The following is a 115,343-nucleotide window of genomic DNA, read 5'->3' as shown; positions in this document are numbered from 1 at the left end:
ACGGCACCACGGCACCACGGCATCACGACGCAGCGACGCAGCCAGGTGGCAGGCCGCCGCGCAGGTGTTCCCCCGCGCCACGAGTTGCCGCATCCACGGGCCCCGGAAAGGATGGGGGAAGTGAGCGACGACGTGGCATACCTCCGCTTCCCGCACCTCCATGACGATCTGCTGTGCTTCGCATCCGAAGACGATCTGTGGGTCGCCCCCCTCGTACCGGAGGGCGAGCGGCCCGGGCGCGCCTGGCGGATCACCGTGGACCGGACCCGGATCGGGCACCCCCGCTTCTCCCCCGACGGCCGCCACATCGCCTACACCAGTTGGCGCAGCCTCGACCCGGAGATCCACCTCGCCCCGGTCAGCGGCGGCCCCGCACGCCGGCTGAGCCACTGGGGCAGCGCCGACACCCGGGTCTGCGGCTGGGCGCCACCGGATCCGGAGGGCCACAGCCAGATCCTCGCCGTCTCCTCGCACGGGCAGCCGTTCTCGTACTTCTCCTGGGCCTACTGCGTCCCGACCGACGGGGCCCCGGGGGCGAAGCTGCCATGGGGGCCCGTGTCGGACATCGCCGTGACCGGCACCAACGGCGACCGGCGCACCCTGCTGCTGACGGGCAAGCCACCACACGAGCCCGCCTCCTGGAAGCGCTACCGCGGTGGCGCCACGGGCCGGCTGTGGCTGCACGGCGAGCGGCTGCTGCCCGCACTCGAAGGCCATCTGGACTGCCCGATGTTCGTCTCGGGTCGGATCGCCTTCCTCTCCGATCACGAGGGGATCGGCAATCTGTACTCCTGTCTGCCCGACGGCAGCGATCTGCGGCGGCACACCGACCACGACACCTTCTACGCCCGCCATGCATCCAGCGACGGCCACCGTGTCGTCTACCAGTGCGCGGGCGAGTTGTGGATCGCCGACGACCTGCTGTCGCCGGACGCCGTACCGCGCCGGCTGACGGTCGAGTTGGGCGGTACCCGCGCCGGTAGACGCCCGTACCAGGTACCGGCCGCGAACCACGTGGACGCGGTATCGGTGGACACCACGGGGCGGGCCAGCGCCCTTTCCGTGCGCGGCAGCCTGTACTGGCTGACCCATCGCGACGGCCCGGCCCGCACGATCGCCGACACCCCGGGCGTACGGGTGCGGTTGCCGGTGATGCTCGGGACCGGCGGACAGGTCGCGTACGTCACCGACGCCACGGGCGAGGACGCGATCGAGGTGGCCTATCTACCGCGGGCCAGTGGGGACCGGCCACCGCGGCGGCTGGCACCCGGGGTGCTCGGGCGGGTGCTGGAGCTGGTCTCGGACCCGGAGGGGGAGCGACTGGCGATCGCCTCGCACGACGGTCGACTGCTGCTCATCGACGCCGCTGAATCCACCGACTCCGCCCATGTCACTGACTCCACTGACGGCACTGACTCAACGGGCTCGTCCGGCTCGACGGGCTCAACGGGCTCAACGGGCTCAACGGGCTCGACTGACGCCGCGCTCTCCCGCGATGCCGCGCGCCCGGAAGCGACGGTGGGCCCGGTCATCGAGTTGATCCGATCCGTCAACGGCCCCGTGCGCGATCTCGCGTTCTCCCCCGACGGTTCCTGGCTCACCTGGGCCCAACCGGGCATCGGCCGCTCCCTGCGGCAGATCAAACTGGCCCGGATCAAGGACCGTACGATCGTCGACGTCACCAACGGCCGCTTCGAGGACGAGAATCCCGTCTTCACCAGCGACGGCCGCTATCTGGCCTTCCTCTCCTGGCGCGGCTTCGACCCCGTGTACGACGTCCACACCGGGGACCTCTCCTTTCCACTCGGCTGTCGCCCCTACCTCGTACCGCTGTCGTCAGCGACGCCTTCGCCCTTCGCGCTGTCCCCGGACGGACGGCCCGCCGCCGGGGGTCTCGACCCGCTGGACGACATCGGCTCCGCATCCGATGAGTCGGCGGGCGCGGTGACCGTGGAGATCGAGGGGTTGGAGAGCCGGGTGACCCCGTTCCCCGTGTCGGCGTCCAAGTACTCGGAACTCCACCCCGTCAGCGGTGGGGGTCTCGTCTGGCTGCGCTGGCCCATCTCGGGCGCCCTCGGGGAGACGTTCGCCAACCCCGCGGACACCTCGGGCCGACCGACACTGGAACACTTCGACATCTCCAAGGCGCGTCGGATCGAACTGGTCGACCATCTGGACTGGTTCGCCGTGAGCGGGGACGGCAGCCGGCTGGTCGTCGTGGACGAGGACGAACTGCGTGCGGTCCCCGCCACCGAGCCGGGCGACGGCGATTCGACCGTCTATCTGGACCTTCGCCGCATCCTGCACCACGTGGACCCGGCCTCGGAGTGGCGGCAGGCGTACGAGGAGGCGGGCAGGCTGATCCGGGCCTACTTCTGGGAGCCCGGCATGGGCGGTGTCGACTGGGATGCGGTCCTCGCGCAGTACCGGCCGCTGGTGGAGCGGGTCGCTTCACCGGACGAGTTCGCGGATCTGCTGCGGGAGGTCCTCGGCGAACTGGGCACGTCCCACGCCTATGTGGCTCCCGCCCGCCGCAACGAAGGGCCTCCCCACTACCAGCGGCCGATGGGGCTCCTGGGTGCGAATCTGGTCTGTCGGGACGGCCAGTGGGTGGTGCAGCGCATCCTGCCGGGTGAATCGTCCGACTCCAAGGCCCGCTCACCGTTGGCGGGGACCGGCATCCGCGAGGGAGCGGTCATCACCCATGTGGACGGACGCCCGGTGGACCCGCTCACCGGCCCCTTCCCCATGCTCGCCGCCGCGGGGGGAACGACGGTCGAGCTGACCTTCCGGCCCGCGGAGGGCGGCTCTCGGCGGGTGGCCGTGGTGCCGCTCGTCGATGAACGGCCGCTGCGCTACCAGGACTGGGTGGCCAAGCGGCGGGAGGTGGTGCGGGAGCTGAGCGGTGGCAAGTGCGGCTATCTACACATCCCCGACATGGGCGGCTCGGGTTGGGCCCAGTTCAACCGGGACCTGCGGCTGGAAGTGGCCCGCCCCGCACTGATCGTCGACGTACGGGGGAACGCGGGCGGCCACATCAGTGAGCTAGTGGTGGAGAAGCTGACGCGCAAGATCCTCGGTTGGGACCTCACCCGGGACGCGCAGCCGGTCTCGTACGCCTCTCATGCGCCGCGCGGTCCGGTCGTGGCGCTGGCCGACGAGGCGACCTCATCGGACGGCGACATGATCACCGCGGCCTTCAAACTGCTGGGGTTGGGGCCTGTGGTGGGGTGTCGGACATGGGGCGGGGTGGTGGGGATCACGGGACGCCACCAGTTGGGCGATGGCTCGGTGATCACGGTCCCGATGAACGCGGCCTGGTTCCAGCAGTACGGCTGGGGGATCGAGAACCACGGTGTGGAACCGGACCTGGAGGCGTTGCGCACCCCTCTGGACTGGGCCGAGGGGCGGCATGCGGGACTCGATGACGCGGTGCGGCTGGCCCTGGAACTACTTGCGGACCGACCCGCGGCGATCCCCCCGGGATACGACCACGTACCGGACCGGAGCCGCCCGAAGCTCCCGCCGAGATCGGCCCGTTCGAGCGATTGAGAAGGGCCGTACGGCTGTGGCTCCGCCCGCGCGGGAGTCCCTGCGAAGCGCCGTGCGAGTCCCGCGCTAAGCCTGTGCGTAGTCCCACGCAAGTCCCACGCAAGTCCCGCGCAAAGCCTGTGCGTAACCCCGTACAAGTCCCGTACGAGTCCTGTGTGAAGTCATCAGCCACCACCCGGCCGCAGGCCCATCCCCTGCCGTCGTGACCCCACCGCACCATCGGCGAACTCCCCCGGTGACCCCGGCCGGCCACGGCATCGCGAAGGCGCACCCGCCCGTGTGGGGGCGGGTGCGCCTCGAAGCGCTATCGGTCAGGCAGCCGGGTTGGGACGCCGGTTGGGCGGCTCCTGCCGGGCCGGGTTCTGCCGGGCCGGGTCCTGGTCGCGGCGCTCGCGGCCGTCACGGCCACGCTCCGGAGACTCGTCCCTCGCCTTGCCCGCAGCCTGCTTCGCCTGCTGCGCGAGCTCCTGCGCCTTGTCCTGGAACTGGTCCTTGATGCCCATGTGAGTCACTCCTGAGAGGGGTGCGGAAAGAGTGGGACATTGATGTCCCCGGGGCCGGGAGTGGCCCCGGCTCAGACTCTTCCACGACCGGACATAGCTCGCATTTCGATCAACTACGCTCCGTGCGCGCCGCCTCGTCGGCAGCCCCACCCGCACCCACGAGCCCCTTGCCCACACCGGCCAACCGCGGCTCGAACCGTCGGACCTCCCGCTGCCCCACCAGCCCGATCAGCGACGGCAGACCGCCGCGCACCGACTGCATTCCGCGCAGCCACCACTGCCCGTACACATGCGCGGAACGCCGCTCGATCCCGGCCACGATCCGGTCCACGGCCGGGCCCGGCGGATAGGTGCGGTTGGCGGGCCAGGGCAGCCGTCCGCGCAGTTCCCGCATCACCTCGTCCTGGTCAGCGCCGCGAACCATGTCGGTGTCGGTCCAGGACAGATAGGCGACCCCCACCCGCACACCGCGGTGGGCGACTTCGGAGCGCAGGCTGTGCGCGAACGCCTCGACGCCGGACTTCGATGCGCAGTAGGCGGTCATCAGCGGTGCCGGTGTGATGGCGGCGAGGGACGCGATCTGGAGGAAGTAGCCGCGACTGGCCGTCAGGGTGGGAAGGAACGCCCGCCCGGTCACGGCGCTGCCGATGAGATTGACCTCGATCACCCGCCGCCAGGCGTTGGGGTCGCTGTCCGCGAACGGCCCGCCGGCGGCCACCCCCGCATTGGCCACGACGACATCGACCTTGCCGAACCGCTGTTTGACCTCACCGGCGATCCGATCCATCTCCTGATGATCCGTCACATCGACTTCCCACCAGTCGCTTTCACCGTGGAGCCGGCCCGAGACCTCCTTCAACCCCTCCGGTTCCAGACCCAGGAGCGCCACCTTCGCCCCGCGCGCCGACAGTTTGCGGGCGAGGAGTGCCCCCACCCCGCGGGCGGCACCGGTGATGACGGCGACCTGCCCTTCAAGATCCATTCGGTGGATCATGCGTTCTCCTCCCGCACCGATGCGGACTTCACGGGCCCGGGCTGCACCGGTGTGGACTGTGCCGGCGCGGGTTTCACGGGTGCGGGTTTCACGAATGCGGACTGCACCGGCGCAGGATCCGCCGACACAAGGCCCTCGGGCGCAGCGTCCGCCGCAACAGCGGTCGTCGGTGCGACGGCCCGCTTGCGGACGACCTCGTACTCCCCCAGATCCACTTCGCGGGTCTCCCGACGGAACTCCCCGGTCGTCCCCGGCCACAGGGTGGTGTTGCGTCCACTGGGGTCGAGGTACCAACTGTCACAGCCGCCCGTGCTCCAGACGGTTCGCTTCATCCGCTCCTGGACCCGTCCGTTCCATGCGCAGACGGCGGCGGGCTTGGGAGACAGCGCGGTCCGTCCGCCGAGAACGGTGAGCTGCCGCAGGTAGTCCGCCAGATAGTTCAACTGGGACTCGATCATGAGGATCATCGAGGAGTTGCCGAGACCGGTGTTGGGGCCGATGAGCGTCATCCAGTTGGGAAACCCTGCTGCGGTCGCCCCGCGCAGTGACTGCATCCCCGCCTTCCAGGACTCGGCGAGGGTGATCCCGTCGGCGCCGACCACGCGATCGGCGATCGGCATGTCGGTGACCCGGAAACCGGTGCCGAAGACGATCACGTCGGCCTCGGTCTCGCTGCCGTCGGCGGCGATCAGTGTCGAACCGCGCACCTCGACCAGCCCGGACGCCACCACGTGCGCATTCGGTTGGGCCAGCGCCGGGTAGTACTCGCTCGACAGCACCACCCGCTTGCAGCCGATGCGGTACGAGGGGGTGAGCTTCGCCCGCAGTACCGGGTCCTTCACCGCCCGGGCGAGGTGTTTCCTGGCCACGGATTCGACCAGCGCCAACTGCTGGGTGCGCTTGGTGAAGGCGGAGACCTGCAACTCCCGTACGCCCCAGAGCAGCCCCCGGCGCACGGTGGCGGTCAGCGGGACCTGGCGGTGCAACCAGCGCTCCAGCGTGCTGATGTCCCGGTCGACCTTCGGCAGGACCCAGGGCGGGGTGCGCTGGAAGAGGGTGAGCGACGCGACCTGCGGCTGGATGGCGGGCACGATCTGCGCCGCGGAGGCGCCTGTTCCCACCATCGCCACCCGCTTGCCGCGCAGATCGACGTCGTGGTCCCAGCGGGCGGAGTGGAAGGCGGCGCCGGGAAAGTCGGCGAGTCCAGGGATGTCGGGCATCTTCGGGTCGGAGAGCGGCCCGGTCGCGGAGACGACGACATCGGCGGTGTACTCGCCCTGGTCGGTGTCGATGAGCCAGCGGAGTTCGTCGCGGTCCCACACCATCGTGCGCACCTCATGGCCCAGGCGCAGATGGGGCCGGAGTCCGAAGGTGTCGGTCACCCGCTCCAGATAGGCCCTGATGTGCCGCTGGCCGGAGAAGGTGCGGGGCCAGTCCGGATTGGGGGCGAAGGAGAACGAGTAGAGGTGCGAGGGCACATCGCAGCAGCACCCCGGGTAGTCGTTGTCGCGCCAGGTGCCGCCGACCGAGTCGGCTCGCTCCAGCACGACGAAGTCGGTGATTCCTTCACGACGCAGCCGGACGGCGGCACCGAGACCGGCGAAGCCGGATCCGATGATCGCGACCCTCACGTGCTGTTGCTGTTGCTGCTCCTGCTTCCGTCGGCCCATGCCGCCTCCCACTGAACGCCACAACTGAACACCGCTGACTCTGCCAGTAATCACTGGCACGATTGGAGCGTAGGGCAGCCTGCCTACCGAGCGGTAGGGGTAGGGCAGGAGGAGTTGCCGGCCGCGAACAGCCTAGGCTTCCCCCGTGGCAGAAGGACGCGAGTACCGCATGGAAGAACTGGCCGAAAGGGCCGGTATCACGGTGCGCACCCTGCGCTTCTACCGAGAGCGCGGACTGCTGCCACCGCCCCGCCGTGCAGGACGAATCGCCTGGTACGGGGAGCAGCACCTAGCCCGACTGCGCACCATCACCGCACTTTTGGAGCGCGGACACACCCTGAACGGGATCGCCGATCTGGCCAAGGCGTTCGAAAGCGGCCGGGACGTCGGGGCCGCGCTGGGCCTGACCGAGCCGACGGAGGAAACACCCGTACGGCTCACACCGGAGGAACTGGCCGACCACTTCGAGGGGGAAGTCACCCCGGAGAACCTGGCGAGCGCGCTGGCCCTGGGCTACCTCGCCGTGGACGGTGGCGAACTCGTCCACATCAGCCGCCGGCTCCTGGACGTCTCGGCCGCGCTGGTGCGTCAGGGCGTACCGCTGGCAGCCGTCCTGGATGCCGGACAACGCGTACGGGCCCACGCCGACGCCCTCGCGGACCTCTTCCTGGAAGTGGTGCGGGAGCATCCGGTGGCGGGCGGCGCACAGGCCCTGCGTCCACTGGCGAAGAGCGTGGTGGACGCCGAACTGTCGATGGCGCTGGACCGCAGGCTACGACCGGGCGGCGAGATGCCCGAGGGCGACCCCGCCACGGAGGGCCCGCCTGCGAGCGATCACAGCAGGTCGTAGACGACGGTCACCGGAGCATGGTCCGACCAGCGCTCCTCATGGGTCTCCGCCCGCTCCACGAACGCCTTCACCGCCAGCGCGGCCAACCGCTCGGTGGCCACCTGGAGGTCGATGCGCCAGCCGGAGTCGTTGTCGAAGGCGCGCCCCCGGTAGGACCACCAGGTGTAAGGGCCTTCCTGATCCGGATGGAGGGCTCGGACGACATCCACGTACGCGCCCTGCGCATAGACCTCGGAGAGCCACTGGCGCTCCTCGGGGAGGAAGCCGGAGTTCTTCCTGTTTCCGCGCCAGTTCTTGAGGTCGGTCTCACGGTGGGCGATGTTCCAGTCACCGCAGACGACGACCTCGCGCCCGTCGTGCGCTGCCCGGGCCCTGAGCTCATGGAGATACGGCAGGAACTCGCCCAGGAACCGCATCTTCTCGTCCTGCCGCTCCGTGCCCACCTCACCGGAGGGCAGATAGAGGCTCGCGACGGTCACGCCCGGCAGGTCCGCCTCGATGTAGCGCCCGCTGCCGTCGAACTCCTGCGAGCCGAATCCGATGCGCACCTCGTCCGGCTCGCGCCGGGTGTACAGCGAGACGCCCGCACGGCCCTTGGCGCCGGCGGGTGCATGGGCCGTGTGCCAGCCGTCCGGTTGCCGTACGCCCTCCGGGAGCTGCTCGGGCTCGGCCCGCACCTCCTGGAGGCAGATCACATCGGCCTCGGTCGCCGCCAGCCAGGGCACGAAACCCTTCTTCGCGGCGGCCCGGAGGCCATTTACGTTCACGGACGTCACGGTGAGCACACCGGGCTCCTCGGGTTCACGGGCGGCGGGGGCTGCTACCGCGCTGCGGAACGCCCACGGTGCACACCCAGGCACCCTACCCATCCACGCCACTGAGCCCGTACTCCCCCAAGACGTACGATCACCTGCATGGATGTACGTTCGGTCCGGTATGACCACCCCGATGCCGTCAAGCTCAACGACCAGGTCCAGCTGGAATACATCCAGCGCTACGGAGACGGCGATGGCGACGAGACCCCGCTCGACGCCTCGATGTTCGAGCCGCCGTGTGGCCTGTATCTCATCGCGTACGACAGCGAAGGCCACCCGGTGGCGACCGGCGGCTGGCGCGCCCGGAGCCAGGGCGACGGAGAGGACGAGGGGTACGAGGACGGCGACGCCGAGCTCAAGCGGATGTACGTCGTGGCCGAGGCACGCGGCCGGGGACTCGCCCGGATCATGCTCGCCGCACTGGAGGCGGACGCCCGGGCGGCGGGCCGCACCCGCATGGTGCTGGAGACCGGCGACAAGCAGCCGGAGGCGATAGCCCTCTACGCGTCCAGCGGGTACGGCGATGCGGAGAAGAAGTTCGGCCACTACCGCGAGTACGAGGGCAGTCGCTGCTTCGTCAAGCAGCTGACCTAGCCCGGTTCGCCATCAGGCCGCCTGTCGCACGGGCCGGTGGACGCACCCGCCCGGGACTGCGCCTGCCGGCGCGGCGCAGTCCGGGCGGTCGGGGAGATCGATCAGATGTCGATCACCCGGTAGGCGATGGTGTAGACACCGCCGGAGCCCTCCAGCGAGCGGTACTGGATCTCGTTGTTGAACTCGTTGCCACGCACCAGGGTGGAGCCGAGCTTGTCGTTGCCGCTGGTCGAGTCGTAGTCCCAGAGGGTGAGCGTGCGGGACTCGTTCTTGCCGAAGACCAGGGCGGCATTGCCATTGCCGTCCTCAAGGGAACGCCAGTAGTTCTTGCCCATGGTCTGGTAGCTGACGCCTCCGGGCCACACCTTCACATGGTTGCTGTTGCTGTCCGTGATGTTGAGGTACGCCTCGTCGTGGCCGCCCTCGCTGTTGGTGTGACAGGTCAGACCGACCAATTCGATCCGCACCTGGTCGATGGGGTTGGCCTGGGCCGTACCGGCCATGCTGCCGAACGTGCCGAGGGTCAGCAGGGCGGCGGCGGTCATCCGGGCGGTCCTGGTCATACGCATGGGTGGTTCCCCCTTGGTGGTGTCACATCACTGATGTGCGCTGACGGTGTGTCAGCCCTGCCGCAACCGGCCGGGCGAAGTGCCGTTCCCCCGGCACACCCCCAACTCTGCCGGCCCGCGCGACCGCGTTCTACGCGCGTTCCACTCAATGGGACGGTGCTCAGTGCAGCAGTACGGGAGGCAGTTCCACCGACGCCCCCACCCCCAGGGCCAGACCACGGGTGATCGCCGCACCGGCCTCGGCAACCGCCTGGGTCACCACCTCAAGCCGCCGTCCCACCGGCACCATCGCGGCCAGCGCCGCCACCGTGCGGCCCTCGGGCGAACGCACCGGCAACGCCGCACAACACACCCCGGGCACCACGTCCTCCCGATCCAGCGCCGCCTGGGCCCGTACGGGACCGCGCAGCGCCCGACCGGCCGCCGTGTCCAAGGGAAAGCTCATCCCGTCCCGCACCGGCACCAGCGGCTCCACCTCGCCCGGTACGGAACTGACCGTCAGCGCGAGGTCATCGCGCAGGACGGTCAACACGGCACTCGCCCCGGTCGTCGCCCGCAACCGGTGCAGCGGCAGCCGGGCTGCCAACCGAAGTCCGGGGTGCGGCTGCCAGGCATGGCCGATGCGGTAGAGCTGGCTGCCAACGCGATAGCGGTCCCCGTGCCGTTCGACCGCTCCCACGGCGATCAGTTGGTCCAGCAGCCGGTGGGCGGTGCTCTTGGGCACCTGGCACTCCAGCGCGAGTTCGGTGACCCCCGCACCGAGGGCGTGCCGGCGCAACGCCTCCAACAGTGCGAACGCCCCCTCGACCACGCCTCGCCCGCGCGTGGGGCGTAACGCATCATCTGTGGAAGCCACTTGGGACGCACCCTGCTGATCGACCGACCGATCCTCGCGCTGATCGCCTGGCTGATCGACCGTTCCCGGTTCGTACGACGCCTCGCCAGCCGTCCCATGCCCAGCGCGATCGCTCGAATCGGGTCTCTCAGGATGTGAGTGCGGACGCTTGGGTGTGTGCATCGGTCCCCCCGGACTGCTCACTCCCGGCCGTTGCCCCCCATGGCACGGCTTCGGGCACAAGGAGGAACGATGCCGTACGGACACACGTGCGGCGAAGCCTTTACGGTCCCGTGGCGTGCCGCACGGTCGACCCTGCCGGTTCGCTCAACGACCACTGCCGGGCCTGCCGACGCACCCTGTCGAACACCTTGCTCCCGCCGAACATGAGCGAGTACGCACCGGACGGCCGGATGCCCTGTTCATCCCGGCAGGACAGTGCGCGAGGACCAGCCACCCGCAGCACGAACGGGACACCGTTCTGGAGGGCGGGGGCCACGGCCTCGGTCAGAGCTCGGGGGCGAGGAGCGTCAGACGCAGGATCGCGGCGACAGCGAGCACGGCCGGTAGCGCGAACCACCAGCTGCGCAGCCAGGCGGCCTTCACGAACAGCCAGGTGAGCAGCGCCGTCACCACGGTGAGGGCCAGCGCGATGCCCGCGGCGATACCGGAGTTGGTGATCGCCTGCTTGTCCCAGGGGCCGTTCGGCTCCACCATGTACGCGGTGAGCGCGACGAAGCCCGTCACCAGATGCCCGACGATGACGACGACAGCACAGACGGCGGTCCCCACCCGACCGGCGGCCCCCGGCTGCCGCCGCTCCCCCACACCGGCCACCGGGCCCGTACTCGCACTCATTGCAGCGCCTCCTTCGCCTGGTCCAGCTTCCGGTCGAAGCCCCGACCGTACGCCTGGGCGTCGTCACTTTCGTAATAGGGCCCGCCGTTGTAGCGCGCGGCGAGTTCCTGCATCTGAGCGCGGGTCATCTGCTCGGGCGGCACATCGGCGAAACTACTCTCGGCCTTGAGTTGGGCCAGGTACTCCGACGCGATGAAGGTGTTCTTCGCGGAGTCCTTCACCGCGTCCAACACCGCATCGCGCTGGAGGTCGGTGAGATTGTGCGGGTCGTACCCGAGCACCTCGGCGGCCCGGCGGACCTGGATGGCCATGGGACCCAGTGAGGTCCTGTCCGGGTCCTCGCTGCCCGGAAGGATCTTACGTCCCTCGTAGGCGGCGTCGTCGAGCCAACCGGGGTCACCCGCCACCTCCTGCCACGCGATGCCCGCGACCATCTCGGGCGGCAGGCCCGAGTCAGCGGCGGCGGCCCTGATCAGCTCCTTGTTGGCGGTGATATAGCCACGGCGGTCCTCATCGGAGGTGGACCAGAGCCAGTAGTTGTTTCCCTGGCCAGCCGGTAGGCCGTCCACCCGGTTCGCGATGCGCATCAGCGTCTCGGAGATCACCACCTTGTCACCGACCGTCGGGATCGCGTCGACCTTGGGGCCCGCCCCCGGCAGTCGGACGTGCGGGTTGTCACGTGCCTCCCGCGCCTCCGCGCTCAGGGGTCCAAGACCCCTCAGGAACTTCTCCGGGTCCGCGATGGTGCCCTGGTAGTCGGGGATCGACTTGTACGCGGCCTTGAGGTCCGCGACGCACTTCTCCCTCGCCTCGGACTCGACGCGCAGGGCGTCGCTGTAGTGGTCCTTTGTCTGGTTGTAGTACCGCTCGGCCTCCTCCTTGATCGCATCGAGGTCGACGGTCAACTCCGCGAAGAAGTCACCCACTCCGGTCGTGCCCCGCAGGTCCTCCCACTGACGCAGCGGCTCCGCGGCCCGCGCGGTCGAGGTGATCGCCGTGGCCTCACGGGACATCACCTCGGAGAGCCTTCCCTCAGAGGTCTTGCCACTCGTGTAGTGACCCTTGGCGGTGGTCACCGCGTCTGCGTACAGGCCGAGGGCTGACGACGCCTTGCGGAACGCCTCCGACAGGGCATCCGCGAGGCCCTTGCTCTCCTTCAGCCGCTTGATGTACAGATCACGGGCTTCGCTCTCCCACTCCACCCCGGTCGCCTTCCGAAAGGCGTTGTCGGTCGACTCGATCAAGGTGTGGAGTCGCCTGAACTCGGCGGCATTGCGGTCGATGAGGGTCGGATTGGCGTCTTCGAGGAATTCGACGTCCGCACGGTAGGCCACCCTCGCTCACCGGTCCTTCGGAGCGACGTAACGCCCGCAGTCGAGCATCGCGTTCATCTGCCCCTGGATGCCCTGGTCAACGGCCGTGTAGTCCTCGCTCGACGACTTGAGCTTGGTGGACAGCGAGGCGAGGAGTACAACCATGTCGCTGTACTGGTCCTTGGCGAACCTGGCGAAGGTGTCGACGTTCGACGCAACATCGGCGTGTGCACGCGGGGCACGACACATCGTCGCGTTCTCACCGTCCATCCGACCTTCGTAGAGCAGACCCGCAATCTCCATCAGCAGATGCGAACTACCGTCGATGGACTCGGCATTGGCCATATATCCATCACCGGAGGCGCCCCTGCTGGAACGGCCCTCCACCGGCGCCCGGTTCAACCTCATTCGAACCAGGCTCTCTTGACGAGCAGCGGCGGCAACCGCCTTTGATTCTGCCCATTCCTCTTCGAATGACAACGTTTCCTCCCCCGTACGACGCACCCCAGATGAAGCCGGTGCACCTGACGACTTCCAGCCTGCCATGACTCATTCCTCAGGGGGGACGGAGTTTTGCCAGGAGGGCCGAGGCCACGGATGACGAGTACGACGGCTCGCGGCAGCCGCGCCAGCAGGCGTGTACGGGGCTGCCACGGTGTTGTCCGGTCCCGGGCAAGCCCACCCCATGCGGACACCTGCCCCGAACAGCCCCCGAAACGGCGAGATCCCGTCCGATCGAGACGATCGGACGGAACTCATGAACCACCGTCTACGAGCTGACCCGCGAACGGTCCTGCGGTTGGCTCGCGCCTTGAAGGACCGTCAGGCCGTATCGGGCAACTGACGGCGCCGCTTCAACGCCGAACGTCGCCCATCGCACAACACCACATCGCCCACCCACGGGCCAGCCCACACACAACGTCCCACCAGGGTCCCCAGGCACGGGTGTTGACGAGTCGTTCGGCATGGGCGGCGCAAAAAACAGTGGAGCCGTGCCCCCGGGTGCCGCTACCGTGCTCCCGCCCGCAGTCGCCCTGTCAAGGACGTGCCGTTGTACACCAAGTGAGACCCCCCGAGCGCTGAACCGTCGCGCGTCGCACCTGTGCGCCGTGCTCCTTTTCGCTGCGGTCTTCTCACTGGAACCGGTGTGTTTCTGTGTCCAAAACCTGGGTGGTTGTACCCACCTGCCTGCCCATCGTTCTCCGCCGTTGCCACCGGTGCGCCTCAGGGCGCTTCCGAGCGAACGGCAAATTCCGTGTCAATGCGAACCACAAGCTCCTTGACGCCTGGCTCCTCGCGCTGTGCACCAAGTGCGGGGACACCACCAAGCTCACGGTCCTGGAGCGGATGAACGTGCGTTCCGTACGACCAGAGCTCCTGAACCTGCTCCACGGCAACGACCTCGGCCTCGCGGCTGAACTGCTCCAGGACCCGCTCGTACGGCGCCGCAATCGCATCGCCCTCGACTGGGACAACACCTGGCACCTCGACAGCGGCGGGCCGAATCAACCGCATCAGTCAGAGGGTGAGGCGATCGAGGTCTCGGTCCGTTTCGCGGCCCGGATTCCTGTCCGGCCGGTGCGACTGATCGCGGAGGGCTTCGGCTTGTCGCGAGCCGAAGCCGAGAGACTGATCGCCGAGGGGAACCTCGTGTCGACAGTCCGCCTGAGCGGCAAGCTCTCGGGCGACTTCACCTTCACGCTCAAGCGCTGAGTCCCTCCGAGCCCAGGGCCTGTCCGGCAGAATCCGATCCACCGGACAGGCCCTGGTCCTGGGCTTCCGTCATGGTGAGGTGCCGGGCCTGACGTGGAGCTCTACATCCATAACAACGCCAAAGAGCCCCTGCCGGATCTCTCCGACAGAGGCTCTGAGCTGCGGTGGACCTGTGGGGATTTGAACCCCAGACCCCCTCGATGCGAACGAGGTGCGCTACCAGACTGCGCCACAGGCCCTTGCAACGAGTGAAACTCTAGCATCCCCGTCCGCGTGCCTGGAAATCCGTTCCCGGGCTGGTCACCAGGGTCCCGTTCGCGTCATTCGCTGGCTGTGCGTGGCGTCATTCGTTGGCCGCGCGGGGGCGATCGTCGTCCGCGTACTGGTCGAAGAGCGGGGTGCGGCCACGGTCGCGGGTGGTGCGGCGGGGTGGTGGGGCGTGGCGGTTGGCCGGGTCGTCCGGGAGGGGGGTCGGGTCGGCCGTGGAGGAGCGGGCCGAGCTCCAGGTCTCGGGGTCGTTCATATCGACTCCGGAGGTCGCCCGGGGAGCAACCGGGGCCGTGACGTACGTCGGCAGGGGGACGGGGACCGGGTCCCAGCTGTCGCCGCCCGCCGGGCCTCGATCGCGCTGCTGGTCGACCCATTCCGCATGGTCCGTCTGCTCCACGAGCGCGCGGCGGCCGGCCTCCTGGGGAGAGACCGGGGCCGGCTCGGGGCTCGGTGCGGAGTCATCGCCATGAGGGTTGTGGGAATGGTGAGGGCCACGGGCGTCGGGGGCCTCATGGCGCGCCGGGGGCGACACGGGCTGCTGGCGTCGGGGCCGGTTGTCGCGCAGTCGGGCCGCGGCGGCTTCGGCTTGGCGGCGGTCCATCACGACCACGAACCGCCGACGCTCCTGGGCGCGCAGATACATGATGTACACGCTCAGCAGAACCGCCGGGACGGCCGGCACCCAGAGCAGACCGAGGCCACCGACCGCGGCGGCGATGGCACCGAAGGTGAAGGCCAGGAAGAGCATCACGGTGGTGCGCCGGCGACGGGCGAGGACCTTGCTGCGTCGCGCGCGCTCGGTTGCGGCACGGCTGGGGCGCGGGCGCTGCCGAGCCGGCGCGGGCGGCTCGGCGACGGCCGGGGCGGGCACCCTCACCTCCGTGCGGGGCGCGGCGAAGGCCCGGACGTCCACGGAACTCAATCGATCCGTGACGACATCCGGGTCGACGTCGGAAGGGGGCTGCGTCTCCGTGCGCTCCCGTAGCTCCTTGGCGTACCGGCGCTCCATCGCACCCCGTCCGGACAGCAGCCGGATGGCGGTGGAGAAGCGTTCCGTCGGACGAGCTTCGTTCAACTCGTCCTGCCTGCGGAGCCACATCGGCACCAGATAGGCGGCCCAGGCCCCGACGATGACTGCATAGATGAGGCCGCTGCTGCTCACGGTCACACCGTAGAGGGATTCTTGCAAGGGCATCCGCCAATTGGCCCGGTGTGTCGTCCGATCCCGCTGATATCACGGACTTTTTTGCGAATGTTCAGATCACAAGATGGTCACCCTCGCGTGTATTCGAACATTTATTTCATTTAGCGCGGTGTGCCCGGTCTGGCCCGGTGCCAGCGGTGCAGCAGCCCGTCGGGGACCTCCTCGGACGTCAACGCGAAGACCAGATGGTCCCGCCACGCACCGTCGATATGGAGATAGCGGGGGCGCAAACCCTCTTCGCGGAATCCGAGTTTCTCCACGACTCGACGGCTCGGGTTGTTCTCCGGACGGATGCAGACCTCCATCCGGTGCAGACCGATCGAGAGGAAGCAGTGGTCGACGGCGAGGGCGACGGCCGTCGGCATCACCCCCCGGCCCGCGACCTCCCGATCCACCCAGTAGCCCACATGGCCTGAACACATCGAGCCCCAGGTGATCCCCGCAACGGTCAATTGTCCTACCAGGCGGCCCCGGTACTCGATGACGAAGGGCAGCATCCGGCCCGAGTTCGCCTCGGCGCGCAGATGGCGGACCATTTGGCGGTAGGTCGGGCGCTGGGCGAGCGGGGCACCCGGAACGGGCGGTGGGATGGTCGCCTCCCAAGGGCGCAACCAGTCGCGGTTGCGCCGGTTGACCTCGCGCCAGGCACGCTGGTCGCGCAGCTTTATCGGGCGGAGGACCACATCGCCGTCCGCCAGCACCACCGGCCAGGACGTGTTCAGCTCGGGCTCCCGGCAGGTCTGGGGTGGTCGCCGCCGTGGAGTTGGTCCACCGCGTGTGACAGGAGTCGTTCCAGGACGGTGAGGCCGTCACGCACTCCGCCGGTCGAGCCGGGCAGATTGACGATCAGGGTTCGCTCCGCCACACCGGCGAGTCCCCGGGAGAGCGCCGCGGTCGGCGTCTTGGCCAGGCCGTGTGCCCGGATGGCCTCGGGGATGCCGGGGATCTCGTAGTCGAGTACGGACCGGGTCGCCTCGGGGGTGCGGTCGGTCGGTGAGATTCCGGTGCCGCCCGTGGTGAGGACGACGTCGTACCGCTCGGCGACCGCGGAGCGCAGGGCCTCGTGGACGGGGTCGCCGTCGGGCACCACCCGAGGTCCGTCGACGCTGAAGCCGAGCCCTGCGAGGCCCTCGACCAACAGGGGGCCGGTGGTGTCGTCGTACACACCGCGGGCGGCCCGGTTGGAGGCGGTGATCACCAGCGCTCGACGGGTGGGGGAAGGCTGGACGGGGGCTTCGGCTGCCGGCCCATGGCTGTGGCTGTGCACCTCGCCGGCGCGGGGTACCCGGCTCACGATCGGCTCCAGGTACCGGACTTGCCGCCCGTCTTCTCCTCCACGCGCACATCGGTGATCACGGCCGACTTGTCGACGGCCTTCACCATGTCCACGACGGTGAGGGCGGCCACGGACACGGCGGTCAGTGCTTCCATCTCGACGCCGGTCCGGTCGGTGGTCTTCACGGTGGCCGTGATCTCCACGGCGTCGTCGGCGACGGAGAGGTCGAGGGTGACACCGGAGACCGCGAGGGGATGGCAGAGCGGGATCAGTTCGGGAGTCCGCTTGGCCCCCATGATCCCGGCAATACGGGCGGTGGCCAGCGCATCCCCTTTGGGGACGCCCTCGCCGCGCAACAGTTCCACCACGCGGGACGACACCCGCACCCGGCCGCTGGCGCGTGCGGTGCGCGCGGTGATCTCCTTCTCGGAGACGTCGACCATACGGGCCGCACCCGCCTCGTCGATGTGTGTGAGCCTGGCTTGGCTACTCATGCTGGTGCCGTTCCCGGTCGGGGGCCTTCGGGCGAGTGGGGCCGCAGGGGCCCATGTGCGCAGACACGCTACTCCCCCGGCCGGACATCAGCCGAGGAGGACCACCTCCACCTGTGCACCGGAGGCGACCGTCGTCACCGTCTCCGCCAGCACGATCAGGCAGTCGGCGTGGGCGAGCGCCGCGACCAGATGGGACCCCGAACCGCCCACAGGGGTGACGACCCCCTTGACCGGGTCGTAGGTGCCGCGGAGGAACTGGCGGCGGCCGGTCGGTGAACTCAGCGTCCTGTCGGTGTGAAGGGTGGCGTGCACACGGGGCCGATGGAGGTCTTCCAGACCCATCAGGGCCCGGATCGCCGGTCGCACGAACAGTTCGAAGCTGACGTACGACGAGACGGGGTTGCCCGGCAGCGCCAGCAGCGGGGTGTGCTCGGGTCCGATCGTGCCGAAGCCCTGGGGCTTGCCGGGCTGCATGGCGAGCGTACGGAAGTCGATGCCGCTGCCGGGCTCTTCCGCATCCCCCACGGAGGCGAGGGCTTCCTTGACCACGTCGTAGGCGCCGACGCTCACACCGCCCGTGGTGACCAGGAGGTCGGCGCGGATCAGTTGGTCCTCGATGGTGGAGCGCAGTTCGTCGGCGTCGTCGGTGACGGCCCCGACGCGGTACGAGAGGGCTCCGGCGTCTCGGGCGGCTGCGGCCAGGGAGAAGCTGTTGGAGTCGTAGATCTGGCCTTCGCCGAGCGTCTCACCGGGTTGGACCAACTCGCTCCCGGTGGACAGCACCACGACGCGTGGCCGGGGCCGCACCCGCACGGTGCCGCGGCCGATCGCGGCGAGCAGGCCAATCTGCGGCGGTCCGAGGACCGTGCCCCGGGCGAGCGCCAGATCGCCGGCGCGCACATCGCTGCCCCGGGTGCGGATATGGGCTCCCGCGGTGACCGGCCGGTGGATGCGGACCTCCCCGCCCGCCCCCTCGGGTGAGGTCTCGGCCGGCAGCATCGTCGTGACGGCGCCCCCACCGGCGCCACCGTCGGTCCACTCGACCGGAATCACTGCTTCGGCGCCCGGCGGGAGGGGTGCGCCGGTCATGATGCGGGCCGCTTGGCCCGGTCCCACCTCGGGCGGCGTCCCGCCGCCGGCCGCCACATCGCCGATGACGGTGAGGACGGCGGGAAACTCCTCGGTGGCCTGCTCGACATCCGCCGTACGCACCGCGTACCCGTCCATCGAGCTGTTGTCGAAGGGCGGCAGGGCCACGGGAACCGTGATGTCCTCGACGAGGACGCAGCCCTGCGCCTCCAGCAGGTGCAGCTCGATCGGTTCGAGCGGGCGGATCGCCCCGAGGATGTCCTCCAGGTGGTCGTCCACCGACCAGATCGTGCTGCTCACCGTCGTTACATCTCCTCGGTCACATAGCTGCGCAACCAGCTTCGGAACTCGGGTCCCAGGTCTTCACGTTCGCATGCGAGTCTGACAATGGCCCGCAGATAGTCGCCGCGGTCTCCGGTGTCGTACCGCCGACCCTTGAAGACGACTCCGTGCACCGGGCCGCCCACCGTCTCGTCCTCGGCCAGCTTCTCGATGGCGTCGGTCAGCTGGATCTCGTTGCCCCGGCCGGGTCTGGTCTCGCGCAGTATGGCGAAGATCGCGGGGTCGAGCACATAGCGGCCGATGATCGCGAGGTTGCTGGGAGCGTCGGCAGGATCGGGCTTCTCGACCAGTTCGGTCACCCTGACGACGTCTCCCTCGGCGGTGGCCTCGACACCGGCGCAGCCGTAGAGGTGGATCTGTTCGGGCTCGACCTCCATGAGGGCGATCACACTGCCGCCCATCCGTTCCTGGACCTCGACCATCCGGGAGAGCAGGGGGTCGCGGGGGTCGATCAGGTCGTCACCGAGGAGGACGGCGAACGGCTGGTCCCCGACGTGCGGGGCGGCGCACAGGACGGCATGGCCGAGACCGCGCGGGTTGCCCTGACGCACGTAGTGCATGGTGGCCAGGTCGCTGGACTCCTGGACCTTCTTCAGTCGGTTCTCGTCGCCCTTGCGGCTGAGCGCCTCTTCGAGTTCGTAGTTGCGGTCGAAGTGGTCCTCCAGGGGGCGCTTGTTCCGGCCGGTGATCATCAGTACGTCGGAGAGGCCGGCGGCCACCGCTTCTTCGACGACGTACTGGATCGCGGGCTTGTCGACGACAGGCAGCATCTCCTTGGGAGTGGCCTTGGTCGCGGGGAGGAAACGCGTTCCGAGACCGGCGGCAGGGATGACCGCCTTGCTGATCCTGGGCTTCGACTGATTCATTTTCGGCACACCATCCGGTGAGTATGGGCAGAAGATAAGCCTTCGGTTAACTTCCTTACGATAAAGGGACATACGAGAGATTTACGCGAATCTGACAGGAAGTCATATGCCTGAAGTTCATGGGGAGCCGTCGGCGACGAAGAAGGCCCTGCGGCAGAAGCTCCTCGCCGCCCGTGCCGCCCTCTCCCCCGACCAGACGCGGGCAGCGGCGCAACTCCTCGCGGAGCAGGCACTGCGGCTGCCGGAGCTGACCGGGGCGGCCACGGTCGCCGCGTACGTCTCCATCGGACGCGAGCCCGGCACCAGGGCGCTGCTCGACGCGCTGCGGGAGCGGGGGGTGCGGGTCCTGCTGCCGGTCCTGCTGGCCGACAACGACCTCGACTGGGGCGAGTACCAGGGCCCCGACGAGCTGGTGTCCGCCGGACGCGGGCTGCTGGAGCCCACCGGACCGGGACTCGGCACGGATGCCGTGGTGGAGGCGGATGCCGTGCTCCTTCCCGGATTGGCCGTGGACGCACGCGGAATGCGACTGGGCCGCGGCGGCGGCTCCTACGACCGGGTACTGGCCCGACTTGCGTCGGCGGACGTGTGGCCCGCGCTGGTGGTGCTGCTCTACACGCACGAGGTGGTCGAGCAGGTTCCCGTGGAACCGCACGACCACCCCGTGGACGCCGCCGTCACACCGAACGGGGTGCGACGCTTCGCCACTGCCGTCAGGGACCGGCCTTCGGAGTGAGGGTGAGGGTGTCGACCGTGTTGGTCTCCACCGCATTCGGGCTGAAGGACCAGTCGAGCAGTTCCCCATTGGCCCACTTGTCCGTCTGATCGGTGTAGTGGGCGCTGTAGGCGTGCCCGGAGGCACCGGAGAGGTTGATCCAGCGGGACTTGTCCCAGTCGCCGACGTTTACGACCATCCGCATCGACGGCACCCAGACGACCTCGTAGCCCGCGGCGGCGTTCCAGCCGGTGGCGTTGACCGTCGCCTCACCGCCACCGAGGTTCCACGGACCGCGGTTCAGGAGGTACTGGAGGAAGCCGGGGCCATCGGTGCCGAGCGTCTGGTTCTTCAGCGTCAACTGGTGCAGTCGACCCCAGCTCCAGCTGGAGATGTCCTTGCCCAGCTCCGCCGTGAGCTCCCAACGGGCGTCTTCCATGGCCCGGGCGAACAGCTCGTCCCGGGTGTCGGTCGCCTTGTCGTTGCGGCTCGCGGGCGAGCGCCACCAGCTGTTCTTCTCGTCGTTCACGATCTTGCGCACCACCTCGAACCAGCGGTCGCCGCCGTCCGGCTGGGCCGAGTCAGCATCGCGCTGACCGCACTCGATGACCCGCTCCAGCTCGTCCAGGGGTGCCGTGCTGTCCGCCGGGCGAACGCTCAGGCAGTCGCCCTCGACCCGCATCTCCTTGGGCAGCTTGTTGCCGAACGCAAGCTTGAGGACATGGCGCCAGACACCGTTGAAGTACGCGGCGGCGGCCGAGTCCGGCTCCTGGCTGTAGTCCCAGGTCTCCAGCAGCTTCTGCGCCTCGCGGACATATGGATCCGAGATGTCGATCTTCAGCAGCAAGGGGGTGAGGATCTTCGCGATCTCACTGGTGTTGTCCATCTGCATGGTGCGCATGTCTTCGGTGGAGATCTTGCCGCCGTCTTTGATCTTCGACTCGATCAGGTTGTTGATCCGCTGGCTGCGCGCACCGTACCCGTAGTCCTTGGTCAGCAGGTACTTGTACTTGTCGGGGTCGATGACGGCCTGGTTGGCGGTGACGATGTAGCCGCGCTCGGGGTCCTCCTCGTACGGCATCTCGTCGAAGGGGACGGGGTCCCGCTCCCAGTCGTAGTCCGGGTCCCAACCGAGGGCGGGGACGGAACCGTCGCCCTTCTTGCGTACCGGGATCTTGCCGGGGGCCTGGTAGCCGATCTTGCCTTCGGCGTCGGCGTAGATGAGGTTCTGCGACGGCACTTCGAAGTCCTTGGCCGCGGCGCGGAACGTCTTGAAGTCCTTCGCCCGGTTGAGGTCGAACACCGCGTCCATCGACTTGCCCGCGTCCAGCGCCGTCCAGCGCAGCGCTATGCCGTAGCCGGTCGCGCGGTCGGGGGCGGGGACGTCGTCGGGTACCGGGGCCTTCTGACCGACCTTCTCCAACTCGCTGCTGCGGTCCGAGATCAGCGGACCATGACCGGTCTGGCGCACGGTGATCGTCTTGCTCTCACCGCCGGCCACCTTGATCACTTCCTTGCGGGTGATCAGTTCCTTCTGCTCGTCGCCCACCTGGTACGAGTTGCCGCTCAACTTCTCCAGATAGAGGTCGGTGACGTCGGCGCCGAGATTGGTGAAGCCCCAGGCGATGTCCTGGTTGTGGCCGATGACCACCCCGGGCATCCCGGAGAAGGTGTAGCCCGCGGTCTGGAAGGTGCAGGCGTCGGAGACCTTCCGGCAGTGCAGACCCATCTGGTACCAGAGCGAGGGCAGCTGGGGCGCCAGGTGCGGGTCGTTGGCCAGCAGGGGCTTGTTCGTCGTCGTGTACTTGCCCGACACGACCCACGAGTTGGAGCCGAGCCCGTTGCCGTTGGGGCCGAGCAGGGCGGGGATGCTGTCGAGGGATTCGGAGACGGCGGCGAGCTGGGAGTTCAGTCCCTCGGTCGCGTCCGTGGCATCCGCGGGCGCGCCGTCGGTGCCTTCGGCCGGGGTGCCTCCGGCGTCATGGCCGAGCGTGCCCTCGGTGCTGCCGTCGCCCGAGTCCTCGGACTGTGCGCCGTTGCCGACATCGCCACCGTTGCCGTCAGTGCCGTCGTTGCCGTCGTTGCCGTTGCCGTTGCCGTTGCCGTTCTCGTCGCCGTTCTCGTCTTCCCGGATGTCGCCCCTCGGCTCCGCCTCCGGGTCGAACTTCTTCGTGGCGGGATCGACGGCGCCGTTCTCCATGATCGGCTTGTTCTCGACGCGATACGGCGGATAGAGGTCCTTGATCTGCTTCTCGTCGAGCCGACTGGTCAGCAGCGAACGGTCGATCTCCTCCTGCATGTTGCCGCGCAGGTCCCAGGCCATCGCCTTGAGCCAGGCCACCGAGTCCACCGGGGTCCACGGTTCCGGCTTGTAGTCGTTGGTGAAGGCCAGCGCCGCGTACTCGAAGGAGAGGTCCTTGCCGCCCTTGCCCTGGAGGTAGGCGTTCACACCGTCCGCGTACGACTTGAGGAACTTCTTGGTGTCGGGCTCAAGCTTCTCGTCGTACTCCTGTTGCGCGACCTGCCGAAAGCCGAGCGTGCGCAGGAAGGAGTCGGTCTCGACCAGGTCGGAACCGAACATCTCGGAGAGTCGACCCGACGTCATATGACGGCGTACGTCCATCTCCCAGAAGCGGTCTTGGGCGTGCACGAACCCCTGGGCGCGGAAGAGGTCGTTATCGCTGTCGGCGTAGATCTGCGGAATTCCGTAGTCGTCGCGTTTGACTTCGACCTGGCCGCTCAGGCCGGGAATCTCGATGGTTCCGGTGGTTTGGGGGAAGGAGGCACGTACGGCGCTCACACCCCAGTAACCGCCGTAGCCGATCCCGCCGAGCAACGCCAGCACCAAGAGGATCACGAGCAGGCGGGCGCGTCGCCCCTTCTTCTTCTTGGGGGAAGAGGCGGTTGTGTTGGCGGGCATCGCTGTCCTTCGAGGCGCAGGCTGGTCCAGGAGTGCTGGGAGCAACCATAGGCGCAGCGTCGCGGCGCCCCTGACGCGGTATCCGAAATGCGCACCCCTCGGCTGGGCGTTTCCCATGGCTGCGGCCCTGTTGGCCATGATGATCTACGCGTCAAGGAAACGTTAAAGATTAGGTAAGGTAACGAAGTGTCGCCGCCCGGAGTAACGATCCGGCATGTAGAGGCGCGAGGGGAAGGATCGGCCACTGACTGTCCACGATCTCAACGAACTCCTGCTCGTCTGCTCGCTCGTGCTGCTCATCGCCGTTGCGGCAGTGCGGATCTCGTCGCGCAGCGGACTCCCCAGCCTGTTGCTGTATCTCGGCATCGGCATCGCCATAGGGCAGGACGGCTTCTTCGACGTCAAGTTCGACAATGCCGAACTGACGCAGGTCATCGGCTATGCCGCCCTGGTGGTGATCCTCGCCGAAGGTGGGCTCGGGACCAAGTGGCAAGAGGTCAAACCGGCCCTGCCCGTGGCGGTCGCGCTGTCGACCGTCGGTGTCGCGGTCAGCGTGGGCATCACGGCCACGGCGGCCCACTACCTGGTCGGTCTGGAGTGGCGGCAGGCGCTGATCATCGGCGCGGTGGTGTCGTCGACGGATGCCGCAGCAGTCTTCTCCGTACTGCGCAAAGTGCCCCTGCCATCCCGGATCACCGGTGTGCTGGAAGCCGAATCGGGCTTCAATGACGCGCCCGTGGTCATCCTGGTCGTCGCCTTCTCCGCGGCCGGACCGGTGGATCACTGGTACGTACTGGTCGGCACGATCGCCCTGGAGCTGGCGATCGGTGCGGCGATCGGACTGGCGGCCGGATTCCTGGGCGCCTTCGCACTGCGACATGTGGCACTGCCCGCGTCGGGGCTCTATCCGATCGCCGTGATGGCGATCGCCGTGGTCGCGTACGCCGCCGGCGCGATGGCCCACGGCAGTGGGTTCCTCGCCGTCTATCTGGCGTCGATGGTCCTCGGCAACTCCAAACTGCCGCACGCCCCGGCCAACCGCGGATTCGCGGAGGGACTCGGCTGGCTGGCACAGATCGGGATGTTCGTCCTGCTCGGGCTGTTGGTGACCCCGCACGAACTGGTCGACGACTTCTGGCCCGCGGTGACGGTGGGGCTGGTGCTGACGGTGGTGGCCCGTCCGCTGTCGGTGTTCATCAGCCTGCTGCCGTTCCGTCTGCCACGGCGCGAACAGATCCTGCTGTCCTGGGCGGGACTGCGCGGAGCCGTTCCCATCATCCTGGCCACCATCCCGATGGTGAGCGGTGTGGCGGGCAGTACCCGGATCTTCAACATCGTGTTCGTCCTGGTCGTCGTCTACACGCTGGTGCAGGGGCCGACGCTGCCCTGGTTGGCCAGGGCGCTGCGGATCGGGCCGGGCGCACCGTCCGATCTGGGGGTGGAGTCCGCACCGCTGGAGCGGCTGCGCGGGCATCTGCTCTCGGTGTCGATTCCGGACGAGTCGCGGATGCACGGTGTGGAGGTCGGCGAACTGCGTCTGCCGCCGGGAGCTGCGGTCACGCTCGTCGTCCGGGACGAGAAGAGCTTCGTGCCCTCGCCGACGACGGTGCTGCGGCGGGGTGACGAACTGTTGGTGGTGGCCACGGACCCGGTACGGGACGCGGCCGAGCAGCGACTGCGGGCCGTCGGTCAGGGCGGGAAGCTGGCGGGATGGCTGGGGACCGGTTAGGCGGGTCGGGCACACGGAGTGGACACACGGGACGGGTGCGTGTGCGGGACCGTGGGGGCTGGTGCCGGGTGCCGTCTCCCGTCCGGGCGCTGCGCGGGGGACGGTGCCGTTACGGGGCGTCCAGGCAGGGGCTGGGGGAGGCGGTACCGCACGGTCCACACCCGTCGGCAGGATCGTTTCTGCACTGATGCCCAGCCCCGTCAATTGTCGACTATCGACGCCTTTGAAGATCCCTGTACGATGAGTGCACATCTGATCGACCACCTCTGCCTGACGCAGAGCTGGCGCGACCGTATGGCGGCCGAGAAGCCCTCCGCAGTTCGCAGTGGGGACCCGGTATCTACCGCAGTCCCGCGCGCATAGAGGACAGCTCTCGGTCGCTCCCGCCACGCCATGGGAGTGCCCACCAGGCGGCAGAAAGGCACGGACCGTGGCATCCACGGTCACCACCGGCAAGCGGCCGGGCTACGGACAGTTGCTGCGAACCCCGGGAGCCTGGGGCTTCCTGCTCCCCGGTTTCGCAGCGCGACAGCCCTTCGCCATGCTGACCATCGGCATCGTCCTGCTGGTCCAGCACACGACCGGTTCCTACGGCAGCGCGGGAGCCGTCGCCGCCGTCACGGGTGTCTCCATGGCACTCTTCGCCCCCCAGAGCGGCAAACTCGCGGACCGTTACGGCCAACGCGCCGTACTGCTCCCCGGGGTCCTGGTGCACACCGCATCCGTATCCGCCCTCACCGCGCTCGCGCTGGCCGACGCCTCCCTGTGGGTGCTGTTCGCCGCGGCCGTACCCGCGGGCGCGTCCGTTCCCCAGGTCGGCCCCATGGTGCGCGCCCGCTGGGCGGCCAAGCTCGACGGATCGCCGCTGATGCAGACGGCAGCCGCCTTCGAATCGGTGACGGACGAGTTCACCTTCGTCGTCGGCCCGGTCCTCGCAACGGCGCTGTGCACCGGGGTCCACCCCGCCGCCGGCCTGATCGCGGAAGCCTCGCTGACCCTGGTCGGCGGCCTTCTCTTCGCAGCTCAGAAGCGCACCCAGCCGCCCGTACGCCGCTTCGACGGCGCCGTGGGCACCCAGGCCCGGGTCTCCGCGTTCTCCATTCCCGGCGTACGGGTCCTGGTGGTCGCCTTCCTCGGCATCGGCACGGTCTTCGGCGGCATGCAGGTCTCGCTGACGGCCTTCACGGAAGAGATCGGCAACCCCGGTGCGAACGGTCTGCTGTACGGGATCTTCGCCGCGGGCAACATGCTGGCGGGCGTCGTCTTCGGCGCCATCGCCTGGAAGACCGGTCCACGACGGCGGATGGTGATCGGATACATCGGACTGACGCTCGCGGCGTCGGTGCTGTGGACCATCGACTCACCCGCCCTGCTCGCGGTGGTCGGACTGCTGGTGGGACTCTGCATCGCACCGGCCCTGATCGGTGGCTACACGCTCGTCGAACCGCTGGTGCCGGCGTCGGCGCGGACCGAGGCGTTCACCTGGCTGACGGGTGCGGTGGCCCTCGGCCAGGCCGCGGCGGTCACCACGGCCGGGCAGTTGGCCGATGCCCACGGCTCAGCAGCCGGGTTCGTGGTGCCCCTGGTGGGGACCGCGCTCGCCCTGGTCACCCTTCTCGCCCTAGGGTCACGACTGACACCGGCCACCGCCGGAACCACGGACACCGGGCTCGTGGCAGCTCGTGGGACGAGTGGGATGGATCACCGCACGCGAGTGACGGTGGACTGATTCAACGGAATACGTCACTATGGACCGTCGTTTAGCACTCATTGAGTGAGAGTGCCAGGAGGAAGACCAGTGCCGACCTACCAGTACCAGTGCACCGAATGCGGCGAGGGCCTTGAGGCGGTGCAGAAGTTCACCGATGACGCCCTGACCGTGTGCCCGAGCTGTGACGGACGCCTCAAGAAGGTGTTCTCGGCGGTCGGCATCGTCTTCAAGGGCTCCGGCTTCTACCGCAATGACAGCCGCGGCTCTTCGTCGAGCAGCTCCACGGGCAGCGGTTCCTCGGCGACGCCGGGGAAGTCGTCCGATGCGAAGTCGTCCGACTCGAAGACCTCGGAGACGAAGGCGAGCACGTCATCAGCCTCGTCGTCCTCGTCTTCGGGCTCGTCATCCGCTTCTTCGTCGTCATCGTCGTCATCGTCGTCGTCATCGTCGTCGGCGGCCTGATCGATTCTCTGGCGGCGGCCTGACTGGGCCGCCGTCCGGTACGGCTGCGAGCTCGACCGCCGTATCCACCCGCATTTCTGCTACGCCCCGGGTCCTGCCGTACTCATACGGCGGGACCCTTCGCGTACCCGCTCACGGATGCCTCAGAGCTGCCTCAGAGCTGCCTGACGGGTGCCTCAGAGCTGCCTCACGGGCACTCCACGGATGTCGCGAAGAACGCTGCCGCGACGTACCGGTCGCATTGCGCGCGTCGATAGTGTGGCCGGCATGGCGAACACGAACGCAGAGATCGGCGTGATCGGTGGATCCGGGCTCTACTCCTTCCTGGAGGACGTGACGGAGATCCAGGTGGATACCCCCTACGGCAGCCCCAGCGACTCCCTCTTCCTGGGCGAAGTGGCAGGTCGGAAGGTCGCCTTCCTGCCCAGGCACGGCCGTGGACACCACCTTCCGCCCCATCGCATCAACTACCGGGCCAATCTGTGGGCCTTGCGCTCGGTGGGCGTACGCCAGGTGCTGGCGCCGTGCGCGGTAGGAGGGCTCCGACCGGAGTACGGACCGGGGACGCTGCTCGTTCCCGATCAGTTGGTGGACCGTACGAAATCTCGTGCGGAGACCTATTTCGATGGCGCCCCACGTGCGGACGGCGTCGTTCCGAACGTGGTGCACACCACCTTTGCCGACCCCTACTGCACGGCAGGGCGGACCGTGGCGCTCAAGGCCGCCCGCGGGCGGCAGTGGGAGCCGGTCGACGGCGGAACGCTCGTGGTCATAGAAGGGCCGCGATTCTCCACCCGGGCCGAGTCCCGCTGGTTCTCGTCCGAGGGCTGGTCGGTGGTGGGGATGACCGGGCACCCCGAGGCGGTGCTCGCCCGGGAGCTGGCCCTTTGCTACACCGCGTTGGCTCTGGTCACGGACCTGGACGCCGGTACTGAGACGGGCGATGGCGTATCCCACACAGAGGTGATGCGGGTGTTCGGCGAGAAGGTGGGACAGCTGCGGGAAGTGCTTTTCGACGCGGTGGGTTCGCTGCCGGGCCAGGATGAGCGGGACTGCTTGTGCGTGGACGCGCACGCCGGCTGGGACCTGGGGTTCGACCTGCCCTGAGGGGGACAGGGCCAAGGACGTCACTGCGGTGGACAGCTGGCCGGTACGTCGACCTCTGGTGCGCTTGAACGCCACGATCCGGTGAGGGAGTTGTCCACAACGGGCCCGCTGTCCACAGGCAACAGCGGGTTGGTGGCGCAACAGGGATGGTGAGGGGCGAAAGGGCCCCGGGCGACCGGGGCTGCTCCTCACGACGGGCGGTTCCTGATCATGGACACGAATCCTTCTGCTTCCACCGGTGCGCGGTCGAGGGCAGCGGCACCGCGGCGGGCTGTCTTCCGGCCGACTTCTGCTGCGGTGTTCTCTTCCTCAGTTGCCCCATCCACGACGGTCCACCATGAGCCGCCGCCCACCGCGGCTTCTTGTGTGCCCGGGGCCGGAGCCGGGGCCGAAGCCGGAACCGGGGCCGGGGCCGGGGCCGAAGCCGGAACCGGGGCCGGAACCGGAACCGGGGCCGGGGCCGTACCCGGAGCCGCGATGGCTCGCTCTGCGCCACCGCCCGCGATGACGGGGCCCGTGGGGCGCCCCCGTCCGTGCAGCTGTCAATCGACAGGTCAAGCGCATGCCTTGGCTCCATCGGACGTGTCGGAAAGGGCGGTCAGGGGCGGTCCCGCGCTTCCTGCCACGGCCGTTCCTGAGCCGCATCGGATTCCTGAGTTCGCTCCCCTGCGGGTCCAAGGCGGGGCACATCGGCTGAGGCGGGCCCTTCGCCGTCGGCGGCGGCAAGGGCTCGCCGCGGGCCTTGCGCTGGTCGCGACCGCCCTGGCGGTCGCGAGTGCGCGCGGGGAGGACGGCGATGCCGGCAACGCCTCCGCGGTCCCACCCCGGCCGAGGCCACCCGCGAGCTCCGTCGAGATGGTCTCGGCGCCCGTGCGCATCGCGGATGGGGAGACGGTCCGGCTGCTCAGGCCAGGAGATCGGCTCGATGTGATCGCGGTGCCGGATGCGCCAGCCGGCGGGCGGGGCGAGCAGCCTCCGGCCCGGGTGGTGGCGGCTGGAGTCCGAGTGACAGAGGTGCCCACGGCAGCCGACGACGGCACGGAAGATGGTGGTGCTCTGGTCGTGCTGTCGGTTCCTCGAAGCACCGCCGTCGAACTGGCGGGGGCGAGCGCGGCCACCAGGTTGGCGGTGACCCTGCGGTGAGCGTCGCATTCGGCCCGGTTCTCCTGCCAGGGCGACCGAGCAACCCCCCTGGCCACGCCAGCGCTGAGCGCACCCGCGCACCTGCCCGCGCCCGTCCACGCGGGTCCACTCGTACTGGCGTGCCGTCTGGTCACCTCCCGATCCCGCTGAAGTGGACATCACAGCCATGCGTTGGCTTAGGTTGCGGGGGGTTTGACCCCGTCCCCTGTACATGCGAAGAAAGGCTCAGTGTTGAGCGAGCAGAAGGTCAGCGTCCTGGAGGGCTTCAAAACCTTCCTGTTGCGCGGCAATGTGATCGATCTGGCTGTCGCCGTCGTCATCGGCGCGGCATTCACCCAGATCGTCAACGCCGTGGTCAAGGGCGTTATCAACCCCTTGGTGGGCGCATTCGGCACCAAGAACCTGGACTCCTACAGCTCCTGCATCAAGGGGACCTGCGAGGTGGTGAACGGCGAGGTCGACGGCATCAAGATCCTTTGGGGTTCCGTCCTCGGCGCGACCCTCAGTTTCCTGATCACCGCGGGCGTCGTCTACTTCCTGATGGTGCTGCCCATGTCGAAGTACCTGGCGAAGAAGGCCGCCCGCGACGCCGCGAAGGAAGGCGCGAAGGAGGTCGTGGAGCTGTCGGAGCTGGAAGTGTTGAAGGAGATCCGCGACACGCTGATCGCTCAGTCCGGGCGGGGTACCGCCACCGGCTCCACCGGTTCAGGTCCGGCACCGGGAAGCGGCCCTGGCACCGGCCCGGGCCGCAGCTAGCGACAGATCGGGCCGCAGGGCTTCACACGTGGTGGGGTGGCTTCTCATCGAGGAAGCGAGAAAGGTCATCGTCGCCGCTCGTTGGAGGCCGCTCACCCCACCCTCGGTCCGTATCGTCCGAGGACTGCCGGTCCAGCGGATCGTCGAAGTCGATCCTCGGCTTCGGCGGCTCCTGCCGGGGGTGCTTCGCATCTCGCGATCCGGGGGCGGGGGCGGTGCTCATGCCTCCAGGGTACGGCGGTGTTGCGCGCCCCGGCCAGCAGCGCCGCACGCCCGCCGGATCCGAGCAGGCGGCGCCCGAACAGCCGGTGCGGACCGAGGGCCTGGACCGGGGCGGGGCTGTGGACGCACTGCCGGTACCGCCGACCCCGGGGCTTGTGGATCGACCACCGTGCGCTCTGCGTGCCGGTCCCGGTCGACCACCCTGCACGCTGCTTGCGAGTCGACGACCGAGGACCCCGCGCACCGTCCGGGACCTTCTCCACCGGGCAGCAAGGCGCCTGTGGAAGCCGGTCCGATCGTTCAGCGCCCCGGGCGCCCCTCCGACGGCCGCGGTCGGGTGGCGACGCATGGGCACGGGCACGGACGTGGGCACGGGCGTGGGCGGCGTTGGCGCCGCCCTGACCGCGAGGCCGGTTGGGGCGGGAGTCCTCAGCGCTGCGCCCAGGGTGCTCGGAAGCCGGGCACACGGGAAGCAGACGCTTGAGAACCGGGTGGCGCGGTCATCGAGCCCTCGCAGCCAGGGCCTCCCGAGCTCATCGTGTGCCTTGGGCGTCCCCACACCGAGGGGTGATCGTTTAGCCCACTCGGCCGGGCTGAGAAAGCCGAACAGCCGCCGGAGGTGCGCGTCTCGGTGCTGGGCGGGGTGCCTCTGCTGTTCTGGACCCATGATGTCTCCTGGCAGCTCGGACACCCCGGGCCACCCCCGTGATCCGAACGCCTCGGACACATAGGGAGTACCCGAACCGCCGCTCGACCCCATCGAGCGGCCACCGCAGGCGGCAGGTGTCGACGAGCCCACCGGCTCCGGTCCCCCCGGGAGTACGGGTTCCACACATGGCACCGGGCCCGCAGGGTCTACGGGAGCTGAGGCGGCTGCTCCCCCCACCGTGGGCAAGGCGGATGGCCCCGACTCCACCGATGGAGCCGAGGCGACGGACGAGGGCTATGGGCCGCTGCGTCCGATGGTCCCGCGGCGAAGGGACGAGCCCCACCGCTCCGCCACCCCGTTGGAACTGTTCTTCGACCTCTGCTTCGTCGTCGCGGTCGCTCAGGCGGGCCTCCAGTTGGTCCACTCCCTCGCCGACGGCCATCCCGGCAGCGGTGTCATCGGCTACGCCTTCGTCTTCTTCGGCGTCTGGTGGGCCTGGATGAACTTCACGTGGTTCGCCTCGGCGTATGACTGCGACGACGTGCCCTATCGGCTCGCCACCCTGGTACAGATCGCCGGTGTCCTGGTCTACGCGGCCGGGATCCCACGGGCCTTCAGCGACAACGACTGGGCGATCGCCGTCTCCGGCTACCTGATCATGAGGCTGGCGTTGGCCACCCAGTGGCTGCGCGCCGCCGCGGCCGAACGGGGGCAGGCCCGGTCGACCGCTCTGACGTACGTGGTGGGCATCGCCCTGTGCCAGGCCGCCTGGGTGGTGCTGCTGTTCGCGCCGCAGGAGTCCCGGCACTGGCTCTTCCCCGTGGTGCTCGTGGCCGAACTCCTGGTGCCGCTCATCGCCGAGCGGCACCACGAAACGCCCTGGCACGCACACCACATCGTGGAGCGCTACGGGCTGTTCACCCTGATCGTGCTGGGCGAAACGATGGCGGCGAGCACGGTGGCCGTGCAGTCGGCGCTGGACGAGCACCAGGCGGTCGCCGAACTACTCCCGATCGCCGGCGGTGGGCTACTGATCATCTTCTCCGCCTGGTGGATCTACTTCGCCGTACCGGCGCACGAGCGGCTGATCTCCAATCGGCAGGCGACCCCCTGGGGTTACGGCCATGTCCTGATCTTCGGCTCCGCGGCGGCGATCGGAGCGGGGCTGGAAGTGGCGATCGAACACGCAGTGGGCGTGGCGCACATTTCGGAGGTGGCCGCTGCCGCCGCGGTCACCATCCCCGCAGCCGTCTTTCTGCTGATCGTCTGGTTGTTGCACGCGCGGCACTTCGAGCGTGGCCCCTTGGAGCAACTGCTGCTCCCGCTGGCAGCGCTCGCGGTGTTGGCCGTCACCTTCGCCGGTGGCTGGGCGGTCCTTGCGGCAGGTCTGGTGCTCGCTGCGACGGTCGCCGTCGGCGTGACGACCAGCTCCCGCTCCCATGCCCTGACCACGTGATACGCAAGGGGAATGAGTGATACGACCAGGATCGACGCCCTGACCGATGTGACGGGGCTGCGCGTCGGCCATGCACAGGTGCCCGGCGCTCTCGCGCTCAGCGGCACCACCGTCGTACTCGCCCCCGAGGGAGGTGCGATCGCCGCCGTCGACGTACGCGGAGGAGGACCCGGCACCCGGGAGACCGATGCGCTCGATCCACGCAATCTGGTCCAACGCATCGAAGCCGTCGTTCTGACCGGAGGCAGCGCCTTCGGTCTGGATGCGGCGTCTGGGGTGATGGCGTGGCTGGAGGAGCAGGGCAGAGGCGTCCCCGTGGGCGCTCCGGGGCAGGTGGTGCCCGTGGTACCGGCAGCCTGTGTCTTTGACCTCGGCCGTGGCGGTGACTGGCACGCCCGGCCGGATGCTTCCACCGGGCGGGCGGCCGTGGTGGACGCGGCTGGTTCAGCGCTGGGCGCACCCGTGGCCATGGGCACGGTCGGAGCCGGCACAGGGGCCGTTGCAGGGGGCCTCAAGGGGGGAGTCGGGACCGCGAGCGTTGTGGTGGAGGGGATGGCGGCGGACGGCGCCGGGATCACCGTGGCCGCCCTGGTGGTGGTGAACGCCGTGGGCTCGGTGGTCGATCCACTGACGGGCTTGTTGTACGGGCAGCATTTCACCGGCGTCAACGGCGGTGCCGAGCGGGCCCATCCGCCTTCCCCGGCTGTCCATGCCAGGGCGGTGCACCGGCTTGCGGAGGCAAGGGCAGCCAGTGGCCCCGCGCCACTGAACACGACACTCGCGGTGGTCGCTACCGACGCTGCGCTGACGCGTGCGCAGGCGCAGAAGCTTGCAGGCACGGCGCACGACGGCATTGCGCGCGCCGTCCGTCCGGTGCATCTTCTGAGTGATGGAGACACGGTCTTCGCGCTCGCCACCGAGGAGGTGCCGCTTCCGTACGAGGACCCACTCGCTTTCAACAATGTGCTGGCTGCGGGCGCGGACGTGGTCACAGAAGCGATCGTCAAGGCGGTTCTGGCAGCAGAAGGGACCAGCACCCCAGGTGGCTCATTCCCCTCGTACGGGGAGCTTTACGACATCAACTGATCCAGGCAGTATGCCGCTTGTTAAGGCTGCGGGAACTTCACAAAGAGTTCCTTCGTTTTCCCGAAGCCGGGACGCACCGTCAGAGCCAGGGGCTACTTTTAGCAATCAACAAGTTACGTGTGGCGACGGCCAGGAGACCCCATTGAACGATCCGCATGAGACAACCGAGTCGCACATCGCGCGGCTTCTGGGTCGGGCGCTCAACTCCTTCGAACTGCCCGATGCCACGATCGAGAGACTCGATTCGGCTCTGGCGCACGCGAGTTCGCTCCATTCATCGCATCACAGCGGCACGCTCGACCGGGCGACCTACCGTCACGCCTACCTCCTCAGTGACGGCAGCGACCTCGTGCTGTGGGAGTTGGTGCACAGCTCCGGACCCGCGGGCCCCGAGCAGCACGAGTTGTACGAGGAGGAGGCGGAGGTCCGGCTTGCCGCGTCCCGCCTACCCGCAGGATTCCCGGGCTTCGCCGATGACGAGGCCGCCGGCCCATACGACACCGCAGAGACCGACCCGCACCACACGGACCCACGGTCAGCGGCACCCTCCGGCAGTGCGACCTTCCCGGAGACGGCCGGTCTCCTGGAAGCCATCGCCGACCTCGAAGCCGCTCAACTCATCGGCCCGATCGGCGGACCGGGCGGGGACGAGCAGTCGCTCGGCCAGTCCGGCATCGACGCCGACTTCGCCCTGCTCGCCCGGCTGCTCGCCGCGCCTCCCGCCCCGCTTCCCAGGATGTACGTACCGGACAACTCGGCGGACCATGCGCGGCGCGTGTTGCGCCGCGCGGAGAACGTCGACCGTCCGGGCGAGGAGACGGCTCAGGTACTGCGGTCGGCCTTCGCGCACCACATCACCCAGGTCTTCGGACAGCAATGCCTGATGGCGGGCAAGGACGCCGGATTCACCCTGTACGAACACGCCTTCCTGCTGTTCGACGGAACCGAGTTGAGTCTGTGGGAGGTGGAGCACACCCTCACCCCCAACGGACGCCATATGTGTGAGGTCTATGGATCCGAGCACCGTGCACGAGAGGCCATGGAGCACCGGTCCCGAGTCCGCTGACCGTACATCCGGGTGTGTTGACCACCGCACGGCCTTCATGTCCCGGGATCGGTAGGCAACTCGGTAACCCCCCACGCTCAGCCTTCAACCACGTCAGACAGCCCTCATTCGACCCTCTTCAGCCAGCCCATGGTCCCAGCCCATGGTCCGAGGCCCGAGAAGTCGTCTCTCCGCCCTCGCCCAGAACCTTCATCCAGCTGCCTCCGTGTTGGAGCCGGCAGACGGTCTTCGACTGCGCGCGCCAAGGGAGCAAGGAGAAGGGCCCGACACGGGACACGTCCCCCGTCGAGCCGCTCGTCCATCTTCGGCAACCGCCGTGCCCCGCCCTCGAAGGACACCCCTCAGCCGCGCCTCAGTGCGTCATCGCGGGCTTCTTCCCCAGGCCGGTCCCGCCGGCAGCACCCGGGCCCCCCGAACCGTCGCCCTCGTCGCTCTCGGCGCCCTCATTGGTGCCCTCGCCGTCCTGCATCCCTTCCAGATGCTGCTTGGGCCTCGCGGGCAGCGCGAACATCACCACGAAGATCAGGGCCAGGATGCCCACGACCCACCACAGCGAGTTCTGGAACGCCTCGCCGAACGCACGCCCCACCATCTGTGGAGCCATCTCCCGTTCGTCGATCGAGCCGAAGAAGACCACCGACACCAGGGCGAGTCCGAGCGCGTTGCCCATCTGCTGTGTCGTGCTGATCAGGCCGGAGGCCGAACCTGCATGGCCTCGGGGCACATCGGAGAGCACGGCGTCCGTCAGCGGCGCCACGATCAGGCCCATCCCCACGCCCATCACCACCAGGGGCGCCATCATCTGCCAGGAGTTGATCTCCGCCCCGTAGTGGTCGGCCTCCCAGATGTAGAGCAGCATTCCGGCAGCCATGGTCAATGCACCCGCCTGGAGCACCTTGCGGCCGAAGCGCGGCACCAGCTTCTGCACCGACAGGCCGGCCGCCACCGACACGGCGATGGAGAAGGGAACCCCGGTCAGACCCGCCCTCAGGGCGCTCCAGCCGAGCCCGATCTGCATGTACAGCGTCCAAACCAGGAAGAAGATCCCGCAGACGATGCCGAAGACCAGTTGCACGGCGATACCGGCGGCAAAGCTCTTGACCGTGAACAACGAAAGCTCGATCAGCGGTGAACCGTCCTTGCGTGCTTTGTACCGCTCGTACGCCACCAGGGCGGCGAAGACGACGAGGCTGCCCGCCATGCACAGATGTCCCCACAGCGGCCAGTCCAGTTCACGGCCACGGGTGAGCGGGTAGACGAGCATCAACATCGCACTGGTGACCAGGACGACACCGATGATGTCGAGACGCAGCGCCTTGGGGGCACGCGACTCGGTGATGTACTTCCGGCCCAGGATCAGCCCCGCAATGCCCACCGGCAGGTTGATCAGGAAGATGGGGCGCCACTCCAGCCCAAAGAGGTTCCACTCAGTCAACAGCGCGCCCAGCAGGGGACCGGAGACAGCTCCGAGCCCGACGATCGCACCGAACAGGCCGAAGACCTTGCCGCGTTCGTGCGCGGGGAAGGTGGCGTGCACGATGGCGAGGACCTGCGGAACCATCAGAGCGGCTGTGGCTCCCTGGAGCAGTCGGGAGGCAACCAGCATCTCCGAGCTCGCCGCGAGCCCGCAGAGCGCGGAGGCAAGGGTGAATCCGGTGATGCCGATGAGGAAGAGCCGCTTGCGCCCGTAGATGTCGCCGAGTCGACCGCCCGTGATGAGGCCGGCGGCGAACGCCAGCGCATAGCCGGCGGTGATCCACTGGATCGCGCCGAAGGAGGCGTCGAGGTCCCTTTCGATGCTCGGGATGGCGATGTTGACGATGGTGACATCGACGAGGTCCATGAAGGCCGCGGTCATGACGATGGCGAGGGCGATCCACCGTCGCCTGTCTGAGGCCGCATCAGTTGCGGGGGGCTGTGAACTCATGAGGAGGAAACTAGGCCCTCAATAGGTCAGATGATGTCCTAGTCAGCGGTCATCCTTGGCCCATGACCGACACTCCCGCACGTCTGCTGAATCTGCTCTCCCTGCTCCAGACCCCGCGCGAATGGCCGGGCAGCGAGCTCGCCCAGCGCCTGGAGGTGAGTCCACGGACGATCCGACGCGATATCGACCGACTGCGGGACCTCGGCTATCCCGTCGAAGCGACCAAGGGGGCGATCGGCGGGTACCGGCTGGTGGCCGGGAGCGCCATGCCCCCGCTCCTCCTCGACGACGAGGAGGCCGTTGCCATAGCGGTGGGGCTGAGAGCGGGGGCGGGCCATGCGATCGAAGGGATCGAGGAAGCCTCCGTACGGGCGCTGGCCAAGCTGGAACAGGTGCTACCGGGGCGGTTGCGGCACCGGGTCACCTCGCTCCAGTCGGCCACCGTGCCGCTGACCAGAGGGGACGGCGCGACCATCGACCCCCGAACGCTGACGGTGATCGCGGGAGCAGCGAGCGGGCAGGAGCGGCTGCGCTTCGGCTATCGGGCGGGGGACGGTACGGAGACGAACCGGCTGGTGGAGCCGTATCGGCTGGTGTCGACCGGGCGCCGCTGGTACCTGGTGGCATACGACCTGGCGCGAGAGGACTGGCGCACCTTTCGCGTCGACCGGATATCCGAGCCCTTCGCCACAGGTGCACGCTTCCCCGCGCGGGAGCTTCCCGGCGACGGGGCGCAGGAGTTGCTGGGACACTCCCTCGCACGTCAACAGCCACACGAGGTGGATGTGGAGTTCTTCGCCCCGCCGTCGGAGGTGGCGGCCAAGCTTCCGGAGTCGCTCGGGGTGCCGGTGGGGACGGCGGACGGTTGCCGGGTGCAGGGACGGTCGATGGACTCGGTGGAGTGGCTCGCGGTGCGGCTGGCATTGGTGGGGTGTGAGTTCCGGGTGCACTCCCCGGCGAGGCTGGTGTCCTACCTGGCGGAGCTGGGCGATCGCGTGACCCGCGCCGCCTCGGGGAGCTGACGAGGAGAGCCCCCCGAAAGGTCCCAGCGGGACTCGCCCCGGTCGGGGCCGGGATCCGACCAGCCGGACTCTTCCCGGTCGCCCCGGGGCAGGGGCCAGGGCTGCCCATTCGGACGGCGGCGGTCCAGCTGGACCCGACCGGGCGACCTCGGGAATCCGACCCGGGCGACCTCGGGAAAGGGAGGACCCCGAGACCAGGGGGGGGGTGGGTCTCGGGGTCCGTCTAGGGGGCGCGGTGGGTCACGCGGCTGCGTCGAAGCCCGTGTCCCGCGCCATTTTCTTCAGCTCCAGCAGTGCGTGCTTCTCGATCTGCCGAATGCGTTCGCGCGTCAGTCCGTGTTCCTTGCCGACCTCGGTCAGCGTCCGCTCGCGGCCGTCCATGATCCCGTACCGCATGCGGATGATCGAAGCCGTCCGCTGGTCCAGCTTGCCGATCAGATCGTCGAGCCCCTCGCTGCGCAGCAGCGTCAGGACGGACTGCTCCGGGGACACCGCCGAGGTGTCCTCCAGCAGATCGCCGAACTGGGTCTCCCCGGCGTCGTCCACCGCCATGTTGAGGCTGACCGGGTCTCGCGCCCAGTCGAGCACGTCAATCACTCGCTCCGGCGTCGAACCGAGCTCCGCAGCGACCTCGGCGGGCTCAGGATCGCGGCCCTTCTCGCGGTTGAACTCGCGCTGGACCCGGCGGATGCGCCCGAGCTCCTCCACCAGGTGGACGGGGAGCCGAATGGTCCGGGACTGGTCCGCTATGGAGCGGGTGATCGCCTGGCGAATCCACCAGGTGGCGTACGTGGAGAACTTGAAGCCCTTGGCGTAGTCGAACTTCTCGACCGCGCGCACCAGTCCTGCGTTCCCCTCCTGGATCAGGTCGAGCAGGGGCAGACCGCTGCGCGGGTAGCGACGGGCGACCGCCACCACGAGTCGTAGGTTCGAGCGGATGAAGACGTCCTTGGCGCGCTCGCCTTCGGCCACCAAAGCCTCAAGCTCCTCGCGCGTGGCACCGCCTGCTTCGCTCTCGACCTCTTTCTCAAGGATCTGCCGGGCGTACACCCCGGCCTCAATGGTCTGGGACAGCTCGACCTCCTTGGCGGCGTCGAGCAACGGTGTACGCGCGATTTCATCGAGGTACATGCCGACCAGGTCGCGGTCGGCGATCTCCCCGCCTACTGCGCGAACGCTGCGTACCCGGTCGGTGGTCCCTTTGTTCTCGGACTGGCGACGGGCGACGGCACGGGTTGCCATGCGAGCTCCCTTTGCTGAGTTAGTCGCGACACCCTTTCGGGTGCCCTGCATCCGATGGAATCAACGACTGGAATCAAGACAGAATTCCCGTGGATCACTTCAATTTTTAAGATCTTGCAGTACCCTGTCGCCCCACCAAAGGAGGCTCTATGTTGCGGGAACGGACAGATGTGCAGGTCAGAGCCGATGGTGAGGCCGATCTGAAGGCGCTGACGGAGCTCTACAACCACTACGTCCGCGAGACGGCGATCACATTCGACATCGCCACCTTCACCCCCGAGCAGCGTTTGCCGTGGCTGCGTTCCCACCCTAAAGACGGCCCGCACCGTCTTCTGGTTGCTCGTGCCCTCACAAATGATGATGAACACTCTGAAAACCAGTCCCAAAACGAGGGTGTACTGCTCGGGTGCGCAACCAGCAGCGCCCTGCGGCCCAAGGCCGCATATGAGACCTCCGTCGAGGTGAGCGTCTATTGCGCTCCCGAGGCCGGCGGTCTTGGTATAGGAACGCTTCTGTATGAGCACTTGTTCCGGGCCCTCGCCGATGAGGACGTCCATCGCGCCTATGCGGGGATCACACAACCCAACGAGGCGTCGACCAAGCTCCACGCGCGATTCGGCTTCCGCCAGATCGGCACGTATACCGAGGTCGGGCGAAAGTTCGGACGGTCCTTGCGCCACACACATCGACTGGTACGAGAAGCGACTGAGCGGGACTCAACTACGCCCCGAGGGGCCCCCGGGTCCAGGGGCCTAGGACCACAGCGGTCCACAGGTCTAGGCCCACAGCCCGTTACGGTCCGGCACTGCCACGCCCTAGCGTCCCCCCATGGACACCACCGGCACTCTCGACGAAGCACTGGACCGCATCCATCTCAGTGGCCCCGAGCGCCACGGCTGGCTGAGCAACCACGCACCGATGGCGGTCGAAGCGTTGGTGCGCCACGGTCAGGCGCGGTCCGTTCACCGATGGGTCGACCACTACCGCGACAAGCTGGAGGAGATGCCGCCGCCGACCGCCCTGATCACCTCCGCCGACTGGCCGAGTGCGCTGGGCGACCCGCGCCGCATCGCCGACTGGGCGCTGTACTTCGAGCACGAGGTCATCGAACGCCCTTGGCGCGAGGTGCTCGCCGAGTGGTGGCCCCGACTGCTGCCGGGCATCGCAGGCGGCGCCACCCATCCGGTGATCAGGGTCGGCCATGCCGTTCGCACTCTGCTGTCTGGTCCCCAGACGGACCCGCGCACCGTCGAGTTGGCCCATGCGCTGGGATATTGGGCGGCCCGCCATGCGCCGCTGCCCCCTTTGGGGCGTCTGGGGCCTGCCTCCAGCGCCGCCGTGGCGCTGGACCTCGTCCCCGCTGTACCGGACCAGTCGGGCGGCATCGAGGCAAGACTTGAACGTCTGACCGCATTTCCCCAATGGCCCGCCCCTGACGCCCTCGTTGACAGTGCATCAGGACCGATGGTCCCGGCCTCCGCCGCCGAAGCGGCACACACTCGGCTCATCGAACTGGTGACTGCGGCCACCCATCGCTACGCCACGCACGGGCATGGCGAGCCGGTGATGCTGGTGCACGCCGCCACTGCGCCCAATGCGGTACTGCGGACACTGCCCGCGCTCCCCCGGGGGCTCTGGGCGCCCAGCCTGTCCGCTGCCTGGGCGGCGAGTGCCGCGGTGACCGCCGCGTACACCCCGGCCACCCGTGCGGCGCTTCCGGCGATGACGGACGCGTCCCCGGAAGAGATCTTCGAGCGGGCGGCGGCGCACGGTGATGACCACACGATCAAGTTCACGGACACGGCCCTCGATGTCGGCGACGGGCTCGCGCTGACGGCCGCCGTACGGTCGATCGAGCTGAACGTCCCTTTCCTGTAGCCCGACAAGCCGGGTGCGCCCGACAACTCAGGTGCGCCCGGTCAGCCGGGAGCGCCCGATTTCCGACCGGCCGGCCAGCCGAGCCAGGCGCCTCTGGCCGGACAGGTCAAGTACGTCGCACAGGTCACGCAGGCCAGGGCGCAGAGGTCTGGAAGGTCAGGAAGGTCAGCCGAACTGCACCGAGCGCTTGGCCAGTCCCATCCAGAACCCGTCGATCACACTGCGCCCGGTCTGCAACTCACCCTCCGACGCCCCGAGAGTGACGAAGAGCGGGGCGAAGTGCTCCGTACGCGGATGGGCGAGCCGACCGGCCGGGGACTTGTTCTCGAAGTCCAGGAGCGCGTCGACGTCGGATGCGGCAAGTGCCCGTTGCCCCCAGTCATCGAACTCCACCGACCAGCCCGGCACCCCCGAGTGCCGCAGTGCGGCCAGGTTGTGGGTGAAGAACCCACTGCCGACGATCAGCACCCCCTCGTCCCGCAGCGGTGCCAGCTTGCGTCCGATCTCCATCAGCTTCTGCGGGTCGAGGGTGGGCATGGAGATCTGTAGCACCGGAATGTCAGCGTTCGGATACATCTCCACCAGCGGAACGTAGGCGCCGTGATCCAAACCGCGGTCCGGAATGTCCTGCACCGGGTGACCTGCACCCCGAAGCATCTTCCTCACGGAATCGGCCAGCGCGGGAGCGCCGGGCGCCTGGTAACGCACCTCGTAGTAGTGGGCCGGGAAACCCCAGAAGTCATAGACGAGGGGCACGGTCTCGACCGCCCCGAGCGCCAGCGGCGCCTCCTCCCAGTGCGCGGAGACCATCAGGATCGCCTTGGGTCGCGGCAGGTCAGCGGACCAGTCGGCCAGCTGCCCGCGCCACAGGGGGTCATCGGCGAGCGGGGGCGCGCCATGGGAGAGATAGACGGCCGGCATGCGCTCCGACGCGGGGACGAAGGGGGTGGCGGGGGTGGCTGACATATCCGGATCCGATCTACTTGAAAGTTCAAGCTCAGCATCAGAGTAAGCGAATGTAGTTCAACTTTCAAGAACTCGTCGTAGAGTGGAGTTATGAACACGGCATCCCCCGGCGGCGACGAAGGCCCCACGCGCTGGCTCACCGCTGATGAACAGCACGTCTGGCGTGCTTACATCCACGCCACCATGCTCCTGGACGACCACCTCGACCGCCAGCTACAGCGGGACGCGGGGATGCCCCACATCTACTACGCCCTCCTCGTCCAGCTGGCAGGCGCCCCGCACCGACGCCGCCGGATGACGGAGCTGGCCATCGCCCTGAAGATCACCCGTTCCCGGCTCTCCCACGCCGTGGCGCGGCTGGAGAAGAACGGCTGGGTACGCCGGGAGGACTGCCCCTCCGACAGGCGCGGGCAGAACGCGATCCTCACCGAGGACGGCATGCAGGTGCTGGAACGGGCCGCGCCCGGCCATGTGCACGCCGTCCGCCAGGCGATGTTCGACCGGTTGACGCCACAGCAGGTGGAGCAGCTGGGCGAGATCATGCGGGTCCTGGCGGAGGGCCTCCAACCGCAGGACTCGGGCGCCGATCTGCCCTGGCTGCGCTGAGGCGCCCGCCAGCCGCCTGGAACCCGCGGAGAAGCGACACCCGGCACTTCACCCCATGCCTTCCGTAGCCCCGTAGGTCTCATACGTCTCCAGCCATCTCGCATATCTCGCGTATCTCAACGAGCTCGTCCATGCCGAAGGGCCCTGTCCGGAGCAGCTCCGGACAGGGCCCTTGATCTCGTACCTCGTGCGCTCACTCCATCAGCGCGGCGTGACCGATCAGTGCATCGCGACGGGCACGCGCACCTCGTCACCCGGCGCTCCATCGCCATCACCGGAGGATGCCGGCCCCATGTCGGGACGGCCGGTGTTGATCAGAGCGAACGAGATGATCGCCGAGGTGACCAGGATGCCGACCGCCCACCAGATGGCGGACGAGAAGCCGTGCACCATGCCCTGGAGCTGGAGCAGCTGCTGATCGCCCGCACCGGCCGCCCGCGCGGCGATGTACGAGGTGGTGGCCGATGCGGCGATCGTGTTCAGCAGCGCCGTACCGATCGCGCCACCCACCTGCTGGGAGGTGTTGACCATCGCGGAGGCGACTCCGGCGTCCCGCGGGTCGACCCCGTGCGTGGCGAGCGACATGGCCGGCATGAACGCCGTACCCATGCCCAGGCCCAGCAGCAGCTGTGCCGGCATGATCAGACCCGCGAAGGAGCTGTCGATCTCCAACTGGGTCAGCAGCAGCATGCCGAGCGCTGCGACCAGGAATCCCGGGGTCATCAGCATGCGCGGCGGGACCCGGGTCATCAGTCGGGTGCCGATCTGCGTCGATCCGATGATCATTCCCACGATCATCGGCATAAAGGCGAAGCCCGTCTTGACCGGTGAGTACTCCTTCACGATCTGTAGGTAGAAGGTGAGGAAGAGGAAGAGCCCGAACATGGAGATGACCGCGAGGCCCAGCGAGAGGTAGACCCCTCCCCGGTTGCGCTCGGTCAGAACGCGCAGCGGCAGCAGGGGCGCCTTGACCTTCGCCTCCGTGATGACGAAGGCGGCCAGCAGCACGGCGGAAGCCACGAACATGCCCACGGTCAGGCCGTCGGACCAGCCGGAGTGCTCGGCGCGGGTGAAGCCGTAGACCAGCGCCACCAGACCCAGCGTGGACAGGACGACGCCGGGGATGTCGAGCGAGGCGCGGTTGCGGGCACCGGCGGGCTCCCGGATGACCAGGTACGCACCGACCGCTGCGACGATCGCGAAGGGGATGTTGACGTAGAAGGTCCAGCGCCAGTTCAGGTACTCGGTGAGGAATCCGCCGAGGATCAGACCGACCGCGCCGCCACCACCGGCGATGGCGCCGTAGATGCCGAACGCCTTCGCGCGCTCCTTGGCGTCGGTGAACATGACCGCGAGGAGCGACAGCGCCGCGGGGGCGAGCAGAGCGCCGAAGACACCCTGGAGGGCCCGGGCACCGAGCATCATCGCCTCGCCGTTGGCGGCGCCACCCAGCGCGGAGGCAACGGCGAAGCCGATCAGTCCCACGATGAAGGTGCGCCTACGGCCCCACAGGTCGGAGATCCGGCCGCCGAACAGCAGCAGTCCACCGAAGGCGAGTGCGTAGGCGGTGATGACCCACTGCCGGTTGCCGTCGGAGATCCCGAGGTCCTGTTGGGCGGTGGGCAGGGCGATGTTCACGATCGTCGCGTCGAGCACCACCATGAGCTGGGCCAGGGCGATGAAGACCAGGGCTTTCCAGCGCTGGGGATCAGAGCGAGGTATTTCAGCTGTTTCAGCTGTTTCAGCTGTTTTCGGCATGGGTGTAGCCACCTAGCGTGCGGAGTGGTCAAAACGATCAAGTTCAAGATTGGGTTCGGCGGGGCGGACCCCACCGGTGATGCATGAGCGTCGGACAGCCCGAGCCCCACGGGCTCGTCGGACGCACGGCTGGTCAGGCGCCTGACTCACGACTGTGTGGGTCTCGGGGCGCCATCAGCGCTCGGTCGGCCGTCCCGAAGATGCATCACCCCGGCCGCATCGGGCAGTTCCCCAGGGTGTCGGGCAGCGACTTGGTTCCCGTGGCGGGCCGCTGCGTCAAGCGGTGCGCCGGGACGGGTAGGAGTCCGGTCAGAGTCCGGTCATCAGCATGCCCCCGGTCCCCGTAGATCCTCCAAGGTTATTGCCCGACCGGAGAGCTGCGAACGAGCGGGCGCCTCCAGACCGTCCAGGTAGACCTGGAGGTGGCGGTGTACGAAGTGGTCCAACTTCGTGCATCCGGTACCGGGGAGCGGTCGTGTCAGTTGCCCCAGGACCACCATCAGATCCCCGAGCGCGACGTCCTTGCGCATCCGCCCCGCGGCCTGGGCCCGTTCGATCAGTTCTCGTACGGCGCCATCGAGCCGATCACGCCCGGCCAGCAGGTCGGGGTGCTCCCTGTCGAAGGCTCCGGTGATCATCAAGCAGAGCGCCCCGATGCGTTCGTCGGCGGCGGCGTGCACGAATCGACGGACGGCGGCGAAGGGATCGCCCTCTTCCGCGGCCTGCCTCACCTGCTCGTGGATGCGGTCCAGGACCGACACCACGACAGCATGGACGAGTGCGGCACGGTCGGGGAAGTGGCGGTAGACCGTGGCATTGCCGACACCTGCCGTACGGGCGACCTCGTCGAGCGGCACGTGCGGCCCCAACTCGGCGAACATCTCCCGCGCTGCTTGGACGATCCGTTCCCGGTTGCGCAGGGCGTCGGCGCGCGGCCGGGCGACCTGTCGCACGTTCGTCTCTGCAGCGGTGCTCACGCGCCCACTCCCTCTCCTCACCCATCCCCGACAACCGGGGAGCCGGTCCCCGCTTCCGGGAGACGTTAGTCGAAACGGGGAACCGATCCCCACTTATTTCCCACCCTCATGTGATGTGGGTCACCCCCACCGCGAGGTGCGTCCCTGGGGATCCGCCCTCCTCCCGATGTCCCACGAACGGCCCACCGGGCGAGCGAGCCGACACCACCCGTCACAGGCTGATGCACAGAGCGCAGCGAGGTCCGGCCTGCTGCCGCGGACCCGAAGGCGGATGCATGCACCCCACACGCCACCGGATACGCCCCGCGCACAGGACCCGCCGCTTCATCGTTCCCGCCGCCGTCGCCGCTCTCGCACTCGCCTCCCTCACCACCGCGAGCGCGACCCTCCCCTCCCCCGCCCGGGTCTCCGCAGGCCCCGTGGCAGCCCCCGACGAGACCGGAGTCGGACCGTGCAGGCTCCCGCCCGCGCTGGGAATCCAGATGTCGGAGGGAGTCCCCACCCCGGCCGGCTACTCGCCCTCCATAGGCAAGGTCCGAGCCCTCAACCTCATGATCGACTTCCCGGACGCGGAAGGAGAGGGAGAGGCGCTGGACCGCCTCGCCGAGTTCTTCCCCCAGACGTCCGACTGGTTCCGCACCAGTTCGTACGGGCGGCTGGACTACCAACCCCACGCACCGGTCACCGACTGGCTGCGGATGCCGCTGCCGTTCGAGGAGTACGGGATAGAGCGCGGATCACCTTACGAGCCCGGGTACCGCAAGCTGGTCGAGGACATCGTCCTGGTCGCCGACGAAGAGGTCGACTTCAGCGCGTACGACCTGCTCAATGTCATCGTCACCCCGAACGCGGGCCCGTCAGCCCTGGACACCGTGCTCTCCGTGACCTTCTCGGGCAACGCGGAAGCCCCGGTGGCCGACGGAGTACCGCTGGCGAACACGTCCTTCGTATACAGCCGCCAAGACGACGGCTCGGGGTCCTACGCCGAGACCGGCTACCGCGTCCTGCCCCATGAGAACGGCCATGTCTTCGGCCTGCCCGACCTCTACACCTCCGAGGGCGGCGGAGCCGTGGGGCACTGGGACATCATGTCCGAGGACTGGGGGGCCAACAACGACCTGCTCGGCTGGCACAAGTGGAAGCTGGGCTGGCTGGACACGCACCAGATCAGCTGCGCCTCCGTGCCCGGAACCACCGAGCACACCCTGACTCCCCTGGCCACCGCCGGCGGCAGCAAGATGACCATCGTGCCGCTGACCGAGGACGAGGGGTATGCCATCGAGGTCCGCACCAGGGCGGGCAACGACGAAGCGGTGTGCCGACCCGGGGTGCTGATCTATCGCGTACACGCCGGAGTGGACACCGGCCAGGGCCCGGTGACCGTCGCCGACAGCGAACGCGACAGCGGGGGCTGCACCCGAAGGCCCAACGTCCACGCGGAGCTCTCGGACGCGCCCTACCGCCCGGGCCAGACCTTCACCGACGAGAAGAACGGTGTGGAGATCTCGGTCGTGAAGGAGGAGGCGGACCAGTACCGGGTGCGCATCACCCGCTCATGAGCCCGAGCGAGTCCCGACGCCCGTCGCACCTCATCCTTTCTCACGCTGCACTGCCCGATCGCGCAGAACCCCACGAAGGATCTTCCCGGTCGCGTTCCGGGGCACCTCGCCAAAGCTGACCAGGGTCGGCACCTGGTAGGCGGCGATCCGGCCGTCCAGCTGACCGGTCAGCTCCGCCACCGTGACGGCGGCCCCCTCGTGCAGCCGGATCACCGCCGCGACCTCCTCGCCGAGCCGGCTGTGCGGCACCCCGAACACGGCGGCATCAGCGACGTCCGGCAACTCATGGAGGGCCGCCTCCACCCGGGCGCAGTACACGTTCTCGCCACCGCGGACCACCACGTCCTTGATCCGACCTGCAAGGGTGACGCGCCCCTCCCGCACGGTCGCCAGATCACCCGTCCTGAGCCAACCGTCCGCGAAGACGGCCCTGGTGGCGGCCTCGTCACGCCAGTAGCCGCGCATCACCGACTGCCCGCGGAGTTGCAGTTCACCGGGTTCCCCCTCGGGCAGCGGTTGCCCGTCCGTCCCGACGACCCGCACCTCGATCGCGGGAGCGGCCGTGCCCGCGCCCTCGGGCTCGTCCCGGTAGGCCCCACCGCTGAGGGCGAGCACTCCGCCGCTGGTCTCGGTGAGCCCGTACCCGGTACGGGGCTCGATCCGGCTTCCGTACCGTGCCACGAGCCGCGCCACCAGGGCCGGAGGCGCGGCAGCCCCACCGGTGGACAGATGGGTGAGGGTCGCCAGCCCGTCGCCCAGCCGATCAGCGGCGTCCAGCAGGTCGAGCGCGGCCGTGGGCACCCCGGAGAAGTGGGTCACGCCGTGTTCGGCGATCAGCCCGAGCGCGGCATCGGCGTCCCACTTCCGCATCAGTACGAGGGTCCCGCCGACGCTCATGGTCGAGTACAGGGCGGTGAAGGCGGCGACATGGAAGAAGGGGTACGTCATCAACGCAACGGGCGCGGGCCCCTGCCCCGGGAACCGCCCACTGCCCAGAGCGGCCAACGCCGCGTGATAGCGCGGATGCTGGGCCGCCCCCGCCTGCGCGAGATGGGTGGCCACCGCGCCCCGGGGCGATCCGGTGGTCCCCGATGTGTAGAAGATGGTGGCATCGTCCTCGGCCCGTACCTCGACCTCGGGCGGGGCGCTTCGGGGATCTGCCTCGGGAAAGTCCTCGTACCGCTCGACGCCATCGGACACCACACCGTGCCGAAAACTGACGGCACACGCCCCGACGCGCTTGCGCCAATCGTCGACGAGCGCCAATCCCTCCCCATCGACGAGCAACACCCGCGGCGCACAGTCATCGAGCGCCGCTTCCACCTCGCCCGCCGTCCACCAGGTGTTGAGCGGTACGGCGACCAGCCCGGCCAACTGCGCCGCCCAGAAGGCGATCTGCCACTCCGGACGATTGCGCATCACGATGGCGGCCCGGTCCCCGGGCCGCAGTCCGTACTCCCCGACGAACCGCCGCGCCAGGGCACAGGCGGCGGCGAGGAACTCGCGGTAGGTGTAGGAAGCGCCATCCCCGACGAGGAACACCCGGTCACCGAATCCCCAGGTGACCTCGACGAACTCCACCAGCGTCCGCGGCCCGTCCGCGTAGAGCAGCCCACCGTCCTCCCCCCGCACCACGGCAAAGGGAGCCCCGGGCCCGGTGAGCATCCGCACGGCCCTGCCCTCGGCGTCCTCGGCATACGACACGGCTGCCCTCACTCCTGACGCGGCCACTATCTCGGGATTCCGGACGTCGACACCCTCCGGATACATCGCGGCCACCTTGCCGCGTGGCCGGTCCCATGGTCAACGGCGCTGGCGGACGGGTGGGCGTACGCGTATGCGGGCCTCAGCGGGACCGGCACAGGGGGAGACTCCCGATCGAACACCCTCAACCCGTCGCGCTTCCCCCCCTCTCGCGCACCCGGTCTCCGCCGCGCACCCCACCCCCTTGCCGGGACCCGAATGCACCCCACCCGGAACCCTCCGGTACCGACCGCGACCACCCGCTAGACTGTCCGCGGTGACCAGCCCGCAAGGGCCAACCCACCACACACCTGTCGGCAGGCTGCACCGAAAGCCCGTCCCGCCACCCGGGTCGACTTAGGAGCTCAGCTTCCCGACGGAACCCCGCCTTCGTAGCTCAGGGGATAGAGCACCGCTCTCCTAAAGCGGGTGTCGCAGGTTCGAATCCTGCCGGGGGCACAACGCTTTACCGCTCTGACCTGGGGTTTCTTCCTCAGGTGGGAGTTCTATTCGGCCTCGGACTCATCGTCCGGGGCCGTTTGCGTGGGCGGTGCGTGCGCGGACGGAGAGTTGATCTCCTGAATTTCTCCCAAACGATCAACACCATTCGGCACGATCTCCGGGTCGGGCTCCACCGCCTCGTCGGGCTCGGGCTGGGGCTCGGCGGTGGGCCGTGCGCGCGGTACGAGCCGGGCCGCAGCCTCGGCGATGGCGAGGTCCGCTTCGGGAACAGGCTCGTGTATGTGTCGGCCGTGATGGTTATGGAGGAGTGGCAGCATCTCCTGGATGTCCTTCAGGTCGGCTCCGGCCGCGCGGGCCAGGGTCGCGGCACCGTGGCGCAGGTCGTGGAAGCGGATCGGCGGGAGGCTGATCTCCTCATACAGCTCGATAGACCGGCGGGTGACGTTGGCGGGGTGGCGGAGTTCACTGTTCTCCTGGGTGAAGACGCGGCCGGTCTCCACCCAGGCGCTCCCCCACCTCTCGCGGTCCTCGTCCTGCTGAACGCGGTGGCGGTTCAGCGCGTCGACCGTGTCGGAGTCCAGGGCGATGGTGCGCGCGCAGGAGTCGGTCTTGGGGTCGTCCTCGTACACCTCCCAGCCATCGACGACGAGTTGCTTGGCGACGGTGATGGACCCGGTCGCCAGATGCGTGTCCATCCACTTCTGTCCGCACGCCTCGCCGCGTCGCAGTCCGCGAAACACGGTCAGGTGGAACAGCGCGTACAGGCGGTCCTCGGCGACATGGTCGAGGAAGAGGCCGGTGTGCTCAGGCGTCCAGACCATCACCGGGGAGGGCTTCTCACCGGTGCGCTTCCAGTACAGGATCCGCCTGTCCGTCCAGACGAGGGCCTTGGGGCGCTTGCCCGCTTCCAGCTCGACGTGGGTGGCCGGGTTGAAGGTGATCAGCTGCTGGGCGATGGCAGCGTTCAGCGCGGCTCTGAGAGTGGAGCGGGCCCGCTGGCGTGTGGCCGCGCCGACGATCCGGCGGTAGGACTCCATCCCGTCTATGGCGGCCTTCATCACCTTGCGATGAGCGCGGTGCTCGCGGCCCTTCCAGGGGATCTGTGCGAGGTCCTCGAACGCCTTGCGCCTGGCCGCGTTGCCTTCGGCTATCTCGACGTTGGCCTCAGCGATGGCCTCGAACAGCTCCGACAGGTGGACCACCCGAAGACGGTCGAGCCGGAGGTGCCCGATGCGCGGCTTGAGGTGGACACGAATGTTGCTCTCATCGCGACTGATCGCGCTCCGGCGCCTTTTCTTGCCGGCCAGTCACATGTCCAGCCAGTCCCCGACGGTGAGGCGGCTGGTCAGGTCGAGGCCGTGGGCGAGGCGCCGCCGAGTGGCCTCGATGTCCGGCAGCGGTGACTTCTCGTCGGCGACCAGCTCCAGAAGGGGCGGCGATCCGTGCGAGCCCCTCAGGGTCATCGCTCACGGGCAGCCACTCGAAACCCCACGAGCTACAAGAAGTTCCTGAGCCATCGCACGCAGGACAGGGCGTCCAACAGAAATTGGTCCGCCTCCGGTGTTCCGGCCATCGGGGGCGGTCGGTGCTCGCGGCCGACGGAAAAAGCGTTTGTGATCCCAATGGCGTTGGGCACCCCGGACTCAACTACCAGCCGCAGGATACTCCGGGCTGCAGTCACGCGAATTCCCTCGCACAGGAACTTGTAGCGGAGCGCGTCAAGGCAGAAGCGCGAGGCGAGCCAGGCGTCCCGGAGGGGATCTGTCCGCGTCCGGTCGGCCGAGGTCAGCCTCGTCCAGAGGATGTTCTCCGCGGTCTGCGCCCAGAACATCCCCTCAGCCACCAGAGCTTCCGCAGTCGGCCATGCCACTCCTGCCTGCTCCAGAGAGCCCAAAACAGCGTGACGTTCAGACAGAAGCCGACAGGCGACGAGCGGTGTTCGGGCCACCGCGGCGGCCTGGGTGACGTTCACTCTCAGGGTGGCTACATGCCGGTTCATGGCCGTCGCACGGGAGCGCCAGTACGCGCCATACGGGTCACCGTCGACGACGATGGTCATGTCGATGTCGCTGAAGCGGCTGACAGAAGCGGGGTCGAGTGCTGATCCTGTGAGGGCGACCGCTAGGACATCTCGCTCTCCAGCGAGCAGCTTTCGAGCCCAAGCCGCGATTTCCCCAGGCGCCGGAAGCGCGGGCACCCCGGGCTGTTCTACATCAGTCACTCCTGCCCTGCGTGGTGCTTCTGCCTGCGGCCCATCGCCAGTCAGAACACTTGGCACCTGCAGAGTGCGGACCGTCAGTTCGACCCCGAGCAGGCTTCTGAGCGCGGCAGCGACCACCGTACGCTGTACGTTCGAGGCTGGCCGCTCGTCTCGGTGCTCTAGTACCACCTCGTCACCCTCGCGGACGACGCGAGTCACACCCAGGTCAAGTTGTCTGCAGAGCTTGGCAAGATCGATCATCCGCAGGCCCCGGCCACTCGGGCCGGTAACCAACACATGCTCGGACCGGGCCATCAGCAACCGCAGCCGAGGGCCGGAACGTGGACAGTCGCAGGGACCGTCGACCCAGACTCCCGTGTCTCCGGTCAGGTAGCGGATGAGCGGCATCGCGTGGTTCGCGAGAGGGGTCACGGCAATGTCGCCGGGCACGCCGCTCGATAGCGGGAGCCCCCCGTCTCCGATCACTTCCAGGAAGGCGCCGGTCTCATCTACGTGATAGTTGCCGGTCTCCCCGCATTCGTGTCCGACGATACCGGCCTCGGCGAGTGTGTAAAGCGCGGTGACAGGACAGCCAAAGGTCTGTGCCACCCGTGCGCGAACGCCCGGTGTGACGTGTTCGCCGGAGAGGACAACTAGTCGCGGTGGTGCGAGTCGGCCTGACCATCGGCCTAAACGGTCGCACAATGCGGCCATCACACTGGGCATGGCGGTGATCACCTGCCCTGCCAACTCTTCAACGGCATAGCTGAACTCCTCGTCGGGCAGCTGCCACGCACGACTGAGATTCCACTTCGACAATCTCGTGTTGGGCGGTTCAGGCGCCACTGAGGTCCGGGACACTGACGCCAAATGGAGCGTCAGGTGAAGGATCGCGAAACCGGTGCGGGATCCGACATGTCTTTCCACATGCCGCATCAAGGAGGCGAGTTCCGCTCGCTGTGCCGCTTCGTCAACGACGATCTCCAGTGGTGACCCAGTTGTCCCCGTGGTGTGGACGGTGCGCCAGCGCAGCGGGTCTCCCTCCGTTGACCACAGACGGGGCCGCTCCCGTCTCACCTTGTCCCGCTGCAGCAGGGGGAGCCGACGGAGGACGGCGACCGCGTTGTCATGCGTGACGGGAGTCTGGGGAATCAGGCCTTGGTAGTACGGGACATAGCGGCGAGCGTGGTCGAGTAGTTCAACGAGAGCCGTGGTCGTGCTGTTGGTCATTGCGGGAGCCAATCGATGGCTTCGTGGTCGACGTCCGACAGAAAAACGGACATTTCCTCTATGTCATGACCGCTGGAGACCCAGAAGTGTGAGAAGGCGGCCGCGTTGCCGTCCTCTTCCCTATTTTTCGCAGGTGACGGACGCAGGGCTCCACTTCGGTATTCCATCATCCTGATCAGCTTGTGAAGCTCCGCAGACGATCCTCCCTCAGCAGACCACCGGCGCAGCAAATCCGCCTGGAATCGCTCGGTGTCCAGGATCACCTCCGACCCCCCTGCCCCATGGGCCGGCAGCAGCAGATACGTGACGAGGAGGGCACCCGTGGCCTTGCTCAAGCGGGTGGGAGCGGCCTCCAAAAACGCCTTCCGGAGGTATCGAGGCACTCGCGCTCTGCGCAAGACCGACTTCATCACCCGTGCTGGTGAATTACGGCCTGCACCTCTTGCCCACCTCACTAATCCGCCCGACCTGTCCGGGGACGGGATCCTGCCCTCAGATTCTCCAGACGCCACACCAGACGGTCTACTGCCGCCCGTACCACGGGGTCGTTCGCCTGCGCCAACGCCGCCTGCCTGGCTACTTCTAGGGCCCGTGCGGTAAATCCCTGACTTTCGTACACCAGCGCGAGTGCATGCAACGCGCGCGGCAGATCGCTGTGCACCGAGAGTGCACGCATCTCCCGCACCACCCGTTCCAGGCGAAGCGTGGACGCCTCACTGCTCCCCTGCTTGAACTCGCATATCGCCAGGCTCGTCTCCGCGTCCATTCGGTGCCGAGGGTCGGCTTCGTCTCCGCCCGCGGTTAAGGCTGCACGATAGGCAGCCACAGCCTTCTTGTACTTTCCCCGGCGCAGATGGACGTTTCCTTCCAGTTTATGTGCAATCAACAGACCGCCCGCGTCATCGTCGCGCATCCGCAGCTCTACGCAACTTTTCAGTTCCCGCAACGTGGACTTGTCATCTCCCTGCAGATAGGCGAGAAATGCCCGCAAACCCGCCAAGTCACCCTGCATGGAACGCGAGTCCAGTGTGCTCGTGACGGTTTCGGCTTCACGTACGAGATCCCAGGCAGTGCGGTTGTCGCCGAGCTGCCCTACTTTGCGCGACATGCGGACACGCAGGTTCACTCGTGCCGCGTCGTCCCGCAGGTGGTCGGCGGCGCTAATGAGGGCCCTGGCGAGTAGTACGTACTCCTTCCAGAAACCGCCGACGTTAAGCCGGTCGAGAAAGCCTAGAGGAACGGTTTCCCGCAGTTCACGCCACAGTCCGGCGGAGACCAGCATGAGCACGGTGGGCGGCAATGCACGGGCTATGGACGCGAGGGTCGTGTCATCCGCCTCTCTGACAGCCTCGCCGAGTTGGACCGTGACATCGAACAGCGCCGCTCGCCGAGCGGACGGGTCAACGATGTCGAGCGCCTCCGTGACAAGCCGCGGTACCTCGATAGCGTCGGCGATATGACTGACAAGGCAGCGACTGGCCAGGTCCTGCAGGGCGGGGGTGAAGCCGGGCGGCAGCACCACCCCGGCCTTCAGGAGATCTGCAAGCGGCACCTGATCGAGCACCACAGCATGGGCTAGGGCTCCCCGGTGTGCGACAGGCAGTTGGGAGACGACCGTGGCCACCAGGGTCCGCACGGAGAGGACATCGGCCGGCAGCTCGGGATCGACAAGCAGGGGCGTCGGTACGAACCTGGTGTGTGCTAGGAAGGTTCGCAGTGCGAGCGGATGAGAGAGCACGTCGCCCGGAAGTCGGTTGGCAATGTCTTCAGGATCAACCGACAGGCGCATGCTCTTCACGACATGGGTGATGAACTCGATGCTCTCCTGTCGTGACATTGAGGGTACGACCACATGACCGACCTCATGACTGGCGCCAAGATGACCTCGCGCGGTGGCCAGAACCAGGGCTTCCGGTAGCGACGCGAAGGCCCGCAGCACCGTGTCTGCGAACGGGCCGGAGTCAAGGTCGTCCAACAGCACCAAGAGCCGTTCGTCGGCCACTTGGCTCAACAGTAAAGCGAGCGCTTCCGGCCATTCCTGCCGGTACAGGTCCTCCACGGCAAGCCCCTTGCCGAAGGTGGTGGCCAGCCAGGTGTTGACCTCGTCCACGAGGTAGCGCGGCTCTATAGCCGCCGTCCCGCCCACTGGTAGTGCGAGAACGGTCCGGCCCGAGCGATTCTCGTCGGCTACGTCGCACAGAGCGCTGGTCTTGCCAACGCCCGGCAATCCGTACAGCACGAGGGGTGAGCTGCCTGCTGCGATTGCTCTACGAGCCGCTTCCACGACGGAAACGCGCCGCCAGTTGCCCGCGATGACGTTGAAGCGTGATCGGAAGTATGTCTGGGCTGACTCTTTCGACGCGACTGCCGGGGGTGGAGGGCCCGGGGCCTCCCCGCGTATGCCCGCGATGATGCCTTCAAATTCGAGGATGCGGTCCTGTTCAAGACTCTGACGGTAGTCGCAGGCGGCGAACCGCCCCAGGAAGGGGACAGATCTCCAGGCCGAATCGGCGGAGCCGGGCAGCAGGATGGGAACGATGCGCATGGTCTCGCCCCTGACCCGCTTTTCGATCGCGGCGTGCACTTCCTCACTCTGCCAAGGACCGAAACCGTTCGGGCCACACATGACAAGACAGCACGGGGTGCTGTCCAACGCCTCGCTCAGGGCTTCCTGCCATGGCTCGCCTCGCACGAGACACCAGTGGTCGAGGAACACATGAAAGCCCCGCTCACGGAGTTCCTCGGCAAGCGTCTGTACAACGTCCAGGTCGGCGGAGTTGTAGCTGATGAACGCGTCATATGTCAGCGTGGGCCGTAAGTCTTCGTTCCGCACCGATGCAGGGTCCCCTCGATGGACATGACCGACGATCCATACGAACTGCTGAACAGCGGGCCGAGCCGATCCTCACACCCATGACAGCTACGGATCGAGGCATCGGCGCCCTTCAGGATATCTGGTGGCCAAGAATCCCATGCTCGGACGCCAAGGCTTGGTCGGCCATGAACGGGCTCATGGATTCGGCTTGGCATTGCCCGCCGCCACGGTCGGCGAGGCGACCAGCCGACACCCGCAGACCGGGCTCCGTTGGCAGATAGGGTTTCCGCGAGACGAGTGCATCGACCAGCGCGGAGCCAGAGGACGTCATTGGGAGAGATGCGGCTGTTGCAGGAGCCGCCCCAAGACAAGACCGAGCTGGACGAACTGACTCAGCGGATCAGATCCAGAAGACAATGAGTACAAGATCGACCACCACCAAAGCCCCGCAGAACAGGACGAGCGTCTGAGACAGGACCGCGCCGCGAAGCGGGGTGTCAGCGAACCACCGGTAGCAAGCCGCACCCGACCATGCGTGAGCGGACTGCCAGGCATGGGGCGTCATGAGCAAGACCGGGCGGGCAGCCGTACGGCGCTGATCAGGGGAAACAGCACCGCTTGGCAGCGCCAAGCACGACCCCGACGCCTTCAAGGAGATCTGGCTGCTGTTCGACAACGAACACGGCCGCTTCCCGCTCTACCCCGGCGAATCCGTCTGGATCGGGTACGCCTACACCGTGGGCGACGACAAATGAGGTGACTGGTTCCAGCGGGCCGCCCGCCTGCCCACAGAACAGCTCGAAGTCCAGCTCTCCTTCCCCACCGCCCTCGTCCCCGTGGTCTGGGGCACCCAGACCTCCATGCCCGCCGAAGCCCCCCTCCGCACCCCACCCATCCGCCGTGACGACGGCCAACAGCGGGCATGCACGTGGATCACGACCAGACCCGCACTGCACGCTCGGTACCGTCTGGAGAGGCGATTCCCCGGGCTCACCCGAAGATAAAAGGAAGCAGGGAGAGTTCAGTTGACGAACGTTCGGCCCAGCCAGCAGATGCGCGACCTCGGCGTCGTCCAGGAGGGCGCCATCCTCACCACCCCGACCCGCCCCTTCGACCTGCCCACCGAGCAGGGCGAGGCCGAGCACATCGTGCAAGAACTGTTCGCTGCCCTCAACTGCATCAGCCAGGTACACCCCTTCGCCAAGGGCGTGGGCATCGCGGCCCCCCAGATCGGCATCGGCCGCGCCGCTGCCGTCGTCCAGCCACCCGGCGACGTTCCCGCGATCATCCTGCTCAACCCACGCATCACAGCCCGCGCGGAGGCAAGCGACGACCAGTACGAGGGCTGCCTCAGCTTCTTCGACGTCCGCGGCCTCGTTCCACGGCCGCTGGAGATCACCGTCGAGAGCGCCTCCCTAACGGGCGAGCGCGTGGCCACCCTGTACGAACACGGCCTCGCCCGACTCATCCACCACGAGATCGACCACCTCGACGGCCTCCTGTACACCGCCCGCATGCTGCCCGGAACCGAACCGATCCCTGTGAACGAGTACCGGCAGACCGGCCGGACGTGGGTATACGACCATGACCAGCAACCTCGGCGGCTAGGTACCAATCTGGCCGTTCACGACGATTGCTGAACCAGATCGAGGATCTCCGCTGCCGCGCAGGAAGCACGGTGATGCAGTCGACGTGCCTGAAAAGACGTGAATGCACTCACGCAGAAACCTCGCTGGGAGCCTCCCTGTCAGAGGGTAGTCGTAGCCTCAGGTCCATGATCGTCAAGACGGAAGAACACCATGGAGTTCTCAACAGGCACGGCAGCGTCAGTCATTGCTGGTGGCTACCCGACTACAACCTTGGGCCTCACCCGTGGTCCGGCATTGTCTCCTACAGAAACAACCTGTCGGTGAAGGCCACACTCTGGTGGGTTCACCTGGACGATTGGAATGACACAGCCCTGGCGACCATCAGCCCGGGGAGTCATTCAAGTGACACTCACGGCGGTCACTTCGCCTTCGACTATTCCAAGGCGATCTGTACCGGAGACGCCAAACCCTGGAACCACATCGCCCTCTAGACCCAGGCGACCGGGCCCGCGACAACGCCGGAAGCATCCCCCGCCGGCCCCGTCACAGCGGGGCGTGCCAAATGCAGAATTCGCCCCCTGACCGACCCCGAAAGGGGCCGGGGAGGGGGCAGTTCGGCGGAAAGAGGAGTTCTGGCCGATCACCGCTCCGTCGGCACCGGCCACTGCGGACGTTCCAGGGTGTCCAGGCGCGGCTCAGGGGCATCGAGTCTGCCGGATAGAGAACCGGCCCCTGAGCACGTACACCACCACCTGAGCGGAGAATTGGCCATCGACTGGCTGCGGGTACGAGGGGCCGCCCGCACCCGTCTGTAGCGGGCCTGGCCCACGGGCTTCGCCTCATCGCAGACGATTGGAGTCGGTCCCGGTGAAAGAGCACGAGGCGAAGATGGCCAACCCCCGCATGGCAGCCGGCGCTCTTTTCTTCGATGAAGCTGATCGCGTCCTGCTCGTCGAGCCGTCCTACAAGGACTATCGGGATATCCCGGGTGGATACGTCGAACGAGGCGAGTCACCTCTGCAAGCCTGCGCGCGAGAGATCCACGAAGAGCTGGGCATCACGCCCCGCATCGGCCGCCTGCTCGTCGTGGACTGGGCACCGAATCCAGGAGAGGGAGACAAGGTTCTCTACCTCTTCGACGGCGGCCACCTCAATGAAGATCACCGGCAGCGGATCGCACTGCGGGCTGACGAGCTGCGCGGCTACGACTTCCACCGCGCCGAACGGCTACCCGAGCTCACCATCCCCCGCCTCGTACGCCGAATCACCGCCGGCATCCGGGCCCGCGCGGACGGCGTGACCGCCTATCTGGAACATGGCGAGCCGCCACAGGCTGGCTCCTGACCAGAAATACGCTGAAGGGCGGAATCCACCTGAGGAATTGTGCGCTGTCTGACGAGCGTGAGCCCCTTTCGGGCGTGGATCAACCACCTTTTCCCCAAGGTGGTTTCGGATTGAGTGAGTAGGCATTCGACACATGAGCCCGCGCTCACACCAGTGGAGCATTCGTTGCAGTGGGTCATACGGCTTGCCAAGTTCGAGGATTTCTCGCCTCGGCATAGATGGAGGCGATCTCATCCGGTTTGAGGAGTACGCCGTTCTTACGGAAGGACGAGAGCTCGCGGTGCTTGATCGCCCGAACGCCTTGTAGCGATGGGGCCACCTGGAGTTTGGCTGGAGATACGAAGACCAGCAGTGGGCGTACCGCGACCGGGAATCCGCAGGCTCGTGTCAGAGCCATCGATGCTCTGTTGCTCTCAAGCCGGCTCTTCCGTACGTATGGGCGCCCTGGGCCGCCATTCACCTTGACCACGTCGTCGCCCACCCAGACCCGGGCATGGGGAAAGTTCTTGGTGTTCAGACAGAAGACCCCACCGGGCCCGATCAGCAGATGGTCGATGTCCCCGCCATTCGGTAGCGGTATCGAGTGCAGAACAGACCAGCCCCGCCGTTTGAGTCTGGCGAGTTCTGTGCCAACAATCCGTTCCCCCGCAATACCTTTTCGCCATCGGTCCTTCTCGTCCTCCTTGCCCCACAGGCGCATGACGAGCCGGACGAACCAGGGCCGTGATCCCTCCAGATGCCGAAACAGCAGTTCGCCCGGTCGATTCAGGGCGAGGTCATCCTTTGAGTCCGGAGCGGAAGGAGTGTCGATCGCTCCGGCCGGTGACGGAACGGACCGAGGAGCGTCATGACGGAGTAGGTAGGGAGCCAGCACATCCAGTACCTGATCTCGATACGACTCATCGAGCATGGTGAGACGACCGGACTTGCGGTCGAACCAGGCGACGTTCTCACCGCCGACGACACGTACGTAGAGACGATCATGCCCGTACCGTTTCCACGAGTTGACCTCTAAGTTGTCCATGCGCACCCCCTGCGACGACGCATTGCCCCCGTGATGGGATCAGCTTCCGCTCGAAGCAGCAAGAAGGCGTCAGGGCGTATGACCGGGTAGACCAGGGCCTGTTACGAGGGTCTCCACCTCCCGTCAGGCCACACCACCGCGCTCCGTGAACGGCGAGAGCCCCGGCCGACCTCACTTGGATTCAAGGGGTCGGCGGTCGGGGCTCTTGTGCGGGCCGGGTGTCAGGCCGCGAGGGCGACACCGGTGCCCGGGGCGGCGTCCGGGTAGGCGTCGATGACCAGGTTGAGTTGCCGCTGCATGTACAAGGTGTTCAGACCGAGGGCGAAGAACAGGAACGTGCAGGCGGCGGGGCTGCACGTCACCGGGAGGCCGGCCGCGCGCTGGGCGTTCGCGATGGCCTTGCCCGTGTTGTGGTACGAGATCAGCGGAGCGATCAGGGTCCAGCCCAGGAAGATCATGACCAGCAGGCTTCCGGTCGGGTTGAGGCCCAGGCGACGGTCGAACGACTGCAGCTCGCAGTGGATCTTGTAGTACCAGACGATCTGGTAGATGCCCAGCGTGATCAGCGGCAGGCCGATCCACACGGCGACGGGCCCGCGGCGCTTCATGTTCAGGCCGGTCAGCGGGATCGCGGGTGGCATGTGGCCCGCGTGGGGCGCGATGGCGCCATCGGCCGGGTTCGCGACGTTCTGGTTCGGCTCGGTACTGGGCTGGACGTCAACCATGAAGCGGGCTCCGTGTGCTGGTGCTGATGCTGGTCTGAGCCGGAGCAGCCTGTCAGGCAAGTCCATTGAACGCGAAAGCAGTTGCCGGTTTGTAACCGCCTGTCATGTCATCGTGATGTCTGTCCGGCTCTCGATATGTCCGGCCACGGCGGTGGCATCTGCGCCGAAAGTCGGCTGACCTCGACGATTCTCCCGACCGTCAGCGACAGGGACGGGGCGAGGGCCTCCGGAGGCGTACACGCGATGTGCCGCTATCACCGGGTGATGGAGCGGAGGGCCGGGTGCGAGGCCCCGCTCCCACACCTGCGCCCCTACAGGCATGAGGGCCCGCCGGCACCGGGAGCCCGGCCTGCCGGACGGACACGGCGACCGCAGAGGACATCGCCGCCCGGTTCGCCCGGATGTGACTCCACGCTTCTACGAGGCAGGTCAGGCATCTATAAACCGCATGTATACACACCATGTATAGTCGAGCCATGTCCATCGGTCACACTCTGCTCGGACTCCTGGAGTCCGGCCCGCGCCACGGTTACGACCTCAAGCGCGCCTTCGACGAGAAGTTCGGCCATGACCGCCCGGTCCACTACGGACAGATCTACTCGACCATGTCCCGGCTGCTGAAGAACGGCCTGGTCGAGGTCGACGGAGTGGAGTCCGCGAGCGGGCCCGAGCGCAAGCGGTACGCGATCACGAAGGCGGGCATCACCGATGTCGCCCAGTGGCTCGCCCAGCCGGAGAAGCCGGAGCCCTACCTACAGTCGACCCTCTACACCAAGGTCGTCCTCGCCCTGCTCACCGGGCGCAGCGCCGCCGGGCTGCTCGACACCCAGCGGGCCGAACACCTCCGCATGATGCGCATCCTCACCGACCGCAAGCGTCACGGCGACATCGCCGACCAGCTCATCTGCGACCATGCCCTTTTCCATCTCGAAGCCGATCTGCGCTGGCTGGAACTGACAGCCGCCCGACTGGACCGACTCGCGCAGGAGGTCAGCGCATGAGTACCGACCCCGGGACCCTCACCGGTCCGCTTCTCACCGCCGAGGAACTACACAAGACGTTCGGCCCGACCCCTGCCCTCGACGGCGCCTCGTTCGCGATCCGCGCCGGGGAGGTCGTCGCCATCATGGGCCCGTCCGGCTCCGGGAAGTCGACCCTGCTGCACTGCCTCGCGGGCATCGTCCCACCGGACTCCGGCACGATCACCTACGCAGGACGGAATCTCACCGCCCTGTCGGACGCGCACCGCAGCGCGCTGCGCCGCAGTGAGTTTGGCTTCGTCTTCCAGTTCGGCCAGCTCGTGCCCGAGCTCAGTTGCCTGGAGAACGTGGCGCTCCCGCTACGCCTCGCCGGTACGCGCCGCAAGGAGGCGCTCCGTTTGTCACAGGAGTGGCTGGAGCGGCTGGAGGTCTCCGATGTCGGACACAAGCGCCCCGGTGAGGTGTCCGGTGGTCAGGGGCAGCGCGTCGCCGTGGCCCGGGCTCTGGTGAGCACCCCCAAGGTCGTCTTCGCCGATGAACCCACCGGTGCCCTGGACTCGTACAACGGTGAGCGGGTGATGCAGCTGCTGACCGACGCGGCACGGGAGACCCATGCGGCGGTGGTCCTGGTGACGCATGAGGCCAGAGTGGCGGCGTACTCGGACCGGGAGGTCGTGGTCCGCGACGGTCAGGTGCGCGATATGGCGGGCGTCGGATGAACGACCCCACGAGCGGCGCCGGGCTGCGCGGTTGGGTACGGGATCTGACGCTGGGCGTCCGGTTCGCCGTGACCGGAGGCCGGCGCGGCTGGACTCGTACGCTGCTGACCGCCTTCGGTGTCGGTCTCGGAGTCGCCCTCCTGTTGGTCGCATCTGCGATCCCACACGCGCTCCAGAGCCGTGATGACCGTCAGGGCAACCGCACACCCGCCATTCAGGGCAGCGAGCAGCTCTCCGATACCGCGTTCCACTACGCCCAGACCGAGACCGTCTTCCGTGACGACATGATCACCGGAACCCTCTTCCGCGCTGCGGGCAAGGGCACCCCCAGCGCCCCTCCCGGTCTGGCGGCCCTGCCCAAGCCCGGTGAGATGGCCGTCTCGCCTGCCCTCGCCGAACTCCTCGCGTCCCCGGGCGGCCACCTCCTGAAGGAACGTTTGCCCTATCGGGTCACCGCCACCATCGGTGACCGCGGGCTGATCGGCCCCGACGAACTGCGCTACTACGCGGGCAGCGACCAGCTCACCGCGGAGAACGCCAAGGGCACGAGCAACGGCTTCGGGCGGTACGAGGCCGGCGAGCCCTTCGTCGGTGTCATCCTCCTCATCGCCGTGATCGCCTTCGTGGCACTGCTGCTCCCGGTGGGGGTCTTCATCGCCACCGCGGTGCGGTTCGGCGGCGAACAGCGCGACCGAAGGCTCGCGGCCCTGCGCCTCGTGGGCTCGGACCGGGCCATGACCCATCGGATCGCCGCTGGTGAAGCACTGTGCGGAGCACTGATGGGGCTGTTCGTGGGTGCGGGCCTCTTCCTCCTCACCCGGCAGTTCGCCAGTGCCGTGACGGTCTGGGACATCACCGCGTTCCCCTTCGACATCGTCCCCAACCCGGCGCTCGCCGCCCTGATCCTGATCGCCGTGCCGGTGGCCGCGGTGGGTGTCAGCCTCTTCGCCATGCGCGGAGTGTCCGTCGAACCCCTCGGAGTGGTGCGGAACAGCGTCCCGCGCCGGCGCAGGCTCTGGTGGCGGATCCTGCTCCCGGTCCTGGGCATCCTGCTCCTCCTGTCGTCGGCGAGCGCGCTCACCCTGGCGGGCGACGAGTCCTTCCAGATCGCGCTGGGCGCCGCCCTGACGCTGACCGGCATCACCGCGCTACTGCCCTGGCTGGTCGAGGCGGTCGTCTCCCGACTGGACGGCGGCCCGGTGGCCTGGCAGCTGGCGATCCGACGGCTTCAGCTCAGCAGTGGCGCCGCGGCACGGGCCATCAGCGGAATCGTCGTGGCGGCGGCGGGCGCGATCGCGCTCCAGATGCTGTTCAGCTCCGTGCAGGGAGACTTCACCAAGTCCACCGGCGTGGACACCTCCCGTGTACAACTCCAGGTGGAGAACGGCACCAAGGACGGTCGGGAGGCGCGCGAGGCGCTCACGACCCTGCGGGAGACCACCGGAGTCGCCGGGGTGATCGGGCTGACCGAGGGACTCATCGAACGGCAGGCCCCCAAGGGCCCCGGTGAGGACTTCGTGCCCTTCACCCAGCTGACCGTCGCCGACTGCCCCGCGCTGCGCACGCTGGTGAAGCTGTCCTCCTGCAAGGACGGGGACGTCTTCACCGTCCGTCAGCCCAAGGGAATGGAGACGTACTCGTACCGGCCGGAGGCGGGCGCGAAGGTGAATCTGGTCAGGAACGACGGTGGCGAGGGAGCCGGGCCGAAGCCGCGCCCGTGGCAGTTGCCCGCGACGACCCAGGAGGTGAAGTCCCTCGTCAGCCCGGTGGGCACCCACACGGCCGGGGTGCTTGCCACCCCTGCGGCACTCGATGCCGATCTGATGCCCATGCCCCGGATCAACGCGATGATCAAGCTGGCGCCCGATGTGACGAACGCGGCCGAGCTCGTGCGCAACGCGGCGGCGAAGCTCGATCCGCGGGCGAGCGTCGCCACGCTGGAGTCCACGGAGACCGTTCGTCGGTTCGCCGGCCTGCGGACCGGAATCTTCGTGGGAGCCACCGCGACGATGGTGCTGATCGCGGCATCGCTGCTGGTCTCCACACTGGAGCAGCTACGCGAACGCAGGCGGTTGCTGTCGATCCTGGTCGCCTTCGGAACCCGGCGCTCCACCCTGAGCTGGTCGGTGCTCTGGCAGACGGCCGTACCCATCGCACTGGGGTTGGCGCTCGCCGTGGTGGGCGGGACGGTGCTCGGACTGACGCTGCTGTTCATGGTGGGCAGCCCGGTCGCCGACTGGTGGGTGTCCGTGCCGATCGTCGGAGTGGGCGCGGCGTTGATCGCGCTGGTCACGCTACTGAGCATGCCGCCGCTGTGGCGGTTGATGCGCCCGGACGGGTTGCGCACCGAGTAGCGGCTCCCCCAACGGAATTCGGGAAGACGCAACGGACAGAGCGCGACGTACCAAGCGCTGCGTGGAGAGCCCGTGCGTAGTGAGCACAGCGTCAAGAGACGAGCGGTCCGCCCCATAGGCACGGGGCGGACCGCTCGACGCGTTCGGCAGGGCGACGCGTTCGGCAGGGCAATGCGTTCGGCAGGGCTCGGATCAGGCCCGTCGCCCGAAGGAGGTCACTCCTGCATCTCCTTGGGGCAGGGAGTGCCCCGGGGGAGGTCATAGGGGGCGGCCAGCCGGTACACCCCGGGCCGGGGTGCCAGCAGTTCCGTCCACTCGTCGCCCTCGGCGTCCTCTTCGACCTTGATCAGACAGCCGTTCGGATTGGTGAACGACTTCGGCTCACCCTCGGCGCGCTCCTTGGACTCCTCGGACTCCTGCGGGCCCTCGACCTTCTCCCGCTGGTCATCGACGATGCTCAGCCAGGGGGAGTACGGCACCCGGATCAGCACCCGTCCCGCCTTGGTCACCCGAAGTCTTATCTCCTCCTCGCCCGCGTGCTGGACGACGGCGGGCGCGTCGGCGAGGGGCGTGGGCTCCTTGACGGCGAACAGCTGCCAGTTCGCATCGCTCCAGACCGGCTTCAGATAGGGCTGGCCCTCCCTTACCAACTCGGTCTCCTGCTCGGCCCCGGTGTCGGGGGTGCCGGTGGGCAGGACGACGTAGTGCACGGCCCAGCGGTCCAGCCAGGCGCGGTAGTCGGCGGAGGTGAGGGTGCGCTCCTTGTCGTAGAAGATCGGGTTGCGCTTCATGTCGGCCTGCCGGTTCCAGCCGCGGGCCAGATTGACGTAGGGCGCGAGCGCCGATGCCTCCCGGTGGCTCTTGGCGGGAACGACCTCGACCCTGCCGCGTTCGGCCTTGACGTCCTGGAGCTTGTTGACGAGCGGTGCCAGCTCTCGCGTCCAGGCCGCGGTCGGTGCGGTGCGGACCATGTCGTCCACGCCCTTGAAGCCGACCCAGAAGTTCATCCCGACGAAGGCGAGGAGCAGCGCGTACCACTTCCGGGAACGCGGGAGCGTGTACGGAAGGACCGCCAGCAGTGCCACCCCGGCGAAGAGCATCGGCAGCCGGGAGACGTTCGAACCGATCTGGGAGTCGATCGCCCAGGTCAGCAGGGTTCCGAGCGCATAGACGGCGGCGGCGGTACGAACCGTGCGCCACTGCTTCGGGACGAAGAAGAAGACCAGCACGCCGTAGAGGAACGGCAGCGAGGTCGAGGCCAGGGACATCGGCTGGGTACCGGAGAACGGGAACAGCCAGGAGGAGAGCGCCACGACCGCCGCGGGCGGCAGGCCGATGGCGTACGCGCCCGGCCGCCGTCCGTTGAGGAACAGTGCGGCTGCGATGACGCCGAGGAAGAGACCGGCGACCGGGCTCGCGGTCGTCGCGAGTGCGGCCAGCGGGGCGGCGACGGCTGCCTTCGCCCAGCGCTTGGTGCGCCAGCGGTGCGGCCAGCAGAACACGGCCGCGACCGAGCCCAGCGCCACCATCATGCCGAGTCCGAAGGTCACCCGACCGGAGAGCGCGTTGCAGAAGAAGGCGAAGACCCCGGCCATCGAGCAGGCCAGCGGATTGCGCACCGCGGGCACCCGGACCAGGATCAGCGCGGTCAGCGCCGCCGAGACGGTACCGGCGACCATCATGGTCGACCGCACGCCGATCAGGGACATCAGATACGGGGAGACCACGCTGTAGGAGACGGGGTGCATCCCGCCGTACCAGGCGAGGTTGTACGCGGAGTCCGGATGTCGACCGACGAACTCGGCCCATGCGTCCTGAGCGGCCAGATCACCGCCGCTGTTGGCGAAGAGGAAGAACCAGAGCAGATGCACGACCGCCGCGACGGCCGTGGTCACGAGTACGGGACGGCGAGTCAGCTGATCACGGAGGTCGGCGAGTGCGCTTCGGTCCCCCGGCGCGCCGGGTCCGGTCGCCGGACCGGTGTCGATGGTGGTGGGCGAGGGCTGGCGTATTCGCGGCCCCGTACGGATGCTGCGGCCGTCCGTCTGGACCGGCTCAGCAGTAGTCACTGCGGCTCTCCCCGTCTCCCCGTCCGTGTGTGGTCGTGGCTCGCCCACGAAGACGCTGTCCCGGCGCCTTTGAGTTGACCGGACGCTAACACGAGGGCGTCCCGGTTTCCCGGGACGCCCTGCTGGCCCGGGAGGCTCAGCCCAGCCTGGTCAGCTTGGCTCCGAAGCCGGGCTCTGCGAGGTCCTGCTGGAGCTCGATCGGCGCGGTGACCTTCCCCGGCCCTGTGCCAACCGAGATCTGGCCAACGACCTGGCCGGACTTCGCCGTACCAGGGAGCTTCTTGCCGCCGTCGTTGATCTCGATGGAGACACGGTGGCCCGCCCAGCCGATCGCCTTCAGGTCCTTGGCGGCGACGACCGCCGTCCGACCGCCGAGACCGTCGTCGACATAGCCGACGACCTGTCCCTTCTTGACCGCGACAGCAGAGGTGACGGCCTGCTGGGTGGCGGCGATGACATTGATGCTGTGGTCGATGGCGAGGTCGACCTTGTCCCTCAGGAGCTTGGCGTCCTGCACCCCGAGTGTGACACCGACGATCTGGTGCAGTTCGCCGTCCACCTCGGCGTTGGCGGCCCAGAGCAGATTGCCGCCGGCCGGGGTGGACGAGCCGGTCTTGATCCCGCCGACACCGTCCTTCAGCAGGGCGCGGTCATTGCCGTTCTGCAGTCGGATCCCGAGGCCGGGGATCTCCTTACTCGGGGTGTTGACGATCTCGCGGAAGATGTCGTTCTTCATCACGGCCTGGGCCAGCTTCAACTGGTCCTGGGGCGTGGAGATGGTGGTCGCCACCAGACCGCTGGGGTCGGTGTAGAGGGTGTCGGCCATGCCGAGTTCCTTGGCCGCGTCGTTCATCTTCTTGACGAACGCCTGCTCCGTGCCCGCGTCCCAGCGGGCGAGGCGCCGGGCGATGTTGTTCGCGGAGTGGATCATCACCATCTCCAGCATCTCGCGCTGGTTGAACTTCTGCCCCTTGGACACCGGGACCCTGGACTCGTCCGTGTTCTTGCTCTCGTCCTCGGTCTGCTGGTCCACGGCGATCTCGGGGCCCACCTGATCGCCGGTGATGGGGTGGTCCTTGAGGATCACGTACGCGGTCATCGTCTTGGCGACGCTCGCGATCGGCGCCGGCCGCTGTGCTCCGTAGGTGCCCACCATGCCCACGCCGTCGACCGCCACGGCCCCCTGGCCCTCACCGGGGAACGGCAGGCTCAATGGACCGCCCTGGAAGGTGTAGGTGGGGTCGGTGGAGAGCTTGAGCGACGGCTCGGGAAGCGGGCGCAGAACCTGCACGATCGCAAAGACGATCAAGAGGACCGCCAGCAGCGGGGTCCAGATCTTGACCCTGCGGAACAGTGTGCGCACCGCAGTGTTGGGCGGTGGCGGGGTGTTCGTCAGCTCGGCGAGCAAATCCAGCGGAGGCAAAGGCGGTACGGGCTGCTGCGTGGTCCGCTCGGGCTCGCTCAGCGCGGCGGGCGCGCCGGCCGAAGCGGCGGCCGGGCTCTGCTTCCCATCTGCTGGAGCGGTGGTGCCGCTCTTGTTGGCGACGGGGGTGCGCGGCCCGTCGTCGCTCCGCAGCGGGACGAACGTACTGGGCCGTGGTGCGGGGGAATCCTTGGTGGCGGGATTGGACTCGGAGCGAGGTGCCGGCGGGGCCTTGAGCACGGCGGTGCTGTCACCGGACGGGGTGGGCTTGCGCAGTGCCTTGAAGACGGCGGTGGGCTGATCGACGACGGGACCTGCGCCCGTGGAAGGGCCGGAGGTCGAAGGCGCGGGCTTGGGCGAGGCTTCGGTGGGGCCCTTCGCCGCTCGCTCTCCCGAACCGCGCTCAGGGCTGTCCGGGGTTTCGCCGGTGGCTGGGGTTTCGTCCGGTGCCTTGTCCTGCGGCTTGTCCGGTGCCTTCGGCGCCTTCCCAGGGGTCTTGGCCTGCGCATCGGGGGTCTTGGCCTGTGCATCGGGGGCCTTCGCGGGGGCATCGCCAGGGGCGGCCTTCGCGGGCTCCGACGCTGTGGGCTTGCCCGGGGAAGGCTCGCCCGTGGCCGGGGAGGACGCCGACGTGGCGCGGGAAGCCCAGGAGGGAGTGCCAGGGGTTCGACCGGCAGCCGCGGGCGGGCTGGTCTTGGACTCGGTGTCGGTGTCGGTGTCGGACTCCGCCCGGGCATCAGGCTTGGACTCAGGCCGGGTTCGGGGCTGCGGCTCGGGGCGCGCGGTCCCGGTGGACCGGACCGCACCTGTCGAACTGTCCGCCGTCGAACTGTCCGCCCCCGAACCGCCCGTCCTCGAACCGTCCGCTGTCGCGTCGCGAGACTGTGTGTCGCGGGACTGCGCGTCCCGGGGCTTCGGCGCACCGGCGGCAGCCCCGGCGCTCTCGGCAGCGGTCACCCCGCCGCCCTGGGTGCGGTCCGAGGCAGCGCCGCTGCCCGCCTCCCCGTCGCCGGCTGCTCCCGCGCCTTCCCGATCGCCCTCCGTGGAACTCCCGGCCGAACTCCCTGCCGATCCACCGGCCGGCTTCCCGGTCGACGGACGGCCCCGGGGCGCGGTGGGGGCGAGCCGGTCGACGGCCTCGCCCTCTGCCGTGGTCGCCGAACGGTCCGTCGAAGCGTCCGCCGACGGCGCGGACGGCTTCCCCGTGCTCCCTGAAGCGCCCCGGGGCGCCGTCACCGGCCCGTCCGGCCGGGAAGTGCCGTTCACGGGCTGCTGGGCGCCAGATGACGCCTCCGTGCGCTCCGCCGGGCCCTTGCCCGCCTCTGCGGACTTACCGCGCCGTGAGTCTGCGTCGTCCGCGGCACCGATTTCGTCCGCGGCGCTGCTCGCCGTCTTCCCCGCCGTGGTACCTATCTCGGCGCTGTCACGGTGCACCTCGGGCAGTACGGAGGTCCGCTCGACGGTGGACTCCTCGCGCGACTGCGGCAGCATCGCGGTCTTCTCTGCGCCCCCGCCCTGCACCGCGCTGTCGGTGTCGGTGTCGGTGTCGGTGTCGCCGTCGCTGTCGCTGTCTACCGCGGAGGAGACATCCTCGGATTCGGCGGCCGGCTCCTCGTCCGCCGACGCCACCCAGGCCGCCACCGCCGACCGCAGTTCGGTGTCGTTCTGCACGGAGCCGGTCTCGGTGCCCGGCTGACGCACCCCGGAATCCTTCCGGGGATTCCTCTCGGCGGTGCCGGACGGCTTCGGCTCGTCGGGGAGCCTGAAGACCGCGGTCGGTTGATCCACTTCCGACGTTGAGGCCCGGCCGAGCATGGCGAGACGCGGATCGCGTTCCCCCTCGGTCGTCTCCCCCGACGACTTCCGCTGCTCCGACCTGTCGGGGGACTCGCCCGCCACCGTGCCTCCTCCATGAGTCGTGCGCCGCTGCCATACGTACGCACTACGGGTTGCCGCATCCGGCAAGCCCGTGTTGTCCGAACCATCTATCAGTGTCCTGTGTGAGAGCACGGCCCCTGGGCATAGACGAGAACGACATACCTAACGGTTCCCATACAAAGCACCCAGGCGCTCTCGACAGACCAATGTGAGAGGGGTCACCCTGTCATTCATCCACGCGGGGAGGCATGGATGGGCAGGAGCCGCAGAACAATTCCGGAGGAGCTTTTGCTGCTCGCTTTGGACCCGACGACGGGAACCACAGCGCAGCCGCAGTCGCTCGACCTTGGTCTGGCCGGAGCACAGCTAGTGGAGCTGGCTCTGGCAGGACGGATAGCCCCAGACGGGGATCGTATCGCCGTGGTGATGCCACGGCCGACCGGAGATCCAACACTGGACTCCGCGCTGGAACTGCTGCGCCGACGTGGCAGTCCGGTTCGCGCGGTCCACTGGATCGGCGGGCCCCGACTGGGGTTGCGCCAGATCTACCTGGCACACCTGGAGCGGTGCGGCATGGTTCATGCCGTCGCGGGCCAGATGTGCGGGGTGCTGCCGACGACTCGCTACCAAGCGACGGACACGGCGATCAGCAGGGACATCCGAGCCCGGCTGGACAGTGCGATCCGCACCGGTGTTCCACCGGACCCGCGGACCGCGGCGCTCGCCGCGCTGGCCCATGCGGTCGGACTCGGCAAGCACCTCTACCCAGGAAATGAGGGGCGTTCCTCGCGATCCCGACTGCGGGATCTCATCAGGCATGACCCCATGGGCGGACTCGTGGCGCACGCCGTGATGGACGTCCAGAACGGTGCGGCTGCGCAGCCGCGTCGCAATCCTTCTGCACCGGGCAGCAGCCGTCAGGCGGCCGTTTCGATGCAGCCGCGCCGCGGGGGCATGGCCCGCGTCGCCGCGCACTGAGCACCACACGCACCAGGCGCCGCACCGGGCACAGAGATAGGCACGGAGCGGCGCAGGGTGCACTGAGTCACCGCGATCGACCGAACCACCGCACCAGGCAACGCTGTCACGCTCTGGAGCACCGCACCGCGCGAACGGAGGCCATCACCGCCGCCGTAGCGATGTGTTCCTGATCCGGTTCGGGAGTCGCACCCCGACGCGCGGGGCAGCCAGCACTGCTCCGCGCGTCCATCGCGCCGCCAGCCGGACGACCGGGCCCCACCGGCGTCCGGGGTCCGGTGCGACAGAGCCGCGAGTGCATCCGGAACACGCCACTCCTAGGGCGCCTCGTGTGGCAATTCCCCAGCGCGGGCCCTTCACATGGTGGCAGTCTGCTGAGCAGTAGATACGCTCAGCTACAGCCGGAGGTGCAGTTTCTGTGGCGTCCAGTGTCAATCCCACCGTCAGGCGACGTCGTTTGGGTCTGGAGCTGCGCAGGCTCCGGGAACTGCGCGGCATGACCGCCGAAGAGGTGGCCGAACGCCTGTTGGTCTCCCAATCGAAGATCAGCAGGTTGGAGAACGGCCGCCGTTCCATCAGCCAGCGCGACGTGCGCGACCTGTGCAATGTGTACGAGGTCGACGACCATCGCATCGTCGACTCCCTGATGCAGATGGCCAAGGACTCCCGCCAGCAGGGCTGGTGGCACGCCTTCGGTGACATCCCGTACAGCGTCTACATCGGTCTGGAGACCGACGCCGCGAGCCTTCGGGTGTACGAACCGCAGGTCGTGCCTGGGCTGCTCCAGACCAAGCCGTACGCGGAAGCGCTGATCGCGGGTGCCCTGCCGGAAAGCGCGGTGTCGGACATCGACAAGCGGGTGAGCGTACGGGTGCGCCGCCAGGAGCGGATCAAGGACTCGGAGTTGCCGCTGCGGATGTGGGCGGTGATCGACGAAGCAGCGCTGCGCAGGGCCGTGGGCGGACGGGCCCTGATGCGGGAACAGTTGGAGTACCTGATGGAGATGTCCCAACTGCCGCACGTCACCATCCAGGTGCTCCCGTTCGACATGGGCGCGCATCCCGGCATCAACGGCCAGTACGCGATTCTGGAATTCCCCGACGCCACCGATTCGAGCGTCGTCTATATCGAGGGCGTCACGAGCGATCTCTATCTGGAGAAAGCGAACGACGTGCACAAGTACAGCGTGATGTACGAACATCTGCGGGCCCAGGCGCTGAATGTGGAGCAGACGACCGCGTTCATCGAGAGCATCGCCAAGGAGTACGCCCGCTAAAGGCTGTCCCGTAGCGCCTGGTGGATCAGCGCGCGGCGTCAGATGGTGGGGGCGCCGCCCAGGCCGCCAGGCCCAGGGGAGGGCCGTAGCTGTCGTCGTGCACCCGCCGAGTATTGCGGGACAGCCCTTGAGCCGAGGCGGGCTGGGGCACCGCGAGGAAGATCAATTCACCTGCGCCAAAGAAAAGGGTGGAACGATACACCCCCGGCTGGCAATTGCGTAAGGGTCGAGTAGCACATGCCATCCGACCGAGTGAATGCCTGCCTCGCAGGTCCGTCGCGACGAGTAGCGTCGATCACACCAGCGCCACGCTGGCACATCGCACCACTTGCCGAAGCGGAGTAAACATGGCAATCATTCAGGGAGCCACGGAGTCATGGACGAAGTCCACGTACTCCGGGGGGAACGGGGCTTGCGTGGAGGTCAAGTCCCCGATCATGCAGGCTATTTCCGTACGAGACTCCAAGGTCCCCGCGGGCCCCACGATCACCTTCGTGCCCGGATCGTGGAACGCCTTCGTCAGCGAAGTCGGCCAGGGAGCGTTCCATCTCGGCTGATTCCCTGCCGAGCAGTGAAGGACGTTCTTCGCACACGCAGCATTCCCCAGGCGCGTGTGTGGATGTACCACCTGACAGAGCCCTCTCGACTGGTCCGCCGTCCCGGCCGAGGGGGCTCGGCCGTGTCCTGAGTCGGCGTACGCCTCATCTCAGCGCGCCCCTTAGATCGCGCCACCGGATGGGACGTGGACAACGCTGAGGCCCGAGCCGGTCGTGGGAACGCCACGGGCGTGATCGGGCACGGTCAGTTTGCGCAGCCGGGGAAACGCCTCCAACCATCCATCGCCCAGCACCGCCGAGTAGCCGTCCTTGAGCCAGAGATGGGTAAGGAGGTCTGGATCCAGATGGGCGAGGAGATCGGCGGAGCGGAAGATCCCCACCAGTTGGACGCGGGAGCGCCCGCCGAGGTCTCGTAGGGCCCGCAGATGGTCCACGTGGTGAGCGGTGAAGTAGAGGCCCGTCTCATCGAGGTGGGCGATGACCGACTCCGCGTACCTCTGGGTGTCGAACCGCGACCAGGACCAGGCCAACTGACGTCGTACGGGCAGGGCCGGGTGGCGGCTGAAGCGGGCCAGTAGGGGCAGGGCTGCATCGGTGCCGATCCGGATCGCCGTGATGATCACGCGCTCGGCCTGTTCGGCCGTCAGCTCCTCGGGCCCCGGCAGCAGTCCTAGCACGATGGGACCGCCGAACTCCCCGAGATTGCGCGCCCGTCTATGGCTGTTTGGAGGCACGAACCGGCCGACGAGGTCGACCACGCGTTGCCGGACGCCCGGAGCCACCTCGGTGGCGTGATCCAGGCAGGTCGCGGCCAGCAGCACCCGGCGCAACTCCTCCCCCGCGAGACTGCCCGCATGGGGGGTGTCGTAGAGGTCCCTGCCCAGGGAGGTCCCCTTGATGTCGGCGATGAGGCCGTTGAGCACGCGTTCCCGTTCGGCGGGGCGGCCCAGGGCCACCGACATCCGTACGACGTCCTCCCACTGGTCCTTGTGCGCGTTGTCCAGCAGCAGCGGGAAATCACCCTCCTCGACGACGGACTTGGCGCCCAGATAGTCCTGGAAGGTGCGGTGGACGAAGTCGATGCGGCCCGCGACCGGTTCCCGCAGCAGACCGGAGCGCTCCAGCAGATGCCGTAGGACCTCCTCCGGACGTGCCTGGACATGGGCCATGTTGACCAGTGAGCGCTCCACCTGGCGCAGCGCGTCGTCCTGCTCCATCTCCACCCGGTCATTGCGGATCAGCCAGTGGGCGAGCTTCTGGAGAAGAAGGATCTGGGTCTCGGACGACAGTCGCAGACCACCGTCCGACCGCACCCCGCGCTCGATGTCGCGCCGCTCCAGCAGCATCCTCAGCGCCGCGTCGTACAGGTCCTTGCGGCCGTGCGGCAGGAAGCCACGGCGTTCGCGGTGCAGGGCGCAGAGCAGTCCGCACATCAGCGGGTTCACCGACAGGCGCCCGAGGTCTCCACCGGCCCGGACGGCGTCGAGCAGCGCCTCGCCGAGTTCGGGTTCCGTTCCCGCCGCCGCGTGCCAGCGGCGGATGAAGTGGACGACGTCCGGGCGGGACATCGAGGACAGGGACAGTGGGGTGAAGCCCTCGCGTCCCAGCCAGTCGTCGTCGACCGCGGAGGGACGGGCGGTCACCAGCCAGAGGTTGCCCGGGAAGTCCGCCATCAGCTCGCGCAGCCAGCGGCGCGTCTGCTCGCGCTCTCGCCGGGGGATCTCATCGATGCCGTCGAGGAGGAGGAACGCCCGGCCGGCGCGCAGCACTCGATCCGCCCAACCCGTCGGCTGGGAGCCTGCGACGGAGCTGCGCACCGAGGACAGGAACTCATCCGGTGTGGGTGGGCTGCCGTCGCTGATGACCCGGCGCAGCGGGAGGACGAACGGGATGCGGCCGATGAGTTGGCCGAGGTGCTCGGTGAAATCGGGCCCGTTCGGACCGTCGGCTCTCCACCGGGCGGTGGTGACGGCCAGCCACTGCACGAGCGTGGTCTTGCCCGATCCGGCGCCACCGAGCAGCAGGACCTTGCTCCGGCCGGAGAAGACCTGTTCGGCGGGGATCGATGCGTCCGAGTCCTCGGCGAGCTCCAGGGAGACGTAGGAGGCGTCGAGTTGCCATTCGCGCTCGTGGTGGAGGTCGAGTCCATGGATGGTCAGCTCGCCGTGCTTGTGGACGAGGTGCCTCAGATAGCGCTCTTCGAAACGGGCGTCCTCGGCCGGTCGACCGGGGAGCCGGTCGATGAGGAGGTCGGTGGCCGCGATCAATGACTCGATGGAACGGGACTGTTCGACGAGGGTGCGGGCGACGAAGGTGGAGCGCTGGGTGAAGAAGTTCAGGATGTGCAGACAGGCCGTGTGGAGGAGTGCGTCATAGTAGCCCTCGGCGGCGCTGGAGAGTTGGGTGGGGCGGGCGAGCCGAGCGGCGAATCCATCGGCGCCCAGACGTACGGCCTGGACGTCGTCCATGTCGAGATCGCCGAGGCTGTGCAGGGCGAGGGTGAGCGCGTCGGCCAGTTCCCGGCGCACCTCGGATGTCGGAGCCTCGTTCGGACCGAGGGTGCCGGCCGATCGCTCCACCAACTCGGCACAGAGCTTGGCCAACTCGGCATCGCCCAGGGTGCGCTTCTCCCCCTTGAACGAGACCAACCCCGCTATCCGTACCGGGCGGTCCACCAGACCGGCACCTGGAGTGCCCTGGACGAAGAGCTTCGCGACCAAGGGGCCCACGGCGCCGGAGACGAGGCGCACGGCGATGGGGGAGAAGTCCATGACCGGGATGCTAAGGCCATTCCGGCGGGCGCTGTCGGGTGGGGCGCGGGGCTTCGATGACTTTCGGGCCGGCACTTCATGCGTGCGCAGGCGCGCGGGGTTCCTTCGGATACCCCTGATTTCGGATACCCCTGATTCAGAGACCTCGGGTCCCGAGACCTCGGGTTCAGATGTGCCGGCTTCAGAGACCTCGGCTTCAGACGTGCGGCTTCAGACGTGCCGGCGTCAGAAGGTTCTCTTCAGACGCGGGGGTAGCGGGCCAACCACCCGGGGGCAGCCGCGGCCGGGCCGTGCAGTGCCGGCCCTTGGGTCATCTCCATGGCGAAGTCGTCCGCCAGTTCCAGGACGGTGGGGCGCCCTTCCAACTCCGACAGCCAGGCGGGGGGAAGCGCGGTCTCGCCGTGCAGAGCGCCGAGCAGGGCGCCGGTCAGACACCCAGTGATCTCGGATGGGCCGTCATGGTTGACCGCGAGGCGCAGTCCGTGGCGTATGTCCTGGCTCACCAGGGTGCAGTACACGGCGGTGGCGAGTGCCTCTTCGGCGCTGCGCTCCCCACCGAATCCGGCGATGCGCTCCGGATCGGGCGCGCCCTCCCGTACGGCTGCGACGGCCTTCTCCAGCGCATCCGTCACCGGCTGGTGCCCCGGACGGGCGCCCACGAGGGTGAGGGCTCGCCGTATCGAGCCGTCCAGCCCCTCGCCCCGCGCCAGACCGTGGACGATCACGGCGAAGGCGCCCGCCGAGAGATAGGCGCTGGGGTGGCCGTGCGTGTGCACGGCGCATTCCATGGCCAACTGGCAGACCAACTGGGGCTCCCAGCCGACGAGCAGCCCGAAGGGCGCCGACCGGGCCAGTGCGCCCGCGTCCTGGGCGGTCGGGTTCTTGGGGCTGTCCAGGGTGCCCATGGTGTCGTCGCCCAGGCCCAGGAGGACGGTCTTGGTCGGGGCGCGCCTGGTGTAGAGCCACTCCTCGCAGGCCAACCAGCCGTTGTCCTTGCGGCGTTCGTCCGGGCCCCAGTCGGACTGGGTCGCGGCCCAGCGTCGATGGGCCCGGTGGACATCGGTGGGCGGGTGCCAGGCGCCGGTGTCGCGGCGGACCTGGGCGCGGATCAGCCCGTCGACGGTGAACAGGCTCAGTTGGGTGGCCGCGGTGATGGCGCCGCGCCTGCCGTACGCGGGGACGAAGTCGTTGACGCCCTGGGGACCGTAGGCGTCGACCATCTCCTTCCAGGTGAGCGCGGTCACACCCGCGCCCAGCGCATCGCCGATGGCCGCGCCGAGCAGGGAGCCGCGCACCCGGGCCCGGAAGTCCTGCTGTTCGGCACGCCCCCAGACGGCTGTGGCTGCTGGGGTCACCGCGCGCCCTCCCTGGACGTGGAACGTAGTGCGAACTACAGCGAACGTAGTGGGAACGTAAGCCGGGGCAGCACTGTAATCGCTACGGCGCTGGCGGGGCGGCTTGTGGGGTGAAGGCTCCCTTCATATCTCGGGCTTCGACCGGTTCGACTGAGGGAGGGCATAGCTGCTGGGACGGCTGCGGCTTGGAGTGGTGGGCTCCGCTCCACCGCCCCGGCGAGGGCCTGTCCGCTGGTCCGGAGGCCCCTCGGCCCGTCCCTGGCCCGTTCTCGACAAAGACCCGCGGCGCACGGAGGACTGCCCTGCCCAAGCGAGGTGCCCGCCCTCGCCCTGCTCCGAACTCCGAACTCCGAACTCTGAACTCTGCAACTCCGAACGAGGCGCGCGGCTCCAGTGCTCCCCCACGTACGGCGTCGACACGCTGCCCCGGCCGCGGCACAACGGCGGCGCCCGGCCCTACCGAGCCCCGGCTGAGGCGTCGGCCCGATCTCGACGAGGGTCACCCAACACATTGGCGGCGAAGCTCGTCGGCTTCTTGTTCGTCGTTGAGCGCGGGATCCTCCAGCAACTCCCGGGCGCTCGCCCCCTCGCCCAACGACAGCAGCACCCTGACGTCCAGCAGGGCGAGCGTGGGGCTGCCCTGTGCCAGGTGCACACGGGCACGGACCCGATACGGGCGGGCATCATCCGGTGCGAGGGCTATCGCCCGGTCCAACTCCTCCCGGGCCTGCGTCAGCCGACCCAGGGCGAAGAGCGTCCTCCCGCGCCCTATCGCGATCCATGGTTCGTCCGGGTGGAGTTCGGCCGCTCGCGTGAGGTCCCTGAGGGCTTCCTCCCAGCGATCCAGCGCATGCAGTGACTGCCCTCGGCGCCCTCTCGACCATCCGTCGTCGGGTGCGAGGGCTATCGCCCGGTCGTAGTCGTCGATCGCCCGGTCGTGCCGGCCCGCTCGCCGATGCGCGTCTCCGCGCAGGACGCGGTACGCGGGGTCCTGCGGCGCCGCGGCCACCGCTGCTTCGAGATCGGTGAGTTCGCTCGCGTGGTCACCGAGTGCGCGGTACACCGTGGCACGCGCCTCCAGCGCCGCCGTGGACCCCGGCGCGGACTCCAACACCTGGTCGAGGTCGGACAGCGCTTCTGGATACCGCTGAAGGCCCGCTCGGGCACGGCCTCTGGCCACTCGTGCATAGGCGTAGGACGGGTCGTGCGCCAGCGAGGCATCGAAGTCCGCGATCGCCTGCTCATGGCGTCCGGCGCGAAGGTGCGCATGACCGCGCTGGGCGTGGGCCCACTCCTTGGCCCTGGAGGTCTCCACCACCCGATCGAGGTCGGCGAACTCCGCCGTGGTGTCGCCCTGCTCCCCATGGATCTCCGCCCTGCGCAACACCGCCCACAGATAGCCCGGCTCGATCTCCAGCGACGCCGTCAGATCCGCCAGGGCGTCATCGATGCGGGCCAGTGCCTTCTTCGCCATGGCCCTGCTGCCCAGCGCCCAGGCGTAGGAGGGGTCGAGGACGAGCGCCCGGTCATAGAGGGCGATCGCCTCCTCGTGGCGCCCGAGGTGGCGCAGGATCTCGCCGTACTCACCGACGATCCAGGGGTTGTCCGCGTCGAGATCGCGGGCGCGCCGGATGTCACGGAGGGACCCTTCTCCATCCCCCAGCCCACGTCTGACCTGAGCGCGCCGCACCAGTGCCCACACATGACCGGGGTTGGACTCCAGGGCGTCATCGAGATCGAGGAGGGCTTCCGCGCTGCGCCCGAGTGCGTGTTTGCTCTGGGCCCGGCTGGAGAGCGCCCAACTGTCCGCCGCATCGAGCTCCAGTGCCCGGTCGAAGTGTTCGAGCGAGGCGCTGTGCTCATGCAGCAGCCGATGGGTCTCACCGAGTCCGAAGTGCGCCCGCTGGCACGCGTCGTCCAGGGCGATGGCCCGCTGGTAGTCCCGCATCGCCTCGCCGTGATCACCGAGGTTGCGTTGATCGCGCCCCCGGACGACCAGGGCGGTCACCTTGGCCGCAGGTTCCAGTTCGGCCCGGCTGAGGATCAGACCGAGCAGTTCGACGCATCTGCGTCCGTCGTCCTCCAGGGCGCCCAGCGATTCCCGCCCCAATGAGCCAAGGACGTCACTGTTGGCGTCGAGGCCGGCATCGATGAGGATCTGCGCCCATTGCCGGGCTCGTGGCACGCCCGCGTCGCACGCGTCGATGCCGTCCCGGAGAGCGGCGGGCAGCGCTGCGCGCGGCTGTGCGCAGAGCCGGTGGTACAGCTCCTCCAGACGCAGTTCGCGCCAGCTGTCCTGGGCCCAGCGCTCAGCTGGTCGGAGCCCTTCCCCGGCCTTCGCGCACCAGCCCGCGAACGCGGCGGCCAGGCGATCGTGGCCTGCGCTCCAGCGCTCGGGGGAGCTGTTGCGGCGCAACCGCAGCATCGGTTCCCGAACGACATCGTGATACTGCGCGCGGCCTCCTCGGTCGATGACGAACGGCATCGACCGGAGCCAGGCGAAGAGGTCAGGGGCGTGGTCGGTGCCGACAGCCGCCCGGAACACGTCCTCGTTGAGCCGTCGGGGCAGTGCTCCGTCCTATGCGGCGGTGCGCCGAACAGGATCGACCTCCCATTTGAGGAACCGCTCCACGGCGGTGGCGCTGGGATCGTCGACGGCGCCTGTGCTGCCCGCGTTCTCCGCGAGGGTGGAGACCAGGACCGGGAGGCAGCCCGAGAGCCTCAGGACATCCCTGACGACCCGCTCGTCATGGACCTTCTTGTCCGCGAGGAGTTGGCGCGCCTCCGACTCGGTGAAGGGCGACAGCGGGATCTCGGTGATCAGTCCGGCGTGGTCCGACCAGACATGGAGGTTGAGCGGGCGCTGTCCGGAAGTGGTGATGAGGCAGTTCCCCGGCACCGGGCCGTGCCGGCTCGCCAGGAGATCGCACAGCCAGGGATCGAGGAAGGCGCTGGTGCGCTCGTATGTGTCGAAGAAGAACGCGATCCAGGGAACCCGGTCGGCGATGCGCTCCAACTCGGCCAGGAAGACCGGTGTGAGGGCCTTCACCGGGTCGAGGACGAGCGCCACGTCCTCCTGTTTGCCGAAGTGGCGGCTGAGGGCCGCCCGTGCGTTGTCGGTGGCATGGGCGATGCGGTTGGGGTCAATGGCTCCGGTGAGGGCTCCGGCGCCGGGGACAAGCCCCATCGCGATCAGGCCGGCCTGGGCGACCACGAGGGAGCCGGTGGTGGGCGCCGGGGCACCGGTCGTCGGGTCCGCATCGGGCCCGGCGGTGGAAGCGCTGACGGCTGCTTCCACCTCGTGTCGGCGCTGGCGGTAGGTGGCCAGCAGCTTCTCCAGCGGTTTCAGCGGGAACCCCTGGGCGGCGAACTGCGCGCAGACCGCTTCCAGGACCTCGGGCACGCTCGCCGCCGATTCGTCGACGGCGGCCGTCAGCGCTCCCGCCTCCTTGGCGGTGTGGACGAGCCTGCGCACCAGGAAGGACTTGCCCACCCCCGCATTGCCGTGGACATGGAAGGCGAAGTGGTGCTCCGGGTCCTCCAGCGATGTCGACAGATTGCCCTCGAACAGCGCCAACTCAGCCCGCCTGCCCACAAAACCGGCGAGCCTGCGCTGCTTCAACAAGTCCTGCATCGACCGAACCATGTGATCAGTCTGACCGCTGCTCCCCCGGGCCGTCAGCCCCTGTGGATAACCTCCGGGGTCCCGCCCCCGCAGGGGTGGAACGCGGTGGACCGCCCCCTCTCCGGAGCGCGCAACTCCGCTCCAAAGCGTGGGGCATTACGGCGAGGGGCGGTACGACCCTGGGCGGTACGGCGACGGCGGTCCGACGGGGAGGCGGTACGGCGACGGCGGGTACGGCGACGGCGGGCTAGTCCGACACCAACGGCAGCAGCGCCGGCAGTTGCCCGTCCGCCTCGGTCGCCGTGCGCTGCCGCTCCTCGGGCACCTCCCCGTACAGCGTCGTCCGTGCCCGCGCCGGGCGCCCCGCCAGATCGGCGATCTCCACCAGGCCCTTGATGGAGCGGTACGAGCCGTACCGGGACCCGGCCATGCGGGAGATGGTCTCCTCCATCAGGGTGCCGCCCAGGTCGTTGGCGCCCGAGCGCAGCATCTCCGCCGCCCCTTCGGCGCCCAACTTCACCCAACTGGTCTGGATGTTGGTGATGTGCGGGTGGAGCAGCAGCCGCGCCATCGCGGTCACGGCCCGGTTGTCGCGGTCCGTGGGCCCCGGCCTGGCGATCCCGGCGAGGTAGACCGGTGCGTTCGTATGGATGAACGGCAGGGTCACGAACTCCGTGAAGCCTCCCGTCTCCTGCTGGATGCGGGCGAGGGTACGGAAGTGGCCGAGCCAGTGCCTGGGCTGGTCGACGTGTCCGTACATCATGGTCGACGAGGAGCGGATGCCGAGTTCGTGCGCGGTGCTGACGACCTCGATCCAGGTCGCCGCGGGCAGCTTGCCCTTGGTGAGCACCCAGCGGACCTCGTCGTCCAGGATCTCGGCCGCGGTACCGGGGATGGAGTCGAGTCCCGCCTCCTTCGCCGCGGTCAGCCACTCCCGTACGGACAGTCCGGTGCGTGAGGCACCGTTGACGATCTCCATCGGGGAGAAGGCGTGCACGTGCATGCCGGGCACGCGTTCCTTGACGGCCCGGGCGATGTCGAAGTACGCGGTGCCCGGGAGGTCGGGATGGATGCCGCCCTGCATACAGACCTCGACGGCCCCCACGTCCCATGCCTGTTCGGCGCGGTCGGCCACCTGGGACAGCGAGAGGGTGTAGGCGTCGGCGTCGGTGCGGCGCTGGGCGAAGGCGCAGAACCGGCAGCCGGTGTAGCAGACATTCGTGAAGTTGATGTTGCGCGTCACGACGTAGGTGACCTCGTCGCCCACCACCGACCGGCGCAGTTCGTCCGCGATGGCGGTCAGGGCGTCCAGGGCCGGTCCGTCGGCGTGGAGGAGGGCCAGTGCCTCGTCGTCGGTGAGCCGGGTCGGGTCGTCGGCCGCGGTGCGCAGCGCCTGGCGCACATCGGCGTCGATCCGCGAGGGGACCATGCCGGGGGCGGCAGCCTCCCGGAGCGCGCCCCAATCGCCGTAGACGGCGTCGAAGTCGGCCCTGCGGTCGTGGGTGCGTCCCTCGGTGTCGATCGTGTGGTGGAGGTCGGTGCGCCCGGTGGCGGTGAAGCCCTCGTCGGGTTCCTGCCAGGGCAGTCCGACGGGGATGGCGTCCGGGCGGGCCAGTCCGGTCTGCGGATCGGACAGCGCGCGTACGTGGGGAAGCACCCGCGGGTCCAGCCACGGTTCTCCGCGCTGGACGAACTCCGGGTACACGCACAGCCGCTCGGCGAGCGTGAAGCCGACGGCGGCCGACTGCCGGGCGAGCTCGTCGATCTGGGGCCAGGGGCGTTCGGGGTTCACATGGTCGGGGGTCAGCGGCGACACCCCGCCCCAGTCGTCGATGCCGGCGCCGATCAACCGGGCGTACTCGGCGTCGACCAGGTTCGGCGGGGCCTGGAGGCAGGCGGACGGCCCGAGCAGCAGCCGGGCGACGGCCACGGTGGCGACCAGTTCGTCCAGTTCGGCATCGGGCATGCCGCGCATGGCCGTGTCGGGCTTGGCACGGAAGTTCTGGAGGATGAGTTCCTGGATGCCGTGGTACGAGCGGGAGACGCGGCGCAGCGCGAAGAGGGACTCCGCGCGCTCCTCGTAGGTCTCCCCGATGCCGATGAGGAGGCCGCTGGTGAAGGGCACCGAACTGCGGCCGGCGTCTTCCAGGACCCGCAGCCGTACGGCCGGTTCCTTGTCGGGCGAGCCGTAGTGCGGGCCGCCGGGCTCGCTCCACAGACGGGTAGCTGTGGTCTCCAGCATCATGCCCATGGAGGGTGCGACGGGCTTGAGTCGCTGGAAGTCGGTCCACGTCATCACGCCCGGATTGAGGTGGGGCAGCAGCCCGGTCTCCTCCAGGATGCGGATGGAGATGGCCCGGACGTAGGCGATGGTGTCGTCGTACCCCTCGGCCTCCAGCCAGGCGCGGGCCTCGGGCCAGCGGTCCTCGGGTTTGTCGCCGAGGGTGATCAGGGCTTCCTTGCAGCCCAGTTCGGCGCCGCGGCGGGCGATGGCGAGCACCTCGTCGGGGGACATGAACATGCCGTGGCCCGCACGCCTCAGCTTGCCCGGCACGGTGACGAAGGTGCAGTAGTGGCACTTGTCACGGCAGAGGCGGGTGAGCGGAATGAAGACGCTCTTGGAGTAGGTGATGATTCCCGGCCGTCCGGCGGCTTCGAGCCCGGCGTCCCGTACGCGCGCCGCGGAGGCGCAGAGGTCGTCCAGATCACGGCCGCGGGCCTGGAGGAGGACGGTGGTCTCGGCAACGTCGAGGGCGACCCCGTCCCTGGCTCGCTTGAGGGCGCGGCGCATGGAGTTCTCGGTGGGGCGTGCGGGCTCGTGATCCGTCATGAATCGAGCATACGAGCTGATCGGGGGCGGTAAAGGGGCCGGTGGGCGCACTGGCCGGGTCAGGGTGTGCCGGGGGCGTGCGCGTGGGCCAGCACCACGGGGTGAGGTGCCGGTGGGCGGGTGTGCGGCCGTCTGCGGCAACGGTCGTGGCGACCGTTCTCGTTCATCAGACCGTCATGTACGGCGGGGAACGGGGGTACGGACCTGAGTAGCGGGGCGGATTCCATCGGGCTGCCGGGCGTGGCGCAATGGCCCCATGGCTGACCCGTTCCCGTCCCGTCCCGAGTCCCGTCCCGAGTCCCGTACGACCGCCCGCGCCGCCGGTCGTACGGCCGACCAACGGTGGCGGCTGGCCGCCCGGATCGGGCTGGCGACACTCGCGCCCGCCTTTGCCGCGGCGGTGATCGTGGTGCTGAACCACTGCGTCCCGAACGACTGTGACGCCCGGCCCGAGCTGTCCTACGTCGCCTGGTGGGCCTTCGGAGTCAGCGCGTCGGCAGGGCTGTTCGCCTCGTTCGCACCCCAGCGGTTCTACCGGAGCCAGCGGGCCAGGCCGCCGGTGACGTTGCTGCACTGGGCGGCGCAACTCGTCTCGGTGGGTGCGGTGCTGGCGTATATGAGATGAGCGTGCTCGGACGGGGTCAGTCGGGAACGACCAGGGAGGGTGTCTCGCGGGTGAGCACTTCGCCGCGGAAGAACGCGGGGCTCTTGCGCTGCATCACCAGCATGATGACGACGCCGACGAGCAGCAGCCCGACGCCGATGACGAAGACCGAGCCGACGCCGAAGACCGCCGAGCCGCTTCCGTACGCCGGGTCCCACATGTCGTACAGGGTCTTGCCGAAGACCGCTGCCAGCAGCGCACCGCCGAGGAGGGGGAAGATGCCCTTGAAGACCAGGTCCCGGCCGGAGCGCAGGAGTTCCTTGCGGAAGTACCAGGCGCAGGCGAAGGCCGTCAGCGAGTAGTAGAAGCAGATCATCAGGCCGAGGGCGTAGATCGTGTCGATCAGTACGTTCTCGCTGACGAGGGTCATCACGGCGTAGAAGGCACCGGTGGCGATGCCGGCGACGACCGTGGCGCGGCCCGGGGTCTTGAAGCGGGGGTTGACCCGCGAGTACGAGGCGGGCAGGGCCTCGTACGTGGACATGGCCAGCACGGTTCGGGCGACCGGGATGAAGGTCGTCTGGAGGCTGGCCGCGGCCGAGGCGAGTACGGCAACGAAGAGCAGGACGCCGAGGCCGGGGCCCATGATCGGGCCGGCGAGGGCGGCGAAGACATTGTCGGAGGTCTCGGCGTTGGCGAGCCCGAGGCCCTTGTCACCTGAGCCGACGGCCATCTGCGCCGCCACCGCGGTGGCGAGGTAGGAGGCGACGAGGATGACCATGGCGATCAGTGCGGCCCGCCCCGGGGTCCTGTCGCTGCCCGTGGTCTCTTCGTTGGCGGTGAGACAGGCGTCCCAGCCCCAGTACATGAAGATCGACAGCGAGAGTCCGGCGGTGAAGGCGGCGAAGGACTGGACGGCGAAGGGGTTCAGCCACTCCATCGAGAAGGACAGCGAGGTGTCGAAGGAGCCGGCCTTGCTCAGTGCCATCGCCACGAACAGGCCGAGCACCAACAGTTGGAGGCCGACCAGGGCGTACTGGACACCCTTGGTGGCCGTCATGCCCCGGTAGCTGATCGCGGTGGCGACGGCGATCAGGATCAGGACGGTGGTGATGTGGACGGCCTTGTTGTCGTCGAGTGCGGCGATGGACTCGCTACCGGTGATCTCGCCGGCGAGGAGCCAGAAGAAGGACGTGGCAACGCCCGCCAGATTGGAGAGCACGATGATCGTGGCGATCACCAGGCCCCAGCCGCACATCCAGCCGAGGCGGGGGCCGAACGCCTTCACGGTCCAGGTGAAGGAGGTGCCGCAGTCCGGCATCACACGGTTCAGTTCCCGGTAGGCGAAGGCCACCAGCAGCATGGGCAGGAAGCCCGCGAGGAAGACGGCGGGCATCTGGAGCCCCACCTCACCGGCGGTGGAGCCGAGCGTCGAGGTGAGGCAGTAGACGGGGGCGACGGTGGAGATGCCGATGACGGCACTGCCGGTGAGGCCGACGGAATTGCCGCCGAGCCCCTTGGTGCGTACGCCGCCTCGGGACGCGCCGCCGTCCGGGGCACCCCCTACCGTGTCTCCGGCCAGGGGCCGCGCGTCCAACTGACTCATGAACAGGACGTTAACGGGTGCGGTTTCCACATGCGGAGGCATACTGTCCGGATATCGAACCTTGATTATCGTGGGCGATTTCGATCGATCGCCTCAAGATGGAAGCCCGACCGAGCACGCAAGCATGGGTTGCAAGGAATTCGGACCCTACTCGCAAGTACGAGAACCGCAGCGCCGCCCGTTTTGCACCTTTTGAAATTTTCCCGCGCTCTCCAGTCGCTCATGATCGCCCCACGGAGTGCACCCCTCGGGATGATCTTCGCCCTGCGGCACAAGCCCCGACGGCCACCGAGAACCCCGAAGATCAGTCACCACCACTGACGACCACCTACGGGCCCGCGCGGATGCCATCGGACCGTCGCCCCTCGCCTCCCGCCTCCCGCCTCCCGCCTCCCGCCTCCCGCCTCCCGCCTCTGGACGCAATCCCCCGAGTCCGGAAGGCCGCGGGAAGACCCCTGCCGCCCACGGGCCGGATACCGGCCAGGTGACCTCAGGTGACCTCCAGCCCCAGCGCGCTGGCGATGACGGCCGCCTGCTCCAGATCGATCTTCGCACCGGACACTTGGACGGCCAGCGGGTTCAAGGAGGACAGATCACTCCCCCGTAGATCGGCGCCGCTGAGGTTGGCGCCGAGAAAGGTGGCGCCGGAGAGGTCCGCCACCACCAGCGACGCCCCCTCCAGCCGCGCGCCCGTGAGGTCGCACTCCCGCATCCGCACCCCGTCGAAGGCGGCGCCCCGCAGATCCGCCTTCGGCAGGGCGACGAAGGACCAGTCCCCTCCGGTCACCCGGAGGATGTTGAAGGTGCAGTTCTGGAACTGACTGCCGACGAACTTGCACTGTTCGAAGACGGTGTCGAAGAAGGTGCACCGTCTGAAGGTGCAGTTGGTGAAGGCGGCGCTGCTGTGCCGCGAGGCGTTGAACCGCACCCCGGAGAAGGTGCACTCGTCGAAGATGCCGCCGTCGTTCACCACCTCGGTCCAGTCGGTGTCGTAGAAGGTGTGCCGGGTGTACCGCTGTTCCGACAGATCCCTTCCGTACCAGTCCTCATCCCCGACGACCACGCTCTCGGCGGGCGTGGAAGCCTCGGGAGAGGCGGGGTCGGGATGCGCGCGCTCACGTCGGATGGCCATGCATCCGATTGAACACGCCCCCACTGACAGTGCCGCCGTACACATCGGCACCGGCGCCGATCGAGCGGTCAGCGCCAGGCCGGCTCTCCCAGACGGGTGGTGACCCGCTCCACGGTGCACCCCATCGCCCGGACGGCGGCGAGCAGTGCGGTCCGGGCGTGCTCCTCGTCGGCCGGTGGATGGGCGAGCCGGATCTGGTGCCCGTACGCCGTCTCGTAGGTGAGTTTCCACCCTCGTTCGGGCACGTCGAAGTGGTCCTGCCGGATGCCGTCGCCATCATCGACACCACCACGATCGGCGGTCGGCGCCAGCGCCGCACGCAGGATCCGCAACCGCTCGGGATAGTCAGGGTCGTCCCGTGGCGGACCGACGAGCCTGATGTTCACGTGGACCCGCTCGACGAAGGGGTCGAACCACGGCTGTGCGGTCCCCGGCGCGGGCAGCAACCCCTGCACCCCCGTCTCCCCGCTCAACCAGTGGTGCAGGAACGCGACCGCGCCGAAGGGATGGACGGACCAGCCGTGGCCCCGCGGATTCCACACCACCGTCCGCCAGGTGTGCGGCGCCCCCTGAGTGAGCCAGCAGAGCCGGTCCCCGTTGTCGGTGCCCGCCCACATCAGCAGCCCACCGGGCTCGGGGTAGTAGGGGTGGGGGTGATCCTCCGGGTACTCCTCCCGGGACTCGGACTCCTCCGCCAGGATGCGCCGGGACCATCGGAGCAGCGGGCTGCCGTCCCCGAACGGGTTGAGCGGGGTGATGAAGTCGACGAACTGGCCCGTTCCATAGCGCTCGACGAGCGCCATGAAGTCGGGGGGCAGCGCCAGGCCCAACGCGGCCTCCACCTGCGCCCAGTCGCCTTCTGCGGCGACGGGTGAGCGCGGCGGCGGCACCAGACGGGTCAGATCGTCGATGGTCATCATGAGCGGGAGTGTACGAACGAGGTCCGCACCCGAATGCGGCGAAACCGGTGGATGGGGACTCCGTCGCCGGCACCTTCACCCCGGTCCACCTGCAAGGACTTCATCTCCCCAGGCAACCCGCACGACCGGACCGCCGTCTCCATAGGGGACTATGCATCGTGCGTATACGCCGTGTGTATAGTTCCGGAGGCACTGCGCCCCCGACCAGGTGCGCGGCCCTCTGCGCACCCGTACCCATCGACCTCTCGGGGGAAGTTCCGCCATGCCCATCACCAGGACGAGGACCGTCACTGCGGCGGTCGTCGCCGCGCTGACACTGACGCTCGCCGGCTGCTCCATGGACACGACCGCCCCTGCGGACGCCCGGTCCGACGCCCGGTCCGACGGCAAGTCCCTCCAGGGCGCCGCGAAGGCGGTCCGCGCGACCACGGTCACGCCCGAAGCGCCGGTGGACTGCGAGAAGGCCAAGTGCATCGCGCTCACCTTCGACGCGGGCCCGGGCAAGGACACCCCTCAACTGCTCGACACGCTGATGAAGGAGCGGGTCCCGGCGACCTTCTTCCTGCTGGGGAAGCACCACGTGGTGAAGTACCCGAAGGTGGTGAAACGTATCTTCGATGAGGGGCACGAGGTCGCCAACCACACCTGGACCCACCGCAGGCTCGACCAGCTCAACCGCGACGAGATACGCGAGGAGCTGGAGCTCACCCAGAAGGCGATATCGAAGATCACCGGCACCGAGCCGACCCTGATGCGCCCGCCGCAGGGACGGATCGACGACGAGGTCACCGCGGTCAGCAAGGAACTCGGGCTCGCCCAGATCCTGTGGAGCGCCACCGCCAAGGACTACTCCACCAATGACTCCGCCCTCATCGAGAAGCGCATCCTGAAGCAGGCCGGGCGGGACGGCATCATCCTGCTGCACGACATCTACGACGGGACGGTCCCCGCCGTCCCGGGCATCATCGCGAAGCTGAAGGACCGCGGTTATACGTTCGTCACCGTGTCCCAACTGTTGGCGCCCGCCAAGGCCAACCCCGGTGAGGTTTACCGCCCGTAATGCCTGCCCCGGGACCCGCCCGGCCCCCCTCAGACGGTCCGGCCACACCCGTGCACCCGCACCCGCACGTGCAAAAGCACGATGAGGAAGCGCTTCGTTGCTGACGGGGCCACCCGGTTCAGGGCAGACTGTCGGGTGCGAATCGGCAGTTCGGGCAGGGGGCAGCTATGGACCGTGACCGCGGGCCACGCGTACCGGAGCAGCGCATTCCAGCGCCCAGTGACGTCATTGACCTGCGTTTCAGCGTGTTGGGGCCGGTACGGGCCTGGCGCGGTGGGGATCCCCTGCCCTCAGGATCACCCCAACAGCGGGCGCTGCTGGCCGCGCTGCTGCTGCGGGACGGACGCACGGCGACCGCCGCCGAGTTGATCGACGCCATCTGGGGTGACGACCCGCCGTCGCAAGCGCTTGCAGCCGTACGGACGTACGCGTCCCGACTGCGCAAGGTCCTCTCCGTCAACGCTCTGGTCAGCGAATCAGGCGGCTACGCCATCCGGATACGGCGTGACTGCCTCGACCTCTCCACCGCCCAGGAACTGGCCGTCGAAGCGGAGAAGGCACGTGCGACGGGAGACCGCAACCATGCCAGGGCCCTGCTGAACAAGTCCCTCGGCCTCTGGGACGGCGAGGCGCTGGCCAATGTTCCGGGCCCCTACGCCGAGAGCCAGCGGGTACGGCTCGACGAATGGCGCCTGCAACTCCTGGAAACCCGGCTGGAGCTCGATCTGGAATCGGGCTGCCACGCGGAGGCCGTATCGGAGTTGACCGCGCTGACCGCGACACACCCGCTGCGGGAGCGGCTGCGGGAACTGCTGATGCTGGCGCTCTACCGCAGCGGACGGCAGGCGGAGGCACTCGCCGTGTACGCGGACACCCGACGGCTGCTCGCCGAGGAATTGGGCGTCGACCCCCGCGCCGAACTCTCCCGGCTCCAGCAGCGCATCCTCCAGGCCGACGCCGAACTGGCCCGACCGAACGATGAGCAGGCGCCCGCACCCCAGATCGCCCAGCCCGCCCAGCTGCCGGCCACGGTCCCCGACTTCACCGGGCGTGCCTCCTTCGTACGCGAGTTGGGCGGCAAGCTCGCCACCGCCGAGGGTTCCGTCATGGCGGTCTCGGCGCTCGCCGGCATCGGCGGCGTCGGCAAGACCACGCTGGCGGTCCATGTCGCCCACGAGGCCAGGCCGCACTTCCCGGACGGGCAGCTCTACATCGACCTCCAGGGCGCGGGCAGCCGCGCCGCCGAACCGGTAGCGGTGCTGGGGGCGTTCCTGCGCGCGCTGGGCGTGCCCGACACCTCGATCCCCGACTCGCTGGCGGAACGCGCCGGGCTCTACCGCTCAACGCTCGCGGGCCGTCGGGTCCTGGTGCTCCTCGACAACGCTCGGGACGCCGCCCAGATCCGGCCCCTGCTGCCCGGTACGGCGGGATGTGCGGCCCTGGTCACCAGCCGAGTCAGGATGGTCGATCTGGCCGGGGCACATCTGGTGGACCTGGATGTGATGTCACCGGACGAAGCCCTCCAGCTGTTCATGCGGATAGTGGGTGAGGAGCGGGTGGGCGCGGAACGCGAGTCCGCCCTCGACGTGGTCGCTGCCTGCGGCTTCCTTCCCCTGGCGATCCGCATCGCGGCATCCCGGCTGGCGGCCCGGCGCACGTGGACGGTCTCCGTGCTCGCGGCCAAGCTCGCCGACGGGCGCCGCCGACTCGATGAACTCCAGGCCGGCGACCTAGCGGTGAAGGCCACCTTCGAGTTGGGGTACGGCCAGTTGGAGCCCACCCAGGCCCGCGCCTTTCGGCTGCTGGGCCTCGCCGACGGCCCGGACATCTCGTTGACGGCCGCAGCCGCCGTACTGGGGCTGCCCCTGCACGAGTCCGAGGACCTGCTGGAAGCCCTCGTCGACACCTCCCTGTTGGAGTCGGCGGCGCCGGGCCGCTACCGCTACCACGATCTCGTACGCCTCTACGCCCGCTCCTGCTCCGAGCGCGACGAGACACCACAGGAGGCCGAGGCGGCACTGTCACGGCTGCTGGACTTCTATCTGGCGACGGCGGCACGGGTGTACGGGATGGAGCGCCCCGGCGACCGGCTCGTCGACCACGTCGGGCCGACCGTGCACGACGGGCTGGCCTTCGACGATCAGCGCGAGGCCCAGGACTGGCTGTACTCGGAGGCCAACTGCCTGCTGGCCGCGGCCCGACAGGCGACGGACGGGCACCGGCTCAAGCTGGCCGTCGACCTGCTGTGGGCCGCCCAGGACCTCGCCGAATCCGGGGCCAACTCCAAGTTGTACGAGATCGCGGCGACGGCCGTCGGCGATGCCGCCCGCACCTCGGGCGACCCGCGCACCGAGGCACGGGCCCGTACGTCGATGACCAATGTCCACCTCGTGGCGGGCCGCTACGAGCACGCGGACGAGGAGGCCAAGGAGGCCGCGGCACTCGCGGAAGCGGTTGCCGATCCGGCGCCCGTCTACTGGTCCGACAACGACCGCGGCATCATCGCCTTCAACCAGGGCCGCTTCAAGGAGGCCGAGGAGCATCTGCGCCGCGCCACGGAGGGCTCACGCGCCGACGGCAATCTGCCCGGTGAGGCGAGCGCCCTGTGCAACCTCTCCCGCATCCATCTGTCCACCGGGCGGGTGGCCCAGGCGATCGCGCTGGCCGAGCAGGGGGTGGAGATCTACGACCGCATCGGGCACACCCTGCGGCTGGCGAACGCCCGCTATGCGCTGGGGGTGGCACTGACCCAGGCGGGGCGGCCGACCGAAGCGCTGGAGCAGCTCTCGGAGGCGTTGGACCGCTTTGAGACAAGTCGACAGCGACTGTGGGAGGGGACGACCCACTTCCGTATCGCCCAGGCCCACTACTCGGCGCGGCGTACGGCACGGGCCGCTCAACATGCCGAACAGGCCCTGGCGATCGGTTGCATCGGCGGGGACCGCACCCGGGCGAATGTGCTGATCACGCTCGGGAGGGCCTTGGCGGCGCTCGGCCAGGCTGACCGGGCGCGGGCCTGCTGGCTGGAGGCGTTGGCGCTGCACGAGGCATCGGGCGCGGTGGAGGCCGATGAGGTAAGGGAGTTGCTGGCTCCGCTCAGCGCGGCCTGACGACCGGGTCGGTAACCGGACGCCCCATTCCTGGTCCTGGTTGCCGGTCCGGCCGGTCCCCCGGAATGATGGCCTCACGGCGGTCTGCTCGAATGCCTGCTCGGGGGGTGGTGCCCCGCCACGGGAAGCGGCGTGCGGGGCCGTGGTTCGGGCAGCGCACCGGTGGCTGCTGGCCCGCTTTCGAGCGGCTGGAAGGTCCCGGTGGGAGCCGGGCGATGCGAGGGGACCGGACGCGCCCGCCGTACGTGACCGGTCCACCGGTCGAGTGATTTCCTGGCGCCGCGTCGCTCCCGATTCGTCCGGGCTCAGCAGCCGAGTTCGTCCGGGTCCGCTACCCAGTGCGGGTGCGTTCGCCGGTGTCCGTTCCTGTGGACAAAATCGGCCGTCCGCCCCTCTGTGACAGCTTTCTGCCAGGACGTTCATCGAATGTTTATGCCCGTCCGACATGCTCCTATCCAGTCGATCCGTCGCGTCGGGGGGCAGACGGATCGCACAGGGCCCTCACCTCTCCGGGGGGAGAGTGAGTGTCCTACGGCCTTCCGTCCGGCGACCCTCGGGGGAGTCTCCGGGCGGAAGGCTCTTTCTGGTTCATCGCAAGGCAAACCCATGGGGGACAAGATGAGCGACATGAACGACAAGGCCCCAGACGACATCACCACCTTGGGCGACCACCACACGCCCAACCCGCCGCGGGACGGGATCACCACCATGGGGGACCACCACACCCCCACCCCGCCCAAGGCCGGCGCCCTCACGCCGCAGGAAGACCGTCATACGCCCGTACCGCCCACCGACGCGGTCGTCACCACACTGGGCGACCACCACACCCCGACTCCGCCGCGGGACGCGGTGGCACGGGACCACCACACTCCGGCGCCTCCGCGCGACGGGGTCGCCAGCACTCCGCTGGACCACCACACCCCCACGCCTCCGCGGGACGGGATCATCACCACTCCGCTGGACAACCCCCTCCCCAACCCGCCCAAGGACGGCGGGCCGACGACGCAGGGCGACCACCACACGCCCGCAGCGCCGAGGTTCTGATCCCCACGGATCCACACATGGATCCAGGGACGAACACGGGGACGGACACGGGGACGGGCGTACGAGCCCATGACTGCAGGAACTGACCGCACGACTGCATGACCCATGCACGCCTTATTCATGGCTCATGCAGGACTGCTCACGATGTCGGCCGCGGCGGCGCGGGGGGAAGCCGTCGCGGCCGAGCCGTGCGCGCACCCGAAACCGACACCCGAGACCCGGCACCCGGCAGGCGGCATCCGGCACCCGGCACCCGGCACCCGGCACCCGGCACCCGGCACCCGGCAAATGAGACCGAGACCAAAACCGAGGCGCAGGACGGGACCAAGCCGGGTAGCGAAATCTCCATTGATCCGCCACCCCGGGCTAGCTGGCCGAAAATGTGCGCTCACCATGCGCTTTACCTGACAGGTGATCAGCCCAGCCCGATCACAAGTTCCCTTTCTGCAACACAACTTCACAATTTCTTGCGGCAAGATCTACCGAGATCGCTCGGGAACAGTGTCTACTGGGCCAGGTCAATCCCCAGGCGGCCCTGACCAGCACCCTTCCCGAGGTCTATTCGATGATCGAGATACCGGACCTGGCCGTCATCGGCCTGGCCGTAGGGACCCTGTCAGCGTTCGTCATGGGCGGCGGACTGCTGCGGTCACGTCGTCAACACGCGCGTCAGCATGACGAGATCGCGTCCCTCCGCGCAGATCTGGAATCGGCCCGCGAAGAAGTGGGCCGCACCTCAAGGGCAATCACCGCCGAAGTGGTGCACCTCGCCCAACGCCGACTCCCGGCCGCCGCGACCCAGTCCGTGCATTCCCATATCAAGGTTCCCGGACCGCTCCGGCCCGACCTCCTGACCGGCAGCGCCCTGGGCGCCGGCCTCAACCAGGTGCTCGAAGGACTGCTGTCCGCGGTGACGCAGGAGCGCAAGCGCGTCGACGCAGCCGCCCGCGCGGGCATGCGCGGCACCACCCGGGAGATCCAAGCCGGTCTGTACCGGCTCCAGGACGTCCTGCGCGGACTCCAACAGCGCTATGACGAGCCCGAACTGGCCGAAACCCTCTTCGCGCTCGACCATGAGAACGAGCAGTCACTGCGCCGCGCTCAGGTCGCCGCCGTGGTCTGTGGTGCCTGGGTGGGACTCGCCCGCGAGGAATCCCATCTCGTGGACGCGGTGACGGGTGGTCAGTCAAGACTGGCCGGCTATCAGCGCATCCGGATCAGCAACCACCTTGAGGACGGCACCGCGCTGGTCTCCCACGCCGTCGAGCCCGTCGCCATCATCGTCGCCGAACTGCTCGACAACGCGCTGCGCCACTCGTCCCCGGACACGGTGGTCACCGTGAATCTGGAACGCGCCCACCACGGTGTCACCATCACCATGGATGACGCGGGCGTGGGCATGGCGCCGGACGAACGCACCTACGCACAGCGCATGGTCGCGGGCAACGACCCCATCCTGCTGTCGGAGTTGGGCGACCCACCGCGGATGGGACTGGCCGCGATCGGCCAGCTGACCAGGCAGTTCGATCTCTCCGTCGATCTCTCGTCCCCCTCCCCCTACGGCGGGGTACGGGCGGTGCTGCTGGTCAAGAACCATCTGCTGAGCCACCTCGATCCCACGGTGCACCCGCCGTCCGCCGCCGCGCCGCACTCCACCAGGAACTCTCCCGGCAGCCAGGGGGAGCCGACCGACGAGAACACCGCGGTGTCGAGGACACCGGCCGCCGTGCCCGCAGAGCGCAGTGCGACCGATCCGGAGCCCGCGGCGGCCCGTCCGTCGCCGGCCCCCCAAGCGCCGGCACCGCAGACGGTCCAGCCAGCCTCTGCGGGAGCCAGCGGTGTCCGGTCCCCGCTGGAGGAGCCGATCACCCATGAGGCGGCGCCTTCGACGCCGCAGGGAGCCGAGAGCGATGCGCTGCCCCGCCGCCGCCGTCGGACCCGGCCCGACTCCACCACCGGTACATCCGTCAGGGCCCGCCCCTACGCCCCCGTACGCACCCCCGAACAGGCAGCGGCGGCCCTCGGGGCGCTGCAAGCGGGCACCCTGGCCGCCCGCAACGCCGAGCCCGTACGAACCGAAGCCGAAACTCCGCGCGCAGCGGCCGAACCCCTGCGCAGCGCAGCCGAATGGGAAGGGAACGACCCCCGATGACCAGCCGCACCTCCCGCGAAACAGGCGACACGGCATGGGTACTCGATCCGATCCTGGAGATTCCCCATGTGCGTGCCGCCGTGCTGCTGACGCGGGACGGTCTGGTCTCCGGCTATTCCGATCGGCTCTCCAGGCCGTCAGCCGAGCGGGTCGCCGCGATCACCAGCACCGTGCAGGGCGCGTGCCGTACGGCGGCTGCGGCCTTCGCGGACGAGGACAGTGCGGAGGTGCGACAGGTCGTGGTCGAGTCGGACCACGGGTACATCCTCGTCGCCCCCACCCGTCACGGGACCTGTGTCGCGGCCTTCGGCGACCCGGAAGTCCGGCTGGACCTGTTGGCCCACCGGGTGCACTCGCAGGTGGCCCGGCTCGGCGAGAAGGCGATGAGTGCGGCACCCCGCGGAGTCGACGGCCCCGGTACCGCATGACCGGACGCCGGGGCGGCCGGCCGCTGGTCCCCGCGTACCTGTCCACGGCAGGACGGGCCCGGCCGAGTCGCAACAGCCTGGAGCGGCTGTCGGTACTGACCGGGCTGGTCGGCGGTGCGGACCCGGACTCGCCGCAGGGCGTTCCCAGCGAGGACGGCCACGAGGGGTACGGGCCCCCAGCGAGCGGCGCCGGTACCCGGACGGTCGAAGCACCGGCCCTGGGCACACCACCCGACATCGATGACGCCGTGCCGCTCCCCCCGGGTTTCGCGAGGGCGCACGACACCGCTCGTCCCCTGTCACCCCCCTCGGCCGTCGTCGTCAGCCCGCCGTGTTCACTTCAGCAGAATCCGCCCCTGCCCGCCGATCTCACCGCTGCCCAGCGCAGCCTGCTGGAGGTCCTGGACGGCGGATCGCTGACCGTGGTCGAGACGGCTGCCCTGCTGGAGCTGCCCGTGTCCGCCGTGCGCGTACTGGCGGCCCAGCTCATCGACCGGGGGCTGGTCGCCTCCCGCCCACCGATCCCCCATGCCGCCAAGCCCCGCCCTGATCTGTTGGAGAGAGTCGCCGATGGTCTCCGCGCCCTCAAGCTCTAGCGCCGCGCCGAGCGCCAGCGGCCCGTACGGCTCTAGCGGCCTGCACTTGCCGGACAGCGCCCGTGAACTGGTGAAGATCGTGGTCGCCGGCCCCTTCGGGGTCGGCAAGACGACGCTGATCGACTCGGTGTCCGAGATCCGACCGCTCCACACGGAGGAGCAGTTGACGGAGGCTTCCGTGTCGGTGGACGACCTCGCCGGGGTGCGGGACAAGACCACCACCACGGTCGCGATCGACTTCGGCCGGATCTCCCTGGACGGGGGAATCGTGCTGTATCTCTTCGGCACCCCTGGGCAGGAACGTTTCCGTGCACTGTGGGGCGACATCGCGTACGGGGCACTCGGCGCCCTGGTGCTCGTGGACACCCGGCGCATCGACGACTCCTTCGAGGTGTTGGGGCTGGTGGAGGAGTCTGGCCTGCCGTACGCGGTGGCGCTCAACACCTTCCCCGACTCGCGGCAGTACACGGTCGAGCAACTGCGCACCTCCCTCGATCTGGAGCCGAACACCCCGATGGTGGCCTGCGACGCACGGGACCGGAACGCCTCCATCGATGCCCTCCTCGCCTTGGTCCAGCACCTGATATCCCGCGATGTCCCGAGCCCGGAGCCCAGCTGACGATGCATCCCGCCCATCTCGCCCCCTCCGCCGAAGCGTTCTCCCTCGCCACCCCGGTCCGCCTGTGGGAGGACGGTTTCGCCGCCGATCCCCACGGCCACTACGAGCGACTGCGGGCCCAGGGCCCCATCGGCTGGGCCGAACTCGCGCCCGGGGTGCCTGCGTACGTCGTCGTCGACCGTCGGGCGGCTCTCGACCTGCTCCAGGACACCGAGACCTGGTCCCGCGATCCGCGCCCGTGGGAGGTGACCGTCGCCGAGGACTCGCCGGTGCTGGGCATGATGCGCTGGCGGCCCAACACCCTGTTCGCCGACGGCCAGGACCACCTGCGCTACCGACGCACCCTCGTCGATGCGTTCGCCCTGATCGAACCCCATGATCTGCGCGAACTCGTCCACCGGGCGGTGGACGTCCTCGTCTCGGGGTTCGGCCCGGACGGCGGCGCTGATCTGGTGCGGGACTTCACCAGGCCACTCATGGCACTGGTCTTCAACAGTCTCTTCGGGCTGCCGGACCGCGAGGGCGACCGCCTCCGCGATTCCATCGGGGCGATGATGGAGGGCGGCGAGAAGGCGGCGCTGGGCGAGCAGGAGTACGGACGTTACGTACTGGAGCTGATCGCGGCCAAGTCCGCCAAACGCGGCAATGACCTGACCAGTTGGCTGCTCGACCACCCACTGGAACTCACCCCCGAGGAGGTGACCTGGCAGGTCTTCCTCACCCTGGCGGCGGGCCTTGAGCCGACCGCCAACCTGGTGTCGAACGCCCTCTCGCGCATCCTCGGCAATGCGGCGTACTACACCACCCTCACCAGCGGATCGCGCCCCGTCATGGATGCCGTGATGGAGGTGCTGCGCTATGAGACCCCGATGTCCAACTACGGGATCCACTACGCGCGTCAGCCCGTGACCTTCCACGGCGTGTGGGTGCGCGAGGCGGTGCCGGTGGTGATCTCGTACGGCGCTCTCGCCCACTTCGCGGAGGTGGAGCAGCGGCCGACCGGTGGGCACCATCCGCATGACGCCTCGCACCTGTCCTTCTCCGCGGGTCCACACGCCTGCCCGGTCAAGCACCACACGCTGCTCATCGCCACCGAGGCCATCGAGCGGCTGACGCAATGGCTACCGGACCTCGACCTCACCACCCCACGGCCCGACCTGACTTGGCGGCCGGGCCCGTTCCACCGTTGCCTCACCGCACTGCCCGTCCGCTTCACACCCCGTGCGCTCGATGTACCGGGAGTCCGTTGAGCGACCGGGGCCGGGACGGGTGCGACGGCTCATCGGGGCGCGGCGAACGGGGTGGAAGTCGTCCACTCGAACGAACCGCCGGCCGACTTCGCGTGGTCGCCGGGAATGCGCGCACAGGGCGACTCCACGTTCACCACGAGCATCTGACGAGAACTGCCCCACTGCAGGGAGACGATGTCACCGGTGGTGGGGTCCTCGAAGCGGGAGCCGACCTCCATCCAGTCGGGGCCCTCGTTGTCATAGGCGTACCCCGCCTTCCAGCCGACGCCCAAGAGCCGATCGGCGGCCTTCTCCATGGCGACGCGTGCGGCGCGCTCGTCGATCTGCCGCACGCCCCAACTGTGCCGCACACCGATCGCCGTGCGGTCCCTTCGGCCTGAGTTGATCAACGAGGTCTGCTTGCAGCGTGACGAACGCAGGGTGTTGTACCCGGGCACGACCGGATCGGCCAGCCCGAGTTCCAGGAAGATGTCCCGGGAGCGGTCCTGGACCCGTACGGCGACCGTGTCGGGGTCGGCGGTCGGATAGGGCTCCCCGTTCAACAGGTCGCCCACACGCGGCACGATGACCGACACGGCCGCGACGATACCGATGACGAGTAGTCCCGCCAGGACGTACCAGTGCTTCTGCCCGCTGCTGCGCATGGCGAGAACGGTACGGCGGGGCGAGTGGCGACGCTTGAGTAGTCGTACTCATGAGCGGGCGCAACAAGCCGACACCAGGGCCGCAGGCACCACGGCCGCGGACCCAACTGGGGCCGGAAGAGTTCTTGATGGCTTCTTCATCGGTTCTTCAACATGCCGGTCCTAGATTCGGGCCGTCCGAACACCTCCGTGGTCGGACGGCGACGAATGACGAGGGAGTTCCGGGATGGGTGCGCGTCGAGGGTTCGGTGGCCGGCTGATGCTGGTGGGAATGGCGTCGGCAGTGGCATTGACGCTCACCGGTTGCGGTGGAGACAGCAAGGACGGCAAAGACGGCAAGGACGAGGTCGCCTCGGTCAAGGAGAAGTCCGACGCCAAGAAGGACAAGGCGGCGACTGGCGAAATGGCCACCTACATCGAAGCACAGCGCAAGTGGGTCCAGTGCCTGCGGGACAAGGGCCTCGACGCTCCTGACCCGGATGCCAAGGGAAGGGTGGACCTCGGAGACGCCAGCAAGATCAAGCAGGACCCGAAGTCGCGCAAGGCAACGGAGGACTGCAGCGACCTGAATGTTCCGGTACCGACGAGCGTGGAGCGGGTCCAGCAAGGCAAGTTCAGCAAGAAGGAGATCGAGACCAAGAAGAAGTACGCAAAGTGCATGCAGGAGAAGGGCGCTCCCGACTTCCCCGACCCCGACTCCGAGGGGTTCTGGCAGGAGGTCACCTGGGACTCCGCGTCGGCGGGTGCCAAGCGCGCCGCGCGGGCGTGCGGCTCGATCATCGGTGTCCCGCCGGAGGGCACCGTCACGCCGCAGGGCTGACGGGATGAGGGCCGTGACAGCCGTGACGAACGAGGACGAGCCCGGGACGGGCGAACCCGTGGTGGAGCAACAGCACGCGGGAGGCCGTAGGGGCGCAGCCAGACGAGGCCGTGGCCCGCTGCTGGTGGGGGTGGCGATCGTGCTGGTCGCCGCTGTGAGCGCGGTCGGCGCCCTGGGACTGGGTGGTGATGGTGAGGACTCCGACGGAGCCCCGGGCCGCAGCAGCAAGACGGTACAGGTCACCCGTGCCACGCTGGTCGACCAGACGGAGATCGACGGGCAGTTGGGCCATGGGCCCGAGGTGCCCTTCCCCATCAAGGCGCAGGGCACGGTGACCTGGCTGCCGGAGCGGGGCACGGTGGTGCGCCGGGGAAAGCCGGTGCTCAGGGTCGACGACCGTCCGGTGACGTTGCTGTACGGCAGTCTGCCCATGTACCGCGAGTTGGCGGTGGCCCCCGCCGCGTACCCTGCGACGGAAGGTGCGGACACCAACGGGCAGGGCACTCCGCCCGCCGGTACTGGGGGGACGGCGACCACGCCGGGTCAGGGCAGTACGGGCGGTACGGGAAGCAGCACCTCGACGGGCGGTGGCGGTCAAGCGGGCGGCGCCGAGGGCCTTCCCGCCGGCGCTCCGCAAACACGGACGACAGCCCTGCGCGGCATGGACGTCAAACAGTTCGAGGCGAATCTGAGCGCCCTCGGATACACGGGATTCACCGTGGACGAGTCGTACTCCGAACTGACCGCGCAGGCGGTCAAGAAGTGGCAGAAGGACCTGGGCGTCCCACAGACCGGCCGGGTCGGCACCGGAGACGTCGTCTACGGCCCTGGCCCGATCCGCATCGCGGCCACCAACGCGCGCATCGGCGCGTCGTCGGCGGGCGATCCCGTCAGCTACACCAGCACCTCCCGCATGGTGACCGTGAGCGCATTGGCCTCCGAGACCGCTTGGGCCCGGCGCGGCACCGAGGTCTCGGTCGAGCTGCCGGACGGGCGATCGGTCAAGGGGAAGGTGAGCAGTGTCGGAAAGGACGCGTCCGCACCGGCTGCTGGTGCCGGAAGCGGCCAGGGAAGCGACGGAGGCACCGGAGGATCGGAAGGACGGGCGACCGTATCGGTGGTGATCACCTTCACCGACCAGAACTCGCTGGGCCGACTGGAGAGCGGCCCTGTCACCGTCCGGTACCTCGTGAAGGAGCGCAAGGGGGTGCTCACGGTTCCGGTGGCCGCACTCGTCGCCCTCGCTGAGGGCGGTCACGGCCTGGAACTGGCCTCCGATGGCTCCACAGCAGACCGCTTCATCCCCGTCACGACCGGTCTGTTCGCCGGTGGCAAGGTCGAGGTGACGAGCCCGGATCTCACCGAGGGCGCGAAGGTGAGGATTCCCCAGTGACGACAGCGAACCCCGCCTCAGTCCCGGAGACCCGGGCGGCAACGCCCGGCGCAAAGGTGATCGAGTTCGCCCGGGTGTCCAAGACGTACGCCGGCCAGGTCACCGCCGTCAGCGAAGTCGACCTGGCCATCGGATACGGGGAACTCGTCGCCGTCGTCGGTCACTCGGGGTCGGGCAAGTCGACGATGCTCCATCTGATGGGCACGCTCGACAGACCGTCCTCGGGTCAGGTCACCGTCGACGGCCACAGGATCGACCGGCTCACCGATCGCGAGGTCTCGGCGCTCCGGGCACAACGCATCGGCTTTGTGTTCCAACAGTTCCATCTCGCCGTGGGAGTGCCGGTGCTCGACACCGTCGCCGACGGGCTGCTGTACGCGGGCGTCCCCCTGCGGGAGCGGCGGCGCAGGGCGGCCAAAGCACTCGCGCGGGTCGGTCTGAGCCATCGCATCGACCATCTGCCCCATCAACTGTCAGGCGGCGAGCGGCAACGCGCCGCGGTGGCGCGGGCGGTCATCGGCGAACCGGCCGTCCTGCTCGCCGATGAGCCCACCGGCAATCTGGACTCGGCGTCCGGAGCCGCCGTGCTCGTACTGCTGAGGGAGTTGCACACCGCGGGGACCACGGTGGTGGTCATCACGCACGACCGGGAAATGGCGGCTCAGTTGGACCGGAGGGTGGAGATGCGGGACGGACGGATCGTCGCGGACAGCGGTCCCGTTGCGGTCCACCCGGAGGCGCTGCGATGAGCCGACGCCGTCGGGCGCCCGTGCTGCGCCCCGCACGGTTGGGGCCCGCCGATCTGATCCGGTTGGGTGGTACTGGACTGCGCACCCGACCGCTGCGGGTCTTCCTGTCGGCGCTGGGCATCGGCATCGGGGTGGCGGCGATGGTCGCCGTGGTGGGCATCTCCAGCTCCAGCAGGGCGGAGGTCGATCGCAGACTCGACAGTCTTGGCACCAATATGCTGCGTATCGCTCCTGGTCAGGGGACCGACGGCCAGAAGAAGCCACTGCCGCGGGACACGGTCCCCATGGTCCAGCGCATCGGCCCCGTACAGCAGGTGGCGGCGACCGGTACGGTCAAGAAGGCCGCCGTCTATCGCAATGAGCACGTCCCATCGGGGCGCACGAGCAGTGTGGAGGTGGCGGCGGCCGGAGCGGACCTCCTGAAGACGATCGGTGGCAAGATCCACAGCGGCCGTTGGCTTCAGAACGCGACCGAGCAGTACCCGGCGGTCGTCCTGGGCGCGCAAGCCGCACGCAGACTGGACGTCCACACTCCCGGCTCCCGGCTCTGGCTGGGCGGTAAGTGGTTCTCCCTGGTCGGGGTGTTGAAACCGGTGCCGCTTGCACCGGAGATCGACCAGTCGGCCCTGGTCGGCTGGCAGGCAGCCGAGACGTATCTGCGCTTCGACGGCCATCCGTCCACGGTGTACGTCCGGGCCCGTGACGACAGTGTGACGACGGTACGAGATGTGCTGGCGGCCACGGCTAACCCGGAACGCCCGAGTGAGGTGTCCGTGTCCCGGCCGTCGGACGCGCTGGCCGCCCGGGAGGCGACGGAGTCCGCGCTGACGGGGCTGCTCCTCGGGCTCGGTGGGGTCGCACTGCTGGTGGGCGGGGTGGGCGTGGGTAACACCATGGTCATCTCGGTGCTGGAGCGCCGCCCGGAGATCGGGCTGCGCAGATCCCTCGGCGCCACGAGCGGCCAGATCCGGGGGCAGTTCGTGGCGGAGGCACTGCTGTTGTCGGCGCTCGGCGGACTCGGTGGAACGGCATTGGGAACGGTCATCACCGCGGGATACGCGTACGCACGGGACTGGCCCACCGAGGTCCCGATGTGGGCCGCGGGCGCCGGTATGGGCGTCACCCTGCTGATCGGCGCGCTCGCCGGTCTCTATCCCGCGGTACGAGCAGGACGGCTGGCACCGACCGAGGCGCTGGCCGGAACCTGACCGCGCAACAACGTTGCTATGCGGGAGCCCCCGTTGTGGCCAGGACGATGGTGAAGGTGGTTCCCACCCCCACCGTGCTGCGCACCTCGATGGACCCGCGGTGGTCGGCGACGATCTGACGGACGATCGAGAGCCCGAGGCCACTGCCTCCGGTGGCCCGCCCACGGGCGGCATCCGCCCGCCAGAAGCGGTCGAAGAGATGGGGTAGGTCGTCGGCAGGGATGCCCTTGCCCGTGTCCCTCACCTCGACGATCACCAACTCCCCCTGGGGAACCAGAGCCAGGATCACGGTGCCGCCAGGTGCCGTGGCCCTGAGCGCATTGCCCACCAGATTGCCCACGACCTGACGCAGCCGGTCCGAGTCCGCGTGAACGTGTACGGAGTACGGCGCCTCCACGACCAGGAGGACCCCCGCGCTCTCGGCCTGCGCACGAAGAGCCGTACGGCAGGTCTCCAGGAGGTCCCTCAGGTCGAGGTCGGCACGGTGATAGGTGAGTGCCCCGGCTTCCGCGAGTGCCAGGTCCTGGAGGTCGTCCACGATCCGCTGTTGCAACATCACTTCTTCGTGCAGCGAGTCGAGAAGATCAGGGGTCGGCTCGACGAACCCGTCCTGCAACGCCTCCAGATAGCCGCGGAGATTGGCCAGCGGGGTGCGCAGTTCATGGGCGATGTCTCCGGTGAGCCGGCGCTGACGCTGCTCCCCGTCCTGGATGGAACCGGCCATGCGGTTGAACGCCCGCCCGAGTTCGGCGATCTCATCCTTTCCGGAGGCGGGCACGCGTCGGCTCAGATCGCCTTCCCCGAGGCCACGGGCGGCCATGGTCAGGGCTTGGACGGGACGAAGTACGGCACGGCTCAGCAACAGGGCACCCAGGATGACCGCCAGTGCCACTCCTGCAGCCACTCCGACGGCCGGGGCCGCGGCGAGGGTTGGCGGGGACTCGTCCAGATGGCCCAGCCGGACTACGAGTCGCGGCGGGGCCACATCGGCGGTTTGGTTGTTGAAGGCGCGCTGAAGACAGGCGGGCACATCCGGTACGGTCTCACAGGCCGAGACCTCTCCATAGGCCCTTCCGGACTCCTTGTCGCTTATCTCCCGTGACTTCACACACGGAGAGGAGCTGTGCGTGGAGGTGATCTGGGGGAGCCCGGAATCGTCGCGGTGGACGCTCACGTCGGCGCCTGAGCGGGTCAGGCACGCCGCATAGAGCACGGTGGACCGGTACTGGCCGATCAGACCGAGGGTCTGCTTCCACGCGGCCCGCGGCATGAGCCCTTGACGAAGACGGATCTCCGGGCGGGGATCGACAAGGACGGGCGGCTGTCGACTCACGCTCCGCGGTCCGCGGCCGGCGAGGGCGTCGGAGTCGGCAAGGAGCACATCGGACTCGGTGGCGACCCGAATGCGCTGGCCCGTGTCCTTCGCGAGCCCGCTCACGGTGGGAGAGACACCATCCCAGGAGCCGTGGGCGTAGCCGTACTCCCGCAACGCACCGGTGATTCGGCCGACTTCCTGTTGTCCTGCGGTTACGGACTCCTCCACCTGTCCGGTTGCCTGGCGCCAGGTCAGCCAAGCGGTCGCAGCAGTGGCGACCAGGGCGACGAGCATCAACAGGCCGATCGCCCGCAGTCGAAAGCTCACCGGGCCACACCGGCTGGCGCGGTCAGCCGGTAGCCACGTCCGTACACGGTCTCCACGTACTGGTGCCCCCGGCCCTTCTCCAGCTTCCGTCGCAGGTTCATCACATGCGCATCGACGGTGCGTTCCATCACGTTCTGATCGAAACCGAAGACGCGGTCGATGATCTGGGCCCGAGTGAAGACCCGGCCGGGCTCTTCTGCCAGAACGCCCAGGATGGCGAACTCCTTGCCGGTGAGCACCACGGACTCTCCCGCAATACGCACTTCGAAGCGTGCGGGGTCCACCTCCAGTTCGCCGACCCTAAACACGGTGGGTCCGGCACGCCCTGCCGCTTTGGCCCGCCGTAACAGGGCCCGCACCCGAGCGGTCAACTCCCGAGGGCTGTAGGGCTTGGTCATGTAGTCGTCGGCCCCCAGATCCAGGCCGAGCAACATGTCTTCCTCAGTGGTGCGCGCGGTGAGCAACAGAATCGGTACTTGGGATTCGGCGCGCAGAATGCGGCACACGTCCAGGCCGTCCACGTGCGGCATCATCACGTCGAGCACGATGAGATCGGGCCGGGTGGACCGTGCGCGATCGATCGCCGAACGACCGTCGGCGACGATCTGCACCTCATTGCCCTCGCGCTCCAGATAGATGCGAATCAACCGCGCCTGTTTGACGTCGTCCTCGGCTACGAGGATGCGAGGGCTCACAACGTGGCTCCTTTGGGGTGAGGACCCGAGGTACCCAGAGAGCCTATGCGCCGGTGAGCAATGGGTCCTCAGAAAGGAGCCGTCGAACCATGGTCACTTGTGAGTGTGACCGGAAGCACCTTGGTGCGCACCGGAGTTGCCGGCGCGCACCAAGATCAGACCAGTCGTCGTTGACGCTGGGATGACTCGCCTCGTTGAGCGTTGTCAGCAGGGCACAGTGCTGCCGCCGTCACTCAGCAGGTCATCGCGAACCCACCCGTAGGTGTCGGGGGCCGCGGTGTCATTCCTCAGGTAGGTCCAGGTGTAGCTGCCTGCGACCGTGTAGCAGTGGTAGTCGAGCCTGTCGGTCGGGTAGATGAGTCCGTGGCTCGCACAAGTGGTGTAAGAACCACTCCTCATGTTGACCCCGTTGCCCCCGGTCCTGTTCCAGGCACTGCCGTCCGCGTCAGCGGCGGTGGTGCCGCACGGCGCAGCCGCCACCGCTGGGGTGGAGAGGGTGAGCGGGAGCGCAAAGGCTACCGCGGCGACTGCCGGAACGATTGCTGCAAATCGACGCTTCACGAATTCCCCTACTGTGAGACTCACTGGCATTGATCACGCACCCCAATCGATGCAGGGCGGGAAAAATGATCACCACATCGAATGCGATGCGGCGACATAAGGAACCATGCCGTCGAGGACTTATTGAGGAAAGGACTCCGGTTTTGGATGACTTAATAAAGAGGCTCAAGCGGCCGGATAGCCACCCGTCGAATGGATGTGCGCTCACGGCCCGAAGCTCCCCAGCGGGCCTCTGAACTGGAACAACACCCCACCGAAGGCTCGCCTTGACTTCAGCACGTGATACCCAATCGCCCGATAGCACGCCGGGATAGTGGAATCACGCACCCTTCCACAGGGGACGCCTTAAACGTCGAACCCCATCGAACTCAAATCGATCTCAGCCGCGAGAAGAAAAGCCCAGCAAGAGCGTGCCCTAGCTTCGAGCTATCACGTCGAGATCTCCTGAAGGCACAAAAATGAGGCGGCTACGATACCGGCGTCGATGATGGCCGTCGAGTGGTTATCGCAGTCGGGGGCAACACATCACGCGATAGGAAAGGACGTTCCACTGGTGCTCGGCATGCGAAGTGCGGAGGCCAACACGAGCGGCGCCACGACCCGATGCCAACCCACCACAACGAAGCCCCACCGCCTCCGCCGGGATCGGGGACGCGATGGGGCCGCTTGGTGATGGAACTGGATGGATCAGTGGGTTGCGGTACGCGCCAAGGCCACGAGGGAGGCCCAACTCTGCGGGGAGAGCATCAGGACGGGACCGGCAGGGACCTTGCTGTCACGGACGGGCACGACGCCATGGGCCACAGCGAAGGAAGGCGACCACTCGATGCACTGCCCTTCACCACCGCTGTAGGTGGACTTGACCCACAACGCACTCATGCTCGGAAGTTCGACACCGGCCACTTGGCTACTCCCCCGATGAGCGGGCTATGGCAACCAGCCCAGCCCAGCTCTGCGGGGAAACCATCAGGACGGGACCGGCAGGCGCCTTGCTGTCACGGACGGGCACGACGCCATGGGCCACAGCGAAGGAAGGCGACCACTCGATGCACTGCCCTCCGTCACCACTACTGTGAGTTGACTTAGCCCACTCAGTGGGGGCGCCGGTAGGAATCTTGTTCATGAACGGAACTCCTCTAGGACCGTACGCAGCATTTCTAGGGAATCCTCTGGTGAGAGAGCATCCGCCCGCAACCGGTCGTAGCGTGCAGTGGCGGTCTTGACGAACTTGGCTGAGTCGATGACCCGCCCGAGCCCCTGTGCTTCCGAGTACAGGACGGGCTCAGAGTCGCTGTCATCGAACCGCAGCAGGGTGTATGCCTCCGCTGCTGCCGGCGCACCCGTGCGGAACGGAAGTACTTGCATGGTGATGTGCGGTGACTGCGCCTCTTCCAACAGGTGTTCCAACTGCCCTCTCATTGTGTGGCCCGCTCCGACCAGCCTGTGTAGGCATGACTCGTCAAGCACGGCCCAGAGCAGTGGTGGCTCATCTCGCTCCATGATTTCGTGCCGTTGGAGTCGCGCGCAGACCTTCTCATTGATGACCACGTCAGGATCACGAGGATTGGCCGCCCTGAAGAGGGCTTCTGCGTACCCATGCGTCTGGAGCATTCCCATGACGAGGTAGTTCGAGAAGTCGAGGATCTCGGTCGCGCGTTCTTCCAGGGTGACATACGGGATGAACCATCCAGGATGTCCGCTCTGACTCACCCGTCTCCGTAGCCGGGCGAACGACCCCGGGCGTTCGAAGATGCGGTCGCACGCCTCCGCGAAGTTCTCCGAGGCGAGCAGTGTGCCGCCCTCGACCTTGGTGACGTACGGGCGCTTGTAATGCGTCGCGTCCGCCAATTGCTGCTGTGTCATGCCCACGAACTCACGCGCCGACTTGACCTCCATACCGAGAAAGGCGGCGCCGTCCTGTGGTTCGTTCAACTCGTTGGAGGTGTATTCGCTCATACGCCCAACTCCGCAATGTTCCTGTTGCGTTGGAACCCTGTTTCCTCTAGCGAGCGTACGCCCGGCGGGACACAGTGGGAGTGCAGTTTCGGCGAGAAGCACGCGACCGGGTGAGGTGCACAGCGGATGGACGTAGAAGCAGGTGGGGGCAAGTATGACCCGCCCGCCGTGGGTGAGTTGATGTACGACGGTTCCACGGACAAGGTGGGTGAGTTCCGGGGTCTTTCCGGTTCTTCGTGGGCACTGCGGCCCATCCGTGGTGGGGCCGAATGGGAAGTGGAACCAGAATGCGTCCGACCGCTCAGTTCGGATGAGCGATTGCGGGCCTTGAATTCCCAGGCGAATACCCGTAGCCGGAACCCACTTCGGTGAATCCCGAACCAGCCGAGCGAAGCCCCTGGCTCCCGGTGGGAAGCGGGGAAGGTCTCCTACGGCAGACCGAGGGCGTCGAATACTGCGTCCTGTGCGATCGGCTGATCTCGGGCCTCGCCGTCAGGGTCGGCGAGGGCTTCTCGGCGAGTGGCGCGCGGTCCGATCCGTATGCGCATCCGGAATGTGCGGCAGGGCCGGCCCCGGGAGGCGGACGACCCCCGCGGCACGGCTGAGGTCTCCCGTTCGCGGTGCCCGCACCCCGCGGACGGGTTCACCGCCCCGGTCCGCCCGTGCCCCAACACGCGAGGGCCGGGGCCATCCATCCCCCATAGGACAAGGGCAGCCCCGGCTTGGCCGAAAGCTGTCTCCAAGGAGCTGATCCCAACCCATGTGCGTTGTGCAACGGGCCCTGGCGCGAGTGTTGCAACGGTTCTTCCCCTCGCATGCACGACATCGCCGTTCCCTGCCCTCGGGTCCCACCCGTCATGGGCGGATGTCGTTCCGGCCGTGGTGGTCCGCATGGGGCACCCCCACTCCCCCGCACGTGGTGGCGCGACTCGCACCGCTCCGGGGTGAGGACTGTGCGCTGGTACGGCCCTATGCGCTGGTGGAGACCACGTTGCAGCTCAGAACCCTGCGCTGCAACGTCGCCGAGCGGCCCCGTGCCGGTGCGCTCGATCAACCCAGTACGGAGAAGTCCGTACGCCCGGTGTAGGCGCTGAAGTCGGCCGGGTCGCGGTCCAATGCCTCCCGTACCCCGTTCGAGAGCGCTTCCGACCTGCCCTCGCGGATGTGCCGGAACAGTTCGACGAAGATCTCGGCGACCTCTTCCGGCTCTCCGGCCGCGATGGCCTCGGCACGGTACTCCTCCTCGGTGACCGGGACATAGCGCAGGTCGCGGCCCGAAGCGCGGGCGATCTCGGCGACTGCCTCACCGAACGTCATCGCCCGTGGGCCGGACAGGGCGTACGTACGGCCGTTGTGTCCCTCCTCGGTGAGTGCGGCGACCGCCACCTCCGCCAGGTCGTCGAGGTCGACGAAGGGTTCGCGTCCCTCGCCGGCCGGGATGCGGAGCTCTCCCTTGCTGAGGGGCCCCACGAGGTAGGGGAACTCGGTGAAGTTCTGGGCGAACCAGGTCGGGCGCAGGATCGTCCACTCCAGGCCCGAATCGCGCACGAGCTGCTCGGTCGCGAGGACGCTGCCGCTGCCGTCGTCCAGTTCCTCCCACACCCGGGCGGAGAGCAGCACCAGGCGGCGCACACCGCCTTCGGTCGCCGCTGCCACGAAGTCCCTGAAGTCGTCGAACGCGCCCGGGTCCTCCGAGGTGACGGCATAGATCGCGTGGACGCCGCTCAGGGCGGGAGCCCAGGTGGTGCGGTCTGTCCAGTCGAAGCGCACCGCACCCGACCGGGAGGCCACCTTGGCGGTGAAGCCACGGCGTTGGAGCACATCGGCGACCCTGCGGCCGGTCTTGCCCGTACCGCCGGTCACCAGGACCGAAGAAGGGGACGAAGAAGCAGAAGGAACAGTGGGAGAAGAGGGAGAAGAGGGAGAAGAGTTCGTCATGGGGACCAGTGAAGCGGCGTGCGGCTCTACGGAGGATGGCTGTCGCTCTCGTTGTGATGTCTGATCGTCTCGGCCACGGTCCGGCACGGTAGGGGCCCGCCCGCACCGGTCAGGCCGATCGGCCCATCAGTGCCCCTCCTACACTGGTGCGCATGGATGACGCACTGTCCGGCCTGCTGCACGAGGTACGGCCCCAGGGCGCCCTCTTCGACCGGTCGGCCCTCAACCCGCCCTGGTCGATGCGGTTCCTCGAACGCACTCCGCTCGCCCTGCTCACCATGCTCGGCGGTTCGGCGTGGGTGAGCGTGGACGGCGATGCACCCGTCCCGTTGCGCCCCGGTGACCTGGTGCTGGTGCGCGGCCCCGAGCCGTACACCGTCTCCGACGAGCCGGGTACGGCGCCGCTGGCCTTCGTCCACGAGGACGACCGCTGCACGACACCGGACGGCCGTCTGATCCTCGACACGATGCCGATGTGTGCACCGGAACACCGGGACACCGTGCTGTTGAAGGGCACCTACCAGGTCGAGGGAAGCGTCTCGCAACGCGTCCTGGACGCGCTGCCGCCCATCGCGCGGGTGCCGGCCGCTCCGGAGGGCTGCCCGGCGCTGGGCATGATCTCGCAGGAGATAGACCGGGACGTGCCGGGGCGACAGGTGGTTCTCGACCGGCTGCTCGATCTCCTGCTCGTGACCACTCTGCGGGACTGGTTCGACCGCCCCGAGGCAAAGGCGCCCGCTTGGTACCGGGCTTACGGCGACCCCACCGTGGGGCGCGCGCTCCGCCTGATCCACAGCGATCCGGCCCGGCCGTGGACGGTCGCCTCGCTGGCGTCGGAGGCGGGCGTGTCCCGGGCGCGGTTCGCACAGCGGTTCAGTGAGTTGGTGGGGCAGCCGCCGATGACGTACCTGACCGAGTGGCGCATCTGTCAGGCGGCCGACCTGCTGGCCCGCACCGATGACACCGTGGAGGCCGTCTCCCGTCGGGTCGGCTACTCGAATGCGTACGCGCTGAGCGTGGCCTTCAAGCGGACCCTGGGCGTACGGCCGTCGGAGCACCGTGCCACCGCCCGGGCCGGCCATCTGCCCGCCCTGGCCCGCCAAGCCGGCTAGCGCCCGCAACGCCCCAGATGCCGCGTACAACCATTCTCTTGCCGGGCGGGTCTCCCAAAGGACTCCTGTTGATCACCGCAGCTGAAGCGGCAGGGGGAACAGCAGTCTCGACCTGTGGGGAACACACCTTGCGCACACGCACCCTCGCCACCGCGATCGCCGTCACCTCCGCCTGCCTGGCCGCAGGCGCTCTCGCTCCCGTGGCCGTTGCCGCGCCCGCCGACGGCAAGAGTGCTCCAGCCGCGAAGGCACCGGCCGCGAACCCGATGGACTACAACGGAGACGGCTACCGGGACCTGGTGGTCAATCTCCCGGGCAACACCGACGCCGCGGCGGGGAGCGCCTACGCGGGCGGCTCCGTGATGGTGCTGTACGGCTCGCCGCAAGGGGTCGACACCACCAAGCGGAAGCTCATCCGTACAAGTACCGAGGGCATACCCGGAACCCCCGAGGGTCATGACCGCTTCGGCCACCGGACCGCTTCCGGCGACTTCGACAAGGACGGCTTCACCGACCTCGCCGTTTCCACCGTCGGCGAGGACCTGACCGTCAACGGCACCTACCGCCGCAACGCCGGTCAGAACACGATCATCTGGGGCGGCAAGAACGGACTGGCCAAGCACGGGGCGGCCACCGTGCAGCAGTCCGCTCCCACCTCGATCGACGTGCGCCGCGGCATGGCCCTGGCCGCCGGGGACTTCAACGGGGACGGTGCGGCCGACCTGGCAGCCGGTGACTACAGCAACGGCCGCGGCGGCGATGTGCTGTACGGCCCCTTCACCCGCAAGGGCAAGCCCAAGAGCATCGCGTCCCTCGGGATGAAGGACGGCCAGACCTATGTCCACCCGGGGCTCACCGCCGGCGATGTGACCGGGGACGGCATCAGCGACCTCGTGCTCCAGGTCTATCCGGGGCGTGCCGGGGTCCATCAGCGCATCGAGCTGCTGCGCGGCACGAGCAAGGGCCTGGTCAAGGCGGGAACGCTCAAGGACGCCGCCGGCAAGGACCTCGTCAGCCTCGGCGCGGACGACCGGCAGTTGGGCATCGGGGACCTCGACAAGGACGGTTTCGGGGACATCGTGCTCGGCGACTGGAGGGCGGATCACGGCGACATCCCGTTCGCCGGCAGGTTCACCGTGGTCTACGGGGGCAAGAACGGTCAGGCGACCGACCGGAAGCCGCAGGTGTTCACCCAGGACACCGAAGGCGTGCCGGGCACCGTCGAACGCGACGACTACTTCGGCTCCTCCATCTCGGTCGGTGACATCAACGGCGACGGGTACGCGGACGTCGCCGCCGGCTCCCCCGTCGAAACCGTCGGCGACAAGTCCCTCGCAGGTCGAGTGACCACCCTCTTCGGTGGGCCCGCGGGCCTCACAGGGCAGGGCGCCCAGGTGCACGACCTGGACACGGCGGGCGTGCCCGGGGACATGGCGGCGAGCGACCTCTTCGGACGGGTCGTCAAGCTGATCGACATGAACCGCGACGGTCGCTCGGAACTGGTGGCTGGGGCTCCCGGCGAGTATCCGGCGGTGGGAAGGTACTCGGTCCTGCCCGGCACCACCCAGGGCCTGACCGGTCAGGGCTCCAAGACGTTCGGGCCCGCCGATCTCGGACTGCGGGCCGTGCCGGAGACCGGTTTCGGGGAGACCCTCGGCAACTGACGTCCCGTCTGCGTCCCGCCCGCCGCGTCCGGGCGGGACGCGCCACGGTTCTGATCGATCGGTCGGGGCCATCGAACGGGCGTGCCGGGGCCGTGCCCGAATGGACCCGCGGCGGTGTGTCCGATGAACGCTGTGACCTCGGCTGTTGAGCCGTTCGGGAGGGCCGCAGCGGCAGAAGAGTGCACAGATCGTGCGCGCGAGTGATTATCGGATCCGTATTGCCCGGTCACGGGAGTGTCGACTGTGTCCCATTGGGTCAGCTGTTCAGCCTGTCAGGGAATTGCCGGACAAGGCGACCCACAGGAGAAGTCGACGTATGAGAGCAACCCTCGCGCGACTGCGACAACGGTCGTGGACCTCAGGCTTGGCCTGTGCGGTCCTCGCCGTCACCGCGCCCGCGCTGGCTCTGGGGCCAACCATGCTGGCCGGTGCCGTACCGGTCAGCAAAGAACGAGCCACAACCGTCCAGGCCAAGGCCGCCGCACCCCTGCCGGGTGGGCTCGGTCCCTGTATCCCGGGCGACTGCCCCGATCCGTTCCCCCCGATCAGCAACGGGCCCATCATGGGCCGCGATGCCAACATCAACATCTTCGCCGGCGGTAACTTCCTGGTCCGCGAACGCGCGGCCGAGGCCGAGGGCAAGGTCGTCGTCCTCGGGAACTTCGACCAGGACAAGGTGGCCGGAGCCAGCTCCGTCTACAACATCGGCGTCGTGGGCGTGGGGTCACGCGTGCCGCCCCCTGCCGGTTCGGACTTCCTCACCACCGGTGGCAATGTCACCGTCGCGCCCGGGGAATCGCTGCTCGCCGACGGTGGAGTCGTACGCCACGCGGGCACGGCCACCGGAACCATCACCGGCACCGTCATCCAGGACCCGAACGCGGCAGCTCCGTACACCGCGCTGCGCGATGAGCTGACGACATCGAGCCTGTGTTACGCCCGCAATGAGACCGGGCCCCGCCCGGCCACCGGAACCGCCGTCAACAACGGCGGCGAAACCGTGTTCACGGGCGACGGGACCTCAGCCCTCCAGGTCTTCAACGTCGACTTCAACCTGACCACCGCCGGCGGCGGCCAGCAGGGCATCGTCTTCAACAACATCCCGGCGAACGCCACCGTCCTGGTCAACATCACGGGCGCCAACCGGATCATCAACACCTACAGCGGCAGCCCCTTCGACACCGACCCGCTGAACCAGCTGCGGGACCGGCTGTTGTGGAACTTCCCCGACGCGACCACCGTGGGCCTGCGCGGCACCGGACAGTTCCAGGGCAGTGTGCTCATCGGCAACCAGGCGTCGACGACCACCGTCACGCTCCCGGGAGTGAACGGCCGCTTCTTCACCACCGGCAATGTCACCCACACCAGTGTGGTGGGCGCCGGCGGCGGCCAGGAGTTCCACGCGTACCCCTTCAACGGTGACCTGCCGGACTGTTCCGTGGTCCCGACGGCCCCCGTCCAGGTCGTGAAGAGGGACTCCGAGACCCAGGCACCGCTCGCCGGGGCGACCTTCCAGTTGTGGGAGGAGACCAACGGCACCGCGGGGCTCCAGACCACCGGGCCCAACCCGGACACCACGGTCGGCACCCCCTGTGTCACCGGCGCTGACGGCACCTGCTCCCGCACGGTCAACCTGGGCCTTTACTACTGGCAGGAGACGGCACCGCCGCCTGGGTACGACCTCCCGGCCAACCCGGTCTTCCCCGTACTGCTGGAGGCCGACGACCTGCCGGCCGGTGTGAGTGTCAACGCCGACAACACGACGACCCCGGTGACGGGTGAGGTGTCGGTCGAGAAGACGGACTCGGCGAACGGGGAACCGCTCTCGGGTGCCGTCTTCCAGCTGTGGCAGGAGACCAATGGGATCCCCGGTCTCCAGACCACCGGAGCCGACCCCGACACCGCGATCGGTGAGCCGTGCACCACGGGCCTGATCGGTGAGTGCGCCGATACGGTCGGGCTCGGTACGTACTACTGGCAGGAGACCGCGGCACCGCCCGGCTACGACCTGCCGGCCAACCCCGTCTTCGGACCGCTGGAACTGACCGCGGAGAACGCGGCGACCGGCGTGAGCGTGGCCGCCGAGAACACGGCGACCGTCCCGGTCACGGGCGATGTGACGGTCATCAAGTCGGATTCGGGCACGGGTGACCCGCTGGCCGGAGCGACCTTCCAGCTCTGGGAAGAGACCAACGGCATTCCCGGACTCCAGACCACCGGAGCCGACCCCGACACCACCGTCGGCACCCCCTGCACCACCGCCGCCGACGGCGACTGCACCCGGACCGTGGAAACGGGCACCTACTACTGGCAGGAGACGGCGGCACCGCCCGGGTACGACCTGCCGGCCAATCCCGTCTTCGGACCCCTGGTCCTCACGGACGCGAATGCCGCGGACGGTGTCACGGTGTTCGCGGAGAACACGGCGACGGCCCCGGTCACCGGCGATGTGACGGTCGTCAAGGAAGACTCCGAGACCGGTGACCCGCTCGCCGGAGCCGTCTTCCAACTGTGGGAAGAGACCAACGGCGTACCCGGACTCCAGACCACGGGCCCCAACCCGGACACCGAGGTCGGTACTCCTTGCACCACCGGTGCTGACGGCGAATGCACCCGGACCGTGGAAACCGGCACCTACTACTGGCAGGAGACCGCAGCCCCCGACGGCTACGACCTCCCCGCCAACCCCGTCTTCGGACCCCTCATCCTCACCAATGAGAACGCCGCAGACGGAGTCACCGTCACCGCCGAGAACACCGCGACCGTCGTGGTCACCGGCGATGTGACCGTCATCAAGGAAGACTCGGGCACGGGTGACCCGCTGGCCGGAGCGACCTTCCAGCTTTGGGAAGAGACCAACGGGATCCCCGGTCTCCAGACCACCGGAGCCGACCCCGACACCACCGTCGGCACCCCCTGCACCACCGGCGCCGACGGCGACTGCACCCGTACGGTCGAGATCGGCACCTACTACTGGCAGGAAACGGCAGCACCGCCCGGCTACGACCTGCCGGCCAACCCCGTCTTCGGACCCCTGGTCCTCACGGCGGAGAACGCCGCAGACGGTGTCACGGTGACTGCGGAGAACACGGCGACGGCCCCGGTGACGGGCGATGTGACCGTCGTCAAGGAGGACTCCGAAACCGGCGACCCGCTCGCCGGAGCCGTCTTCCAGCTCTGGGAGGAGACCAACGGTGTAGCCGGTCTCCAGACCACCGGGCCCAACCCGGACACCACCATCGGCTCCCCCTGCACCACGGGCGCCAACGGTGAATGCACCCGGACCGTGGAGACCGGTACGTACTACTGGCAGGAGACCGCAGCCCCCGACGGCTACGACCTCCCCGCCAACCCCGTCTTCGGACCCCTCGTCCTCACCAATGAGAACGCCGCAGACGGAGTCACCGTCACCGCTGAAAACACCGCAACCGTCGTGGTCACGGGCGATGTGACGGTCATCAAGGAAGACGCCGAAACGGGCGACCCGCTCGCCGGAGCCGTCTTCCAACTGTGGGAAGAGACCAACGGCATTCCCGGACTCCAGACCACCGGCATCAACCCCGACACCGCGATCGGCACCCCCTGCACCACCGGCGCCGACGGCGAATGCACCCGCACGGTCGAGATCGGCACCTACTACTGGCAGGAGACCGCAGCCCCCGACGGCTACGACCTCCCCGCCAACCCCGTCTTCGGACCCCTCGTCCTCACCAATGAGAACGCCGCAGA

93 protein-coding genes, 2 tRNA genes and 1 pseudogene are annotated in these 115,343 nt (G+C 68.4%); 47 read left to right on the top strand and 49 right to left on the bottom strand.

Annotated features, from left to right (window positions below):
• Positions 1–120 precede the first annotated feature (120 nt).
• On the top strand, positions 121–3,552 hold the full coding sequence (locus ACFXJL_RS13005; protein WP_384691831.1) for a S41 family peptidase: 3,432 nt from the start codon (positions 121–123) through the stop codon (positions 3,550–3,552).
• Positions 3,553–3,863: 311 nt separating this feature from the next.
• On the opposite strand, the gene ACFXJL_RS13000 is transcribed toward ACFXJL_RS13005, so the two are convergent.
• The 3 genes from ACFXJL_RS13000 to ACFXJL_RS12990 all read right to left on the bottom strand — a co-directional run bounded on the left by ACFXJL_RS13000 (position 3,864) and on the right by ACFXJL_RS12990 (position 6,719).
• Entirely contained in the window at positions 3,864–4,055 is a 192-nt protein-coding gene (locus ACFXJL_RS13000) for a hypothetical protein (RefSeq protein WP_329020226.1), read from the bottom strand.
• A 109-nt stretch (positions 4,056–4,164) separates the two neighbouring features.
• A complete protein-coding gene (locus tag ACFXJL_RS12995) occupies positions 4,165–5,046 on the bottom strand; it encodes an SDR family oxidoreductase (RefSeq protein ID WP_384692132.1) in 882 nt (293 codons plus the stop codon).
• Complete coding sequence (locus ACFXJL_RS12990) at positions 5,046–6,719, bottom strand: flavin-containing monooxygenase (protein ID WP_384691828.1); 1,674 nt, start codon at positions 6,717–6,719, stop codon at positions 5,046–5,048. The genes ACFXJL_RS12995 and ACFXJL_RS12990 overlap by 1 nt, the downstream gene beginning before the upstream one ends.
• Positions 6,720–6,888: 169 nt before the next feature.
• Here ACFXJL_RS12990 and ACFXJL_RS12985 point away from each other — a divergent pair, with 169 nt between their 5' ends.
• Positions 6,889–7,569: a MerR family transcriptional regulator gene (locus ACFXJL_RS12985; RefSeq protein WP_384635913.1), complete on the top strand. Its 681-nt coding sequence runs from the start codon at positions 6,889–6,891 to the stop codon at positions 7,567–7,569.
• Here ACFXJL_RS12985 and ACFXJL_RS12980 read toward each other — a convergent pair.
• The gene (locus ACFXJL_RS12980; protein ID WP_358877245.1) at positions 7,554–8,354 is read right to left on the bottom strand and encodes an exodeoxyribonuclease III; all 801 of its coding nucleotides are present in this window, start codon (positions 8,352–8,354) and stop codon (positions 7,554–7,556) included. The two genes, ACFXJL_RS12985 and ACFXJL_RS12980, sit on opposite strands and share 16 nt — an antisense overlap.
• A gap of 129 nt (positions 8,355–8,483) precedes the next feature.
• On the opposite strand from ACFXJL_RS12980, the gene ACFXJL_RS12975 reads away from it, so the two are divergent.
• A complete protein-coding gene (locus tag ACFXJL_RS12975) occupies positions 8,484–8,978 on the top strand; it encodes a GNAT family N-acetyltransferase (protein ID WP_358877244.1) in 495 nt (164 codons plus the stop codon).
• A gap of 101 nt (positions 8,979–9,079) precedes the next feature.
• On the opposite strand, the gene ACFXJL_RS12970 is transcribed toward ACFXJL_RS12975, so the two are convergent.
• Positions 9,080–9,547, bottom strand: coding sequence for a hypothetical protein (locus ACFXJL_RS12970; RefSeq protein ID WP_384691824.1), 468 nt, complete (start codon positions 9,545–9,547; stop codon positions 9,080–9,082).
• A gap of 160 nt (positions 9,548–9,707) precedes the next feature.
• Positions 9,708–10,403 (bottom strand): helix-turn-helix domain-containing protein, encoded by a 696-nt coding sequence (locus tag ACFXJL_RS12965; RefSeq protein WP_358877242.1) that lies wholly within the window; start codon positions 10,401–10,403, stop codon positions 9,708–9,710.
• Here ACFXJL_RS12965 and ACFXJL_RS12960 point away from each other — a divergent pair, their 5' ends adjacent.
• Positions 10,404–10,541, top strand: a complete 138-nt coding sequence (locus ACFXJL_RS12960) for a hypothetical protein (RefSeq protein ID WP_384635774.1) — start codon at positions 10,404–10,406, stop codon at positions 10,539–10,541.
• Positions 10,542–10,889: 348 nt separating this feature from the next.
• Here the strand turns inward: ACFXJL_RS12960 and ACFXJL_RS12955 are convergent, their stop codons facing one another.
• From ACFXJL_RS12955 to ACFXJL_RS12945, 3 genes are read right to left on the bottom strand one after another with little or no spacing between them, the layout of a single operon-like run.
• On the bottom strand, positions 10,890–11,240 hold the full coding sequence (locus ACFXJL_RS12955; protein WP_384691819.1) for a hypothetical protein: 351 nt from the start codon (positions 11,238–11,240) through the stop codon (positions 10,890–10,892).
• A complete protein-coding gene (locus tag ACFXJL_RS12950) occupies positions 11,237–12,574 on the bottom strand; it encodes a hypothetical protein (RefSeq protein WP_384691816.1) in 1,338 nt (445 codons plus the stop codon). The genes ACFXJL_RS12955 and ACFXJL_RS12950 overlap by 4 nt, the downstream gene beginning before the upstream one ends.
• A 6-nt stretch (positions 12,575–12,580) precedes the next feature.
• Positions 12,581–12,961, bottom strand: coding sequence for a hypothetical protein (locus ACFXJL_RS12945; RefSeq protein WP_384635766.1), 381 nt, complete (start codon positions 12,959–12,961; stop codon positions 12,581–12,583).
• A 747-nt stretch (positions 12,962–13,708) separates the two neighbouring features.
• Between ACFXJL_RS12945 and ACFXJL_RS12940 the strand changes: the two genes are divergently transcribed.
• Positions 13,709–14,266, top strand: coding sequence for a DUF1062 domain-containing protein (locus ACFXJL_RS12940; RefSeq protein WP_384635763.1), 558 nt, complete (start codon positions 13,709–13,711; stop codon positions 14,264–14,266).
• A 165-nt stretch (positions 14,267–14,431) separates the two neighbouring features.
• Here the strand turns inward: ACFXJL_RS12940 and ACFXJL_RS12935 are convergent.
• The 7 genes from ACFXJL_RS12935 to galU form a co-directional block, all read right to left on the bottom strand.
• Positions 14,432–14,505 (bottom strand) — tRNA-Ala (locus tag ACFXJL_RS12935).
• A gap of 104 nt (positions 14,506–14,609) precedes the next feature.
• Positions 14,610–15,698 (bottom strand): hypothetical protein, encoded by a 1,089-nt coding sequence (locus tag ACFXJL_RS12930; RefSeq protein WP_384691813.1) that lies wholly within the window; start codon positions 15,696–15,698, stop codon positions 14,610–14,612.
• Positions 15,699–15,841: 143 nt separating this feature from the next.
• Entirely contained in the window at positions 15,842–16,444 is a 603-nt protein-coding gene (locus tag ACFXJL_RS12925) for a GNAT family protein (RefSeq protein ID WP_358877227.1), read from the bottom strand.
• A gap of 14 nt (positions 16,445–16,458) precedes the next feature.
• Complete coding sequence (locus ACFXJL_RS12920; protein WP_358877332.1) at positions 16,459–17,007, bottom strand: MogA/MoaB family molybdenum cofactor biosynthesis protein; 549 nt, start codon at positions 17,005–17,007, stop codon at positions 16,459–16,461.
• A gap of 23 nt (positions 17,008–17,030) precedes the next feature.
• Positions 17,031–17,510, bottom strand: a complete 480-nt coding sequence (gene moaC, locus ACFXJL_RS12915) for a cyclic pyranopterin monophosphate synthase MoaC (protein WP_358877226.1) — start codon at positions 17,508–17,510, stop codon at positions 17,031–17,033.
• Between the two features lie 87 nt (positions 17,511–17,597).
• On the bottom strand, positions 17,598–18,899 hold the full coding sequence (gene glp, locus ACFXJL_RS12910; protein WP_384691808.1) for a gephyrin-like molybdotransferase Glp: 1,302 nt from the start codon (positions 18,897–18,899) through the stop codon (positions 17,598–17,600).
• Positions 18,900–18,904: 5 nt separating this feature from the next.
• Positions 18,905–19,807, bottom strand: coding sequence for a UTP--glucose-1-phosphate uridylyltransferase GalU (gene galU, locus ACFXJL_RS12905; RefSeq protein WP_358877224.1), 903 nt, complete (start codon positions 19,805–19,807; stop codon positions 18,905–18,907).
• Between the two features lie 106 nt (positions 19,808–19,913).
• On the opposite strand from galU, the gene ACFXJL_RS12900 reads away from it, so the two are divergent.
• The gene (locus ACFXJL_RS12900; RefSeq protein ID WP_384691805.1) at positions 19,914–20,543 is read left to right on the top strand and encodes a 5-formyltetrahydrofolate cyclo-ligase; all 630 of its coding nucleotides are present in this window, start codon (positions 19,914–19,916) and stop codon (positions 20,541–20,543) included.
• On the opposite strand, the gene ACFXJL_RS12895 is transcribed toward ACFXJL_RS12900, so the two are convergent.
• Entirely contained in the window at positions 20,521–23,442 is a 2,922-nt protein-coding gene (locus ACFXJL_RS12895; RefSeq protein WP_384691803.1) for a penicillin acylase family protein, read from the bottom strand. The two genes, ACFXJL_RS12900 and ACFXJL_RS12895, sit on opposite strands and share 23 nt — an antisense overlap.
• A 289-nt stretch (positions 23,443–23,731) precedes the next feature.
• On the opposite strand from ACFXJL_RS12895, the gene ACFXJL_RS12890 reads away from it, so the two are divergent.
• From ACFXJL_RS12890 to ACFXJL_RS12865, 6 genes are all read left to right on the top strand, one after another.
• A complete protein-coding gene (locus tag ACFXJL_RS12890) occupies positions 23,732–25,171 on the top strand; it encodes a potassium/proton antiporter (protein ID WP_358877221.1) in 1,440 nt (479 codons plus the stop codon).
• Positions 25,172–25,601: 430 nt separating this feature from the next.
• Positions 25,602–26,900 carry an MFS transporter gene (locus ACFXJL_RS12885; RefSeq protein ID WP_384691799.1) on the top strand — a complete coding sequence of 433 codons (1,299 nt, stop codon included), beginning with the start codon at positions 25,602–25,604 and terminating at the stop codon, positions 26,898–26,900.
• Between the two features lie 69 nt (positions 26,901–26,969).
• Positions 26,970–27,344, top strand: a complete 375-nt coding sequence (locus ACFXJL_RS12880; protein WP_384691796.1) for an FmdB family zinc ribbon protein — start codon at positions 26,970–26,972, stop codon at positions 27,342–27,344.
• A gap of 267 nt (positions 27,345–27,611) precedes the next feature.
• On the top strand, positions 27,612–28,451 hold the full coding sequence (locus ACFXJL_RS12875) for an S-methyl-5'-thioadenosine phosphorylase (RefSeq protein ID WP_358877218.1): 840 nt from the start codon (positions 27,612–27,614) through the stop codon (positions 28,449–28,451).
• Positions 28,452–29,321: 870 nt separating this feature from the next.
• A complete protein-coding gene (locus ACFXJL_RS12870; RefSeq protein ID WP_384691793.1) occupies positions 29,322–29,594 on the top strand; it encodes an RcpC/CpaB family pilus assembly protein in 273 nt (90 codons plus the stop codon).
• A 231-nt stretch (positions 29,595–29,825) separates the two neighbouring features.
• A complete protein-coding gene (locus ACFXJL_RS12865; RefSeq protein WP_384691790.1) occupies positions 29,826–30,350 on the top strand; it encodes an MscL family protein in 525 nt (174 codons plus the stop codon).
• A gap of 22 nt (positions 30,351–30,372) precedes the next feature.
• Here the strand turns inward: ACFXJL_RS12865 and ACFXJL_RS12860 are convergent, their stop codons facing one another.
• Positions 30,373–30,573 carry a hypothetical protein gene (locus ACFXJL_RS12860; RefSeq protein ID WP_384691787.1) on the bottom strand — a complete coding sequence of 67 codons (201 nt, stop codon included), beginning with the start codon at positions 30,571–30,573 and terminating at the stop codon, positions 30,373–30,375.
• A 961-nt stretch (positions 30,574–31,534) separates the two neighbouring features.
• On the opposite strand from ACFXJL_RS12860, the gene ACFXJL_RS12855 reads away from it, so the two are divergent.
• The 3 genes from ACFXJL_RS12855 (at position 31,535) to ACFXJL_RS12845 (ending at position 34,829) form a co-directional block, all read left to right on the top strand.
• Positions 31,535–32,677, top strand: coding sequence for a low temperature requirement protein A (locus ACFXJL_RS12855; RefSeq protein ID WP_384692128.1), 1,143 nt, complete (start codon positions 31,535–31,537; stop codon positions 32,675–32,677).
• Positions 32,678–32,689: 12 nt separating this feature from the next.
• Positions 32,690–33,763, top strand: coding sequence for a P1 family peptidase (locus ACFXJL_RS12850; RefSeq protein ID WP_384691784.1), 1,074 nt, complete (start codon positions 32,690–32,692; stop codon positions 33,761–33,763).
• 142 nt (positions 33,764–33,905) lie between these two features.
• A complete protein-coding gene (locus ACFXJL_RS12845; RefSeq protein ID WP_384635737.1) occupies positions 33,906–34,829 on the top strand; it encodes a DUF6227 family protein in 924 nt (307 codons plus the stop codon).
• 352 nt (positions 34,830–35,181) lie between these two features.
• On the opposite strand, the gene ACFXJL_RS12840 is transcribed toward ACFXJL_RS12845, so the two are convergent.
• Entirely contained in the window at positions 35,182–36,756 is a 1,575-nt protein-coding gene (locus ACFXJL_RS12840; RefSeq protein WP_384691780.1) for an MFS transporter, read from the bottom strand.
• Positions 36,757–36,818: 62 nt separating this feature from the next.
• On the opposite strand from ACFXJL_RS12840, the gene ACFXJL_RS12835 reads away from it, so the two are divergent.
• The gene (locus tag ACFXJL_RS12835) at positions 36,819–37,778 is read left to right on the top strand and encodes a YafY family protein (RefSeq protein ID WP_358877211.1); all 960 of its coding nucleotides are present in this window, start codon (positions 36,819–36,821) and stop codon (positions 37,776–37,778) included.
• A 240-nt stretch (positions 37,779–38,018) separates the two neighbouring features.
• Here the strand turns inward: ACFXJL_RS12835 and ACFXJL_RS12830 are convergent, their stop codons facing one another.
• The gene (locus ACFXJL_RS12830) at positions 38,019–39,020 is read right to left on the bottom strand and encodes a sigma-70 family RNA polymerase sigma factor (protein WP_358877210.1); all 1,002 of its coding nucleotides are present in this window, start codon (positions 39,018–39,020) and stop codon (positions 38,019–38,021) included.
• A gap of 149 nt (positions 39,021–39,169) precedes the next feature.
• Here ACFXJL_RS12830 and ACFXJL_RS12825 point away from each other — a divergent pair.
• A pseudogene (locus tag ACFXJL_RS12825) lies at positions 39,170–39,688 on the top strand (GNAT family N-acetyltransferase); the annotation flags it as partial.
• Positions 39,689–39,848: 160 nt separating this feature from the next.
• Positions 39,849–40,898 carry a questin oxidase family protein gene (locus ACFXJL_RS12820; protein WP_384691776.1) on the top strand — a complete coding sequence of 350 codons (1,050 nt, stop codon included), beginning with the start codon at positions 39,849–39,851 and terminating at the stop codon, positions 40,896–40,898.
• 165 nt (positions 40,899–41,063) lie between these two features.
• Here ACFXJL_RS12820 and ACFXJL_RS12815 read toward each other — a convergent pair whose 3' ends face one another.
• Positions 41,064–41,864 carry a class III extradiol ring-cleavage dioxygenase gene (locus ACFXJL_RS12815; RefSeq protein ID WP_358877207.1) on the bottom strand — a complete coding sequence of 267 codons (801 nt, stop codon included), beginning with the start codon at positions 41,862–41,864 and terminating at the stop codon, positions 41,064–41,066.
• 90 nt (positions 41,865–41,954) lie between these two features.
• Between ACFXJL_RS12815 and ACFXJL_RS12810 the strand changes: the two genes are divergently transcribed.
• Positions 41,955–42,470 (top strand): MarR family transcriptional regulator, encoded by a 516-nt coding sequence (locus ACFXJL_RS12810; RefSeq protein ID WP_358877206.1) that lies wholly within the window; start codon positions 41,955–41,957, stop codon positions 42,468–42,470.
• 219 nt (positions 42,471–42,689) lie between these two features.
• Here the strand turns inward: ACFXJL_RS12810 and ACFXJL_RS12805 are convergent, their stop codons facing one another.
• Positions 42,690–44,228 carry an MFS transporter gene (locus ACFXJL_RS12805; protein WP_384635726.1) on the bottom strand — a complete coding sequence of 513 codons (1,539 nt, stop codon included), beginning with the start codon at positions 44,226–44,228 and terminating at the stop codon, positions 42,690–42,692.
• A gap of 323 nt (positions 44,229–44,551) precedes the next feature.
• Positions 44,552–45,205, bottom strand: coding sequence for a TetR/AcrR family transcriptional regulator (locus ACFXJL_RS12800; protein ID WP_358877204.1), 654 nt, complete (start codon positions 45,203–45,205; stop codon positions 44,552–44,554).
• A gap of 275 nt (positions 45,206–45,480) precedes the next feature.
• On the opposite strand from ACFXJL_RS12800, the gene ACFXJL_RS12795 reads away from it, so the two are divergent.
• On the top strand, positions 45,481–46,764 hold the full coding sequence (locus ACFXJL_RS12795; RefSeq protein ID WP_358877203.1) for a M6 family metalloprotease domain-containing protein: 1,284 nt from the start codon (positions 45,481–45,483) through the stop codon (positions 46,762–46,764).
• Between the two features lie 30 nt (positions 46,765–46,794).
• On the opposite strand, the gene ACFXJL_RS12790 is transcribed toward ACFXJL_RS12795, so the two are convergent.
• Positions 46,795–48,429 (bottom strand): class I adenylate-forming enzyme family protein, encoded by a 1,635-nt coding sequence (locus tag ACFXJL_RS12790; protein ID WP_384692125.1) that lies wholly within the window; start codon positions 48,427–48,429, stop codon positions 46,795–46,797.
• A gap of 464 nt (positions 48,430–48,893) precedes the next feature.
• Here ACFXJL_RS12790 and ACFXJL_RS12785 point away from each other — a divergent pair.
• Positions 48,894–48,966: transfer RNA gene (locus ACFXJL_RS12785), tRNA-Arg, on the top strand.
• A 47-nt stretch (positions 48,967–49,013) separates the two neighbouring features.
• Here ACFXJL_RS12785 and xerC read toward each other — a convergent pair.
• The 5 genes from xerC to ACFXJL_RS12760 form a co-directional block, all read right to left on the bottom strand.
• Complete coding sequence (gene xerC / locus ACFXJL_RS12780) at positions 49,014–50,171, bottom strand: tyrosine recombinase XerC (RefSeq protein ID WP_384691771.1); 1,158 nt, start codon at positions 50,169–50,171, stop codon at positions 49,014–49,016.
• A gap of 105 nt (positions 50,172–50,276) precedes the next feature.
• A complete protein-coding gene (locus ACFXJL_RS12775) occupies positions 50,277–50,432 on the bottom strand; it encodes a hypothetical protein (RefSeq protein WP_384635676.1) in 156 nt (51 codons plus the stop codon).
• 32 nt (positions 50,433–50,464) lie between these two features.
• Entirely contained in the window at positions 50,465–52,399 is a 1,935-nt protein-coding gene (locus ACFXJL_RS12770) for a phenylacetate--CoA ligase family protein (protein WP_384691767.1), read from the bottom strand.
• Positions 52,396–52,662, bottom strand: coding sequence for a hypothetical protein (locus ACFXJL_RS12765; RefSeq protein ID WP_384635670.1), 267 nt, complete (start codon positions 52,660–52,662; stop codon positions 52,396–52,398). Before ACFXJL_RS12765 ends, ACFXJL_RS12770 begins: the two co-directional genes overlap by 4 nt.
• A gap of 191 nt (positions 52,663–52,853) precedes the next feature.
• Complete coding sequence (locus ACFXJL_RS12760) at positions 52,854–55,232, bottom strand: TIR domain-containing protein (RefSeq protein WP_384691764.1); 2,379 nt, start codon at positions 55,230–55,232, stop codon at positions 52,854–52,856.
• A 1,007-nt stretch (positions 55,233–56,239) separates the two neighbouring features.
• Here ACFXJL_RS12760 and ACFXJL_RS12755 point away from each other — a divergent pair.
• The 3 genes from ACFXJL_RS12755 to ACFXJL_RS12745 all read left to right on the top strand — a co-directional run bounded on the left by ACFXJL_RS12755 (position 56,240) and on the right by ACFXJL_RS12745 (position 58,147).
• A complete protein-coding gene (locus ACFXJL_RS12755) occupies positions 56,240–56,854 on the top strand; it encodes a peptide deformylase (RefSeq protein ID WP_384691761.1) in 615 nt (204 codons plus the stop codon).
• Positions 56,855–56,988: 134 nt separating this feature from the next.
• Positions 56,989–57,294, top strand: a complete 306-nt coding sequence (locus ACFXJL_RS12750) for a hypothetical protein (protein WP_384691758.1) — start codon at positions 56,989–56,991, stop codon at positions 57,292–57,294.
• A 397-nt stretch (positions 57,295–57,691) separates the two neighbouring features.
• Positions 57,692–58,147 (top strand): NUDIX domain-containing protein, encoded by a 456-nt coding sequence (locus tag ACFXJL_RS12745; protein ID WP_384692123.1) that lies wholly within the window; start codon positions 57,692–57,694, stop codon positions 58,145–58,147.
• A gap of 175 nt (positions 58,148–58,322) precedes the next feature.
• On the opposite strand, the gene ACFXJL_RS12740 is transcribed toward ACFXJL_RS12745, so the two are convergent.
• Both ACFXJL_RS12740 and ACFXJL_RS12735 read right to left on the bottom strand, forming a co-directional pair.
• The gene (locus ACFXJL_RS12740; protein WP_384691755.1) at positions 58,323–59,171 is read right to left on the bottom strand and encodes a nuclease-related domain-containing protein; all 849 of its coding nucleotides are present in this window, start codon (positions 59,169–59,171) and stop codon (positions 58,323–58,325) included.
• Between the two features lie 221 nt (positions 59,172–59,392).
• Positions 59,393–59,896: a DUF4234 domain-containing protein gene (locus ACFXJL_RS12735; RefSeq protein WP_384691752.1), complete on the bottom strand. Its 504-nt coding sequence runs from the start codon at positions 59,894–59,896 to the stop codon at positions 59,393–59,395.
• Between the two features lie 476 nt (positions 59,897–60,372).
• Here ACFXJL_RS12735 and ACFXJL_RS12730 point away from each other — a divergent pair, with 476 nt between their 5' ends.
• The 3 genes from ACFXJL_RS12730 to ACFXJL_RS12720 are packed head-to-tail and all read left to right on the top strand — an operon-like array spanning position 60,373 to position 63,949.
• Complete coding sequence (locus ACFXJL_RS12730; RefSeq protein WP_329020361.1) at positions 60,373–60,897, top strand: PadR family transcriptional regulator; 525 nt, start codon at positions 60,373–60,375, stop codon at positions 60,895–60,897.
• Positions 60,894–61,595: an ABC transporter ATP-binding protein gene (locus tag ACFXJL_RS12725; protein ID WP_358877194.1), complete on the top strand. Its 702-nt coding sequence runs from the start codon at positions 60,894–60,896 to the stop codon at positions 61,593–61,595. The genes ACFXJL_RS12730 and ACFXJL_RS12725 overlap by 4 nt, the downstream gene beginning before the upstream one ends.
• Entirely contained in the window at positions 61,592–63,949 is a 2,358-nt protein-coding gene (locus ACFXJL_RS12720; protein ID WP_384691747.1) for an FtsX-like permease family protein, read from the top strand. Before ACFXJL_RS12725 ends, ACFXJL_RS12720 begins: the two co-directional genes overlap by 4 nt.
• 215 nt (positions 63,950–64,164) lie before the next feature.
• Here the strand turns inward: ACFXJL_RS12720 and ACFXJL_RS12715 are convergent, their stop codons facing one another.
• Positions 64,165–66,018 (bottom strand): MFS transporter, encoded by a 1,854-nt coding sequence (locus ACFXJL_RS12715; RefSeq protein ID WP_384691744.1) that lies wholly within the window; start codon positions 66,016–66,018, stop codon positions 64,165–64,167.
• Positions 66,019–66,154: 136 nt separating this feature from the next.
• Positions 66,155–69,340 (bottom strand): D-alanyl-D-alanine carboxypeptidase, encoded by a 3,186-nt coding sequence (locus ACFXJL_RS12710; protein ID WP_384691742.1) that lies wholly within the window; start codon positions 69,338–69,340, stop codon positions 66,155–66,157.
• Between the two features lie 231 nt (positions 69,341–69,571).
• Here ACFXJL_RS12710 and ACFXJL_RS12705 point away from each other — a divergent pair, with 231 nt between their 5' ends.
• The 3 genes from ACFXJL_RS12705 (at position 69,572) to ACFXJL_RS12695 (ending at position 72,130) form a co-directional block, all read left to right on the top strand.
• Positions 69,572–70,297, top strand: a complete 726-nt coding sequence (locus ACFXJL_RS12705) for a GPP34 family phosphoprotein (RefSeq protein WP_358877191.1) — start codon at positions 69,572–69,574, stop codon at positions 70,295–70,297.
• Positions 70,298–70,715: 418 nt separating this feature from the next.
• A complete protein-coding gene (locus ACFXJL_RS12700) occupies positions 70,716–71,573 on the top strand; it encodes a helix-turn-helix transcriptional regulator (protein WP_329020371.1) in 858 nt (285 codons plus the stop codon).
• A 347-nt stretch (positions 71,574–71,920) separates the two neighbouring features.
• On the top strand, positions 71,921–72,130 hold the full coding sequence (locus ACFXJL_RS12695; RefSeq protein ID WP_358877190.1) for a DUF397 domain-containing protein: 210 nt from the start codon (positions 71,921–71,923) through the stop codon (positions 72,128–72,130).
• A 161-nt stretch (positions 72,131–72,291) separates the two neighbouring features.
• On the opposite strand, the gene ACFXJL_RS12690 is transcribed toward ACFXJL_RS12695, so the two are convergent.
• The 5 genes from ACFXJL_RS12690 to ACFXJL_RS12670 all read right to left on the bottom strand — a co-directional run bounded on the left by ACFXJL_RS12690 (position 72,292) and on the right by ACFXJL_RS12670 (position 82,711).
• Entirely contained in the window at positions 72,292–74,901 is a 2,610-nt protein-coding gene (locus ACFXJL_RS12690; RefSeq protein ID WP_384691738.1) for an NACHT domain-containing protein, read from the bottom strand.
• Positions 74,902–75,140: 239 nt separating this feature from the next.
• Positions 75,141–76,256 carry an ADP-ribosylglycohydrolase family protein gene (locus ACFXJL_RS12685; protein WP_358877188.1) on the bottom strand — a complete coding sequence of 372 codons (1,116 nt, stop codon included), beginning with the start codon at positions 76,254–76,256 and terminating at the stop codon, positions 75,141–75,143.
• A 499-nt stretch (positions 76,257–76,755) separates the two neighbouring features.
• Entirely contained in the window at positions 76,756–78,801 is a 2,046-nt protein-coding gene (locus tag ACFXJL_RS12680; protein ID WP_384691735.1) for a tetratricopeptide repeat protein, read from the bottom strand.
• A gap of 33 nt (positions 78,802–78,834) precedes the next feature.
• Positions 78,835–79,890, bottom strand: a complete 1,056-nt coding sequence (locus tag ACFXJL_RS12675) for an AAA family ATPase (RefSeq protein ID WP_384691732.1) — start codon at positions 79,888–79,890, stop codon at positions 78,835–78,837.
• Between the two features lie 238 nt (positions 79,891–80,128).
• Positions 80,129–82,711 carry a bifunctional FO biosynthesis protein CofGH gene (locus ACFXJL_RS12670; protein ID WP_358877186.1) on the bottom strand — a complete coding sequence of 861 codons (2,583 nt, stop codon included), beginning with the start codon at positions 82,709–82,711 and terminating at the stop codon, positions 80,129–80,131.
• Positions 82,712–82,967: 256 nt separating this feature from the next.
• Between ACFXJL_RS12670 and ACFXJL_RS12665 the strand changes: the two genes are divergently transcribed.
• Positions 82,968–83,336: a hypothetical protein gene (locus ACFXJL_RS12665; RefSeq protein WP_384691729.1), complete on the top strand. Its 369-nt coding sequence runs from the start codon at positions 82,968–82,970 to the stop codon at positions 83,334–83,336.
• Positions 83,337–83,352: 16 nt separating this feature from the next.
• Here ACFXJL_RS12665 and ACFXJL_RS12660 read toward each other — a convergent pair whose 3' ends face one another.
• From ACFXJL_RS12660 to ACFXJL_RS12650, 3 genes are all read right to left on the bottom strand, one after another.
• Positions 83,353–84,921, bottom strand: coding sequence for an APC family permease (locus ACFXJL_RS12660; protein WP_384635628.1), 1,569 nt, complete (start codon positions 84,919–84,921; stop codon positions 83,353–83,355).
• Between the two features lie 490 nt (positions 84,922–85,411).
• The gene (locus ACFXJL_RS12655; protein WP_358877183.1) at positions 85,412–86,053 is read right to left on the bottom strand and encodes a pentapeptide repeat-containing protein; all 642 of its coding nucleotides are present in this window, start codon (positions 86,051–86,053) and stop codon (positions 85,412–85,414) included.
• Positions 86,054–86,121: 68 nt separating this feature from the next.
• Entirely contained in the window at positions 86,122–86,973 is an 852-nt protein-coding gene (locus ACFXJL_RS12650; protein WP_384691723.1) for an SMI1/KNR4 family protein, read from the bottom strand.
• A 262-nt stretch (positions 86,974–87,235) separates the two neighbouring features.
• Between ACFXJL_RS12650 and ACFXJL_RS12645 the strand changes: the two genes are divergently transcribed.
• From ACFXJL_RS12645 to ACFXJL_RS12610, 8 genes are all read left to right on the top strand, one after another.
• Complete coding sequence (locus ACFXJL_RS12645; RefSeq protein ID WP_384635622.1) at positions 87,236–88,033, top strand: polysaccharide deacetylase family protein; 798 nt, start codon at positions 87,236–87,238, stop codon at positions 88,031–88,033.
• Positions 88,034–88,200: 167 nt separating this feature from the next.
• Positions 88,201–91,143 (top strand): BTAD domain-containing putative transcriptional regulator, encoded by a 2,943-nt coding sequence (locus ACFXJL_RS12640; protein WP_358877180.1) that lies wholly within the window; start codon positions 88,201–88,203, stop codon positions 91,141–91,143.
• A gap of 627 nt (positions 91,144–91,770) precedes the next feature.
• The gene (locus tag ACFXJL_RS12635) at positions 91,771–92,187 is read left to right on the top strand and encodes a hypothetical protein (protein WP_384635619.1); all 417 of its coding nucleotides are present in this window, start codon (positions 91,771–91,773) and stop codon (positions 92,185–92,187) included.
• A gap of 565 nt (positions 92,188–92,752) precedes the next feature.
• Complete coding sequence (locus ACFXJL_RS12630; protein WP_358877178.1) at positions 92,753–94,339, top strand: ATP-binding protein; 1,587 nt, start codon at positions 92,753–92,755, stop codon at positions 94,337–94,339.
• Positions 94,336–94,767 (top strand): roadblock/LC7 domain-containing protein, encoded by a 432-nt coding sequence (locus tag ACFXJL_RS12625; RefSeq protein WP_329020400.1) that lies wholly within the window; start codon positions 94,336–94,338, stop codon positions 94,765–94,767. Before ACFXJL_RS12630 ends, ACFXJL_RS12625 begins: the two co-directional genes overlap by 4 nt.
• Positions 94,768–95,063: 296 nt before the next feature.
• The gene (locus tag ACFXJL_RS12620) at positions 95,064–95,363 is read left to right on the top strand and encodes a DUF742 domain-containing protein (RefSeq protein WP_384635898.1); all 300 of its coding nucleotides are present in this window, start codon (positions 95,064–95,066) and stop codon (positions 95,361–95,363) included.
• Positions 95,338–95,982 carry an ATP/GTP-binding protein gene (locus ACFXJL_RS12615; protein ID WP_358877177.1) on the top strand — a complete coding sequence of 215 codons (645 nt, stop codon included), beginning with the start codon at positions 95,338–95,340 and terminating at the stop codon, positions 95,980–95,982. The genes ACFXJL_RS12620 and ACFXJL_RS12615 overlap by 26 nt, the downstream gene beginning before the upstream one ends.
• A gap of 2 nt (positions 95,983–95,984) precedes the next feature.
• A complete protein-coding gene (locus ACFXJL_RS12610) occupies positions 95,985–97,232 on the top strand; it encodes a cytochrome P450 (protein ID WP_384691717.1) in 1,248 nt (415 codons plus the stop codon).
• 29 nt (positions 97,233–97,261) lie between these two features.
• On the opposite strand, the gene ACFXJL_RS12605 is transcribed toward ACFXJL_RS12610, so the two are convergent.
• Positions 97,262–97,876, bottom strand: a complete 615-nt coding sequence (locus ACFXJL_RS12605; RefSeq protein ID WP_384691714.1) for a hypothetical protein — start codon at positions 97,874–97,876, stop codon at positions 97,262–97,264.
• A 226-nt stretch (positions 97,877–98,102) separates the two neighbouring features.
• Here ACFXJL_RS12605 and ACFXJL_RS12600 point away from each other — a divergent pair, with 226 nt between their 5' ends.
• From ACFXJL_RS12600 to ACFXJL_RS12585, 4 genes are read left to right on the top strand one after another with little or no spacing between them, the layout of a single operon-like run.
• Complete coding sequence (locus ACFXJL_RS12600) at positions 98,103–98,696, top strand: hypothetical protein (protein ID WP_384635606.1); 594 nt, start codon at positions 98,103–98,105, stop codon at positions 98,694–98,696.
• A 13-nt stretch (positions 98,697–98,709) separates the two neighbouring features.
• On the top strand, positions 98,710–100,089 hold the full coding sequence (locus ACFXJL_RS12595; RefSeq protein ID WP_384691710.1) for a peptidoglycan-binding protein: 1,380 nt from the start codon (positions 98,710–98,712) through the stop codon (positions 100,087–100,089).
• A 56-nt stretch (positions 100,090–100,145) separates the two neighbouring features.
• Positions 100,146–100,838 carry an ABC transporter ATP-binding protein gene (locus ACFXJL_RS12590; protein ID WP_384635895.1) on the top strand — a complete coding sequence of 231 codons (693 nt, stop codon included), beginning with the start codon at positions 100,146–100,148 and terminating at the stop codon, positions 100,836–100,838.
• Positions 100,835–102,046: an ABC transporter permease gene (locus ACFXJL_RS12585; protein ID WP_383545242.1), complete on the top strand. Its 1,212-nt coding sequence runs from the start codon at positions 100,835–100,837 to the stop codon at positions 102,044–102,046. Before ACFXJL_RS12590 ends, ACFXJL_RS12585 begins: the two co-directional genes overlap by 4 nt.
• A gap of 16 nt (positions 102,047–102,062) precedes the next feature.
• Here ACFXJL_RS12585 and ACFXJL_RS12580 read toward each other — a convergent pair whose 3' ends face one another.
• The 6 genes from ACFXJL_RS12580 to ACFXJL_RS12555 all read right to left on the bottom strand — a co-directional run bounded on the left by ACFXJL_RS12580 (position 102,063) and on the right by ACFXJL_RS12555 (position 106,900).
• Positions 102,063–103,688 carry a sensor histidine kinase gene (locus ACFXJL_RS12580; RefSeq protein ID WP_384635600.1) on the bottom strand — a complete coding sequence of 542 codons (1,626 nt, stop codon included), beginning with the start codon at positions 103,686–103,688 and terminating at the stop codon, positions 102,063–102,065.
• Positions 103,685–104,383, bottom strand: a complete 699-nt coding sequence (locus tag ACFXJL_RS12575) for a response regulator transcription factor (RefSeq protein WP_384635597.1) — start codon at positions 104,381–104,383, stop codon at positions 103,685–103,687. Before ACFXJL_RS12575 ends, ACFXJL_RS12580 begins: the two co-directional genes overlap by 4 nt.
• 204 nt (positions 104,384–104,587) lie before the next feature.
• Positions 104,588–104,944, bottom strand: a complete 357-nt coding sequence (locus tag ACFXJL_RS12570; protein ID WP_384635594.1) for an SH3 domain-containing protein — start codon at positions 104,942–104,944, stop codon at positions 104,588–104,590.
• Between the two features lie 687 nt (positions 104,945–105,631).
• On the bottom strand, positions 105,632–105,823 hold the full coding sequence (locus ACFXJL_RS12565; RefSeq protein WP_384691704.1) for a DUF397 domain-containing protein: 192 nt from the start codon (positions 105,821–105,823) through the stop codon (positions 105,632–105,634).
• Positions 105,824–105,851: 28 nt separating this feature from the next.
• Complete coding sequence (locus tag ACFXJL_RS12560) at positions 105,852–106,067, bottom strand: DUF397 domain-containing protein (protein WP_384691702.1); 216 nt, start codon at positions 106,065–106,067, stop codon at positions 105,852–105,854.
• The gene (locus ACFXJL_RS12555) at positions 106,064–106,900 is read right to left on the bottom strand and encodes a helix-turn-helix transcriptional regulator (protein WP_358877166.1); all 837 of its coding nucleotides are present in this window, start codon (positions 106,898–106,900) and stop codon (positions 106,064–106,066) included. Before ACFXJL_RS12555 ends, ACFXJL_RS12560 begins: the two co-directional genes overlap by 4 nt.
• 865 nt (positions 106,901–107,765) lie before the next feature.
• Here ACFXJL_RS12555 and ACFXJL_RS12550 point away from each other — a divergent pair.
• Positions 107,766–107,987, top strand: coding sequence for a hypothetical protein (locus tag ACFXJL_RS12550; protein ID WP_384635582.1), 222 nt, complete (start codon positions 107,766–107,768; stop codon positions 107,985–107,987).
• Here ACFXJL_RS12550 and ACFXJL_RS12545 read toward each other — a convergent pair.
• Positions 107,951–108,838 (bottom strand): NAD(P)H-binding protein, encoded by an 888-nt coding sequence (locus ACFXJL_RS12545; protein WP_384691698.1) that lies wholly within the window; start codon positions 108,836–108,838, stop codon positions 107,951–107,953. The two genes, ACFXJL_RS12550 and ACFXJL_RS12545, sit on opposite strands and share 37 nt — an antisense overlap.
• 152 nt (positions 108,839–108,990) lie before the next feature.
• Between ACFXJL_RS12545 and ACFXJL_RS12540 the strand changes: the two genes are divergently transcribed.
• The 3 genes from ACFXJL_RS12540 to ACFXJL_RS12530 all read left to right on the top strand — a co-directional run.
• Positions 108,991–109,950, top strand: a complete 960-nt coding sequence (locus ACFXJL_RS12540) for an AraC family transcriptional regulator (protein WP_358877163.1) — start codon at positions 108,991–108,993, stop codon at positions 109,948–109,950.
• 128 nt (positions 109,951–110,078) lie between these two features.
• On the top strand, positions 110,079–111,614 hold the full coding sequence (locus ACFXJL_RS12535) for an FG-GAP and VCBS repeat-containing protein (protein ID WP_384691694.1): 1,536 nt from the start codon (positions 110,079–110,081) through the stop codon (positions 111,612–111,614).
• Positions 111,615–111,930: 316 nt separating this feature from the next.
• On the top strand, positions 111,931–115,343 hold a 3,413-nt coding region (locus ACFXJL_RS12530), incomplete at its 3' end, for a SpaA isopeptide-forming pilin-related protein (RefSeq protein ID WP_384691692.1).

The organism is Streptomyces sp. NPDC059256, assembly GCF_042753785.1.
In the GTDB taxonomy this organism is placed as follows: domain Bacteria; phylum Actinomycetota; class Actinomycetes; order Streptomycetales; family Streptomycetaceae; genus Streptomyces.
Note: the sequence above shows the minus strand (reverse complement) of the source record. Positions and strands in the feature narration are given on the sequence as shown.

Excerpts from the sequence above, each read along its gene's own strand:
- ACFXJL_RS13000 (WP_329020226.1), bottom strand. The coding sequence starts at position 4,055 with ATGGGCATCAAGGACCAGTTCCAGGACAAGGCGCAGGAGCTCGCGCAG.
- ACFXJL_RS12990 (WP_384691828.1), bottom strand. The coding sequence starts at position 6,719 with ATGGGCCGACGGAAGCAGGAGCAGCAACAGCAACAGCACGTGAGGGTC.
- ACFXJL_RS12985 (WP_384635913.1), top strand. The coding sequence starts at position 6,889 with ATGGAAGAACTGGCCGAAAGGGCCGGTATCACGGTGCGCACCCTGCGC.
- ACFXJL_RS12975 (WP_358877244.1), top strand. The coding sequence starts at position 8,484 with ATGGATGTACGTTCGGTCCGGTATGACCACCCCGATGCCGTCAAGCTC.
- ACFXJL_RS12970 (WP_384691824.1), bottom strand. The coding sequence starts at position 9,547 with ATGCGTATGACCAGGACCGCCCGGATGACCGCCGCCGCCCTGCTGACC.
- ACFXJL_RS12955 (WP_384691819.1), bottom strand. The coding sequence starts at position 11,240 with ATGAGTGCGAGTACGGGCCCGGTGGCCGGTGTGGGGGAGCGGCGGCAG.
- ACFXJL_RS12945 (WP_384635766.1), bottom strand. The coding sequence starts at position 12,961 with ATGAGGTTGAACCGGGCGCCGGTGGAGGGCCGTTCCAGCAGGGGCGCC.
- moaC (WP_358877226.1), bottom strand. The coding sequence starts at position 17,510 with ATGAGTAGCCAAGCCAGGCTCACACACATCGACGAGGCGGGTGCGGCC.
- galU (WP_358877224.1), bottom strand. The coding sequence starts at position 19,807 with ATGAATCAGTCGAAGCCCAGGATCAGCAAGGCGGTCATCCCTGCCGCC.
- ACFXJL_RS12900 (WP_384691805.1), top strand. The coding sequence starts at position 19,914 with ATGCCTGAAGTTCATGGGGAGCCGTCGGCGACGAAGAAGGCCCTGCGG.
- ACFXJL_RS12895 (WP_384691803.1), bottom strand. The coding sequence starts at position 23,442 with ATGCCCGCCAACACAACCGCCTCTTCCCCCAAGAAGAAGAAGGGGCGA.
- ACFXJL_RS12875 (WP_358877218.1), top strand. The coding sequence starts at position 27,612 with ATGGCGAACACGAACGCAGAGATCGGCGTGATCGGTGGATCCGGGCTC.
- ACFXJL_RS12860 (WP_384691787.1), bottom strand. The coding sequence starts at position 30,573 with ATGAGCACCGCCCCCGCCCCCGGATCGCGAGATGCGAAGCACCCCCGG.
- ACFXJL_RS12855 (WP_384692128.1), top strand. The coding sequence starts at position 31,535 with ATGGTCCCGCGGCGAAGGGACGAGCCCCACCGCTCCGCCACCCCGTTG.
- ACFXJL_RS12850 (WP_384691784.1), top strand. The coding sequence starts at position 32,690 with ATGAGTGATACGACCAGGATCGACGCCCTGACCGATGTGACGGGGCTG.
- ACFXJL_RS12840 (WP_384691780.1), bottom strand. The coding sequence starts at position 36,756 with ATGAGTTCACAGCCCCCCGCAACTGATGCGGCCTCAGACAGGCGACGG.
- ACFXJL_RS12835 (WP_358877211.1), top strand. The coding sequence starts at position 36,819 with ATGACCGACACTCCCGCACGTCTGCTGAATCTGCTCTCCCTGCTCCAG.
- ACFXJL_RS12830 (WP_358877210.1), bottom strand. The coding sequence starts at position 39,020 with ATGGCAACCCGTGCCGTCGCCCGTCGCCAGTCCGAGAACAAAGGGACC.
- ACFXJL_RS12820 (WP_384691776.1), top strand. The coding sequence starts at position 39,849 with ATGGACACCACCGGCACTCTCGACGAAGCACTGGACCGCATCCATCTC.
- ACFXJL_RS12815 (WP_358877207.1), bottom strand. The coding sequence starts at position 41,864 with ATGTCAGCCACCCCCGCCACCCCCTTCGTCCCCGCGTCGGAGCGCATG.
- ACFXJL_RS12810 (WP_358877206.1), top strand. The coding sequence starts at position 41,955 with ATGAACACGGCATCCCCCGGCGGCGACGAAGGCCCCACGCGCTGGCTC.
- ACFXJL_RS12805 (WP_384635726.1), bottom strand. The coding sequence starts at position 44,228 with ATGCCGAAAACAGCTGAAACAGCTGAAACAGCTGAAATACCTCGCTCT.
- ACFXJL_RS12795 (WP_358877203.1), top strand. The coding sequence starts at position 45,481 with ATGCACCCCACACGCCACCGGATACGCCCCGCGCACAGGACCCGCCGC.
- ACFXJL_RS12790 (WP_384692125.1), bottom strand. The coding sequence starts at position 48,429 with ATGCTCACCGGGCCCGGGGCTCCCTTTGCCGTGGTGCGGGGGGAGGAC.
- ACFXJL_RS12775 (WP_384635676.1), bottom strand. The coding sequence starts at position 50,432 with ATGACCCTGAGGGGCTCGCACGGATCGCCGCCCCTTCTGGAGCTGGTC.
- ACFXJL_RS12770 (WP_384691767.1), bottom strand. The coding sequence starts at position 52,399 with ATGACCAACAGCACGACCACGGCTCTCGTTGAACTACTCGACCACGCT.
- ACFXJL_RS12750 (WP_384691758.1), top strand. The coding sequence starts at position 56,989 with ATGATCGTCAAGACGGAAGAACACCATGGAGTTCTCAACAGGCACGGC.
- ACFXJL_RS12745 (WP_384692123.1), top strand. The coding sequence starts at position 57,692 with ATGGCCAACCCCCGCATGGCAGCCGGCGCTCTTTTCTTCGATGAAGCT.
- ACFXJL_RS12740 (WP_384691755.1), bottom strand. The coding sequence starts at position 59,171 with ATGGACAACTTAGAGGTCAACTCGTGGAAACGGTACGGGCATGATCGT.
- ACFXJL_RS12735 (WP_384691752.1), bottom strand. The coding sequence starts at position 59,896 with ATGGTTGACGTCCAGCCCAGTACCGAGCCGAACCAGAACGTCGCGAAC.
- ACFXJL_RS12730 (WP_329020361.1), top strand. The coding sequence starts at position 60,373 with ATGTCCATCGGTCACACTCTGCTCGGACTCCTGGAGTCCGGCCCGCGC.
- ACFXJL_RS12725 (WP_358877194.1), top strand. The coding sequence starts at position 60,894 with ATGAGTACCGACCCCGGGACCCTCACCGGTCCGCTTCTCACCGCCGAG.
- ACFXJL_RS12720 (WP_384691747.1), top strand. The coding sequence starts at position 61,592 with ATGAACGACCCCACGAGCGGCGCCGGGCTGCGCGGTTGGGTACGGGAT.
- ACFXJL_RS12705 (WP_358877191.1), top strand. The coding sequence starts at position 69,572 with ATGGGCAGGAGCCGCAGAACAATTCCGGAGGAGCTTTTGCTGCTCGCT.
- ACFXJL_RS12695 (WP_358877190.1), top strand. The coding sequence starts at position 71,921 with ATGGCAATCATTCAGGGAGCCACGGAGTCATGGACGAAGTCCACGTAC.
- ACFXJL_RS12690 (WP_384691738.1), bottom strand. The coding sequence starts at position 74,901 with ATGGACTTCTCCCCCATCGCCGTGCGCCTCGTCTCCGGCGCCGTGGGC.
- ACFXJL_RS12675 (WP_384691732.1), bottom strand. The coding sequence starts at position 79,890 with ATGCAGGACTTGTTGAAGCAGCGCAGGCTCGCCGGTTTTGTGGGCAGG.
- ACFXJL_RS12670 (WP_358877186.1), bottom strand. The coding sequence starts at position 82,711 with ATGACGGATCACGAGCCCGCACGCCCCACCGAGAACTCCATGCGCCGC.
- ACFXJL_RS12665 (WP_384691729.1), top strand. The coding sequence starts at position 82,968 with ATGGCTGACCCGTTCCCGTCCCGTCCCGAGTCCCGTCCCGAGTCCCGT.
- ACFXJL_RS12660 (WP_384635628.1), bottom strand. The coding sequence starts at position 84,921 with ATGAGTCAGTTGGACGCGCGGCCCCTGGCCGGAGACACGGTAGGGGGT.
- ACFXJL_RS12655 (WP_358877183.1), bottom strand. The coding sequence starts at position 86,053 with ATGGCCATCCGACGTGAGCGCGCGCATCCCGACCCCGCCTCTCCCGAG.
- ACFXJL_RS12650 (WP_384691723.1), bottom strand. The coding sequence starts at position 86,973 with ATGATGACCATCGACGATCTGACCCGTCTGGTGCCGCCGCCGCGCTCA.
- ACFXJL_RS12645 (WP_384635622.1), top strand. The coding sequence starts at position 87,236 with ATGCCCATCACCAGGACGAGGACCGTCACTGCGGCGGTCGTCGCCGCG.
- ACFXJL_RS12640 (WP_358877180.1), top strand. The coding sequence starts at position 88,201 with ATGGACCGTGACCGCGGGCCACGCGTACCGGAGCAGCGCATTCCAGCG.
- ACFXJL_RS12635 (WP_384635619.1), top strand. The coding sequence starts at position 91,771 with ATGAACGACAAGGCCCCAGACGACATCACCACCTTGGGCGACCACCAC.
- ACFXJL_RS12630 (WP_358877178.1), top strand. The coding sequence starts at position 92,753 with ATGATCGAGATACCGGACCTGGCCGTCATCGGCCTGGCCGTAGGGACC.
- ACFXJL_RS12625 (WP_329020400.1), top strand. The coding sequence starts at position 94,336 with ATGACCAGCCGCACCTCCCGCGAAACAGGCGACACGGCATGGGTACTC.
- ACFXJL_RS12615 (WP_358877177.1), top strand. The coding sequence starts at position 95,338 with ATGGTCTCCGCGCCCTCAAGCTCTAGCGCCGCGCCGAGCGCCAGCGGC.
- ACFXJL_RS12610 (WP_384691717.1), top strand. The coding sequence starts at position 95,985 with ATGCATCCCGCCCATCTCGCCCCCTCCGCCGAAGCGTTCTCCCTCGCC.
- ACFXJL_RS12605 (WP_384691714.1), bottom strand. The coding sequence starts at position 97,876 with ATGCGCAGCAGCGGGCAGAAGCACTGGTACGTCCTGGCGGGACTACTC.
- ACFXJL_RS12600 (WP_384635606.1), top strand. The coding sequence starts at position 98,103 with ATGGGTGCGCGTCGAGGGTTCGGTGGCCGGCTGATGCTGGTGGGAATG.
- ACFXJL_RS12585 (WP_383545242.1), top strand. The coding sequence starts at position 100,835 with ATGAGCCGACGCCGTCGGGCGCCCGTGCTGCGCCCCGCACGGTTGGGG.
- ACFXJL_RS12565 (WP_384691704.1), bottom strand. The coding sequence starts at position 105,823 with ATGAGTGCGTTGTGGGTCAAGTCCACCTACAGCGGTGGTGAAGGGCAG.
- ACFXJL_RS12560 (WP_384691702.1), bottom strand. The coding sequence starts at position 106,067 with ATGAACAAGATTCCTACCGGCGCCCCCACTGAGTGGGCTAAGTCAACT.
- ACFXJL_RS12555 (WP_358877166.1), bottom strand. The coding sequence starts at position 106,900 with ATGAGCGAATACACCTCCAACGAGTTGAACGAACCACAGGACGGCGCC.
- ACFXJL_RS12550 (WP_384635582.1), top strand. The coding sequence starts at position 107,766 with ATGTCGTTCCGGCCGTGGTGGTCCGCATGGGGCACCCCCACTCCCCCG.
- ACFXJL_RS12545 (WP_384691698.1), bottom strand. The coding sequence starts at position 108,838 with ATGACGAACTCTTCTCCCTCTTCTCCCTCTTCTCCCACTGTTCCTTCT.
- ACFXJL_RS12540 (WP_358877163.1), top strand. The coding sequence starts at position 108,991 with ATGGATGACGCACTGTCCGGCCTGCTGCACGAGGTACGGCCCCAGGGC.